Origin of the sequence: Pseudomonas sp. B21-015 (assembly GCF_024749285.1) — a bacterium.
In the GTDB taxonomy this organism is placed as follows: domain Bacteria; phylum Pseudomonadota; class Gammaproteobacteria; order Pseudomonadales; family Pseudomonadaceae; genus Aquipseudomonas.
Map to the genome: position 1 here is coordinate 2,286,698 of NZ_CP087196.1, position 114,035 is coordinate 2,400,732.

A 114,035-nucleotide genomic window follows, 5' to 3' on the forward strand; every position below is an offset into this window, starting at 1 on the left:
GCCACCCGCACCGAGCCCTGCATCGTCCAGAAGTGCGGGTCGGCCAAAGGAATGTCCACCGACTGCAACTGGATCGCGTGGCCCATTTCCCGCCAGTCGGTGGCGATCATGTTGGTCGCGGTTTTCAGGCCCGTGGCGCGACGGAACTCGGCCATGACTTCACGGCCCGAGTAACCGTTTTCCGCACCGCAGGGGTCTTCGGCGTAAGCCAGAACGTGATGTTGATCCCGACACAGGCGGATGGCTTCCTTGAGCGACCAGGCGCCATTCGGGTCAAGGGTGATGCGCGCATCGGGAAAACGCTCGGCGAGGGCCGTGACCGCTTCGATTTCCTCGTCGCCGCTCAACACACCGCCCTTGAGTTTGAAGTCCTTGAAGCCATAACGGGCGCGGGCGGCTTCGGCCAGGCGCACTATGGCATCGGCACTCATGGCTTTTTCGTGGCGCACACGGAACCAGTCATTGTCGGCGTCCGGTTCACTGCGGTAGGCCAGATCGGTTGCGTTGCGATCACCGACATAAAACAGATAACCGAGCATCTTCACTTCGTCGCGCTGCTGGCCTTCGCCAAGCAGCGCGGCGACCGGCACGTCCAGGTGCTGGCCGAGCAGATCGAGCAGGGCGGCTTCCAGCCCGGTGACTGCGTGAATGGTGATGCGCAGGTCGAAGGTTTGCAGGCCGCGACCGCCGGCATCGCGATCGGCAAACGTCTGACGTACTTGATTGAGGATCTTCTGGTAGGTGCCGATCGGGCTGCCGACCACCAGTGCGCGCGCATCTTCCAGCGTTTGACGAATGCGTTCGCCACCTGGCACTTCGCCGACACCGGTGTGGCCGGCGTTGTCCTTGAGGATCACGATATTGCGAGTGAAAAACGGGCCGTGGGCGCCGCTCAGGTTGAGCAACATGCCATCGTGGCCGGCCACCGGAACTACCTGCATGCTGGTGATGATCGGGGCTTTTGCGGCTTCTTGTGGGTTCATTTTCTTGTCCTTCAAACCAATGTTCAGGCGTGATTAGGTGCTGGTTTGCCCAGGGCAACCACGGGTGCGGGTTTCGGTTTATTGCGCGCGGCGAAGACGATGATCGCGGCGATGATCGAGGTGGCGGCCAAGCCGTAGAGCCCGCCCTGGATCGAACCGGTGTGTTCTTCCAGCAAGCCGAAGGTGGTCGGCGCAACGAAGCCGCCGAGGTTGCCCACCGAGTTGATCAGCGCAATCACGCCGGCGGCGATCCGCGCATCCAGGTACGCCTGAGGAATCGGCCAGAACAGCGACGAGGCTGATTTGAAACCCAATGCAGCAAAGCAGATCGCAACGAAGGCGAAAATCGGCCCGCCAATGGTGGACATGAACATCCCCGCAGCAGCGATCAGCAAGGCAGTGGCGACCCAGGCTTGCTGGTGCTTCCATTTGCCCGACAGCGAGGCGAAGGCGTACATGCCGACGATCGACAGCAGCCACGGAATCGAGTTGAACAGGCCGACCTGGATGTCGCTCAGGTCGCCCATCTTCTTGATGATGCTCGGCAGCCAGAAGGTCGCGGCATAGATGGTCAACTGGATGAAGAAGTAGATCAGGCAGAACAGGATGATCTGGCGATCCTTGAGCAGCGTGCCCAGCGACGGTTTGATCGGCGTCGCGGCTTCGCGGGCCAGTTGTTCGTCGTCGATGGCTTTGACCAGCGCGTCCTGCTCAGGAACGGTCAGCCATTTGGCGTCGTGGGGTTTGGAGTCCAGCCAGAACCAGACGAACACGCACAGCCCGACCGAGAACATGCCCTCGATGAAATACATCCACTGCCAGCCGTGCATACCCAAGCCGTTGATTTGCAGCAACAGACCGGACAGCGGGCCGGAGATCAGCGATGCGATGGCCGAACCGCTGAGGAAGATCGCAATCGCCTTGCCGCGTTCCACGCCGGGCAACCAGCGGGTGAAGTAATAAATCACCCCGGGGAAGAACCCGGCTTCGGCGACGCCCAGCAGAAAACGCAGGATGTAGAAGTGGGTTTCGTTCTGAATGAACGCCATGCAAGCGGCCACCAGGCCCCAGGTCAGCATGATGCGGGTCAGCCAGATTCGCGCGCCAATTTTTTGCAGGAGGATGTTGGAGGGGACTTCGAACAGCGCGTAACCGATAAAAAACAGACCGGCACCGAGGCCGTAGGCGGCAGCGCCAATTCCCAGGTCATGTTCCATGTGGGCGCGGACGAAGCCGATGTTCACGCGGTCGATGTAGTTGACGATGAACATGATCACGAACAGCGGCAGGACGTGGCGTTTCACTTTTGAGATGGCGGACTTCAGGACCGAATCGGCGCCATCGTTCATTCCGGATATGGATGTATTCACTTCGTTTTCTCCCACTCGTTATTGTTATGCGGGGTGTGGCTGGGTGATGCGATGTTGATAGACATCATACAACTACATTTTTTTATCCGGCAAGCGTCGCGGTCCAATAAAATGGCTATTAATTTAAAGGTTGTTATGTTTTTGTTGGTTCGGTGTGGGCCCGCGAGAGTGCTTTTTTGGTCGATATCTTGAGTGTTGTCATACAAGTTAGGCGTTATTTTCTGAAGATTCCATTCGACCCCAGTGCTACGATCCCGTTAGCTCTGCTTTCGGATGATCGCCATGCAAGAAAACCTCGACGCGCCTGCTCGCAAGCGCACTCACAACCTGGCCCACGATCTGGTGGCCAAGCTGACCCAGAGTATTTTGCTCGGCCAAATGCTGCCGGGGGACAAGCTGCCGTCAGAGAACACGATTGTTCAGGAGCATGGGGTCAGCCGCACGGTGGTGCGTGAAGCGATCTCGAAGTTGCAGGCTTCGGGGCTGGTGGAAACCCGTCATGGCATCGGCACCTTTGTCCTTGAGCGTGTGCCGGAGCAGGGGCTGCGGCTGAATGTCGATACTGCGCTCGGCGTGCGCAGCATTCTGGAGTTGCGCATGGGCCTGGAAACCCAGGCCGCCGCGCTGGCAGCGGTTCGTCGTACCGATCAACAGTTGGCGCAGATGCGTGAAGCGCTGGACGACTATCAAAGCTTGCTGGCCAACAACGACAGTTGTGTCGAGGCCGACAAACGCTTCCACCTGCTGATCGCCGAAGCCACCGGCAACGTGTGCTTCACCGAGATCATGCAGCACCTGGGCAGCGCCATGATCCCCCGCACCCGCGTCAATGCCGCCGAGCGCGGGTCGGCGGATTTGAGCAAGCTAGGGCAGCTCGCCAACCTCGAACACGAGGCTATTCTCAACGCCATCAAACGCCAGGACCCGGATGCGGCGCGGGCGGCGATGTGGTTGCACCTGACCAACAGCCGGGATCGCTTTTCGGCGGGCGGAGCCTGATTCTGGCTGCTCGGTGTTGTGTCAGTGGCGGCCGGTCATCGTTCTTCGCGAGCAAGCCTCGCTCCCACACGGATTGTGTGAACGCTGGAGATCCCTGTGGGAGCGGGCTTGCCCGCGATGAGGCCAGAACATTCAACATTGATGTCGACTGTCAGACAGCTATCGCGGGCAAGCCCGCTCCCACAGGTTGGGTGTTGGCCGTTCACAACTTAACTCACGCCGACATCCCGCATCAGTAATCCATAACGCAAATCCACCGTATCCGGAATCGGCAGGTACACCGTGTGCCCATCCCCTGGCGCCAGTTCAATCGCCTCGCCTTTGACGTTCTGCAACTGATGCAGATCGAAGTGGAAGTTGCCCTTGGGCGTCATCAGTTCCATGTGATTACCCAGGCCAAAACGATTCTTCACCCGCACCTCGGCCAGCCGGTCACGGCGTTCGCCGGTCAGTTCGCCCACGAACTGTTGGCGCTCTGAAACCGAGCTGCCGTTCTGGTAGTTCTGATATTCGTCATGCACATGTCGCCGCAAAAAACCTTCGGTATAGCCACGCTGGGCCAGGGACTCCAGATCGCTCATCAAGCTGCGATCAAACACCCGGCCAGCCACCGCATCATCGATCGCGCGGCGGTAAACCTGGGTGGTGCGCGCGCAATAGAAGTGCGATTTGGTCCGGCCTTCGATTTTCAGTGAATGCACGCCCATTTGCGTCAGGCGCTCGACGTGCTGGACGGCGCGCAGGTCCTTGGCGTTCATGATGTACGTGCCATGTTCGTCCTCGAAGGCCGGCATCGATTCGCCGGGGCGATTGGCCTCTTGCAACAAGAACACTTGGTCGGTCGGTGCGCCGATGCCCAGGGTCGGTTCGGGTTGGAACGGCTGGACGATTTCGCCGAGCTGATTTTCGCTGGCCGGTGTCGCCGAGTATTTCCAGCGACAGGCGTTGGTGCAGCTGCCCTGATTCGCATCGCGTTTGTTCAGGTAGCCCGACAACAGGCAGCGCCCGGAATAGGCCATGCACAACGCACCGTGCACGAACACTTCCAGTTCCATCGCCGGGACGTGCTGGCGGATTTCGGCGATTTCTTCCAGCGACAGTTCACGGGACACGATGATCCGGCTCAAGCCCTGCTGCTGCCAGAACTCGACACTGGCCCAGTTCACCGTGTTGGCCTGCACCGACAGGTGGATCGGCATCTGCGGGAAGTGTCGGCGCACCAGCATGATCAGGCCGGGGTCGGACATGATCAGCGCGTCCGGCGCCATGGCGATCACCGGTTCCAGATCCTTCAAGAACGTTTTGAGCTTGGCGTTGTGCGGGGCGATGTTCACCACCACGTAGAAGCGCTTGCCCTGAGCCTGGGCCTCGGTGATGCCGAGCGCGAGGTTGGCGTGATCGAATTCGTTATTGCGCACCCGCAGGCTGTAGCGCGGCTGACCGGCGTACACCGCGTCGGCGCCGTAGGCGAAGGCATAGCGCATGTTTTTCAGGGTACCGGCAGGGGCGAGCAGTTCCGGGGGCGTGAGCGTCATGGTGCGGGGCATGGCAGTGTCGATCGCAAAAGCCGGCAAGGGTAAGCGGCCTGCGCACGGGGTTCATTGATCTGGATCTATGCTTGATGAAAAACCGGATGGCACTCGCGCGAATCGTGGCGGACTAAATATAAGGACGCGAATTTGCGCCCCCTGCGCACTGACATGGATCGGACATGAACGAAACGACACTACAAGACAAGTCGCTGATGGTCTTGCTGGCGCTGGTGACCGTCGCGTTTCTCTGGATTTTGCTGCCGTTCTACGGCGCGGTGTTCTGGGCGGTCATCCTCGGCATCGTCTTTGCGCCCATGCAACGTCGGTTGCAACTGAAATTCGGCTGGCAACGCAACCTGACGGCGCTGTGCACGCTGAGTATCTGTCTGGTGATCGCGATCCTGCCGGTGACCATTGTCAGTGCCTTTCTGGTTCAAGAAGGCACGGCGATATACAAAAACATCGAAAGCGGCGAATTGGACATCGCCGGTCATGTGGTGCAGTTCAAACACAGCCTGCCACCGTACTTCCAGCACCTGCTCGATCGTTTCGGCATGGGCGAGTTGAGCGGTCTGCGGGAGAAAATCATCAAGAGTGCGATGCAGGGCGGCCAGTTTTTCGCGACTCAGGCTTACAGTTTTGGCCAGGGCACCTTCGAATTCGTGGTGAGCTTTTTCATCATGCTCTATCTGTTGTTCTTCTTTCTGCGCGACGGGGCCGAACTGGCGCGCAAAATACGCGCCGCCATACCGCTGGAGGACAACCAGAAACGCCGTTTGCAGCTCAAGTTCAATCACGTGGTGCGGGCGACGATAAAAGGCAACCTGCTGGTGGCGATCACGCAGGGCGCATTGGGCGGTTTGATTTTCTGGTTTCTGGATATCCCGAGCGTGTTGCTTTGGGCGGTGCTGATGGCGTTTCTGTCGCTGTTGCCGGCGGTGGGTGCGGGGATTGTCTGGGCACCGGTGGCTGCGTACTTCCTGCTCACCGGCGCGATCTGGCAGGGCACGGTGCTCGCGTTGTTCGGGGTGTTCGTGATCGGGTTGGTGGACAATGTGCTGCGTCCGATCCTGGTGGGTAAGGATACAAAGATGCCGGACTATTTGATTCTCATCTCAACCCTCGGCGGCCTGGCGATTTTCGGGCTCAATGGCTTCGTCATCGGGCCTTTGATCGCAGCGTTGTTCATGTCGAGTTGGGCAATCTTCATCGAAACCAAGCCGCATGTTCAGCTGCCTTAAGCGCTGAGCTGGCCTGAGTCGATACGTTGCGACAGGGCCTGGGCGGCGGGTAGCGAGGAGAGCGGACCGCTGATCGGTTCGCCGTCCTGCACCAGGTACCAACAGGCGAGCAACCCCAGCGCTCTGAGCGGTGCGGGAACGGCGCTGCCGATAACGGACATGATTTGAACCTGAGCCATAAGTACCTCCATCAATCTATGGAGCTACCTTACGGATCGGACGCTTGAACGGACAATCAACGCTTTCGATAGTCGTCATTGACGCCAATGAGTCCTGCGGTCAATCCACCACTTTATCGAGCATATGCATCACTTCCTGCTCATTGAGCAGGCCTTTTCGCACCAGGTTTTCCGCCAGCAGCGAGAGAAACTTGGCGCTGCGATGACCTTCCAGGTGCTTGAGTTCGGTCAGTGCGTTGTACACCTTGCTGGAAGTGCACAAGCCGACAATGCGGTGCGGGTTTTGTGTGGGCATGAGGTCGTCCTTGTTTTTATCAACCTGTTGTTTACGGACAGATCCAAGCTTGCGGGCCTGTCATGACATAAATATGACCAACTTTAGCTGCTGGCACTGTCCCGACAGCGACCTTGGCGAGATTTATCCAGACTTCGCCCGGTCTGCGGTCATAAAAAAGGCCCCGCTTATAAAGCGGGGCCTGATGAGCAATGCCGATCAGTCAAGGTGCGCTCCCACACGGGTTGCCTGATGAGCGTGTTACCAGCGGTCGCCACGATAGTAGCCATGGGGAGGGCCGTAGTAGCCGCGTGGTGGACCATACCCGCGTGGCGGACCGTAATAGACCGGTGCCGGGCGGTAGTACATCGGTTGTTGTACATAGACCGGCGCCGGTTGGTAATAAACAGGAGGTGGCTGTACATACACCGGTTGAGGCTGCACGTAAACCGGCTGCTCTACATACACCGGCCGGTCGCGGCCGATAATTGCCGAGCCGATGATTGCCGAGCCGACGATCGCACCAAACACAGCGGGACCTTCCCAGCCGCGACCACCTGCTTCTGCCTGCCCTGCGATAGCGAGAGCACCAATCAGCAAGGCTACTGTGGGGATTTTACGGATCATGATAATTCCTCGGTTCTTCGACCCGGCGCTTGCGCCTGCAATAGGCACAAGTTGTCGCGGGGATACTTCTAAGACAGCGTTTTTTTGAAAATCAGCACAGCCATTGGGTAAATTTTGTGTAAGGTCTGTACCGGCTTCTTTACGGTGCCTGTACAGACAAACCTTTATGATCGACCACAATCCGGTGGGATGGTTAATCCCGTCCATCTGAAAGTGCTATTGAAGGAGATTCGGATGCAGATGAACCCCAACAGAGACACCCAGCTGTGCATGTCGCTCTCAGGGCGCCCCGGCAATTTCGGCCTGCGGTTTCACAATCATCTGTATGAGCAACTGGGCCTGAATTTTTACTACAAAGCCTTCAGCAGCCAGGACCTGACGGGCGCTGTCAGTGGCATCCGCGCTCTGGGCATTCGGGGTTGTGGCGTGTCGATGCCGTTCAAGGAAGCCTGTATTGCGCTGGTCGATGAGCTGGACGCATCGGCTGAGGCCATTCAATCGATCAACACTATCGTCAACACCCACGGCCACCTCAAGGCTTACAACACCGATTACATTGCCATCGCCCAGTTGCTCGAAACCCATCAGGTACCCAAAGACTCGACTTTTGCCCTGCGCGGCAGCGGCGGCATGGCCAAGGCCGTGGCCAGTGCCCTGCGCGATGGCGGCTACAAAAACGGTCTGATCGTGGCCCGCAACGAGCGCGCCGGGCGTGCTTTGGCCGAATCGTTGGGTTACTCATGGCAGGCGGAACTGGGGGGGCAGCGCCCGCAGATGCTGATCAACGTCACGCCGATCGGCATGACCGGCGGGCCGGAAGCCGATCAACTGGCGTTCGACCCTGAAGCCATCGCTGCCGCCGAGATTGTCTTCGATGTGGTAGCGATTCCCTCGGAAACACCGCTGATCGTGCGCGCGCGCGCCGAAGGCAAACGAGTGATCACCGGGCTGGAAGTGATTGCCATCCAGGCGCTGGAACAGTTCGTGTTGTACACCGGCGTGCGGCCGACCGATGAGCAGTTCCAGAAAGCCGTGGCGTTTGCCCGGAGCTGAATTCCGATTATTGGTTGGACCTGTGGCGAGGGAGCTTGCTCCCGTTCGGCTGCGAAGCAGTCGCAAAACCGGCAAACCCGGCTAACGGGGCCGCTTCGCGACCCAACGGGAGCAAGCTCCCTCGCCACAGGGAGCTCGGCACAGCGGGAGCACGGGTCTATTCGAGGCGTGCCAGTCGTTCTTCCAGCGCCGCAATCCGCGCTTCAAGCTCTTCGATTCGTTCAACCGACACGCCGCCACTGGCGCCACGCTCCACCGGATTCTGCCGGGCCGCCAGGATGGCTTCGATATCCGCCGGATCGCCCAGTGCATGCATGTAACGGTCTTCGCGCTGGCCGGCCTGGCGCGGGATCAGCAGCGCCAGACCTCTGGCAATCAGGCGTTCGAGCTGATGCACCACCTGCTCGGCATCTTCGAAGTCATGCATGCGGCCACTGCGGGTCAGCAGCTCGTTGACTGTCTGCGGACCGCGCAAGAACAGCAGCCCGGTCAGAATCACCTGCGCCGGCACCAGTTCCAGTGCCTTATCGACCCGATGTTCCCAGCGGTCGGCACGGCTGCCCATCACCAGTCGGGTGAAGCCGCGACCTTCAAGGGCTCGCAGGCTCTGGCCGACCTGGCCCTGGCTGAGGTTCATCACCGGTTCGCGGCTGGTTTTCTGGTTGCAGGCAATCATCAGGGCATTGAGGGTCAGCGGGTAGGTTTCCGCACTGGTGGCCTGTTTCTCGATCAACGAGCCCAGAATGCGGATTTCCGTGCTGTTGAGCCGTGGTTCGTCGAAGGTCGTTTCTTGCTCAGTGCTCATCGCGCTATTCCCTAGGCAGTCGAGCCGCCTAGCCTAATCCTTGCTGAATAAAAGACAAGTCGCAGGGCGCGCCAGCATGGCTATAATCGCCCCACGCTTTTTTACTCCTGTCACTACATGAGATTGCCATGACCATTTCTCTCTATGCCGCTTCCGTTCCGGTTTTCCAGCAAATGCTCAACGCCTTGAGCAACAACCTGAGCAAGGCTGAAGCCCACGCCACCGCGAAAAACATCGACCCGAACGCGTTTCTGCAAGCCCGCCTGTACCCGGACATGTTCCCGCTGGTGCGTCAGGTGCAGATCGCCGTTGATTTCGCCAAAGGCGTTTCGGCGCGCCTGGCTGAAGTCGAACTGCCGAAATACGATGACACCGAAACCACCTTCGCCGAACTGCAAGCGTTGATCGCCAAGGTCCTGGCCTTCATCGGCGAGATCAAGCCTGAGCAGATCGATGGCAAGGAAGGCATCGAAATCGTTACCCGTCCAGGCACGCCTAAAGAGAAGCGCTTCACTGGCCAGGCTTACCTGCTGAGCTATGGTCTGCCGCAGTTCTTCTTCCATGTCACCACCGCTTACGCACTGCTGCGTCACAACGGTGTGGAAGTAGGCAAGCGCGATTACATGGGCGCGTTCTAAACCGCTCAGGTACAAAAAAGCCCGCCAAGGTTTACGCCTTGGCGGGCTTTTTCGTTTTGTTCTGGGCTAGACAATCTTCTGTAGGAGCCAGGCTTGCCGGCGAAGGCGTACTTGAGATCGCTTTCGCCGGCAAGCCTGGCTCCTACAGGTGCATTGTTATGCCAGACGCCGGGCTTCCCGGGCTTTCTGGGTCTTCTGTTCCTCACCCTGGCACGCAGCCGCGGTGAACAGCACGTCGGTGGAGGAATTCAGCGCGGTTTCCGCCGAGTCCTGCAACACACCGATGATGAAGCCGACCGCCACCACTTGCATGGCGATTTCGCTGGGGATGCCGAACAGGCTGCACGCCAGCGGAATCAGCAACAACGAACCGCCGGCCACGCCCGAAGCGCCACAGGCACAGATCGCCGCGACAATGCTGAGCAGAATGGCCGTCGGAATATCCACGGCGATGCCCAGGGTGTGCACGGCGGCCAGGGTCAGCACGGTGATGGTGATCGCCGCGCCGGCCATGTTGATGGTGGCGCCGAGCGGGATCGATACTGAATAGGTGTCTTCGTGCAGGCCCAGACGCTTGCTCAACTCCAGATTGACCGGAATGTTCGCCGCCGAACTGCGGGTGAAGAAGGCGGTGATGCCGCTCTCGCGCAGGCAGGTGAGTACCAGCGGATACGGGTTGCGACGCAGCTTCCAGAACACGATAGCCGGGTTCATCACCAGCGCCACGAACAGCATGCAGCCCAGCAGCACCGCCAGCAGGTGCATATAACCGATCAACGCGCCGAAACCGGAGGTGGCGAGGGTCGAAGCCACCAGGCCGAAGATCCCCAGCGGCGCAAAACGAATCACCAGGCGCACAATCACGGTCACGCCATTGGACAGGTCGCCCAGCACTTCGCGCGTCGTCTCGCCAGCATGGCGGATCGCAATGCCCATGCCGATCGCCCACGCCAGAATGCCGATGAAGTTGGCGTTCATCAGTGCGCTGACCGGGTTATCGACCACGCTGAGCAGCAGGCTTTGCAGCACTTCGCTGATGCCGCCCGGTGCGGTCACCGCAACATCCTGGGTAGCCAGCACCAGACTCGACGGAAACAGCGAGCTGGCAATCACCGCCACCGCGGCCGCCGCGAAGGTGCCCAGCAGGTACAGAAACAGAATCGGCCGGATATGGGTTTCCTGGCCGTGCTTGTGGTTGGCAATCGACGCCATGACCAGCACGAACACCAGAATCGGCGCGACAGCCTTGAGCGCCGAGACGAACACTTTGCCAATGAAAGCGGTGGACTTGGCCAGCTCAGGCGCGAACAACGCCAAGGCAATCCCGGCGATCAGGCCGATGATGATTTGCGTGACCAGGCTGCTGCGTTGCAGTCGTTGCAAGAGAGAAGGGGATGAAGCGGTCATAACGGCATCTCTGATTTTATTAGGGTGCAGGGTTCTGCTCATGCAGCAAAAAGCCGGGCAGGCCACATGGCGGGAACCGAAGGGGTCGCCGCATCAATGCCAATGAATGGCCGATGAGCAAAGTGTAAGTACCGCAGGCCGCGGACTTTATCACAGCGTAGCCGCGATCCTTCAGACCTGTGACGATCTGCCACCCGATTGTTCAACGAGATTTGCAGGTTCGTGCAACTTCGCCCGGAAACACTCTGTTAAGCTTCGCCATCCTCATTTTCATGTTCTGCCAGTGGGCCTCTGGGTTGTCGCTGGTGTCGTCGTTTTCCTGGAGTTCTGCATGCTGTTGCCCATTCTTCTGTTGTCCGCCGCCGGTTTCACGGTGCTGACCACGGAATTCATCATCGTCGGCCTGTTACCGGCAATCGCCCGTGATCTGGACGTCAGCATTCCTCAAGCGGGTTTGCTGGTGACCCTGTTTGCGTTCACCGTGGCCGCGTTCGGGCCGTTCCTGACGGCGTACTTCGCAAGGTTTGAACGACGCAAACTGTTCATCAGTGTGTTGATCATGTTCGGCCTGGCCAACACGCTGGCGGCATTTGCGCCGAATATTTGGGTGATGGCCATCGCCCGGTTGATTCCGGCGCTGGGGCTGCCGGTGTTCTGGGCGTTGGCCAGTGAAACCGCGGTGGACATCGTCGGGCCGGACTACGCCGGGCGGGCCATCGCCAAGGTCGGTTTCGGCATCGTCTGCGCCACGGTGTTTGGCATTCCTGTCGGCACGCTGATTTCCGACGCGTTCGGCTGGCGCAGTGCTTTCGGCATTCTGGCGGTGATCGCGTTTGCCAAGGCGCTGCTGCTGTTTATCTACCTGCCGAAAACCAGCCTGCACCAGCACCAGGTGAGTTTCCGTTCACAGTTCAAGATCCTGCGCAGCCCGCTGATGCTGGGGCATGTACTGCTGTCGATCCTGGTGTTCAGCGGCATGTTCACCGCTTACACCTACCTGGCGGACATCCTTGAGCGCCTCGCCGGTTTCAATGGCACGGTGGTCGGCTGGTGCCTGATGGGCTTCGGTGCGGTCGGGCTGATCGGCAACTCGCTGGGCGGCCGCGCGGTGGATCGTCACCCGCTGATTGCTTCTGTGACGTTTTGCGCGTTCATGATTGCCGGCATGGTAACGCTGGTGCCGAACATTCATTCGCCGCTGGGGCTGGCGGCGGCGATGGGGATTTGGGGCGTGACCCAGGCGGCGTTGTTCCTGGTCAGTCATGTGCGTTTGATGAAGGCTGCGCCTGAAGCGCCGGCCTTTGCTGCGTCGCTGAACATTGCCGGGGCCAACCTCGGGATCGGACTGGGTGCGATGGTCGGTGGTCGGGTGATCGACAGTGTCGGCCTGGGCGGGCTGGGTTTCGCAGCCGCCGGTTTTATCCTTGTCTCGATCCTGTTGGCGATGGCGCTGATGACCTTCAAACCCCGGGAAATCTGCGCCTGAGGCGTCACATCTCGGTGAACAGCTCGCGTCGGGCACCTTCGGTAATGGCGACAATGCCGGGGTGCTTGACCTTGCGTTCAACTGAAATGGCATAGAACGATTCGCTCACCGCGTCGGTCTGGCCGATCAACTCCACGCTGCATTGGCGTTTCACTTCGTCGGCAATCACGCTCGGGCCGATGAATATCCCGCTGCCGGATTGGCCGAAGGCCTGCATTAAAGCGCTGTCGTCGAACTCGCCGACGATTCGAGGCTGAATCTGCTGTTCGGCAAACCAGCGTTGCAAGCGACTGCGTACCACGGTTTCCGGCCCGGGGATCAGCAGCGGGGCGCCGTGCAGGCTGCGGGGGAAATCCTGGCCATAACGCGCTGCCAGTTCAGCGGTGGCGAAGAAGCTGATGCCGCATTCACCGAGTTTCTGGCTGTAGCCCTTGATGTCCAGATGCGAGGGCATCGGGCTGTCGGAAATCACCAGATCCAGGCGCTGAATCGCCAGGTCGGCAAGCAAACGTTCCAGTTTGTCTTCGCGACAGGTGATACGCAGCGGTTCGCTCAACTCCATGGTCGGTGCAATCAATCGATAAACGATCGATTTGGGCACCACATCGGCGACGCCCACCCGAAACAGAATCTGTTGCTCATTGGGCTGCGCCCGCAGCATCAGCTCCAATTCGCCACCGAGTTGAAACATCTGCTCGGCGTAGGGCAGGGTCTGACGCCCGGCTTCAGTGAGTTCCAGCTGCCGGCCGACCCGGCGAAACAACTCGATGCCATAGGTTTGCTCGAGCAGGGAAATCTGCCCGCTGATGGTCTGTGGTGTCAGGTTCAACTGCTCGCAGGCGCGCACGATGCTGCCGGTCTTGGCCACCACCCAGAAATAATGCAGCTGTCGGTAATTCAGCATTCATGTTCCCCGTAGGGTATGTTTTGCTATGGATTCGTAAAAACCGAAGTATAACCGCTTAAAATACGAATTTTCCTGAAGTATTTTCCTCTTTAGACTGCCTCGCTATCGACGGAGCGCCATTTGGGCTTTGTCTGTTCTATCGAGGAAAGCATCATGAAGCTTAAAACCCCCGCGCTGCTGATCACCTCTTTATTGGTGTTGGCCGGCTGCGACCAGGCCGAGAAGAGCGCCCAGCAACTGATGGGCAAGGCTGCCGAAACCGCCAAACAGGCGATTGACGATACCCACAAAGCCGCCGAGCAAGCGTTGAGCGATGCCACCGGTGGCCTGATCAGCAAGAAAGAACAACCGGCCAAAGAGTCGGACAAAACCGAATCTTCGTCCCAGGAAATCTAAACCGTCTACAACCAGTCAGGACTGACCCATGGAATACCTTTTAGAACTTGCTGCAAGCCCCACCGCCTGGGTCGCCCTGGCCACGCTGGTGGTGATGGAAATCGTGCTCGGCATCGATAACCTGATCTTCATCTCGATCCTCACCAACAAGCTGCCCGAACAGCATCGCCAGAAGGCGCGGCGCATCGGTATCGGCATGGCGTTGATCCTGCGCCTGGCGCTGTTGAGCACCATCGCGTTCATCGTTCAGTTGACGGCGCCTGTGATCGAGATTCTTGGTCATGCGTTCTCCTGGAAGGACATGATCCTGGTCGCCGGCGGCCTGTTCCTGTTGTGGAAGGCGACCACCGAGATCCATCACAGCATGGACCCGTCGCCGGAAGATCCGACGTCGGCCACCTCGACCGTGACCCTGGGCTTTGCCGCCGCGATCGGTCAGATCCTGATGCTGGACATGGTGTTCTCTATCGACAGCATCATTACTGCTGTCGGCATGACCGAGCATTTGCCGATCATGATCATCGCGGTGGTGGTGTCGGTACTGGTGATGTTGTTGGCGGCTGATCCTCTGGCCAAGTTCATCAACGACAACCCGACGGTGGTGATGCTGGCGCTGGGCTTCCTGATCATGATCGGCATGACGCTGATCGCCGAAGGTTTCGGCGCCCACGTACCAAAAGGCTACGTCTACGCGGCCATGGCATTCTCGGCGACGATCGAAGGCTTGAACATGCTGTCTCGGCGGGCCAGGCAGAAGCGTGTAGCCGCTGAAGCTTAACCTTCATTAAACGAAACGGCCGCCTGAACTCGAAAGAGTCCAGGCGGCCAGTTTAAGGCGCTCCCACATGGATTCGTTTTTGTATGACTGAAAAGCGCCAGTCAGTGCGCGGTGGCGGGGTGTCCAGCCGGCTTATCGGTTTTCGTTGCAGGCGCTGATTGAGCCGGGTGGTGATGGTGCCGGCGGGTAATACGCAAAACGCCCCACAGCATGGCGGCAGCCACCGCCATCCAGCCGGAAATCAACATTACAATGGTCATTGTCAGGCTCATCAGTGCCTCCTCTTTGCCCTGCAGCGGGCGCACACTCTTCCTTGGTAAATGACAGTCTAGCCGCTGCTGTGTTTCAGGCTATTGACCAAAGGTCGCCTGTCATCAACCCGTTCGCTCTATCGAATGCAATCAACTGCCGGTTAAGGCTATACCGCTGTCGTGCGGCATCCTATGATCGGCGGCCAAGCCGGGAGTTCGATTGCCTGGCGTCTGAACAAGAGAGTGATGATGGTGCGGGTATTTTCTCGAATTCGATCTTTGGCGCTGATCGTTGGCTGCGTTGCCGGCCTGGCTGGCTGCGCGGGGAGCGTGGCGCCCGAGATCAAGCGTCTGCCGGAACGTGTCGAACTCAGCGGTACGTTCTATCGCGGGCAAAGTTATCAAAGCGGGCCTCAGGTGCTGGCCAGCCTGTTGTCCCAACAGGACATCGTGATCACCCCGGGGTTGCTCGAAAAGCCCCTGCATTTACCGGGTGCCGAAGACCGGTTGCAGCAGAACATGCAAAACCTCGCCCGCGAGTACGGGATGGTGGTTTATCCCCTCGACAGCCATTTGCCGGCGCTGTTGGCCCAGGTCGCGGCCGGTTACCCGGTGATGGTGCGCTTCACCGAAGGTTCGGCGTTCTGGGCGGGACCCCGATACGCCATTCTCGCTGGTTACAACCGTCAGAAGCAGACCGTATTGCTGCGCACCGGGATGGATCGTCGGTTGCTGATGGGGTTCGGTTCCTTTGAATCGGCGTTCGAGAATGCCGGTGGCTGGGCTGTATTGATCCAGAAGCCGGAGCAGATTCCGGCCAATGTCGATCAGCCGCGCTGGCTGAAAGCGGCGAGCGATCTTGCCCAGTCAGGTCAGGAGCAGGCGGCAGCCAGGGCGAAGAAGGCGTTGAGCGCGAAGTAAGTTCCGCTCGTCATCGGCATGGCACTGCCACGCTATGCTGGAGTCTCAGGTAGAGGGTCCGGACTTTTCCGGGTCCATGATCAGGAGGCGCCATGGCACATTCCAATACCCCCACTGGTCCGCACTCGTCTGAGCATTCGTCCGATAATGAGTTGGGGTTCGACCCCGATTCCCCGGACGTTGCCGATCCTCAGGTCGATCCCATCGGGCCCGCCAAGGCGCCCAGGGATGTAAAGCCGGGTGAGGAGGGCAAGAAGGCCCCGGCAAAGCCTTACGATCCACTTGGCGATCTGAAACCCAAGCCCTAGTCAGAGGTGCATATGTCTACCGATTCGAGCTTCGACGACAAACGTCCAGATCCTCCAGACAGTGTTCCAACAACCCCCGAAGACGACCTGGATCCGGTGATGGATCCGGACAGCCCGTTAAGGGATCCGTTGGCCAGACCGACAGTGGTGCCGACGAAGCATCCGCAGGGTTGGAAAGACCCGAGTGCCGGGGATGGCATTCCGGATGACGATCAGATGCCGTTGCCTAATGATTAATCCCGGCCAAAAGAAAGCCCCGAATATTCGGGGCTTTCTTTTGGAGGCGTTTCTAGCTTATTTCGATGCTTCAACCACGCCGCTCTGGCGATGCTTGAGATTCTTGTCGGACTTGTACTGCAGGGCGACGGACGGCACGTTGGCGCTCTTGCCGGTTTCGACCCAGCTACGAATCCGGCTGGCATCGGCAAAGTGCGTGTACTTGCCGAAGGCGTCGAGAATCACCAGCGCCATCGGACGATCACCCATGTGGGTGACCAGCACCAGGCAGTGACCGGCCGCGTTGGTAAAGCCGGTTTTGGTCAGTTTGATGTCCCAGTTAGGCTTGTTGACCAAATGGTCGGTGTTGCGGAAACCCAGGCTGTAGTTGGGTTTACGGAACGAAACGGTTTTTTCCTTGGTGGTGCTCAGCTGAGTCAATAGCGGGTGCTTGTGTGCTGCGATCAGCAGTTTGCTCAGATCGCGGGCGGTGGACACATTGCGAGGGGAGAGGCCCGTCGGTTCGACAAAGTGGGTGCTGGTCATTCCCAGCGCTTTGGCTTTGGCGTTCATGGCGGCAATGAACGCGACATAGCCGCCCGGATAGTGATGGGCCAGACTCGCAGCGGCACGGTTTTCCGACGACATCAGGGCAATCAGCAGCATCTCTCGGCGCGGCAATTCGCTTTTGAGTTTGACCCGGGAAAACACGCCTTTCATTTCCGGGGTGTCGCTGATGTTGATGGAAAGGTATTCGTCCATGTTCTGCCGCGCTTCCACGACCACCAGGCCGGTCATCAGTTTGCTGACGGACGCGATGGGTACGACGACATCAGGATTGCTGGCATAGATGACTTTGTTGGTCTGCAGATCCATCAGCAAAGCGCTGCCGGACGCGATCTTCAGTTGTGAATTGTCTCGTGGCGCCGCGGTGGTGTCAGCGGCGTTGACCGTTGGCGCGATGAAAGTCCCTGTAACTGCAAAAACTAGGCTCAGGATGGAAAGACGGATTTTCACGCTGGCAGACTCATAAAGGGTGGATATGCCGTTTTGTAACGGGCTGCTTCTTAAAAAACGACGCATTTTAAGAGTATGTGCCAGGAAAGCCATAGGCGCCTGTAATACAGGGGTAAAAGTGAAGAATATTTAATGCTGTCCCCATTCTGTACCCCCTCCGGCTTTCCAGCTTCCCGATTGCTGAGCCGTCGATGGTCGAGCTTTTTCTGCGGGCAAAAAGAACCCCGCGATGGGCGGGGTTCTTTATAGGCGGCGCTGTGTGCAAGCGAGAACTCAGCTATGCAGTGTTTCCGCGGCGTACAGCGTGTTCTCCAGCAGGCAGGCGCGGGTCATCGGGCCGACGCCGCCCGGTACCGGAGTGATCCAGCTGGCGCGGGGCAGGGCGGTTTCGTAGGTCACGTCACCCACCAGTTTGCCGTCTTCCTGACGGTTGATGCCGACATCGATCACGATCGCACCTTCCTTGATCCACTCACCCTTGACCAGTCCCGGCTTGCCGGCGGCAACCACGACCAGATCGGCGCGGCCGACATGGCCCGCCAGGTCCTTGGTGAAGCGGTGGGTGACGGTCACGGTGCAGCCGGCCAGCAGCAGTTCCATCGCCATCGGACGACCAACGATGTTGGACGCTCCGACAATGACCGCGTCCATCCCGTAAAGATCGACACCGGTGCTTTCCAGCAACGTCATGATGCCTTTAGGCGTGCACGGACGCAGCAGCGGAATGCGCTGGGCCAGACGGCCGACGTTATAAGGGTGGAAACCGTCGACGTCCTTGTCGGGACGAATGCGCTCCAGCAATTTGGAGGCGTCCAGGTGTTCTGGTAAAGGCAGTTGAAGCAGAACGCCGTCAATCGCCGGGTCGTCGTTCAGGCGATCGATCAGATCGGTCAGTGCTTCTTGAGTGGTTTCGGCAGGCAGGTCGTAGGCTTGGGAAAGGAAGCCGACCTCTTCACAGTCTTTACGCTTGTGCGAGACATAAACCTGAGAGGCAGGATCGCTACCGACCAGGATCACCGCGAGGCCGGGTGTGCGCAGGCCTTGCTGGCGACGCTCGGCGACTCGTTTGGCGATCTGCTGGCGCAGGCTGGCGGCGATCGATTTGCCGTCGATTAGTTGTGCAGTCATTGCGCGTGATTAACCATCGAGAGGGGAAAAAAAGAGAGCGCATTCTCGCATGTCATGAGGTGAGGGCAAAGGCGCTTGGTCAGCAAATTCCCCTAACTCCTTTAATTAAATGAATTTTTTTTAAAAAGGATTTGACGACCTTCGGGTCGCTCTATACTATTCGTCGCACTTGTCGGGTACAGCCTAGCACTGGTTGAGAAGGTTGAGCAGAATCGAAGTTCTGCAGGACTGAAAAGCACTTAGTTTGTAGTCCTTCAAGGTTACAGCTAACAAGGCGCCCGTAGCTCAGCTGGATAGAGCATCCGCCTTCTAAGCGGATGGTCGCAGGTTCGAGTCCTGCCGGGTGCGCCATTAGGCAGCTTTGGCACAAGTAGCGCGATATGGTGGGCGTAGCTCAGTTGGTAGAGCACGGGATTGTGACTCCCGTTGTCGTGGGTTCGATCCCCATCGTCCACCCCATATTTTGAAAGGCGCCAGATTTTACAGTCTGGCGCCTTTGCTTTAACAGCTTCAATCCGCGGATGTGGTGGAATTGGTAGACACACTGGATTTAGGTTCCAGCGCCGCGAGGCGTAAGAGTTCGAGTCTCTTCATCCGCACCAAATAAAGCTTCACTCATGCCGGTTGGCTTGGTTGGGCTCAGCAAAGAAGTCGTTTGGCTTCTTTGTCACGCAATATGGTGGGCGTAGCTCAGTTGGTAGAGCACGGGATTGTGACTCCCGTTGTCGTGGGTTCGATCCCCATCGTCCACCCCATATTTCGAAAGGCGCCAGATTTAACAGTCTGGCGCCTTTTTTGTTTCAATTGTTTGAATGTTCAGCGGCTGCAGGTTGTGGGTCGCAGGGGTAGGTCGCTTCGTCGTATTTATGTTTCTCGATGATGCTCGATTCGCCCGCCGATCCCTTCGCGGGGTTGGCTGTCAGGGATGGATTGCCGATTCCTTCTATATAGGAGGGTTGGTGCAGGGCCCTGGCTGTATTTGCTAACAGGGCGAGGCGCAACCGTTTGTCCCCGCCTATAAATTGCCTGCTGCTTTTTTACCCGTTTTCAGTAGGGTGACTTCTTGAGTTTGACCCACTAGAATGCATGCCCTTGATTCTGGGGTCGGAAACGGCCGGCTAACGTCTGTGCAACGAGGAATATCCATGCAAGTTTCTGTTGAAAATACTTCTGCTCTTGAGCGCCGCATGAGCATCACCGTGCCGGCTGAGCGCATCGAGACTCAGGTCAACAAGCGTCTGCAGCAGACTGCCCAAAAGGCCAAGATTGCTGGCTTCCGTCCAGGCAAAGTGCCAATGAGCGAAATCAAGCGCCGTTTCGGTGCCGAAGCTCGCCAGGAAGCGGTAGGCGACGTGATCCAGTCTTCCTTCTACGAAGCTGTCGTCGAGCAGAAGCTGAACCCGGCTGGTTCGCCTTCGATCGAACCTAAATCCCTGGAAGCGGGCAAGGACCTGGAATACGTAGCTGTATTCGAAGTGTTCCCTGAGTTCACCGTTGCCGGTTTCGAAGGCATCACTGTCGAGCGCCTGAGCGCTGAAGTGGCTGACGCCGATCTGGACAAAATGCTGGAAGTCCTGCGTAAGCAGAACACCCGTTTCGAAGTGGCCGATCGCGCTGCTCAAAACGAAGACCAGCTGAACATCGATTTCGTTGGCAAGGTCGACGGTGAAGTGTTCGCTGGCGGTTCCGCCAAAGGTACTCAGCTGGTGCTGGGTTCCGGTCGCATGATCCCTGGTTTCGAAGACGGTCTGGTTGGCGCTAAGGCCGGCGAAGAGCGCGTTCTGAACCTGACCTTCCCAGAGGACTATCAGAACCTCGACCTGGCAGGCAAAACCGCTGAGTTCACCGTGACCGTGAACACCGTTTCCGAGCCTAAACTGCCAGAGTTGACCGAAGAGTTCTTCGCTCAATTCGGCATCAAGGAAACCGGTCTGGAAGGCTTCCGCACCGAAGTTCGCAAGAACATGGAGCGTGAATTGCGTCAGGCGATCAAATCCAAGGTCAAGAATCAGGTGATGGACGGTCTGCTGGCCACCAACCCGATCGAAGTGCCAAAGGCTCTGCTGTCCAACGAAGTCGACCGTCTGCGCGTGCAGGCTGTTCAGCAGTTCGGCGGCAACATCAAGCCTGACCAACTGCCGGCCGAGCTGTTCGAAGAGCAAGCCAAGCGCCGCGTTGTGCTGGGTCTGATCGTGGCTGAAGTGGTCAAGCAATTCGACCTCAAGCCTGACGAAGCCCGCGTTCGCGAGATGATTCAGGAAATGGCTTCGGCTTATCAAGAGCCTGAGCAGGTTGTGTCCTGGTACTACAAGAACGACCAGCAACTGAACGAAGTTCGTTCGGTTGTGCTGGAAGAACAAGTTGTGGATACTGTTCTGCAGAAAGCTAGCGTGACCGACAAATCGGTCTCTTACGAAGAAGCAGTCAAGCCGGTAGAAGCTCCACAAGCCGACTGATTGTTTTTGCGGTAAGAAGCACACACCATAAGCCAGCCTTCGTGCTGGCTTATGCGTATTCAAGACATAACTATTTGGGAGTGACTGCAGAGCATGTTCCGTAATTCGTATATTCAGCAGAACTCTGATATCCAGGCCGCAGGCGGCCTGGTCCCGATGGTTGTCGAGCAATCTGCTCGTGGCGAGCGCGCCTATGACATCTACTCGCGCCTTCTCAAGGAGCGAGTGATCTTTCTGGTTGGTCCGGTAGAGGACTACATGGCCAACCTGATCTGTGCGCAACTGCTGTTCCTTGAAGCGGAAAACCCGGACAAGGACATCCATCTCTATATCAACTCGCCGGGCGGTTCGGTGACGGCGGGCATGTCGATCTACGACACCATGCAGTTCATCAAGCCAAACGTGTCGACCACCTGTATCGGTCAAGCGTGCAGCATGGGTGCGTTTCTACTGACGGCCGGTGCCCAAGGCAAGCGTTACTGCCTGCCGAACTCGCGTGTGATGATTCACCAGCCACTGGGCGGTTTCCAGGGCCAGGCCTCGGATATCGAAATCCATGCCAAGGAAATCCTCTTCATTCGTGAGCGTCTCAACACGCTGATGGCCAAGCATAGCGGGCGCACTCTTGAAGAAATCGAGCGCGATACCAACCGCGATAATTTCATGAGTGCAGAGGCAGCGCGTGAATACGGGTTGATCGATGAAGTGATCAACCAGCGCCCCGCTTAAAATAAGCAGCTCAAAATAAGGTTGGTCGGCGGGTCCGATCACCAGCGGGCTTGAAAAAGCCCGCAATAGCCTTCATCTTGTGTTGCAAGCCTATCGGATTTGGATCGAACGAATGACTGACACCCGCAACGGCGAGGACAACGGCAAGCTGCTCTATTGCTCCTTCTGTGGCAAAAGCCAGCATGAAGTACGCAAATTGATTGCCGGCCCCTCGGTCTTTATCTGCGACGAATGCGTCGACCTGTGCAATGACATCATCCGTGAGGAGGTGCAGGAAGCCCAGGCCGAAAGCAGCGCGCATAAATTGCCTTCGCCTAAAGAAATCAGCGGCATCCTTGATCAGTACGTGATTGGTCAGGAACGTGCCAAAAAGGTTCTGGCCGTAGCGGTGTACAACCACTACAAGCGTCTGAACCAGCGCGACAAAAAGAATGACGACGTCGAACTCGGCAAAAGCAACATCTTGCTGATCGGCCCGACAGGCTCGGGTAAAACCCTGCTTGCCGAAACTCTGGCCCGCTTGTTGAACGTTCCGTTCACCATCGCCGACGCAACCACCCTCACCGAGGCGGGTTATGTGGGTGAAGATGTCGAGAACATCATTCAGAAGCTGCTGCAGAAGTGCGATTACGATGTGGAAAAGGCCCAGATGGGCATTGTCTACATCGATGAGATCGACAAGATCTCGCGCAAGTCTGACAACCCGTCGATCACCCGGGACGTTTCCGGTGAAGGCGTGCAGCAGGCCCTGCTCAAGTTGATCGAAGGCACGGTCGCTTCCGTTCCGCCTCAAGGTGGTCGCAAGCATCCGCAGCAGGAATTCCTTCAGGTCGACACCCGTAACATCCTGTTCATCTGCGGTGGTGCGTTCTCCGGTCTGGAAAAGGTTATTCAAAACCGTTCCACCAAGGGCGGCATCGGTTTCAACGCGGAAGTTCGTAGCAAGGAAGAAGGCAAGAAAGTCGGTGAATCCCTGCGTGAAGTCGAACCTGACGATCTGGTCAAGTTTGGTCTGATCCCGGAATTCGTCGGTCGTCTGCCGGTACTTGCCACGCTGGACGAGCTTGATGAAGCTGCATTGATGCAGATTCTCACCGAGCCGAAAAATGCGCTGACCAAGCAGTATGCCAAGTTGTTCGAGATGGAAGGCGTGGACCTGGAATTCCGGACCGACGCGCTGAAATCGGTCGCCAAACGCGCTCTGGAACGCAAAACCGGTGCTCGTGGACTGCGCTCGATTCTCGAAGGTGTGCTGCTCGACACTATGTATGAAATTCCCTCGCAGTCCGAGGTGAGTAAAGTAGTGATCGATGAAAGCGTTATAGAAGGCAAGTCCAAGCCACTGTATATCTACGAAAACAGTGAGCCGACTGCCAAGGCAGCGCCAGACGCTTAAGCGTCACGCTGCTGGAATAAAGAAGGGGCCTTCGGGCTAATGCTGCTCAGTTAAGGAGCGGAATCTGTGGGAGCGGGCTTGCTCGCGAAAGCGGTGTGTCAGGCGACATCAATGTTGACTGTACTACCGTCTTCGCGAGTAAGCCCGCTCCCACATGGATTGCGCTTAACTGACTGGCATTAGGCCTGCGGGCCCCTTTGCTATTGTGGGAGCTGGCTTGTCGCATCGCTGCGAAGGCGGCATGACAGCCGACCTTCTTGGATGCATCCGGACCCATGCAGGCGCTGCCGTAAGCGGCGATCTTTAAAGTGGTTCTTTTATCCGCTTGTTTTTTTTGAAAGCAGCCCCCATCTTGGTTTCAAGCTTACTTCCATCTGTTTACGGCCTTATGGCCGCCGTAGAGGCGAAATCATGAAGACGACCATCGAATTGCCTCTCCTGCCATTGCGTGATGTCGTGGTTTATCCGCACATGGTTATCCCGCTGTTCGTGGGGCGCGAGAAATCCATCGAAGCCCTCGAGGCTGCGATGACGGGCGACAAGCAGATCCTTCTGCTGGCTCAGCGAAATCCTGCTGATGACGATCCCGGTGAAGAAGCACTTTATCGCGTAGGCACCATTGCTACCGTTCTGCAGCTGCTCAAGCTGCCTGACGGCACGGTCAAGGTTCTTGTAGAAGGCGAGCAGCGGGGCGCCGTGGAGCGCTTCAGCGAGGTCGACGGCCACTGCCGAGCCGAAGTCTCGCTGATCGACGAAGTCGACGCGCCTGAGCGCGAGTCGGAAGTGTTTGTCCGCAGCCTGCTGGCTCAGTTCGAACAATATGTACAGCTGGGCAAGAAAGTCCCCGCTGAAGTCCTGTCGTCGCTCAACAGCATCGACGAGCCAGGCCGCCTGGTCGACACCATGGCCGCGCACATGGCCCTGAAGATCGAGCAGAAGCAGGAAATCCTCGAAATCATCGATTTGTCGGCCCGGGTCGAGCACGTTCTGGCGTTGCTGGATGCCGAAATCGATCTGCTGCAAGTCGAAAAACGCATTCGCGGTCGCGTCAAAAAGCAAATGGAGCGCAGCCAGCGCGAGTACTACCTGAATGAGCAGATGAAGGCCATTCAGAAAGAGCTGGGCGACAGCGACGAAGGCCACAACGAAATCGAAGAGCTGAAAAAGCGTATCGATGCCGCCGGCCTGCCGAAAGACGCGTTGGCCAAGGCTCAGGCCGAACTGAACAAACTCAAGCAAATGTCGCCAATGTCTGCGGAAGCGACCGTGGTGCGTTCGTACATCGACTGGCTGGTTCAAGTGCCATGGAAAGCCCAGAGCAAAGTGCGCCTGGACCTTGCCCGCGCCGAAGACATTCTCGATGCAGACCACTACGGTCTGGAAGAAGTCAAAGAGCGGATCCTCGAATACCTCGCCGTGCAGAAGCGTGTGAAGAAGATTCGTGGTCCGGTGCTGTGCCTGGTCGGTCCTCCAGGGGTGGGTAAAACCTCTCTGGCAGAGTCGATCGCCCACGCCACCAACCGCAAATTCGTCCGCATGGCCCTCGGTGGTGTGCGCGATGAGGCGGAAATTCGTGGCCATCGCCGGACGTATATCGGTTCGATGCCAGGAAGATTGATTCAAAAGATGACAAAGGTGGGGGTCCGCAACCCGTTGTTCCTGCTCGATGAAATCGACAAAATGGGCAGCGACATGCGTGGCGATCCGGCGTCGGCGTTGCTGGAAGTGCTCGATCCCGAGCAGAACCACAACTTCAACGATCACTATCTGGAAGTCGACTACGACCTGTCCGATGTGATGTTCCTGTGCACCTCCAACTCCATGAACATTCCACCGGCGCTGCTGGACCGGATGGAAGTGATTCGTCTGCCGGGTTACACCGAAGACGAGAAGATCAACATCGCCGTCAAATACCTTTCGCCGAAGCAGATTACGGCCAACGGTCTGAAGAAAGGCGAGCTGGAATTTGACGCCGAAGCGATTCGCGACATCATTCGCTACTACACCCGCGAAGCCGGTGTACGTGGGCTGGAGCGCCAGATTGCCAAGGTTTGCCGCAAGGCGGTCAAAGAGCATGCGATGGAGAAACGCTTCTCGGTGAAGGTCACTGCCGACATGCTGGAGCACTTTCTGGGCGTGCGCAAATTCCGCTACGGTCTGGCTGAGCAGCAGGATCAGATCGGTCAGGTTACTGGCCTGGCGTGGACCCAGGTGGGCGGCGAATTGCTGACCATCGAAGCCGCAGTCGTGCCGGGTAAAGGCCAGCTGATCAAGACCGGTTCTCTGGGTGACGTGATGGTCGAATCGATCACCGCGGCCCTGACCGTCGTCCGCAGCCGTGCGAAGAGCCTGGGGATTCCCCTGGACTTCCACGAGAAGCGCGACACGCACATCCACATGCCTGAAGGGGCGACCCCGAAGGACGGCCCTAGCGCCGGTGTAGGCATGTGCACGGCCCTGGTGTCGGCATTGACTGGCATTCCTGTACGAGCGGACGTCGCCATGACCGGCGAAATCACCTTGCGTGGTCAGGTGCTGGCGATCGGCGGCTTGAAGGAAAAACTGCTGGCTGCTCACCGTGGCGGAATCAAGACGGTGATCATTCCTGAAGAGAACGTACGCGATCTGAAGGAAATTCCTGACAATATCAAGCAAGATCTACAGATTAAACCAGTTAAATGGATTGACGAGGTCCTGCAAATTGCGCTGCAATACGCGCCGGAGCCCTTGCCAGATGTGGTTCCGGAGATCGTTGCAAAGGATGAAAAGCGCGAGTCTGACTCTAAGGAAAGAATTAGCACGCATTAGTACGCATTTGCCTGGGAGGCTTCCTTGACAGTTTTTTAGAGCCCTTGATATAAAGCGGCTCTTAAGTGTCTGTAGGCCATTCAGCACTCGTTTTTTTGCTTTCACCAAAAAACTTAGAATCAAACTCAAATAGATATAAGGGGACTTAGAGTGAACAAGTCGGAACTGATTGATGCTATCGCTGCATCCGCTGATATCCCGAAAGCTGCTGCTGGCCGTGCGCTGGACGCTGTAATCGAATCCGTCACTGGCGCTCTCAAGGCTGGCGACTCTGTTGTTCTGGTTGGTTTCGGCACCTTCTCCGTGACTGATCGTCCAGCTCGCATCGGTCGTAACCCACAGACCGGTAAGACGCTGGAAATCGCAGCCGCCAAAAAACCAGGTTTCAAAGCCGGTAAAGCACTGAAAGAAGCTGTCAACTAAGTTCGATTCAGGTTTTTGCCTATCCGGGTCGGGGTCATTCCTGACTTGGCAGCGGAGCGGTAGTTCAGTCGGTTAGAATACCGGCCTGTCACGCCGGGGGTCGCGGGTTCGAGTCCCGTCCGCTCCGCCAGTTACGAGAAGGCGCATCCTCGGATGCGCCTTTCTTCTATCCGGATTCTACCCACGCTCCACGGTTGCCTAATTTTGAAGTTCAACCGTTTCTGGGGGACGCATGCTGCAGAATATCAGGGACAATTCACAAGGCTGGATTGCCAAGACCATTATCGGGGTCATCGTTGCACTGATGGCTTTGACCGGTTTCGACGCCATTTTTCGGGCCACGACGCACAGCAATGAGGCGGCCAAGGTCAATGGCGAAGAAATCAGCCAGAACGAGCTGAGCCAGGCGGTCGATATGCAACGCCGTCAGCTCATACAACAGCTGGGCAAGGATTTCGATGCTTCCTTGCTCGACGAAAAAATGCTGCGCGAATCGGCCCTCAAGGGCCTGATCGATCGCAAACTGCTGCTGCAAGGCGCAGAAAAATCGAAATTCGCTTTCTCCGAAGCCGCTTTGGATCAGGTGATCCTGCAAACGCCTGAATTCCAGGTGAGTGGCAAGTTCAGCGCCGAGCGTTTCGACCAGGTGATCCGTCAACTGGGCTACAGCCGTCTGCAATTCCGTCAGATGCTGGCTCAGGAAATGCTGATCGGTCAGTTGCGTGCTGGCCTGGCCGGTAGCGGTTTCGTCACCGATGCACAGGTTCTGGCCTTCGCCCGTCTGGAAAAACAGACCCGCGATTTCGCCACCCTGAACGTCAAGGCAGATCCTGCGGCTGTGAAGCTGACCGACGATGAGGTCAAGGCCTACTACGACGAACACGCCAAGGAATTCATGACGCCTGATCAGGTGGTCATCGATTACCTCGAATTGAAAAAGGCTTCCTTCTTCGATCAGGTCAGCGTCAAGGACGAAGACTTGCAGGCGGCGTATCAGAAAGAAACCGCAAACCTGTCCGAGCAACGCCGGGCTGCGCACATTCTGATCGAAGTGAACGACAAGGTGACCGAAGCACAAGCCAAGGCCAAGATCGAAGAGGTGCAGGCGCGTCTGGCTAAAGGCGAGAAGTTTGAAGTCCTGGCCAAGGAGTTCTCCCAGGATCCAGGCTCGGCGAACAATGGTGGTGACCTCGGTTTCGCGGGGCCAGGCGTCTACGATCCAGTGTTTGAAAAAGCCCTGTATTCGTTGGCCAAGGATCAGGTGTCGGAGCCGGTTCGCACTGACTTCGGTTTCCACCTGATCAAGCTGTTGGGTGTTGAAGCGCCTGAGGTGCCAACGTTCGCCAGCCTGAAAGACAAGCTGACCCGCGAGCTGAAAACCCAGCAGGTCGAGCAGCGTTTCGTCGAGGCGACCAAGCAATTGGAAGACTCCTCGTTCGAAGCGTCCGATCTGGCCCAGCCGGCACAGGACCTGAAGCTGACCGTCCACACTTCCGCGCCATTCGGCCGGGAAGGTGGCGAAGGTGTTGCGGCCAACCGTGCCGTGGTGACCGCTGCATTCAGTCCTGAAGTGCTGGATGAGGGTGCCAACAGCACCGCCATCGAGTTGGACCCGGAAACCGTGATCGTGCTGCGCGCCAAGGAGCACCGCAAGCCTGAGCAACTGCCGCTGGAAAGCGTGGCTGCCAGCATTCGCGTGCAATTGACCAAGGAGCACGCCAGTGCTGCCGCCAAGACCAAGGCCGATCAACTGGTTGCCAGCCTGCGCGATGGCAAGACTGCGCTGGACAAGGCGATTGACGGTCAGAGCTGGAAAGTCACCGCAGCAGCCACTCGCGCTCAGGAAGGGACCGACCCAACCGTGCTGCAAGCGCTGTTTCGCATGCCCAAGCCAGCCTCCAAAGACAAGCCGACCTTCAGCAGCGTGACCCTGGCCGATGGTAGCCTGGTGATTGTGCGTCTGAACGGCGTGAACGAAGCCGCGGCGCCGACCGAGGAAGAGAAGGTTCAATACCGTCGCTTCCTCGCCTCGCGCATTGGCCAGCAAGACTTTGCGGCCTACCGCAAACTGCTGGAACGCGAGGCTGAGATCAAGCGTTTCTGATGCCTGACTGAGTTTTGCGCGACACAAAAAACCCCAGCCGAAAGGCTGGGGTTTTTCATGGGGGAAGCAAAAAGATCGCAACCTGCGGCAGCTCCTACAGATGAACGCGATCCCCCGTAGAGGCTGCCGCAGGCTGCGATCTTTTGATTTTTGCTCCGGCGGGACTTTCTCCTGATATGACGGTCAATGAATCTGTAGCCGTTTTAAGACACAATCGATACTCCGCTAAGCATTAATCTGTTGCACAATACGCCCCGAACCGTTTTCCTCAGGATGTTCAATGTTTAAATCAATTCCCATGCGTGTTGTCGGGCTGGCCTTGGTGCTGGCCGCCGCTGCCGGTTGTTCGTCGAAGAAAGCCGCCGTCTATGAGCATGAGAACTTCGACGACTCCGGGACGTTTTCGCGCAGCTACCCGGTGACCGATGCACAAACCTGCGAAGCCGCCCGTCGGGCTTTGCTCAGCCAGGGTTACATCATCACCAGCAGTGATCCGAAACTGATCAGTGGGCACAAGAGCTTCCAGCAGACCGGCGAGACCCATATGGAGATCAGTTTCAATGTGGTCTGTGCCGATGACGGCAGCGAGGGGCATCATGCGACCATGTTCGCCAACGCCCTGCAGGACCGCTATGCGCTGAAAAAGACCAACAACTCCGCCAGCCTCGGCGTCGGCGTGTTGGGCTCGGTATCGATGCCGATCGGCTCGTCCGACGACTCGATGGTCAAGGTCGCCAGCGAAACCGTGTCTTCGGCCAAGTTCTACGAGCGCTTCTTTGCCCTGGTCGAATTGTTCCTGCCGCCTGAAGCGAAGAAGGCCGCGCACATCATCGAGAAGCCGAAAACCGAACTGGGGGTGCCTGAAGCCAAGGCTGCACCGGCTCAGTTGGCGCCGACCCCGACCCCGGCGGCAGAACCTGCTCCGGCAGTCGCACCAGCTCCTGCACCTGCCGAAGCCGCTCCAGCCACTTCGGAGCCTGTTGTGCCGCCTGCTGAAACGGCGCCAATTACTCCGGCCGCGAGCAGTGAGCCGACTTCATCCGCGGAAGCGGTCACGCCAGCGGCGGATTCAAGCACGCTGCCGGCGCCGACCGAGCCGATTTCGGCGCTGCCTGTCTCCAGCCAGTAATTGGTTCCCGTTGTTACGGGGGCGGGTCAGACGATACCGCCTCCGTAATGCCTTTCAAGATTGATCCACATCACGCCGGGCCGTATTCCTACGGCTTATATCGAAAAAAACCTGTGATAAATTCCTGACCACCTGCTACGTTTTATTCAGTAGCGGCATCGTATCGTGCTCGAGTCATTTTTCTTTCATGTGGGCACTTTATGCTCGGGGCGCTGGACATTTATTCAGACGATTTTTTCAATAAGCGATGGGGGTTTAATTATGGATGATTATCAAGAAGAACTGCTCGAGTATCAGGCGTTTGAACTGGACCCGCTGGAACCGGCCGAAGACGCTACGGAGCTGTAATTACGCGGATTGGCGATGACTGCGGCGAAACTCGCCGGGGGTCTGGCCGTTCCAGCGTTTGAAGGCCCGTTGAAAGGCTTCGGCTGAGGCAAACCCCAGCAGGTAGGCGATTTCGCCGAACGCCAGTTCAGTGTCGCGAATGTAGGTCATGGCCAGGTCGCGGCGTGTGTCGTTGAGGATTGCGCGAAATTGCGTGCCTTCCTCGGCAAGTTTGCGGCGCAAGGTCCAGGTTGGCAGCTTCAGGCGTGCCGCGACTTCTTCCAGGTCGGGTTCCCGGCCGCCATTGAGCAACGGCCCCAGTAACTGAGTGATACGTTCACGCAGGCTGCGGGTGCGTGTCAGTTGCTCCAGTTCCCGTTCACACAGTTGCAGCAGGTGCCGCCAGGTGCTCGGGCAGTGCTCCGGGTTGCGCTGAGCGAGGCTGTCCAGGCTCAGGCGCAGCTGATTCTGTTCGGCGCCAAACTGAACCGGACAATCCCCCAGCACGGCATAGGCCTCACGGTAATCCGGCGCCTGGAACTCGATCTCGATCCGTTCGGCGCGTAGCGGGGCAGGGCTTACGCTGGACAATTGCTGCAACCAGCCTGCGATGATCGAGTCCACCACGAAGCGGTTGTAGGCGTTGTAGGGGCTGATGGAATAGAAACGCAGCCAGGCGCCTTGAGCGTCTTCATGAAAGCTCGACTGGCCGCGATAGTTGGAGCCGTACAGCGCTTCGAAGCGAATCAGGCAGCGCGCCGCTTCGCGCACGGTGGGTGCCTGGGCGGCGGTGACGCCGGCCAGTCCGGCCTGGCTCAGGCGACTGAGCTGGCCCATGCGCAAACCCAGTGCCGGGTCGTCGGTCAGTTGAATGGCGCCGTGGCCCAGGCGCATGTAGCGCGGGATCGAGAGGCGTGCACCGGCTTCGGCCAGTCGCGCGGCGTCGAGGCCGTACTGTTCGAGCAGCGGTTGTGGGTCCAGGCCATGGCTGCGCACGGCGTCGGCCAGGCTATGGACGAAGCCCACCGACAGATCCCCGAGGCGCATCGGCTGCGGTTTCATCGGCTTACAGCCAGAGGTTCAGCAAACGCGCGCCCCGGGCATCGCCGTCGGCGAATTGTTGCCCGTTGCTGCTGAGGAAGCTTTGACCGGCGCTGCCCTTGTCCCAGAACTGGCCGCGCAGGAACACGCTCATGCCGGCGATGGCCTGGCTGCCGGACGGTTGGGCAATCAGTGTCAGCCGATGCCAGGCCTGACCTTCACTGACTTCGCCGGCCTTGAGGCTGACAGAACTCGGCGAGGGTTGGCCCTTAAAGCCGCGCCACGGTTGATCCCAGACCCCGCGCCCGACGACGAACGCCGGGACCGCCACCAATTGCGCGCCCTGATCGTCGAGTTTGCGGTAGTTGTCGGGGTACCAGCTGTCGCTGCCGATCAACACGCCCAGGCGCCCGGCCGGGGTGTCGATGACGTTGATCGTAGGATCGGAATTGGCTTCGAGCGTGTCGCGCTTGGCGAAAGTGGGGTGTACTTGCCGCTGGGGTTGGCCGATCGGCAGGCCATCGCGACCGAACACCATGCTGCTGTTGTACAGCGCGCCGTGGCCGATGTGCAGGACGCCGTCGCTGACACTCGGCTCGGGTAACACGATGGAGCCGGCCACCAGGGTCACGTGGAATTCTTTCGCCAGACCCCCGAACAGCGCCTGGTAATCCTTGGCCATGCCCTTGGCTTTCATTCGCAAGTGCGCGTCATCGAGACGGCTGGCGCCCTCGGCGCCGATCAGGGCGCGGATGAACTGCAACGGGTTGCTCACCGCCAGCCAGTTCATGGCTTCCTTGAGCGTGGTGGCCTGGTACAGCTCGTCTTTCTCGCCGCTGACCATCAGCCAGGTACCGATATGTTCGGGCAGCACGACGATGGTTTTTTCATTGAGCAGGCCCTGGTCCTGGGCTTTCTGCAAATAGGCCGCGAGCTTGCGATGCAGGCGCTCGGGGCTTTGATAGTCGGTGGGGAACAGCTCGGGCTGGATGCCCAGCAAGTTGCCACGATCGGCGGGGGTACCCTGATCGACCGCAAGATTGATGCGCAAGTCTGACAGGTAATGACCCACCGGACGGTCCGCGGCCCACATGGCGTAGGTCGTGAGGGCGGCGATCAACGCCATGGAGAGGGTCAGGTACAAAAGTTTGCGCATGGAAAACAGTCAGCGGCCGTGTGCAGGGTTCGCGACTAGGGTAGGGCCCATGCCTGCGCTTGCCAAGGGGCGCTGCGCATTTGGATCAATAAGTTGTCAGTTACGGTCATTGAGTGACAGCAGTACGACTCTTAGTCTGTTGAACATGACTGACGGGAGCCGAAGAGTTCCTGCATTTTTTCCGTGATCGCTCGTTGTGGAGTTACCGATGGCCGCCGCTCATTACCCGCACCTGTTGGCCCCGCTGGACCTGGGTTTTACCACGTTGCGCAACCGCACCCTGATGGGCTCGATGCACACAGGGCTTGAGGAAAAGCCCGGCGGTTTCGAGCGCATGGCCGCCTACTTTGCCGAACGTGCCCGTGGCGGTGTGGGCCTGATGGTCACCGGCGGTATCGGTCCGAACGATGAGGGCGGGGTTTACTCCGGCGCAGCCAAACTGACCACCGAGGAAGAGGCGCTCAAACACCGGATCGTCACCCGAGCGGTGCACGAGGCGGGCGGCAAGATCTGCATGCAGATTCTTCATGCCGGGCGTTATGCCTACAGCCCGAAGCAGGTGGCCCCGAGCGCGATTCAGGCACCGATCAACCCGTTCAAGCCTAAAGAGCTGGACGAGGAAGGCATCGAGAAGCAGATCAGCGATTTCGTCACGTGCTCGACGCTTGCGCAAAAAGCCGAGTACGACGGTGTCGAGATCATGGGTTCCGAAGGTTACTTCATTAACCAGTTCCTCGCGGCCCACACCAACCACCGCACTGACCGCTGGGGCGGCGCTTACGAAAACCGTATGCGCCTGCCGGTGGAAATCGTCCGTCGGGTGCGCGAAGCGGTCGGCCCGAATTTCATCATTATCTTCCGCCTGTCGATGCTCGACCTGGTGGAAGGTGGCAGCACCTGGGAAGAAATCGTGCAATTGGCCAAGGCCATCGAGCAGGCCGGTGCGACGATCATCAACACCGGTATAGGCTGGCACGAAGCACGGATTCCGACCATCGCCACCAAGGTGCCGCGTGCGGCGTTCAGCAAGGTCACGGCGAAACTGCGTGGTTCGGTGAGCATTCCGCTGATCACCACCAACCGCATCAACACCCCCGAAGTCGCCGAGCAGATCCTGGCCGAGGGCGATGCCGACATGGTGTCCATGGCCCGGCCATTCCTGGCCGACCCGGATTTCGTCAACAAGGCTGCGGCCGGCCGTGGCGATGAAATCAACACCTGCATCGGTTGCAATCAGGCGTGTCTGGATCACACCTTTGGCGGCAAGTTGACCAGTTGCCTGGTGAACCCGCGGGCCTGCCATGAAACCGAGCTCAATTACCTGCCGGTGCAGCAGATCAAGAAAATCGCCGTGGTCGGTGCCGGCCCTGCCGGTCTGTCCGCCGCCACTGTGGCCGCCGAGCGTGGCCATCAGGTGACGTTGTTCGATTCGGCCAGCGAAATCGGCGGCCAGTTCAACATCGCCAAGCGCGTGCCGGGCAAGGAAGAGTTCTTCGAGACCCTGCGTTACTTCAACCGCAAATTGCAGACCACCAATGTCGAGCTGTGCCTGAGCACCCGTGTGGATGTGGCGCAGCTGGTCGAGGGCGGTTACGACGAAATCATCCTGGCGACCGGCATTGCGCCACGGGTGCCGGCGATTCCGGGCGTCGAGCACGCCAAGGTGCTGAGCTACCTGGACGTGATCCTGGAGCGCAAACCAGTGGGCAAGCGCGTCGCGGTGATCGGCGCCGGTGGTATCGGTTTCGACGTGTCGGAATTCCTCGTTCACCAGGGTGTGGCCACCAGCCAGGACCGCGAAGCGTTCTGGAAGGAGTGGGGCATCGATACGCAGCTTGAAGCGCGCGGCGGTGTCGCGGGCATCAAGGCTGAGCCGCATGCGCCGGCCCGTGAAGTGTTCCTGTTGCAACGCAAGACCTCCAAGGTCGGCGATGGCTTGGGCAAGACCACTGGCTGGATTCACCGCACCGGTCTGAAAAACAAGCAGGTGCAGATGCTCAACAGCGTCGAGTACCTGAAGATCGACGACGAAGGCCTGCACATCCGCATCGGCGAAAGCGGCGAACCGCAGGTATTACCGGTGGACAACATTGTGATCTGCGCCGGGCAGGATCCGTTGCGTGAGTTGCAGGATGGCCTGATCGCGGCCGGGCAGAACGTGCACTTGATCGGTGGCGCGGATGTGGCGGCGGAGCTGGATGCCAAGCGCGCGATCAACCAGGGTTCGCGGTTGGCGGCTGAGTTGTAATACGCAGGTTTAACGTGCCAATGGCCATCGCGAGCAGGCTCGCTCCCACAGGTTTGTGGTGTTCACGTATTTTGTGACCGACGCAAATCCAAGGTGGGAGCGAGCCTGCTCGCGATAGGGCCCTTTGAGCGACTAGAATGCTGGCTCTTTCTGAGCACAATCAGGCGCCAATGCTTTTTCCTCCTGCCAACTGGCTACCCCAAGCCCCCCTGGAACCCCTTCACCTCGACTGGCTTACCCCCTTCGGCATCGAGGTCGCGATTCTGCGTCTGGACCAGATCGACCCGCTGATCAGCGGCAACAAGTGGTTCAAACTCATCGAACATCTGAAAGCCGCCGACCGGAACGGCGCCCAAGGCATCATCAGCCTGGGTGGCGCTCACTCCAACCATCTCCACGCATTGGCCGCTGCGGGCAAACGCTTCGGTTTCACCACGGTCGGCCTGCTGCGCGGGCATCCGCAAGACACTCCGACGGTGAAGGATTTGCAGGCGTTCGGCATGCAGTTGCACTGGTTGGGTTATGGCGGTTATCGAGCGCGGCACGAACCTGGCTTCTGGCAGCCATGGCTGGAGCAGTATCCCGAGCTACAACCAGTGCCGGAAGGCGGCGGTGGTTTACGTGGGGCGAAGGGCTGCATGCCACTGGTGGCTCAGGTTCGCGAACAACTGAGCGGTCTGGGTTGGAGCCATTACGACGGCTGGTGGCTGGCCTGCGGAACGGGCACGACCCTGGCCGGCCTGGCACTGGCCGAGGCGGGTGAACACCCGGTGTATGGCGCGCTGGCGGTGCCCGAGGATCATGGCGTGGCGCAGCAGGTCGAGTCGATTGTCCGCGAGACAGGTTTGCAGGCTCCGGCTTATGAGCTGTTCGACGCCAGCCGTGGCGGTTTTGCCAAAGTCGATCCGCAGTTACTCAAGTTCATCGAGCAGACCGAACAGGCCAGCGGTATTCCTTTCGAACCGCTGTACACCGGCAAGGCGCTGATGGTACTCAAGCAACAAGTCGAAGCCGGGAAGTTTCCCCTGGGCACGCGCCTGATCTTCATCCACACCGGCGGCTTGCAGGGCCGCCGGGGTTTTGAGCAAAGCGGTCGCGACTAACCGCGTTTGGGCGTCATCCGCAGCAAGGTGTTATCGCGCACCACATAGTGATGATAAAGCCCGGCCACGGCGTGCAGTCCGATCAGCCAATAGCCGATGGTCCCGCCGAGCACATGCCAGCCCTCGAATTGCTTGGCCAGCGTTTTGTTCTCTTCGATCAGCAACGGCAAGTCAATGCCATAGAACATCACCCGATGGCCCTCGGCGCTGGTAATCAGCCAGCCCAGAATCGGCATGGTGATCATGAAAATATACAGCGCCCAGTGCATCAGTTTGGCGAGCACGCTTTGCCAGCGAGGCGAGGCGGGGAAGATCTGTGGCGCCGGCCCCAGGCTGCGGGCGAATAGCCGTAGCCAGACCAGAATGAACACGGTCAGGCCGAGCATGAAGTGCGCTTCCTTGATCAGCGTCCGGCCGCCACTGCCTTTGGGAAAGATCCCGCGAAATTCGATACAGGCGTAGACCAGTATTAACAGAACCAGCATCAACCAGTGCAGCGCGATCGATACGGTGCTGTAGCGTGATTCGGAATTCTTCCAGGGCATACGGTGTTCCTCACAGGACTGGTCTGAAGTCGCCGTTCTTGTTCGACGGCGTGGGCTAACTGTAATCCTGTTTCACTGGATTTGCCCGAGGTGAATTGGCTGATGAATGCTCTGGATCAAGTGAATCGGCCACAAAAAAGCGCCGCAGGGAGCTGCTTTTGTGGGAGCGGGCTTGCTCGCGAAGAAGCCGGAGCTGCCTACACAAAACGCTCGCGAACCCTCTCCACAAACGTCGCCACCACCCGCCGTGTGCAATGGGTAATCGACAACGGCGTCACGGCATGAGATCCGAGCGGTTGATCAACCAATCGAGCAGCATATTGGCATCGCGGCGTGGCTCGGGAGCGGGCCGGGAAGGCTGGAGATGGTCCATGCCGGCACACAGCACCGGCCGGTCCGGGTCGCTATCGAGGAAACTGATCAACACGTTGGTGCCGGCCATGGGCAGCCTGGACGGATCGATCTGGCCGTCCGGTGTTGCAAGGGCTACCGGTAGCCAGAATCCGGCGGATTCATCCGCCTCGAACTCCGACGTTGGCCACAAGCAGATCTGTATTCGGCCCTGGTCATCGAGCGCCGCCGGTTGCCCGACGGGACCCAGCACCCGGGCGGTCTGATAGCCCGGAACGCTCGGCCTGGCCTGTTTGAGCGCCGGCCTGAATACCGTTGACCAGGGAATGGCAGTGAACTGATTGCGATAGTGCCGGGCAATGTCGGGCGGGTCCTGGGCGAGAATCGACGGCTGCTGTCCCTGGTGCTGGATGTCGGTGAGCAGCCACTGATCGTTGAAACTCGAGAGCGGATGTTCCGCCACTTGCAGGATTCGTCCGCTGCGCAGCTCACGTTGGGTGCTTTGGCCGTGGATCTGCCGGTGCCGGCAGCGCAGACGCTCCAGCAGGCGGCGGCTGAGCTGATCGCGATGACACTGTTCGGACGCGGGGTGTGCCGTCACCGGGCCCGTTCTGGCGAGCGGGTGGTTGGCCGCGCCGTCGCCGAGCACCTGCGCGCCGCGATTTCTCGCGTTCCATTGTGCAGGTGCAGGTGCAGGTGCAGGTGCAGGTGCAGGTGCCGGGGCATGGTGCTGGAACAGTTCGCTGATCACTGGCGAGGTGGGGGCGTTGGGTGCGTCGTCATGGAACGGCATCAACAACGGCTCCTGGGGAAAGCTCAGGCTGTCATCGGCCAGCACCAGCACGTGCCCGTCGGGCTGATGCTCGAAGTGATAGTGGATACCTTCTTCTTCACACAGCCGCTGCATGAAGGCCAGGTCGCTTTCTTCGTATTGAATGCAAAAAGGCCGCAGAGGGTAGCGCCCGCTTGTCAGGTCGAAGCGATAACTGTGTTCGGGCAACTGATGCTCCTCCAGCAACTGGAGCACGATCGCTGGCACGCTGAGGTGATGAAACACCCGCCGCGCGCGGTGCCGGTCCAGTCGTTGAAGATGGGGCGTCAGCACCAGAGAGTAGCCGACCCGGTGCGGGCCGCGATGTTCGCGACTGACGCTGTGGAGCACACCGTGAATGCCCTGATCACCCGCCAGCCTCAGGAACGCCGGTTGTTGCAGCCATCGCTCGAGGTTCGTCGACGGTGCGAGGCCGATCACGTCGATGTCGAATCGATAGGGCTGGTTGAGGCCTTCATGGCCACTGAACTGCAACACCTGCAAACTCAAACCGCCGTCGAGAAGCGTCAGGGTGAAGGGGCTTTCCTTGTCGTTGTGCATCGAACGCGCTTCTGCCAGGGAGGACGGATGCAGAGGATACGAAACCACAGCCCGGAAGCGTTACCGCAAATCGACTTTTCAGAATCGCCCTACAAACGCTGCTGAAGATGTCGATCCGTCATGGGGTGAAGATCTTGGAATTTTTGGTCGATTGGCATCTTTAGGCCGTATAAACTTGCGCAACGCGTCGGCCAATAGATGTCTCGGCGCCACAGATCAAGAGAGTGAGTAATGGGCGCACAGTGGAAGGTTAAACACAAAGAAGCGGCAGCCAACGCCAAGGGCAAGATCTTCGGCAAACTGGTGAAAGAAATCACCATTGCTGCGCGCAACGGTGCCGATACCGCCACCAACGCACACCTGCGTCTGGTGGTCGAACAGGCGAAAAAAGCCTCGATGCCCCGCGAAACCCTGGAACGCGCGATCAAGAAAGGCTCCGGCCAGCTCGGCGAAACCGTGCAATACCATCGCGTGACCTATGAAGGGTTCGCACCGCATCAGGTGCCGCTGATCGTTGAATGCGTCACCGACAACATCAACCGCACCGTCGCTGAAATCCGCGTCGCGTTCCGCAAGGGCCAGTTGGGTGCTTCCGGTTCGGTGGCCTGGGACTTCAACCACGTCGGCATGATCGAGGCGTCCCCGGACAGCCCTGACGCCGATCCGGAAATGGCCGCGATCGAAGCCGGTGCCCAGGATTTCGAGCCGGGTGAAGAGGGCGCGACGCTGTTCCTGACCGAGCCTGCGGACCTGGATTCGGTACAGAAAGCGCTGCCGGAGCAGGGTTTCACGGTGTTGTCGGCCAAGTTGGGTTACCAGCCGAAGAACCCGGTCAGCGGCCTGAGCGATGAGCAGATGGCGGAAGTCGAAGCCTTCCTCGAAGGCCTCGATAACCACGATGACGTGCAGGACATGTTTGTCGGTTTGGCGGGTTAAGCGGTTCCGGCAGTTTGTGATCTGACTTGTGGCGAGGGAGCTTGCTCCCGTTCGGTTGCGCAGCAGCCGTCGCTTTTGGGACGGCTTCGCCGTCCAACGGGAGCAAGCTCCCTCGCCACAGGTTTTATAGTTGCCGCTAGTTGAACGCAGTCAACTCCCGCACCACCTCGCTGAACCCCGGCCGCGCCAGCACATCCGGCTGACAGCAGCGCTGGTGCAACGCCTCCAGCTGCTCGCGACCTGCCTCGCTCAACCCCGAGTCGATCCGCTCCAGCAATTCCCCCAGCAGCACCCCGAACGCCCGTACTTCGATTCGTTGCAGTGCGCGGCTTTCAAGGCTGTCCGAAGTGGCATGGAAAGACGCCGCGCCAAAGTCGCCCAACAGGCAATCACCGTGCTCGTTCCACATGATGTTGTGGCCATAGAGGTCACCGTGGGTGATGCCTTGGCGGTGCAAATGTTCAGCCACTGAAGCAATGCCACTGGCGATGCGCAGCGCCACGCCAGCGCTGAAGCGGGTGTCGTCGGTGTAGATGTCGCGGGTGCAGGACGCCAGGCTCGGCAGCCCGGCCAGGTTGCGGTAACTCGGATCGATCAGCTGCATCACCAGCCCGGCCTGCGCCTGCGGATGCCCGACAATCCGCCCTTCGACCCGGATCAGATTGGGATGGATACCGGCGGTGATGCAGGCGTTCATTTCGTGCAACGGCGAGCCATCGCTGGTCATTTCGCCTTTGTAGAGTTTTACCGCGACCTGTTTCGTCTGCTCCCACAACGCCTGATGAATGATCCCCGACGCACCTTCGCCGAGTTTTTTCTCCAGGCTCAGTTGGGACCAGGGAATACTCGCCGTTGCTTCGAGGGCGGCGGCATCGGCTTCGGTTTCCAGCGGGTTACCAGCGTAGGCCAGCCAGGTCAGGCTCGGCAGGGTCAGCAGCCACTCGGGAAGCTCGGTGAGCTGATTGGCGGCGATGCGGATCAGTTCGAGTCGATGGCAATGGCTCAGGCTCTTGGGCAAACGCTGTAACCGGTTGCCGGCGAGCATGAGCTTTTGCAGGTGCGGGCGTTCCCCCAGTTCGGTCGGCAGATCCGTGATGTGGTTGTCGGTCAGGATCAGCCAGCGCAACTGCGGCGGCAGGGCGGCGGCCGGTACGTTCTCGATGGCGTTGGCCTTGAAGCCGATCATCGTCAGCGCCGCGCACTGGCCGAGGCAGGCGGGCAGTTCGGTGAACCGGTTGTCCGAGCAGAACAGCACGCGCAAACGGGTCAGGCGGTGCAGGTCGTCCGGCAGGCTGCGCAAGGCATTGCCGCTGAGGTTGAGCACTTGCAGCGAGTCCGCCAGGTCGAAGATTTCCCGGGGGAACTCGGTCAGGCCGCAGGACAGATCCAGACGGGTGATGCCCGACAGTTGGCCGGCGCGCAGTTGTGCGAGGGTGTGCATGGGCAGGTTCGCTATTGATCGGAAGGAGGGCGCGGGGGCCTGGAAATGGGCGACATGATAGCGGGAAATTAGCGGTGCTTGTCAGGGGCTCTTCGCGAGCAAGCCCGCTCCCACAGGGGGCTGCGTCGCTCACAAAACCAATGTGTGCGGGCTTGCTCGCGAAGGGGCCGGCAGCCCAAACACAATCTCTCGGTCAGGCGGGGTCCCTGACCTCCACCAACTGCCCCAACCGGCTACGCGTACGCGCCAGGTCGATGGCATCGCCGCCCAGGCTTTCGCGCAATGACTGGTGGCCGAGCAGAATCAGGTGCTTGTCCTGGTCGTACAAGACGTCGATCAGGTTGATGAAGCGCTGCTGGGCGGCGATTGAGCAGTCGGCGAGGCTGGGCAGTTTGTCGATGATCCAGCGGTCGAAACGCCGGCACAGTTCCAGGTAGTCCATGACAGCGGTGGGGTGTTCGCACACGTCACCGAAGGTAAAGCCGATGGTTCGTCCTTCGCAGTATCGGGCTTGAAGGTGTCGTGTCCCGACGGGCAGCTGAATGGCCGGCGCATCGTGTTCGGGCAGGTGCAACGCCTGGCGCTGCGCCATTGTGGCTGGCCAGACGTATTGACCCTGGGTGAATAGCTGCTGTGCGTGGGCTCGCGCCTGACTGCGGTAATCATGGGGGCCGTCGACTTCCATCACCTGCATGCGAGCGTGAATCAGGTCGATCACCGGTTTGAAACGTGCATGATAGAGCGGGTTGGGCAACAAACCTTCCGGCGGGTAGTTGGAGGTCACCAGCAGCAGAACCCCACGGCGAAACAGCGCTTTGAACAGCCGCGTGATGAGCATCGCATCGCCGATGTCATGCACGTGGAATTCATCGAAACACAGCACCCGGCAGTCTCGCAGCAGTTCATCAAGGGTGACTGCCAGCGCATCGGGCTGATCGCGATGGCTGAACATGCCCTGGTGCAATTGTGCAAAAAACTCATGGAAGTGCAGGCGCTGTTTTTCCGCGATGGGGATGGCCTGGAAAAAACCGTCGAGCAACCAGCTCTTGCCGCGCCCGACTGCACCATGGAGGTAAAGACCGGGGAGTGTTGATGCCGATGTGCCCTGCAGCGCCGAAGCGTGCTGCGCCATGCAGTCGATCACTCGCTGCTGGCTGTGGCTGAGGGTGTAGCCCTGGGCATGGGCCTTGTGGTGGAAGTAGTCGTGGATCACCCGGCCCTGCGCGCTGGCACTGGCCGGCGCCGCGAGTGCCTTGCCGAACAAACGGCGCAGCGCGGGCCAGTGTGGTGTGAGTCGCGGACGGTTGGGCGGTCGAACGGCCACTGTGATGTCACCCCGTAGTCTTAAGGCCGGCTCCCAAGCTGCGGCGGCGTAGTGTAACCAAATGGGGAATAACCCGACCACTTCGGCAAATGTGGGGTGGCGCAGGCTGCGACCTTTTGATCTTCGAGGCTACCGCTCGATACTGCGATTCTACCGGGCATTCCACGCCGGGCGCTGTTCGTTGACCTGATCCCAGTCGATGGCAATGGCAGTGTTCAGATACTGTTTCATCGCCTCGACCCACCGCTCCCACATTCGATTGGTGTTGTCCTCGTTTCCGAGATCAGAACTTCAGCATCTGCGCCGTCGGGGTGTCACTCGGGCTGACCATCGCGTAGTTGTACCCGCCCCCCGACCAGTACTCGGCCTGCAGTTCACCATCGCTGCGGCTACCGCGGGGCAGCAGGGTGTTTTTCGGCCCGGGTGGCCGGACGTAGAAGCTGATCTTGTGCCCGCTCCTGTCCTCATACACCACCATTGCCGCCGGCCCTTGCTCGGTGCTGAGCAAACGACCGCTGACCGGTTTGTAGCCAGCCGTCGCCAGGTTTGGCAAACGCTGGGCCTGGCTGAAATAACGGTCGAGCCAGCCCTGCATATCGCCGTCGTCGCTGACTTGGTAATCCGCCGGCAGGATGCCTTGCTGGGCAATCAGTCGGTAGGCCTGCATCGCATCGGTCATCGGCAGTGGGGCGCTGGCCAAGGTCATTTCCCGTGCCTGCCAACCGCCCAGCCCGCCGACGCTGACCGCCATCAACAATATCGCGGCACTGGCCAGATGACGCCGGGATTGGCGTTTGAGGCGCTGGCGAATCAGCGCCGGGTCGAGTTCCGGGTTGGTCGGTTGCTGCAAGGCGCCGCTCAGGGCCGCGCGCAATTGTTGGGCATCGTGCTGCCAGGCGCGTACTTGCGCGGCCACTTCGGCGTGGCTGGCCAGATAAGTGTCCACCTGATGTCGGTCGGCATCGCTGAGTTGGTGATCGACGTAGGCGTGCAAGTCACGCTCGCTGGGCGGCATGCTGATCATTTGAGTCTCCGCAGAGAAGGGCGGGTGATTTCGCCGTCGCTGAGCTGGCGCAAGGCCTGGCGCGCGCGGGAAAGGCGCGACATCACGGTGCCGGTGGGGACGTCGAGAATCTCGGCGACCTCTTTATAACTCAAGCCCTCCACCGACACCCAGAGCAGCAGCGCGCGCTGTTCGGTGCTGAGTTGGTCGAAGGCTTGCAGGGTCGATTGGGCGATCACCGTGCGTTCTACCGAAGGTTGCGCATCGTCACGCCCGGAAAAGAATTCGAGCATCCGCGCATAACGCCGGGAGCGGCGGTGGGCGTCGAGAAACTGCCGATAAAGAATCGAAAACAGCCAGGCCCGCAAGTCGCCCTCGGGGCGTTTGCCGCCCCAACTCGATAGCGCTCGCTCAAGGCACGCCTGCACCAGATCGTCGGCGCTGCTGGGGTTGCGCGTCAGCGATACGGCGAAACGGCGAAACGCCGTAGCCTTGGAATGATTTCACGCAATTGTCCGTCGATGTTGTTCATGGAGAAGGCGTGTTCTCTGGCTGTGATGAGTGGCACTGACAAGAAGGACGCCGACCACAGCAGGTTATTCCCACGTCGGGAAACCGTTTCTCATTTTTGTAGGAGGTTTCTGATGGATTTGTAGTCCATGTAATGGCATCGAACTTCGTGGCTCAACCCATGCGGCAGCACAGGCAATCAGCCCAGCCTTTCACCAGGCTGCGCAAACCCACCCGTGCTTGAACGTTGATATTGAGCCTGAAGAGACTTTTTGACATGCAAGAGTGCGAAGTTACCCTTGAATCAGCACCGATTTGCTCGCTGCTTCCGACCAATGCCCAGGACGTGTGGCAGCGATTCGGTCGTGGGCCGACGGTCGAGCCTGAGTATCTTCTGATCCATCACGCCGTCGAGGCGCAAGCCGCCGTCAGACCTCAGGGCATTGCCGCCCATTGTGAGGGCGAAACCATCACCTATGGTGAACTGAACCGGCAGGCCAACCGACTGGCCACGATGTTACGTCGGCAGGGCGTGATCCCGGGCGATCATGTGGCCTTGTTTGTGGAACGTTCGATCCCGATGCTGGTGGGAATACTGGCCGCATTGAAAGTGGGCGCGGCCTACATTCCTCAGCACGTAGGGATTACTCCCGCCGCGCAATTGCGCCACATCATGGACGTGGCTTCGACGCGGGTGGTGCTGACGCTGTCGAGCCTTGAGTCGCGAATTCCCCTGACGTCGCAGCAATACAGCATTTGCCTCGATGAGTTCATGAAGGTTGCGTCAACACCCGCTGATGACTTGAATGTGGCCTGTTCGCTGTCGTCGGCTCCGGACCGACAGTGTTTCGTTCTGTTTACCTCCGGCACCACCGGCCTGCCCAATGGGGTTCGGGTGACCCAGCGCAATGTGTGCAATATTTTGCTGACAGCCCCAGGCAATCTCGGCATGCAGCCTGGGCTCAAGGTCGGACAGATACTTAACATTGCCTTTGACATGGCGGCCTGGGAAATACTCGGTTGTCTGGCTCATGGCGCGACCTTGATGATCCGTGGCAAGGACATCGGCCAGACTGCCGAACAATGCGATGTACTGATCGCCACCCCCTCGATTCTCGGCACACTCGATCCATTGCGTTGTCAGCAAGTCAAGGTCGTGGCCCTTGCAGGGGAACCGTGCCCGCAACCCCTGGCCGATCGCTGGTCTTCGTTCTGCACTTTTTACAATGCCTGCGGCCCGACCGAAACCACCATCGTCAACACCATGCAGCATTACAAGGGCGCAGGTGCGTTGACGATTGGCAAACCCACGCCCAACAACACGGTGTACGTGCTGGATGAGGCGGGCCAGCCCTGTAAGGTGGGTGAGCAAGGCGAGATGTGGGCCGGTGGCGACTGTGTGACGGCTGGCTATTTGGGTAACCCGGCGCTGACCACCGAACGCTATCGCCCCGACCCGTTTCTGGGGCAGGGCCGGATGATGTTCCGCACACGTGATCTGGGGCGCTGGACAGCGAACGGCGAACTTGAACACCTGGGCCGCGTCGATGATCAGGTCAAGGTCAGAGGGTTTCGGGTGGAGCTCGACGCTGTTTCTGCGACTCTGGAGTCATCCGGTCGCTGCGAGCGGGCGGTCACGCTAAAACTCGACAGTCGCCATCTGGTGGCCTTCGTCTATCCCGTCACCACGGACATCGATGCGGCAAGACGTCGCTGTGAAGAGCGGCTTGCCTACTATTGCGTCCCTTCGCTGATCATCGCCGTGGATCAAATTCCGCTGACATCACGGGGTAAGGTCGACAAACGTTTGTTGCTGGAGTGGGCGGTGGCGCATCAGGCCGACCTTGCCGCGGCCACCAGGCAAGGGGTGAGCGCATGAAGGGGGGGAATCCGGATACCGCGCTGCCCGCCAGGCGCGCGCTGTGGCGGCGATGGGGAACGTTGCCGATATTTTCTCATTACAACCGCCTGGTAGCCCTGGTGCTTGCACTCAATATTGCGGCACTGGCGCATGGGCTGACCGCCGGGCAGTGGTGGACATCCTCGGGGATTGTCCTTGAGGCGCTGTCGGGTTTGGTGGTGGCCAATCTGTCGATGGCGATTTTGATTCGCCAGCAATACATCATCAATCTGCTGTTCTGGCTGGCAACCCGGGCGCCCACTTGCTGGCCGCTTGCGATTCGCCGCTCACTGGCCAAGGTTTACCACTTCGGCGGCTTGCACAGCGGCGGCGCGCTGGCAGCCATTGGCTGGTTCGCGGTGTTGAGTGGCTCCTTGAGCTGGCATTGGATTGAGGGTCTGAACGGGGTTTCTCTGGCGCTGCTAGGGGTGAGCGCCGGGTTGCTGGGCATCTTGCTGTTGGTGGCGATCATGGCGCATCCACGGATTCGCGCACGTTTTCACAACGGGTTCGAGCGAATGCACCGCTTTGGTGGATGGACCGCGCTCGCCCTGTTCTGGGTATGGACCGTTCTGTTTGTCCGGGACCAGAATCTGCAGACTCCCGTGCATGAGGCGCTGTCGACGTCGGTGGCATTCTGGATGCTGATTGTGCTGACGTTCAGCATCGCCTTGCCATGGTTGCGTCTGCGTAAAGTGCCGGTGCAACTGATCAGGCCTTCTCCTCATGCGGTAATAGCCCGTTTTGGCCATGTCACGCCGTTTGCCGGCTCGTCCAACGCTATCAGTCGCAACCCGCTTATGGAGTGGCACTCCTTTGCCAATATTCCCACACCAGGTGAGGCGGGTTTTCGCCTGATCATTTCCCGGGCAGGTGACTGGACCGGCGAGTTCATCGAACAGATGCCGACTCATGTCTGGGTCAAAGGCATTACCACTGCCGGCGTGGCACACATTGAAACCCTGTTCAAATCGGTGGTGTACATCGCCACGGGCAGCGGCATCGGACCGGTATTGCCCCATTTGCTGGCCAAACAGGTACCGATACGGCTGGTCTGGTCGACCCGCAGCCCCCGAAAAACCTACGGTGACGAACTGGTGGAAGAGATCCTGCGGGCCAATCCTGATGCCTTGATTTGGGACACTGACGTGCTCGGCAAGCCAGACCTTGTGCAATTGGCCTATGACGCGGTGCGAACGTTCGGTGCCGAGGCGGTGATCTGCATTTCTAACCAGACGCTCACTCAGCGAGTGGTTGAGGAAATGGAGGCACGGGGCATTCCGGCTTATGGCGCGATCTGGGATTCCTGATGTTTGCCAAAGGCATTTTTCAGTCAAACCTTTCACAGGTATTCAATGAGGTCACTATGCACACACTGATCGAACGTCATGATCGAGTCGTATTGATTCGTCTCGATCGCCCCCAAGCCAGGAATGCTTTGAGCTCGGCCCTGATGCGCGAACTGCTGGACACATTGCAACAGCTGGACCGCGACCCCGGGGTCGGCTGTTTCGTGATCACCGGGACGGCGGATTTTTTTGCGGCTGGCGCCGATATCAAGGAAATGTACGAAAAGTCTTATCTGGACATGGTCCACGAAGACTATTTTGCTGAGTGGGAGGCCTTTGCTGCGTTACGTACGCCCAAACTGGCCGCTGTTGCCGGTTATGCGTACGGTGGCGGTTGTGAGTTGGCGATGATGTGCGATCTGATCTTTGCTGCGGATACCGCCCGCTTTGGCCAACCGGAGATCAGGTTGGGGGTGATGCCTGGTATGGGAGGGACCCAGCGTCTGACACGGCTGATAGGCAAGTCGAAGGCCATGGATATGATTCTGACCGGACGCTCGATGTCGGCTGAGGAGGCTGAGCGAGCAGGGTTGGTATCGCGTGTGATTTCTGCCAGCGATCTGCTGGAACAATCCTTGGCCGCGGCGCAGATAATTGCCGGTTTCGCCAAGACAGCCACACTGGCTGCGCGAGAAGCAGTGGACCGTGCACTGGAGTCAGGATTGCGCGATGGCCTTCTTTTCGAGCGAAGAGTGTTTCATGGTTTGTTTGCCACGGGGGGGCAAAAGGAAGGTATGCAGGCTTTTTTGGAGAAGCGTGAGCCGTGTTTCAACCCGGTTTGACCCAACCTTGAGGATTCGTCGCTAGCGGTGCTTTGAAAGAAACTACAGTTCAGGGGGAATAATCCTACGTGACGTTCGTCTCATAGCTCTTTTCCCCTGTGGCCCACGGCCCTGGAGACTTTCATGGTTGATCGCTCATCTACAACAGGGCCGTCTCGGCCGCCCCTGAGCACCGCGAGCCTGACGTTGCGCCTGACCGGTATTGCCGTGGTGGTCGCTGCGCTGGTCGGGGCTTTTGCCTACGTCAACGGCACACTCGACCCACAGCGTCTGACGCCGAAAGCGTTGATCAATGTGTTGGAGAAAAACAACGGTGTGCACCCGGGGTTCCGTCGTAACCACGCCAAAGGGGTGTGCGTGATCGGGCATTTCGAGAGCAGCGGCCAGGCGCGCGAGTACTCCAGCGCCCAAGTGTTCAGTGAAGCGCGGACCCCGGTGGTCGGGCGTTTCGCACTGCCTGCCGGCAACCCTTACGCACCAGACAACAGTGTGCCGATCCGCAGCCTGGCGTTGCGTTTCACCCAGGCCAACGGTCAGCAGTGGCGCACCGGGATGAACAGCATGCCGGTGTTCCCGGTGGGCACGCCCGAGGCGTTCTATCAGTTGCAACAAGCGCAGGCGCCGGACCCTGCGACCGGCAAACCGAACCCTGCGGCTGTTCCGGCGTTCTTCGGTTCTCACCCGGAAGCCGCGCCGTTCCTTGCCTGGATCAAAACCGCCAAACCTTCTGCCAGTTATGCGACGCAGACTTATAACAGCGTCAACGCGTTTTACCTGGTGAACGCAGCCGGTCAGCGGCAAGCGGTGCGCTGGAGCATGACACCAGTGGCTCAGGACGCGGCGGGTGCGACGGCAGCGGAGGGCGCTGACTTCCTCGAAAAAGATTTGGTTCAGCGCTTGTCCGCCGGACCATTGCGTTGGCAGTTGAACATTACCCTGGCGAACCCCGGGGACCCGGTCAACGACGCGAGCAAGGCCTGGCCCGAGGGTAGAAAAGTGCTGAACGCCGGCACGCTGGTGCTCGAAAGCACCCAGCCGCAACTCAATGGCGAGTGCCGTGACATCAACTACGACCCGCTGGTGTTGCCCAGCGGTATCGAAGGCTCCGACGACCCGCTGCTTGCCGCTCGCTCAGCGGGTTACGCCCGTTCCTACCTGCGCCGCACCAGCGAAGTGAAGCAGTTGCCCAACGCCAAACAGGAGTCTCAACAATGAGTGCTCAACCGAACCATTTCGCACCTTTGGCGCGGCTGCTGCACTGGCTGATGGCGCTGATGATCATTGCGATGCTGTTTATCGGCGCGGGCATGGTGGCCTCGGTGTCCGAGCGTCATGAATGGCTGATCCATCTGCACAAGCCTTTGGGCATTGCGATTCTGCTGTTGGTGGTCGTGCGCCTGGCCGTGCGTTTTTCGACCCGGCAACCATCGCTGCCGGCGGACTTGCCGGGTTGGCAGGTGCTGGCGGCGAAGGCCTCGCATGTTTTGCTGTACGCTTTGATGCTGATTTTGCCGCTGCTGGGCTGGGCGATGATTTCGGCGGCTGGCGATCCGGTAATGCTCAGTCGTTCGTTGCAGTTGCCGTCGATCCTGCCGGCCAATGCGCAAGTGTTTGCGTTTCTGCGCAAGGCGCATGGGTATTTGGCGTATCTGCTGTTTCTGACCGTGCTGCTGCACCTGGCGGCGGCGTTGTTTCACGGTTGGGTGCGCCGCGATGACGTGCTGGACAGCATGTTGCGAGGCAGGGAGCGCGATTTGTAGCAGCCTGCGGCAGCTGCTACAGGTCAGCGTGAAGCTGCTTCCACAGGTTGGTCCTTCGGGGCCAACGTCAACCACCAATAGATCAACGCCACGGCGTTGATACCTGCACCCAGCCAGCACACCGCGATCCAGCCGCCCAAGGCATACATCGCCGTCGAACCGATCGAGCCCAAGGCGCTGCCGATCGAATAGAACAGCATATAGCCGGCGGTGAGTCGGCTTTGCGCTTCGGGGCGCACGTTGTAGATCATGCTCTGACTGGTGACATGAACGGCTTGCAGCCCCAAGTCCAGCGTAATGACCCCCAGCAACAACGCCCACAGCGACGATTGAGTGAGGGCGATGGGCAGCCATGAGGCGAGCATCAGCAACAACGACAGTCCGCTGGTCCATTGACCCAGCCCGCGATCGGCTAAGTGCCCGGCTCGGGCGGCGGCCAGTGCGCCGGCGGCCCCGGCCAGGCCAAACAATCCGATTTCGGTGTGGGACAGTGAAAGCGGTGGGGCGCTCAGCGGTAATACCAGAGGGGTCCACAGCACCATGGCGCTGGCGAAGGTCAACAGGGCGAGCATAGCCCGTTGACGCAACACCGGTTCTTCCTTGAACAACGTGAAAACCGAGCCGATCAATGCACCGTAAGCGCTATCCGGTCGCGGATCTTCGTGCTTGGGCAGCACGCGAAACAACAGCAACGCCATCACCAGGGTTAATCCGGCGGACAACAGATAGATCGAGCGCCAACCGGCCAGATCAGCCATGCCGCCTGCCACCGTTCGTGCCAACAGAATACCGACGACGATGCCGCTGGTGATCACCCCCACCACACGTCCACGTTGCGCCGGGATGGCCAGGGTCGCGGCGTAGGCCACCAGAACTTGCGTCACCACCGCCAGCAACCCGGTCAGCGCCATGCCGAGCAGCAACCAAGCGCTGTTCGGTGCTAACGCGATCATCAACAAGGCCAGTGCCGACAGCAGGGTTTGCAGGACGATTAATCGGCGACGGTTGAGCAGATCCCCCAGAGGGACCAGCAACAACAGGCCCACGCCATAGCCGATCTGGGTGAGGGTGACGACGATGCCGATGGTTGCCGGGTCCATGGCGAAGGCCTCGGCCATGGCATCGAGCAGCGGTTGTGCGTAATACACATTGCCGACGGCTAAGCCGCAGGCCACGGCAAATAGCAGCACTACGGCGCCGCTTAACGGATGATCAGGTTTCATCACGGGTTTCCTTTTGTGGTTTCAAAATAAAACCAGTTGTACGGTAGAGAGTCTGGTTTTATATTGCAACCACATTGATTGTCGGCGGACGCGGTTATGGTTAAACGTACAAGCATGGAAGGCGCCGAGTGCCCGGTCGCCCGTTCACTGGACGCGATAGGGGATTGGTGGTCGCTATTGATCGTGCGCGATGCGTTCGATGGTCTGCGGCGATTTGGTGAGTTCCAGCGCAATCTGGGCATGGCCAAGAACATTCTCTCGGCGCGCCTGCGCACATTGGTGGCCCACGGGATTTTCGATCTGGTGCCGGCGTCGGACGGCAGTGCGTATCAGGAGTACGTGCTGACGGAGAAGGGCAAGGGTCTGTTTCCGTTGATCATCGGGTTGCGGCAGTGGGGCGAGGCGTTTTTCTATGAGGCGGGGGAGGCGCATTCGCGGGTGGTCGATCGTGAGAACGGTCGACCGGTGCGGCCGCTGGAATTGCGCGCCGAGGATGGGCGGTTGCTGGGGCCCCAGGATTGTGTGCGGATCCCGGCTGAGTAAAACATCAAAAAATCGCAGCCTTGTTGGAACTGCTGAAGGCTGCGATCTTCGATATTCAAATAATCAACGCAGAGCATCGACCATGTCGGCAATGGTCGTCAGCACATCCTTGCCCAACTGCTTCGATCGCTTACCCGACCAGCCAGTCAGCGCATTTGGCGCGTCGTTGTTATCTTTGAAGGGCATTTCCAGGGTCAACGACAGGCAGTCGAACTTCTGACCGACACTGTTACAGGCCAGAGTCATGTTGGCTTTACCGGGCTCGTCGCGGGTGTAGCCGTGTTTGGTCTGGAAGTCTTTGGTCAGGTGCTTCAGATGGCTGCGGAAGCGCTCTTCGAGTTTTTCGATCCGCGGTGTATAGCCAGGGTTGCCTTCACAGCCGGCGGTGAACACGTAGGGGATTTCTTCATCGCCATGGATGTCGAGGAACAGGTCGACGCCATACTTTTCCATCTGTTGCTGAACGAACAGCACTTCCGGGCTGATTTCCTGGCTGGCGCTCTGCCAGGCACGGTTCAGGTCCTGGCCCATGGCGTTAGTACGCAAATGACCGTGGAAGGCACCGTCCGGGTTCATGTTCGGCACCAGGTACAGGTCGGCGCTGGCCAGGAGTTTCTTCAGAACCGGGTCGTCGTGTTTTTCCAGACGCTCGATCACGCCTTCCATGAACCACTCGGCCATGTGTTCGCCGGGGTGTTGCTGGGCGATGATCCAGACCTTGCGCTGGCCTTCGGCGCCAGTGCCTTTGTGTAATAGCTGGATGTCGCGACCTTCAACGCTCTTGCCGGTGGCCAGCAGTTCGGTGCCGGCCTTGGAGAGTGCCTGCTCGATCAGCCAATCGTGACGGCCACGGCTGTAGGGTTCGAAATAGGCGAACCAGGCGTGGGTGGCGGCGGCTTCCAGGCTGAAACGCAGGCAGTCGCCTTCGAAGATGGTCGGCACGCGGAACCAGTTGACGTGGTCGTAGGATGCCACCGCCTGATAGCCATCCCAAGCCTTGTTATACGAGGATTTACTGGCGTTGTTCAGACGAAACCAATGCTCCTGACCGACGTGCAGACCGCTGGCCTTGAAGTGGAACCACTGGAAATGCTGGCTGCGGGTGTCTGGCCTGATGGCCAGCAGCGCTTGCAGAGGATTGCTGATATCCAGCACTTCAATGTTGCCGCTGTCGAAGTTTGCGCTGATGTCGAAAGAAGATTTAGCCACGGCCATAGTCGGTTCCTGAATATGATTTTTATGGCTGCTACTTTACACGCAAGGGAGGGAGAAACCGGGGGAAATTGCGGGGTTGAAAGGGGGGGCGTCCTCCTTGACGCCGATGCAGCTTAGAGACTGCGCGATTGATTCTCAAGTGCTATTTTCATTAGTTTGGCCCAATGCTGCCGGGCGTCTCTCGCTAGCAGATATTGTTTTGATATCATCCGCGCCAATCGAATTTGCAGCACCCCCAGACTTCATTAGCCTGAAGCCAAAGCCAGACTAACTGGCAAAAAAAAACCCGGCAAAAAGCCGGGTCAAAAACCGTGATTAGCCTGATGAGGAGATAGTCCAGGAGACCGACCTAAGGTCTCTTGGTCCATCGACTGATCTCGCGATCAGTCGATGCAATAATAATCATTATCATTTATAAGTCAAATTTTTTTACCTGCGCGATTGGAAAGTTTTTCCTGTCCCCTCCAAAGCGCTCCCGCCTCAATCGTTCCGATCGCCCTCCAGGGATCGGTCGAGCATCGCCTTGGCCATGTCGATCATATGCACCGTAGAAAACGCCAGATCCCGGCTTGCGCCCTGCAGCTGGTTGGCTGATTCATTCGCGGTGGCGGCGGCACACCGCAACAGATCCGAAGCATGGACCAGCGCCTCTTCGCAACTGATGCTACGGTTCACATCAAAGAAGCGTTCTTCGTTGGTCACTTCTGACACAGCTGGTTTCAAGTAATAGTCCAGTGCCCGTTGCGCGGCGGCAGAGCCTTTTGGCGAGGTGAGGCTGGTGTCGATTTGCATGTCGGGCAGGGTATTGCTGGGGATGGTCATGATGATGGCAAGCTCCGTGATAGATTCAAATCCGTGAGCCCAGCTTAGTACGTACTGTATTTGTGTCTTGAATTTAAATACTACAATTTGTGTTTTGTTGGTCGGAGTACCCCCCGTATCGTGCCGCACATGGATAAATGGATTGAATTGGTCAAGGCCAAAATGAGTGAACTCAAAGTCACTCAGGAAATACTCGCCGAGCGCATAGGGATGTCCCAGGGTGGCGTCGGCCACTGGCTCAATAAACGTCGTCAGCCCGGCCTCGAGGAGATGAACCGTGTCTTGCGGGCGCTGGGCATGGACTATCTGGAAGTCGCGATGGTGATCAGGGAGCCGCAGATCTCACAGGATGAGGGGATCCCTCTGACGCAAAAGTACAACCCGTACTTTCGCTACCCGGTCAGTGACTGGCGGGAAACCGCAGAGGTGCGCGACGGAGAGCTATCGACTTACGGCGCTTCAACGGCAGTCAGCAAGCCACGTTTCGAGCTGTCCGACTACCATGCACAGGGCGCGGCGTTCTGGCTGGTGGTGGTCGGCGATGCGATGACGGCACCCTCGGGTGCGAGCATTGCCGAGGGCATGCTGATTCTGGTCGACCCGGCTATCGTGCCGGAGCCTGGCAAACTGGTGATCGCCCAATGGCCCGGAAGCGCCGAGGCGGTCTTTCGCAAACTGATCGAAGAGGGCGGGCAGCGTTATCTGGTCCCGCTCAATCCGACGTATCCGAAAGCCCTTTACACCGAAGAGTGCCGAATCATCGGCGTGGTGGTTCAGGCAACTGCCAAATTCTAATCAGATCGGTCCTCGCAATGCGTAGGACCGATCTTCATTTCACACGTGTTCCAACGCCACCAACGCACTGCCTTCGCTGACCATTTCGCCTTCCTGGCAATACAGCGCCTTGATCACCCCGGCATGGGGCGCGCGAATGCTGTGCTCCATCTTCATCGCTTCCAGCACCACCAGTTGCGCCCCGGCTTCGACCGTTTGCCCGACCTCCACCAGCACCCGCACGATGCTGCCGTTCATCGGCGCGGTGAGCCCACCCTGATGGCTGTGGCTGGCTTCGACGGCGCCGATCGGGTCATATGACTCGATGCGACGCAGCTCACCGTCCCATTGCAGATACAGCGTATCGCCACGACGGATGGCCCGGTGCTGACGGCGCAAGCCGTTGTGTTCGGTCAGCAGGTATTCACCCTTGAGCTGTGCTGTATGAGCGTCGGCATCGCCCAGAGTCAGCGCCCGGTCTTGTTCTTCGCAACTCAAATGCAGGGTGATTTCGGTCGGTAGTCCGGCACGCAAACCGTTGTTGATGGCCCAAGGCGAGCTCGGATCATCGGTGCGCGAAACAGTCGGCTGGCTTTGCGCAAACGCCTGGGCCGCCGCTTGCCAGAACTCATCACTCAGCTGTGAAGGTTCTGGCAGTAGCTGTTCCTGATAACGCGGAATGAACCCGGTATCCAGTTCGGCTGCGGCGAACGCCGGGTGGCCGATGATCCGGTGCAGGAAGTTGATGTTGGTCTTCAGCCCGCCAATGGCAAACTCATCGAGCATGCTCAACAAACGCAGCCGCGCCTGTTCACGGTTTTCGCCCCAGGCAATCAGCTTGCCGAGCATCGGGTCGTAGAACGGCGAAATTTCGTCGCCTTCTTCGACGCCACTGTCCACGCGACGCCCCGGCCCTTCAGCGGATTCGCGGTACAACGCCAGACGCCCGGTGGCCGGCAGAAAATCATGGCCCGGGTCTTCGGCATACAGCCGCACTTCGATCGCATGGCCGATCAGTGGCACCTGGTCTTGAGTCATCGGCAGCGCTTCACCGCGAGCGACGCGAATCTGCCAGGCCACGAGATCAAGGCCGGTGATGGCTTCGGTAACCGGGTGTTCAACTTGCAAACGCGTGTTCATCTCCATGAAGAAGAACTCACCGCGCGCATCCAGCAAAAACTCCACGGTGCCGGCGCCGACGTAACCGATGGCCTGCGCTGAACGCACGGCGGCTTCGCCCATGGCCCGACGCAGTTCCGGGCTCAGACCCGGAGCCGGTGCTTCTTCGACGACTTTCTGATGCCGACGCTGGATCGAGCAATCACGTTCGTTGAGGTACAGACAATTGCCATGCTGGTCGGCGAACACCTGGATTTCCACATGGCGCGGCTTGAGCAGGTACTTCTCCACCAGCATCCGCGAATCGCCGAACGACGATTGCGCTTCACGCTGCGCCGAGGCCAGGGCTTCGGCCAGTTGGCTGACATCCTCGACCACTTTCATTCCTTTACCGCCGCCACCCGCCGTGGCCTTGAGCAGCACCGGATAACCGATGCGTTCGCAGGCGTCGCGGAAGGTGTCCAGGTCCTGAGCCTCGCCGTGATAGCCAGGCACCAGCGGCACACCGGCCGTTTCCATCAAGGCTTTGGCCGCGGACTTGCTGCCCATGGCGTCAATGGCCGAGGCGGGCGGGCCGAGGAAGATCAGACCGGCCGCTTCGATCGCGCGGGCGAACCCGGCGTTCTCCGAGAGAAAACCATAACCGGGATGAATCGCCTGAGCGCCGCTGGCTTTCGCGGCGGCGATCAGTTTGTCGATTTGCAGGTAACTGTCGGCGGCTTTGCTGCCGCCCAGATCCACGCGGATATCCGCTTCTCGGCTGTGCCGGGCGTCACGGTCGGTGGCGCTGTGCACGGCCACGGTGGTCAGGCCCAGGGCCTTGGCGGTGCGCATCACCCGGCAAGCGATTTCGCCGCGGTTGGCCACCAGCAGGGTGGTGAGGACTGGTGCGCTCATCAACGCGGCTCCTTGAGGGTGGTTTCGGCTTGCCAGGTGGGCGAGCGTTTTTGCAGGAACGCGCGCAATCCTTCCTGACCCTCGGGGCTGACGCGGATTCGGGCGATGGCGTTCTCGGTGTAGCGCCGCAGCGCCGGGGTCAACGCGCCGCTGCCGACTTCGCGCAGCAAATCCTTGCTGGCGCGCATGGCCGCCGGGCTGTTGAGCAACAGATTGTCGATCCACTGATCGACTTTCTGCTCCAGTTCAGCCATCGGGTAGCTCTCCGACAACAGGCCGATTTCCCGCGCCCGTTGCCCGCCGAATCGTTCGGCGGTCAAGGCATAGCGCCGTGCCGCACGCTCGCCGATCGCCTGCACCACGAACGGGCTGATGACCGCCGGCGCCAGGCCGATGCGCACTTCCGACAGGCAGAACTGCGCGTCGTCGGCACCGATGGCCATGTCGCAGCAACTGATCAGGCCCAGCGCGCCGCCATAGGCCGCGCCTTGCACCACCGCCACGGTCGGGATTTTCAGCTTGGCGAGGTTGTACATCAACTCCGCCAGTTCCCGGGCGTCGTCGAGGTTGGTGTGGTAATCGAGTTCGGCCGATTGCTGCATCCAGGCCAGATCGGCGCCAGCGCTGAAATGTTTGCCGCGCCCGCGGATCAACAGAAAGCGCAGGCTGGCATCGCTCGACACTTTGTCCAGCGCGAGGATCAGTTCGCGGATCATTTCGGCGTTGAAGGCGTTGTTCTTTTCTTCACGGCTGAGCCACAAGGTCGCAAAACCCCTTGGATCGCTCAGCAGTTCGAGGGTGTTGAAGTCGCTCATGGTTTTCTCCAGATCACATCCGGAACACGCCGAAGCGGCTCGGTTCGATTGGCGCGTTCAGCGACGCCGACAAGGCCAGCGCCAACACGTCGCGGGTCTGCGCCGGGTCGATGACGCCGTCGTCCCACAGCCGGGCGCTGGAGTAGTAGGGGTGACCCTGTTCTTCGTACTGATCGAGGATCGGTTGCTTGATCTCGGCTTCCTGCTCGGCGCTGAACGGATGTCCGCTACGCTCGGCCTGCTCACGCTTGACCCGCACCAGCACACCCGCCGCCTGTTCGGCACCCATCACGCCGATCCGCGCGTTCGGCCACATCCACAGGAAGCGTGGATCATAGGCCCGACCGCACATGCCATAGTTACCGGCGCCGAAGCTGCCGCCGATGATCACGGTGAATTTCGGTACTTTGGCGCAGGCCACGGCGGTCACCAGTTTCGCTCCGTGCTTGGCGATGCCGCCGGCCTCGTATTTCTGGCCGACCATGAAGCCGGTGATGTTTTGCAGGAACAGCAAAGGAATGCCGCGCTGGCAGGCCAGTTCGATGAAGTGCGCGCCTTTCTGTGCGGCTTCGGCGAAGAGGATGCCGTTGTTGGCGAGGATCGCGATCGGGTAGCCGTGCAGGTGGGCAAAGCCGCACACCAGCGTAGTCCCGAAAAGTGCTTTGAATTCGTCGAACACCGAACCGTCCACCAAGCGTGCAATCACTTCGCGCACGTCGAATGGTTGCTTGGCATCTGCCGAGACTACGCCGTACAACTCATCGCTGCTGTATAGCGGCGCGATTGGCGTGCGTTGTTGCAGTTCACCGAGCTTGCGCCAATTGAGGTTGGCGACGCTGCGCCGGGCCAATGCCAGGGCGTGTTCATCGCTCTCGGCATAATGGTCGGCGACCCCGGAAATCTTGCAGTGCACATCGGCCCCGCCGAGGTCTTCGGCGCTGACCACTTCACCGGTCGCGGCTTTCACCAGCGGTGGGCCGGCGAGGAAGATCGTTGCCTGCTGACGAACCATGATCGCTTCATCGGCCATCGCCGGTACGTAAGCGCCACCGGCGGTGCAGGAACCCATGACCACCGCAATTTGCGGGATGCCCATGGCACTCATGTTGGCCTGGTTGAAGAAGATCCGCCCGAAGTGTTCGCGGTCCGGGAACACTTCATCCTGACGCGGCAGGTTGGCACCGCCGGAGTCCACCAGATAAATGCACGGCAGGCGATTTTGCTGGGCGATGGTCTGCGCGCGCAGGTGTTTTTTCACGGTCAGCGGGTAGTACGAGCCACCTTTCACGGTGGCATCGTTGGCGACGATCATGCATTCGACGCCTTCCACCCGACCGATTCCGGCAATCACGCCAGCGGCGGGAACGTCTTCGCCGTACACCGCGTAGGCCGCCAGTTGGCTGATCTCGAGAAACGGCGAGCCGGGATCGAGCAGACGATTGATCCGCTCCCGGGGCAACAACTTACCCCGCGAGGTGTGGCGTTCTTGAGCCTTCGGGCCACCACCTTGCTGCACTTGCGCGAGCAGGGTGTGCAGGGCGTCGACCTGTTTGAGCATCGCCGCGCTGTTGGCCGCGAACTCCGCCGAACGGGGGTTGAGCTGGGTATGCAGGATAGCCATGGACAGCTCCGTTTAGCGGGTTTCGTTGAACAGTTCGCGACCGATGAGCATGCGACGGATCTCACTGGTGCCGGCACCGATTTCATACAGCTTGGCGTCACGCAGCAGACGACCGGCCGGGAATTCGTTTATGTAGCCGTTACCGCCGAGAATCTGGATCGCGTCGAGGGCCATTCGGGTCGCGCATTCGGCGCTATAAAGGATGACGCCGGCGGCATCCTTGCGGGCAGTTTCGCCGCGCTCGCAGGCCTGGGCCACCGCATAGAGGTAGGCGCGGCTGGCATTGAGTTGGGTGTACATGTCGGCGACCTTGCCCTGGATCAGCTGGAATTCGCCGATGCTCTGGCCGAACTGTTTGCGGTCGTGAATGTACGGAACGATCAGGTCCATGCAGGCTTGCATGATCCCGGTCGGGCCGCCCGAGAGCACAACGCGCTCGTAGTCGAGGCCGCTCATCAGCACTTTCACGCCGCCGTTGAGCACGCCGAGGATGTTTTCTTCCGGCACTTCGACGTCATCGAAAAACAGCTCGCAGGTGTTCGAACCGCGCATGCCGAGCTTGTCGAACTTGTTGCTGCGGCTGAAGCCTTTCCAGTCGCGCTCGACGATGAACGCGGTGATGCCGTGGGGGCCTTTTTCCAGGTCGGTCTTGGCGTAGATCACGTAGGTGTTGGCGTCAGGGCCGTTGGTGATCCAGGTTTTGCTGCCGTTGAGCACGAAGTGATCGCCGCGTTTGTCAGCGCGCAGTTTCATCGAGACCACGTCGGAACCGGCATTCGGTTCGCTCATGGCCAGGGCACCGATGTGCTCGCCGCTGATCAGTTTCGGCAGGTATTTGCTTTTTTGTTCGTGAGTGCCGTTGCGGTTGATCTGGTTGACGCAAAGGTTGGAGTGGGCGCCATAGGACAGAGCGACAGAGGCCGAACCGCGGCTGATTTCTTCCATCGCCACTACGTGCGCCAAGTAACCCAGGCCCGCGCCGCCGTACTCTTCCGGCACGGTGATGCCCAGCAGGCCCATGTCGCCGAATTTACGCCACAAGTCGGCCGGGAACAGGTTGTCGATGTCGATCTGAGCGGCGCGCGGGGCGATCTCTTTGGCGACGAAGGACTGAACCTGATCACGCAGCATGTCGATGGTTTCACCGAGGGCAAAGTTCAGGGATGGGTAGCTCATGGGACACCTTTTGGCTTTTTTGTAGGGTGGGGAGGGTAGGATTCTGCTCTCACCTTTACGTTAACGTAAGCCTGTGACGAATGGCTGTCAATCACCCTTTACGTTAACGTCAACTTGAGCGAGAGTAGAGCCAGTTCTGAAAGACCAGCGTCGCACTCTGTGGCGAGGGAGCTTGCTCCCGTTCGAGCGCGAAGCGGTCGCAAATCGGTAAATGAGGTGCATCAGACAGCACCTGATTGGCTGATAACGACTGTTGCGCAGCCGAGCGGGAGCAAGCTCCCTCGCCACACAAGCCACGCTCCTACAATAAAGACAATAGGGGTCGTCATGGATCAACCCAGTGCAAGCCCGCAGCGCAGCTATACCCGTGGTTCCCAGGACAAAGCCTTGCTGGCGATGACCATCGGTCAGGCGTTCGATAACACGGTCGCGCAATATCCGACCGGGGAGGCGCTGGTCGTGCGCCATCAACAGCTGCGCTACACTTGGCAGCAGCTGTCAGAGGCCGTCGACTTGCATGCCAGAGCATTTTTGGCGTTGGGCTTGCAGACCGGTGACCGGCTCGGCATCTGGGCACCGAACTGTGCCCAGTGGTGCATCAGCCAGTTTGCCAGCGCGAAAATCGGCGTGATCCTGGTCAACATCAACCCGGCTTACCGCAGTTCCGAACTCGAATACGTGTTGAAGCAATCCGGTTGCCAATGGCTGGTCTGTGCCGGGGCCTTCAAGACCTCCGACTATCACGGCATGCTGCAAGGATTGATACCGGAATTGGCGGAGCAATCCATCGGCCAGTTGCACAGCGAACGCCTGCCGGAACTGCGCGGGGTGATCAGCCTGGATGCGCAGCCGCCATCGGGTTTCCTGCCGTGGTCGCAGTTGGCCGATCTGGCGGCCTGCGTCTCGGTCGAGCAATTGCGCGAACGCCAGGGCAGCCTGCATTTCGATCAGGCGGTAAACATCCAGTACACCTCCGGCACCACCGGTTTCCCCAAGGGCGCGACCCTCAGTCACTACAACATTCTCAACAACGGTTACATTGTCGGCGAAAGCCTCGGGCTGACTGCCCGTGATCGGCTGGTGATCCCGGTGCCGCTGTATCACTGCTTCGGCATGGTCATGGGCAACCTCGGCTGCGTCACCCACGGCAGCACCATGATTTACCCCAACGATGCCTTCGATCCGCTGCTGACCCTGGCCACGGTCGCCGAAGAAAAAGCCACCGCACTCTACGGCGTACCCACCATGTTCATCGCCATGCTCGATCAGCCCAAACGCGCCGAGTTTGATTTGTCGAGCCTGCGCACCGGGATCATGGCCGGGGCAACGTGCCCGATCGAGGTAATGCGCCGGGTTATCAGCGAAATGCACATGAGTGAAGTGCAGATTGCCTACGGCATGACGGAAACCAGCCCCGTGTCGTTGCAAACCGGTCCGTCAGACGGCCTGGAGTTGCGCGTCACCACCGTCGGCCGCACCCAGCCGCAACTGGAAAGCAAGATCATCGACGAGGCAGGCAACCCGGTGCCCCGAGGCACCATCGGCGAGCTGTGCACTCGGGGCTACAGCGTGATGCTCGGCTACTGGAATAACCCGCAAGGCACCGCTGAGGCTATCGATGAGGCGGGCTGGATGCACACCGGCGATTTGGCGAGCATGAACGATGGAGGTTATGTGTGCATCGCCGGACGTAACAAGGACATGATCATCCGCGGCGGTGAGAATATTTACCCAAGGGAGCTGGAAGAGTTCTTCTTCACCCACCCGGCGGTAGCCGACGTGCAGGTGATCGGCATTCCTTGTTCCCGGTACGGCGAAGAGATCGTTGCCTGGATCAAATTCCACCCCGGCCACAGCGCTACCGAGCAGGAACTGCAAGCCTGGTGCAAAGAGCGCATTGCGCACTTCAAGACGCCGCGTTACTTCAAGTTCGTGGAGGAATTTCCGATGACCGTGACCGGCAAGATCCAGAAATTCCGGATGCGCGAGATCAGCATCGAGGAGCTGCGAGGTCATCCCGTCTGACCACAACTCCTTGTGGGAGCGAGCTTGCTCGCGATGACGGCAGCGCATCCAATATAGATGTCGACTGAACCACCGCTATCGCGAGCAGGCTCGCTCCCACAGGGGGCGCAGTGGAAATGGCAAACACGAGAAAGCACAAAGGGGAGCCGAAGCTCCCCTTTAATTTTGTCGTTACGTGCTCTTTTTTTATTATTGAGGGGCGGTCTGTTGTTGTTTTTGGCAACCGTGGCCCTTTACCGCTGTTTTTGTCGATCCCCATCCGGGATCAAGAGCAAACGTATTTTTTTGAGCGCTGATCTACTTTTTCGCCAAGCGATCCAACCAGTTCGGGAGCTACCTGACGGTAGTTTTATTGTTCTCTGCCCGGTTGCGGGTTACTCCGAAAAGCACCCTGAAAAGCACATCTTCTCCAAAAAAATCTGTTAGCTGCGTCTCTGCCGTGTTGTTCTTGTTATGTCAGAGTCGTTACGTCTTATTTTTATTGGTTTGCAGCTTTTTATTCTTGTTATGCCATAGAGATAGCAGAAGCCGTGCCAACTTTAAAAATCCTTTTAAAATCAATGGTTTGAATTTTTGTTGGATTTTTTCATCCGTGCCAAACCTGACAATTTGTTTCCGTGTTACTCGTTTCCACCCCACGAGCCAGAACACGCGGTAACACCCGGACACATCCACGTTGTCACTGTGCGCTGCGGGCCTTGGCCACGCGCGAACCGGTAGGGCGCCCCAGCACCGCGCAAATCTGCTGGCCGGCCCGAATCAAGGCGTCCAGATCGATGCCGGTCTCGATACCCAGGCCGTTGAGCAGGTAAACCACGTCTTCGGTCGCGACGTTACCGCTGGCGCCCTTGGCATACGGGCAGCCGCCGAGGCCGGCGACCGAGCTGTCGAACACCGCGATGCCTTCCAGCAGGCTGGCGTAGATGTTGGCCATGGCCTGGCCATAGGTGTCGTGAAAGTGCCCGGCCAGTTTGTCCCGTGGCACGTCGGCCGACACCACTTCGAACATCTTGCGGGTTGCGCCGGCAGTGCCGGTGCCGATGGTGTCTCCCAGCGAAACTTCGTAGCAACCCATGGCATAGAGCTCGCGAGCGACCCGGGCAACTTGCGCAGGCGCGACATCACCCTCGTAAGGGCAGCCCAGCACACAAGACACATAACCGCGCACGCTGACGCCGTGTTGTTTGGCGGCGTCCATGATCGGCACGAAACGCTCCAGGCTCTCGCTGATCGAGCAGTTGATGTTGCGCTGGGAAAACGCTTCGGACGCTGCGGCGAACACGGCGACTTCCTTGACCCCGGCCGCAACGGCGTCTTCAAAGCCCCGAAGGTTGGGGGCGAGGGCGCCATAGGTCACGCCCGGCTTGCGCTGGATTTGCGCGAAGACCTCGGCGGAACCGGCCATTTGCGGCACCCATTTGGGCGAGACGAAACTGCCGACTTCTATATAGCCGAGGCCGGCGGCGGTCAGCGCGTCGACCAGTTGCACCTTGTCCGCAACGCTGATGGGCTGGGCTTCGTTTTGCAGACCGTCGCGGGGGCCGACTTCGACCAGGCGTACGTGGGTGGGTAGGGACATGGAATCGACCTGTTGTGATTGTCTGAATGCTGAGAAAACCCTGTGGGAGCGGGCTTGCCCGCGATGGCAGTGGGTCAGTCAGCATCAATGTTGAATGTCATGCCCTCATCGCGGGCAAGCCCGCTCCCACAGGGAATTGTATAGATCTACTGGACCGATTCCTGGCTCTTGATCGTTTGCTCCAGCGCCTGGGTACAGCGCTCTTCGGCCGTGTCGAGTTCCAGTTTCATCTGTTCGATGTCCAGCAGTTGCTGTTCGAGTTGGTCCCGACGCTCGGCAATTTTCGCCAGCATACTGTGCAGTTGCTTGGTGTTACCGCTGGAGGGGTCATAAAGTTCGATCAGCTCGCGGCATTCGGCCAAGGAAAAACCAATGCGCTTGCCCCGCAGGATCAGCTTCAGGCTGACCTTGTCACGGGGCGAATAAATGCGTTCCTGGCCGCGACGCTCGGGGCTGAGCAGGCCCTGCTCTTCATAGAAGCGAATGGCCCGGGTGGTGATGTCGAGCTCGCGGGCGAGGTCGGAAATGCTATAGGTCTGGCTGCTCATGGAAGCGCTCGAAAAAGGTCATGGCGCTAAGCTAATGGTAGGTTTACGTTTACGTCAAGTAGTGTGGATCTTCGTTGGCATCACCAGCCTCTTCGCGAGCAAGCCCGCTCCCACAGGGATCACGCTGTACCTGTGGGAGCAGGCTTGCTCGCGAAGAACGATGACGCGGATTAATGTCCTACACCTTATCCAGCGTCTTCTCATGGGCCGTGACCTGCTGGCACAACTCGATCATCTGTTCGCGCATCCAGCGGTTGGCCGGGTCCTGGTCAGTGCTTTCGTGCCAGTAGAGGTGGGTTTCCACCGGCGGCACATCGTTGACCGGCAGGTTCACCGAGTACAAGTCATGGCGACGGGCGAAGCGTTCCGGCACGGTCATGACCATGTCGGTCTGTTGCAACACCTGGGACGCCATCAGGTAATGCTGGGAGCGCAGGGCGATCTTGCGCTGGATGCCCATTTTGCCCAGGGCCAGGTCGACATAACCCAGGCCACTGCGGCGGCTGGAAATATGGATGTGGGTCAGGGACAGGTAATCGTCGAGAGTGAATTTTTCTTTGCCCGCCAGCGGATGGCCCTTGCGCATGGCGCACACATAACGGTCCTCCATCAACTTGACGTGACGCACCTGCGGGTCGGTGTTGAGCGGCGCATCCACCGCGAAATCGAGACGCCCGGCCGCCAGTTCCTTGGTGGTTTCGCGACGTTTGGACAGGAAGCTTTCGATGATCACCGTCGGCGCCAGGCGCCGCAGGCGCTGGAACAGCGGCGGCAGGATCACCGCCTCGGTGAGGTCGGTCATGCTGATGCGGTAGGTCTTGACCGCCTGCAACGGGTTGAATATGCGGCTTTCCTGCACCGACACCCGCAGCAGGGAGAGGGCGTTACGCACCGGGCCGATAATGTTCTGCGCCATCGGCGTGGGCACCATGCCCTGGGCGGTGCGCACGAAAAGCGGATCGTTGAAGGTCTCGCGCAGGCGGGCCAGAGCGTTCGACACCGCCGGTTGAGTAATGCCGACAATCTGCCCGGCGCGGGTCAGGTTGGCTTCGGTGTAGATCGCGTCGAAGACGATGAAAAGGTTGAGGTCGACCTTGCTCAGATTCATGCGCTGCACTCTTTTTTTATATGGGCATCTGTTTTTAGCGGCGTTTTGATCGGACCCGAGGGCCTTGGCAATCAGTCGATCATATATCGGTGATGAATGTTAATACACGCCGAGAATAGGTTAGGTAAATTATCAACGCTGTTCTAGCATCGATTGCATGACCTGAACAACTCCTCTGAACCCCTGATAAAAAGGTAGAGCTGCCATGGATTTCGCTTATTCGCCCAAGGTCCAGGAACTGCGTGAGCGCGTGACTGCGTTCATGGACACCTACGTTTACCCCGCCGAAGCGGTGTTCGAACGCCAGGTCGCCGAGGGCGATCGCTGGCAGCCAACGGCAATCATGGAAGAACTCAAACTCAAGGCCAGGGCCGAAGGCCTGTGGAATCTGTTTCTGCCTGAGTCCGAACGCGGTGCCGGCCTGACCAACCTCGAATACGCGCCATTGGCGGAAATCATGGGCCGCTCATTGCTGGGTCCTGAGCCGTTCAACTGCTCGGCGCCAGACACCGGCAACATGGAAGTGCTGGTGCGTTACGCCAGCGAAGAACAGAAGCAACGCTGGCTCGAACCACTGTTGCGCGGCGAGATCCGCTCGGCGTTCGCCATGACCGAACCGGACGTGGCCTCGTCTGATGCCACCAACATGGCCGCCCGCGCCGTGCGTGATGGTGACGAATGGGTGATCAACGGCAAAAAATGGTGGACCTCAGGTGCCTGCGATCCGCGCTGCAAGATCCTGATCTTCATGGGCCTGAGCAATCCGGATGCACCGCGCCATGCGCAGCACTCGATGATTCTGGTGCCGGTGGACACCCCAGGTGTGAAAATTGTGCGCCCGCTGCCAGTGTTCGGTTACGACGACGCGCCTCACGGCCACGCCGAAGTGCTGTTCGAAAACGTCCGGGTGCCGTACGAAAACGTCCTGTTGGGTGAAGGACGCGGCTTCGAAATCGCTCAGGGTCGCCTTGGCCCGGGCCGGATTCACCACTGCATGCGTTCGATCGGCATGGCCGAGCGTGCGCTGGAGTTGATGTGCAAACGTGCGGTCAACCGCACCGCATTCGGCAAACCCCTGGCGCGGCTGGGCGGTAACATCGACAAAATCGCCGACTCGCGGATGGAGATCGACATGGCACGACTACTGACATTGAAAGCGGCGTACATGATGGACACCGTCGGTAACAAGGTGGCGAAAAGCGAAATCGCACAGATCAAAGTCGTCGCGCCGAACGTGGCATTGCGGGTGATCGACCGGGCGATCCAGATCCATGGCGGGGCAGGGGTTTCCAACGATTTCCCGCTGGCCTACATGTATGCCATGCAACGCACCCTGCGCCTGGCCGACGGCCCGGACGAAGTGCACCGTGCGGCGATCGGCAAGTTCGAGATCGGCAAGTATGTGCCGAAAGAGATGATGCGCAGCGGGCAGTAACACCGTGTCATCGTTCTTCGCGGGCAAGCCCGCTCCCACAGGATTGGTGGTTACCTGTAGGAGCGAGGCTTGCCCGCGATGGCGTCGGCCCATTCAACCCATCAGCATCAGACTCAATACACCCAAACCTCAACCCGCCGATTCTTGATTCGCCCCTCATCCCCGCTGTTGGCCGCCACCGGCATCTCGGCGCCGAAACCGCGAATCTCGCGAAACACCACGCCGTTTTTCACCAGTTCTCGTCGCACCGCCATGGCCCGCAGTTTCGACAGCAGATCGGCCCGCGCCGGGTCGCTCTTGGCGTCGCCAAACCCTGCCAGCGTCACCTGCCGATTGGTTTTGTCGTGCTGCTTTATATAGTCGAGCACCCGCGACAGGTCCTGTCGGGCCTTGTTGTCCAGCATCGCGCTGCCTTCTTCGAAACGGAAATTCACCGTCAGCCGCTGGGCATGGCGACTGAGTGCCTGATAACCCTCGGGCATCAGCGCATTCGGCGTAACGGCCATGGCCTGAACGGTCTGTGCGATAAAACCATTGGCCGCGACGATCGCCTGGCCATTGCTGCTTTGGGCGAACTTGACCAGGGCCTTGGCCCAGGGATTTTTCCCGTTCGGCGGCAGGTAAAAGAACAGTCGACGGGACAGCGGGTAATCTTCCGTCGCGATCAGGCTATTGAGCGGCAACATGGCCTGGGAGTCGCCATCGACAATGGCCACGGCCTTGGCCTGGCGCACATAAGGCAAACCGATGAAGCCGATGGCTTGCGGGTCCAGACTGACCGCGTCGGACAATTGCTCGCTGGATTCGAAGCGTTTCGCGTTACCGCTCAGCATTTTCCCATGTGGACTGAGGACCAGCTCCTTGAACGTGTCGTAGGTGCCTGATTGGTCATCCCGCGCATAGAGATGAATCGTCCCACCGGTGCCGCCGAGTTCTTCCCAGGTTTTCGCTTCGCCGCTGAAGATTCGCGCCAGTTGCTCGGTGTCGAGTTGCTTCAGCGGATTGTGCGGATGAAGGATGATGGCCAGCCCATCGATGGCGATGACTTGCTCGGCAGCCGGGCTTTTCAGGTCGCCCAATGGTTCGAGATCCACCCGTTCGCTGTCCTTGATCGGGCGCGATGAGGCCGCGAGATCGGCAGAGGCGTTTTTCAGGGCTTTGAACCCGGTGCTGGAGCCGTGGGCCGCGACCTCCACCTCGACTCGGCGGCCCTGAGCGGTTTCGCCGACGATGCGTTGTTCGTTGGCCTTGTCCGGGGCTTCGCGGTGAACCTTCAGCAAGCCCTGTTCACGCATCACCCCCTCGACCAGCGCCGGGCCCAATGCCGCGCCGATGGTGTTGGAACCCTGGATGCGCAGCACCGGGCCACGTTCGGGCGTCGGCAAATCGCCAGCCGACACCGTCAGCGGCAGCACGGCGCCGAGCAGTAACAGGAACAACACGCGCAGGGTCATGCCGGCACCTTATAAGCCAAAGAAAGTGCCGGGAGAATAAGTCAGTAAGGTTTCTGAACGATGACAGATCAAAAGATCGCAGCCTTCGGCAGCTCCTACCGGATGTACGCCGAACCCATGTAGGAGCTGCCGAAGGCTGCGATCTTTTGCTCTTAGCTCAACTCAAGCCAGATCGGCGCATGATCAGAAGGTTTTTCCATCCCGCGCAGTTCATAATCCACGCCCGCGTCTTTAACCCGTGGCAACAATCCATGGGACGCCATGATCAGGTCAATCCGCAGCCCGCGCTTGGGCTCATCCTCGAAACCGCGGCTGCGGTAGTCGAACCAGCTGAAACGGTCGGCAACGTCCGGGTTCAGGTGACGGAAACTGTCCACCAGCCCCCAGTTCTTCAGGCGGGCCATCCATTCGCGCTCTTCGGGCAGGAAGCTGCATTTGCCGGTTTTCAGCCAGCGTTTCATATTGTCCGGGCCGATGCCGATGTCGCAGTCTTCCGGGGAAATGTTCACATCGCCCATCACCACAATGGGCTGGTCGTTGCTGAACTGGCTTTCCAGCAACTGCTGCAAATCGCCGTAGAAACGTTCCTTGGCCGGGAACTTGGTAGGGTGATCGCGGCTTTCGCCCTGTGGGAAATAGCCGTTCATGATGGTCACCGGCAGGCCATTGGCGTCGGCGAACGTGCCCCAGATGAAGCGCCGCTGAGCGTCTTCTTCGTCAGTGGCGAAACCTTTGTGCAGCGCAATCGGCTCCCGGCGCGAGAGCAGGGCCACGCCGTAATGACCCTTTTGCCCGTGGAAATACACGTGATAACCCAGCGCCTGAACCTCGTCCAGGGGGAATTGGTCGTCGTGGACCTTGGTTTCCTGCAACCCGATCACGTCCGGTTGATGCTTTTCAATCAGCGCCGCCAGCTGATGCGGGCGAGCGCGCAGCCCGTTGATGTTGAAGGAGACGATCTTCATGGTCGGCAGTCCTGGCAAAAGTGCGATGCTAGCTGACATGTAGGAATGGGGCCAGCCTTGGGGTGAGGCGATTCGCTTTCCCCCGTCAGCTTTGTGTTGGCATATAGGGCCTCTTCGCGGGCAAGCCCGCTCCCACAGTTTCGGTGGTGTTCACAGATTTTGTGTACGACACGGACACTGTGGGAGCGAGGCTTGCCCGCGAAGGCGTCAGCCCAGTCGATGAAGATCCTGGCTTGGTCTATACCTGTCTGGGGAACTGTGAAGCCACCCCAAGGTTCGTACCAAGAAGAGCGCAGCCATCTGAGCTGTGCCCCAGGGAGATCCGCCGTTATGCCCGAAACCTCGACCGCCACCGCCGATATTCACATGCTCGACAGCGGCTATTCCCGCGAAGCACGTTCCCTGTTGTACCAGGCGTACCGGCACGAGCCGACGTTCGGCTACCTGTTCGACGCCGAACGCCCCGGTTATGAACAGCGGGTACGGGCGACGGTGCGTGAACTGGTCAAACAACATTTTTTTCAGGAGTTGCCGGCCATCGGCCTGCTGGTGAATGACCGCTTGATCGGCATCGCCCTGATCGCGCCGCCGCAACGCCGCCTGGGCATCACCGAAAGCTGGGCCTGGCGCCTGCGGATGGTGCTCAGCACCGGGTTTCGCTGCACCCGACGTTACCTCGATTACCACGCGGCCGTGATGGCGTGCGTGCCGTCCGACTCGGTGCACGTCCTGCCATTGCTGGGGGTTCACCCGCAATTTCAGGGCAAGCACTTTGGCGAACAATTGCTGCAAGCGGTGCACAACTGGTGCGCGGTCGATGAGCACTCCCAGGGCGTGATCCTCGACACCGGGAATCCTCGTTATCTGGAGTTCTATAAACGTCAGGGCTATGAGGAAATCGGCGAAGTGGCCGTAGGACCGATTCGTGAGCACGTGTTTTTCCACGCCAACCCGCAGGTGTTACAAACAGCAACGGCGTAAAGGTAGAACTTTCGCGGCAGGTCAGGCTCTATCACGCTCCCAGCCTCGTGATAGCATCCGCGCCATGAAGTTTCCAGGAAGAATGACCAGCGGCCTGCTGATGCTGTTATCCAGCTGCGCGGCGCTGGCACAAAGTGAATTGGATGTGCGGATCAAACCGTCCAACGATGAACTGAAGGCCAATATAGAGGGCTATATCGGTAGCCTCGGCGATCGCGATGAAGAAGCCTTGCTGCGCTTCAGTCGCGGCGCCGAAGAACAGGCGCGCAAGGCCGCCCAGGCCTTGGGGTACTACCAGCCGCAAATCGACAGCGACGTAAAGGGCGGCAAGACGCCGCGCCTGGTGCTGAACATCGATCCCGGCGAGCCGATCCATTTGCGCAACGTCACGGTGCGTGTCGAGGGGCCTGCGGCCGACCTCAAATCCTTTCGTGTGCCGAAAGGCGACCTGCTGAAGCCTGGCGCGGTGCTTAACCATGGCCATTACGAAGACGCCAAGCGGCTGATCCAGAACCAGGCCTCGCGCTTCGGTTTTTTCAGTGGGCGTTTCACTCGTCAGAAGCTGTTGGTGGACCCGCGTGCGGGCGTCGCCGACATCGAATTGATCTACGACAGCGGCCCGCGTTATGCGCTGGGCAAGGTCAGTTTTGAAGGCGACACGCCGTTCGACGAAGACCTGCTGCAACGCATGGTGCCGTTCAAGGCCGGTACGCCCTATGACTCCGAACTGATCGCCGAACTCAATCAGGCGCTGCAATCGAGCGGTTATTTCGAAGGCGTGCGCGTCGACGCGGCGCCGACCGCGTCCAGGGACGAGGTGATCCCGGTGGCGGTCAAACTCGACACCCGCAAGCCTCGGACCATGGGCTTGGGTCTGGGGTTTTCCACCGACGTCGGCCCGCGAATCAAGGCCAACTGGACCCGGCACTGGGTCAACCCGCAAGGCGACAGCTATGGCTGGGAAGCCGAACTGTCGGCACCGCGGCAGAACGTCGGGGTGTTTTACGACATTCCCCTGGACCCACCGCTGACCGACAAACTGCGCTGGGCCGCTGGCTATCAATATGAAGAAATCGCTGGCACCGATTCCCTGAGCAAACTGCTGACCCTCGGCCCCGAATGGCACAGCAAGTTGCCCAGCGGCTGGCAGCAGGTGGTGTCGCTCAAGTGGCAGCGCGAGGAATACCAACTCGGCGACGACTCGGGGCTCAGTAACTTGCTGATGCCCGGCGTGAGTTATTCGTACCTCAAAAGCGACAACCGCATCGATCCGCATAACGGCTATCGCCTGCAATTCGAAACCAAAGTCGCCAAGGAAGGGTTAGGGTCAGACACCAACCTGATCTACGGCACGGCGTTGGTCAAAGGCCTGACCACGGTCTTCGACAAACACCGCTTCCTTGGTCGGGTGCAGGTCGGCGGCAGCGCCACCAATGGCTACAAATCGGTGCCGCCGTCTCTACGCTTCTTCGCCGGTGGCGATCAGAGCGTGCGCGGTTACGACTACCAGAGCCTGTCCCCGGAGAACTCTGAGGGCGACCGTATCGGTGGCCGTTACATGGTGGCCGGCAGCGTCGAGTATCAATATTCCATCGCCGAAAAATGGCGGGTCGCAACCTTTATCGACCAGGGCAACTCCTTCAACACCCTTGAACTGCCGAACCTCAAGACCGGCGTCGGTGTCGGCATACGCTGGGTCTCGCCGGTGGGGCCGATTCGCCTCGACCTGGCCCATGCGATGGACGACGACGGCGGCATTCGACTGCACTTTTCCATGGGGCCTGAGCTGTGAAGCGTGGTTTGAAAATAGCGCTGCTGGCGATCCCGGCGCTGCTGATACTGGTCGTGCTGGCCTTGATCACCGTGCTGGGCACGGCGACGGGCAGCCGCTGGGCGCTCGGGTTTGTGCCGGGTTTGACCGTTGAGAATTTCCAGGGACGCTTGGGGGGGCAGTGGAGCGCCGACCATCTGCTGTGGCAGCAGGACAACAGCCGGGTTGAGCTGAACCAAGCGATTTTCGCCTGGTCGCCGCTGTGCCTGACGCGCATGACGCTGTGCATCGAGCAATTGCAGGCCGAGCAGGTCAGCCTGCAATTCCCGCCCGGCGCGCAAGAGCAAAACAGCGGGCCGATCAGTCTCCCTGACTTGAAGTTGCCGCTGGCCATCGAATTGGGCGACGTCAAGGTCGGTCGTCTGCTGTTCAACGGCAGCGAAGAACTCAAAGGCCTGCAACTGGCGGCGCACTGGACCGCCAAAGGTTTGCAGATCGACTCGGTAAACCTGCAGCGTGATGAACTGAGCCTGAACCTGTCCGGCCTGTTGCAACCGAGCGGCAACTGGCCGCTCACAGCCGAAGGCAAACTGACCCTGTCGGCTCCCGAGCCTTGGGCTCTGGCCTTGAAGGTTGACGGCGACCTGCTGAAAATCCTGAAGCTGAAAGCCGACAGCAGTGGTTACCTGAATGGGCAGCTCACCGGTGAACTGCAACCGCTGGTGGAAAACCTGCCGGCCAAATTGCGCATCACCGCTGACGGCTTCAAGGCCAGCGCCGATCTGCCGGACACCCTGCAACTCAATCAACTGGAGCTCACCGGCGACGGCGACCTGAAAAACGGCTACCAGTTGTTCGGCAAAGCCACGTTGCCCGCCGAGCTTGGCCCGGTCGCGCTGTTGCTGCAAGGCAAGGTCGACGCCAAGGGCGCGCAGATCGCCGCCCTTGACCTGACAGCCAACGACAAACAAAGCCTCAAACTCACAGGGCTTGTGGACTGGAGCAAAGGCCTGAGCGCTGATGCAAAAATCGACTGGCTGGATTTCCCGTGGCATCGCCTCTATCCGCTGATCGACGAGCCGCAAGTGGCACTGCGCAGCTTCAACGGTGAAGTCTCCTACACCGACGGCAACTACATCGGTAACTTCAAGGCCGCACTGGATGGCCCGGCCGGGGCGTTCAGCCTGAACAGCCCGTTCAGCGGCGACCTGAGCCAAATCCATCTGCCGCAGTTCAAGCTCGAAGCCGGGCAGGGCAAGGCCGAAGGGCACCTGAACCTGCAATTTGCCGATGGTATCGCCTGGGATACGGCGCTGGACCTCTCGGCGATCAACCCGGCGTACTGGCTCGCGGAGTTGCCGGGTACGTTGGCTGGTCCGTTGCGCAGCAAAGGCGAAATGAAGAATGAAACGCTCAGCCTGACCGCCGACCTGGACCTGAAAGGCAAACTGCGCGGGCAACCGGCGGTGTTGCAAGCCAAGGCCGATGGCGGCGGCGAGCAATGGAACCTCAGCGCGTTGCAGATTCGCCTCGGTGACAACAGCATCAATGGCAAGGGCAGCCTGCAACAGAAACTCGCCGGCCAGATCGACATCAAGCTGCCGCGACTGGCCCAGCTCTGGCCGCAACTGCGCGGCCAGCTCAATGGTCGGGTCGATGTCGCTGGCACGCTCAAGGCACCGCAAGGCAAGCTCGCCCTGCAAGGCACGCAACTGGTTTTCGAAGACAACCGCCTGCAAAGCCTCAATCTGGACGCCACCCTCGACAGCGCCCAGCGAGCGAAGGTCGACCTCAAGGGCAGCGGCATTCAGACCGGCGATACATCACTGGGCACGTTGACCGCCAGCGGCCAGGGCGACATCAAAAACCAGAAACTGATGCTCGACCTGCAAGGGCCGAAGCTGAAACTGGCCCTTGGTCTTGACGGCACGCTGGATAAGGGCAACTGGCGCGGGCGTCTGGCCAGCGGCGATATCCAGGCCGGCGGTCAGGACTGGAAGCTGCAAAGTCCGGCGAAACTTGAGCGGCTGGCGGACGGCAAAATCAATTTCGGCGCCCATTGCTGGATGTCCGGCCCGGCCAGCCTGTGCGGCGAAGATCAGCGCTTGATGCCTGAGCCGAAGCTGCGTTACCACCTCAAGCAATTCCCCATCGACAGCCTGGCGCAATGGTTGCCGAAGGATTTCGCCTGGCAGGGCAAGCTCAACGCCGACCTGCAACTGGACGTGCCGGCCAGTGGCCCGAATGGCCAGATCAGCGTCGATGCCAGCGGCGGCACATTGCGCATGAAGGAAAAGGAGCAATGGCTGGACTTCCCGTACCAGACCCTGAAACTCACCAGCAGGCTCACGCCCAAACGCATCGACACCGACCTCAACTTCGTCGGCGGCAAGCTCGGTGAGCTGATGCTTCAGGCGCAGATCAACCCGTTGCCGAAGAACAAACCGCTGACCGGCTCGTTCCGCCTCAGTGGTCTGGATTTGTCGGTGGCGCGGCCGTTTGTGCCGATGGTCGAGAAACTCACCGGGCATTTGAACGGCAGTGGCACGCTGTCCGGCGGGTTGCTGGCGCCGCTGGTCAACGGCAACTTGTTGCTCAGTGACGGCGAAATCTCCGGCTCTGAATTACCGATGGATTTGGAGGCCTTGCAACTTCAAGCCGTGATTGTCGGCGAAACCGTTCAGTTGAACGGCGGCTGGAAGAGCGGCAAGACCGGGCATGGCAGCCTGAACGGCAACATCGCCTGGGGGCAGGCATTGATCGTGGATCTGGCGCTCAAAGGTTCGCAGTTGCCGGTCACGGTCGAGCCTTATGCCAAGCTGGAAATGGCACCGGACCTGAAAATCTCCATGAAGGACGACAAACTGGCGGTCGTCGGCAAGGTGCTGGTGCCCAAGGGCGAAATTACCGTGCGCGAGTTGCCGCCGTCGACGGTCAAGGTCTCCGATGACACGGTGATCGTCGGTCAGCAGACCGAAGAGGGCAAGCCGCCGATGGCCATGGCGATGGACGTCGATGTGGTGGTCGGGGAAGACAAACTCAGCTTTGCCGGGTTCGGCCTGACCGCCAATCTGCAAGGCCATGTGCACATCGGCGACAACATGGACACCCGAGGCGAGCTGTGGCTCAACGACGGGCGTTATCGCGCCTACGGTCAGCGGCTGACGGTGCGCCGGGCGCGTCTGTTGTTTGCCGGCCCCATCGATCAGCCGTACCTCGATATCGAAGCGATTCGCCAGACCGACGACGTGATCGCCGGCATTCGCCTGAGTGGCAGTGCCGAGCAGCCGACCACGCAGATCTTTTCCGAACCGGCGATGAGTCAGGAGCAGGCGTTGTCCTATCTGGTGCTGGGGCGTCCGCTGAGCACCACGGGTGAAGACAACAACATGCTCGCCCAGGCCGCCCTCGGGTTGGGCTTGATGGGCAGCTCCGGCGTGACCAGCGGCTTGGCCAAGGATCTGGGCATTCAGGACTTCCAGCTCGATACTCAGGGCAGCGGTACTAACACCGCGGTGGTGGCCAGCGGCAATATTTCGGAAAAACTCAGCTTGCGTTATGGGGTTGGGGTGTTCGAACCAGCCAACACCATCGCCTTGCGCTACAAGCTGAGCAAAAAGGTCTACCTCGAAGCCGCCAGCGGCGTGGCCAGTTCGCTGGACATCTTCTATAAGCGGGATTTCTAGACCCGCGTTTTCTTCCAGATACCGCGTCGCTCACAATCGCGGGAAAGCCCGCTCCCACAGGTTCAGCGAGATCCTTGTGGGAGTGGGGCGGCGGCGCTCAGAGTTTGAACTGGGCGACCGAGATGCTGAACGAACCGGCCAGGCGCGACAGCTCCTGGCTAGCGGCCGCCGTCTGATTGGCCCCCGCGGCGCTCTGGGTCGACAGGTCTTGGATGTTCGTCAGGTTACGGTCCACTTCCCGTGCGACCTGGGCCTGCTCTTCGGAGGCGGAGGCAATCACCAGATTGCGTTCGTTGATGATCGAGACGCCGACCGTAATCTTCTGCAACGCCGAACCGGCGTCCTGCGCCAGATCCTGGGTTTGAGTGGCCAGTGCCAGGCTCTTGCCCATGGCGTTCACGGCCCCGTCGGCTCCGCGTTGCACGGTGCTGATCATGCCTTCGATTTACGCCTCTCTGCCCATCAAGCAGACGATACAGCCCACGGTTGTGTGCGGTGAGGCTGCTCAGGGTTTCCCCGGTTTTGCCCACTGACACGAGGTTGTTAGAAAAGGTCAACGCCAGCGCCGTGGACAACCGATTAATGCCCAAGATGCTCCCGGCGCCTACGAGTTTTTTTCGCTCGCAGCCCAGAGCAAGACATTACGGACTCTGGACGCGGGGAGGACACACAACCAAGTCTATTTCTGCCGGATCGCTGAAGGCCTGATAGGCGCGCCTGTGCTCAAAACCGTTGAGCGGGAGGGGCATAATCGGATGCCGCGATTGACATCAAAATGTCATCTTTTAATCGCATGAACGCCATGTTCGCTGAGTAATGTTCTCGCCAATGAGATCGATCTCAAGCGAGCGACAATGACTGATTTGAAAGAAGTTGCACGACTGGCAGGTGTATCGCGGGCGACTGCCGCGCGGACCTTTGCCTCCCCCGAAGTGGTGCGTCCGGCGACCCGCGAGCAAGTGTTCGCCGCTGCCCGCGAACTGGGTTTTCGGCCCAATCGCCTCGGCCGCCAACTGCGTTTGCAAACCACCAACCTGATCGGGGTGGTGGTCCCCAATCTCCTCAATCCGGTGTTCGCCGAGCAGTTCCAGGCAATGGAGCGGGCCGCGCGTTTGCGTGGCTACAATTTGTTGCTGGCGACCACCGATTACAACAGCGAGCGTGAAAGCGCGGTGGTCGAGGAGTTGTTGCGCCAGCGGGTTGACGGGCTGGTGCTGACCGTCACCGATGCCGAAAGCAACCGCGTGCTGCAAAGCCTCGCCAGCGAGGACACGCCGTTTGTGCTGGCTTATCACCAACCGGGCAATCCCGATTACAGCGCGGTGTCGGTCGACAACCGCGCCGGGATGGCACTGGCCACGCGTTACTTGTTGGACGCGGGGCATCGGCGCATTGGCATGGTCGCCGGCCCGGCATTGCAGTCTGACCGTGCCCGTCTGCGTTACGCCGGTTATGGCGACGCGATGCGTGAGCACGGCCTCGACAGCTTGCCGGTGATCGAAATGCCCGCCCATACCCAAGCCGATTTCGCCGCCCTTGAACCTTTTTTGTCCGGACCACAGGCGCCCAGCGCGTTGGTCTGTTCCAACGATTTGCTGGCGATCAGCCTGATCGCCGAACTGCGCCGACACGGCTGGAATGTGCCTCGGCAACTGTCAGTGATCGGTTTCGACGGTATCGCCCTGGGCACGCAAATGCATCCCACGCTGTGCAGCGTGGTGCAGCCAATTGCAACGCTGGCCAGCACGGTCATTGACCAGTTGCTGGCACAAATTGCTGGCGCCGCCCCGGTTTCCCATTGCCTGCCTTGCCATGTCCGGCCAGGCGAAAGTACTCAACCCTACGAGGAGAAACTCGATGATCCGCTTCACTAAAACCCTGGCGGCGTTATGGCTGTGCGGTGTGGCCAGCCTGGCCCAGGCCTCTGAAACGGCGATTTGCTACAACTGTCCGCCGGAATGGGCGGATTGGGGCACTCAACTCAAGGCCATTGCCAACACCACAGGCGTGCAGGTACCGCTGGACAACAAAAACTCTGGCCAGGCCCTGGCGCAGTTGGTTGCCGAGCACGCCGCGCCGGTGGCGGACGTGGTGTATTACGGCGTGACGTTCGGTTTACAGGCACAAAAAGCCGGAGTGGTCGGGACTTATAAACCCAAAGGCTGGGAGCAGATTCCGACGGGGTTGAAAGACCCGCAGGGGCACTGGTTTGCAATTCATTCCGGCACGTTGGGAATCATGGTCAACGTCGATGCGCTGGGTGGCTTGCCGGTTCCGCAGAGCTGGGCTGATCTGCTCAAGCCTGAGTACAAAGGCATGGTCGGCTACCTCGACCCATCCAGTGCATTCGTCGGTTACGTGTCGGCGGTCGCCATTAATCAGGCCATGGGCGGGACCCTGGATAACTTCGCGCCCGCCATTGATTACTTCCAGAAACTGGCGAAAAACGCGCCCATCGTGCCGAAACAAACCGCGTATGCGCGGGTGCTTTCCGGTGAGCTGCCGATTCTGGTCGACTACGATTTCAACGCTTACCGCGCGCGCTACAAAGACAAGGCCAACGTCGCTTTCGTGATCCCCAGGGAAGGCAGCATCAGCGTGCCTTACGTGATGAGCGTGGTCGACAACGCGCCGCATCGCGCCAACGCCGAAAGGGTCCTGGATTTTGTGCTGTCCGACCAGGGGCAGGCATTATGGGCCAAGGCATATCTGCGTCCGGTTCGTGAGATGAAGATGCCGGCCGACGTCGCCGCGCAGTTCCTTCCAGACAGTGACTATGCCCGCGCCGGCGTGGTCGATTACGAAAAAATGGCGGCGGTGCAGGAAGCCTTTGCTGCGCGCTATCTGAGTGAGGTCAAGTAAGTGACGACTGTGCCGCTCAACGTGCAGGACGTCTCGTCCCGCCACGATGTTTTACAGCGCTTGCGACCAACGGCCGCCTGGGCGCTGGCCCCGGCGGCAGCGGTTCTGCTCGCGTTCTGGCTGTTGCCGCTGGCGCATTTGATTCTGCTGGGTGGGCAACGGCGCGACGGCAGCGACAGTGGCTATTGGCAAGTGCTCAGTAGTGCGCAATACCTTGGCAGCTTGGTGCAGACCTGCCTCCTGGCGGCGTTGGTGACACTGGCGGCGTTGTTGGTCGGTGGCATCAGCGGGGTGTTTCTCGCTCGCCAGCAGTTCTTCGGGCGCTCGGCGTTGGTTGCGCTGCTGACGTTTCCGCTGGCGTTTCCCGGGGTGGTGGTCGGCTTTCTGGTGATTCTGCTGGCCGGTCGACAAGGCCTTTTTGCCTCGCTCGGTCTGGAGCTGGCGGGTGAGCGCTGGATTTTCGCTTACTCGCTGACGGGGCTGTTCATCGGTTATCTGTACTTCTCGATTCCGCGGGTGATTCTCACGGTGATGGCCGCGTGTGAAAGCCTGGATCGCAGCCTGGAAGAAGCCGCGCACTCACTCGGCGCCGGGCATTGGCGGGTGGTGTGCGACGTGATCGTGCCGGGGTTGGCTCCCGCGCTGGTGTCCTGCGGCGCCATTTGTTTCGCGACGTCGATGGGCGCTTTCGGCACTGCGTTCACCTTGGGCACGCGGCTGAACGTGACCCCCGTGGCCATCTATAACGTGTTCACCAACTACGCCAATTTCACCGTGGCCGCTGCGCTGTCGGTCATCCTCGGAGCGGTCACCTGGGCGGTGCTGTTACTGGCACGGCGCGTGGCCAAACAGTCGGGGACGGTTTTGTGAAACGTACAACGCTGTTTATCGCACAGCTGGTTTTTACCCTGCTGGTCTGTGCCTTCATGTTGGTGCCCGTGCTGATGTCGTTGCTGGCGGGGCTGACGCGCAATTACTTCGTCGGGGTGTCCGGTGGCCTGACGTTCGACTGGTTGATTCAGGTCTGGCAAAGCTACTCGCCGACGGTCTGGTTATCGCTGCAATTGGCGGTTGCCTGTGCCGTGTGTGTTTGCGTGATCGGCGTGCCGGCGGCTTATGCCCTGGTGCGGATGAACAACCGCTTCAGCCGCGCATTCGAAGAGCTGATGGTATTGCCCGTGGCCATGCCAGGCTTGGCTACTGCTTTGGCGTTGCTGCTGACCTACGGGCAGTTCGGCGAATTTCGCAGCAGTTGGCTGTTTATCCTGGTGGGTCATGTGCTGTTTACCTTGCCATTTCTGGTGCGCCCAGTGATGGCGGTGATGCAGCGCCAGCACTTGCCGACCCTCGAAGAGGCGGCGGCGAGCCTCGGTGCCGGGCCGATCAAGCGTTTCTTCAGTGTGGTGGTGCCCAATTGTCGGGCCGGGATACTGGCCGGAGTGCTGATGGTCGTCACCCTGTCGCTGGGTGAGTTCAACCTGACCTGGATGCTCCACACACCGATGACCAAGACCTTGCCAGTGGGCCTGGCTGACAGCTATGCCTCGGCGCGGCTGGAAGTGGCCAGCGCCTACACCCTCATATTTCTGTTGATGATCGTGCCGCTGCTGATTGCGTTGCAGGCCATCAGCGCCCGTCTTTCTCGTGGAGAGCGTCGATGACTGGAACCACTATTCGCCTGCAGGGTTGCCGCAAGGCGTTCTCTGACGGAACCGTTGCTGTAGACGATTTGAACCTGACTATCGAGGCCGGGGAAACCTTGGCGATCCTTGGCCCGTCCGGTTGCGGTAAAACCACCACGTTGCGCATGATCGCCGGCCTTGAGCGCCCGGATGTCGGGCAGATTTTCTTTGCCGACAGTGACGTCACACGCCTGCCCATCGAGCGCCGCGACGTGGGCATGGTGTTTCAGAATTACGCGTTGTTTCCGAACCTGGACGTGGCCGGCAATATTGTTTACGGCCTGAAGATAAGAGGCCTGTCGCCCGCCAAACGCAACAAGCGTTGCGCCGAGTTACTGGAACTGGTCGGCCTGCAGGATCACGGCAAACGCCGCATTCACGAGTTGTCCGGCGGCCAGCGTCAGCGGGTGGCACTCGCCCGTGCGTTGGCCCCCCGGCCTCGGGTGTTGCTGCTTGATGAGCCGTTGGCAGCGCTGGATGCGCAGTTGCGCGAACGGCTGCGCAGCGAGCTGGATCAACTGCTGCGCAGCTTGCGCATTACCTCGGTGTTTGTGACGCACGACCAGGGCGAGGCCATGGCGCTGGGGGACCGGATCCTGGTCATGGAGCGCGGACGCATCGCACAACTGGCCACGCCGCGAGACATCTATCAGCAACCCGCCAACGCGTTTGTCGCCAGTTTCGTCGGCAACCTCAATGCGTTCCCGGTGATCGAGCCGACCGCCCATGGCTTGAAGGTCAGCGGCGGCGAGTTGCCCTGGAAGGGCATCTCTGTGCCGACGACGGTGTACTGCCGTCCTGAGCATTTGCGGGTGATGGACGGTGCCGGGCATGTGCGCGGTCGTCTGGTCGGGCAGTTTTTCCAGGGGGCGCAAAATCGCCTGTTGGTGGACGTTGGGGCTGGGCAGCCATTGCTGGTCGACAGCGCTGACGGCGTCATTCATGCCACCGGCGCGCTGATTGCCCTGGCCATCGAGCCACACGTGTTGTTCACCCTGCATTCGTGATGTTTTTTGTTTAAGAGCACTTATTTTGAACAGTCCGTTTCTTATTGCGCAGATCAGCGATTTGCACCTTAAAGCCAATCAAAAGCTGACCTATGGCGTGGTCGACTGTCTGGGCGCGTTGCGGCGCGCGGTCGATCATTTGAATGCCATCCAACCGCGCCCTGACATCGTGGTCATCAGCGGCGACCTGGTGGATTTCGGCCGTGCCGATGAATACGCGGTGCTCAAGCGCGAACTGGCGCGATTGCACATGCCTGTCTATCTGGTACCCGGCAATCACGATGATCGCGAGCAGCTACTGGCGGGATTTACCCATCACACTTATTTGCCGACTAACGCCAATGCGCCGCTCGATTGGGTGGTCGAGGAGCACCCGGTACGCCTGATCGGCCTGGACTCGACCCGGCCGGGCGCCCATGGCGGTCAATTGCTGGACAGCCAGTTGCTCTGGCTCGATGAGCAATTGTCCCGTCGCCCCCATGTACCGACGCTGTTGATTCTCCATCATCCGCCGTTTATCACCGGTATCGGCCACATGGACCACGAGCCGTTTATCAATACCGCGGCGCTGGAAGCGCTCGTCGCTCGCCATCCGCAGGTAGAGCGCTTGCTTTGTGGGCATCTGCATCGGCCGATGCAGCGTCGCTTCGGCGGCTCGCTGAGTTGTGTGTGCCCCGGCACTTCCCACCAGATCGTGCTGGATCTGGAGGCATCCGCGCCCGCACATTTCAATCTGGAGCCAGCGGGGTACCTGATGCATCGCTGGCATCCGCAACAAGGTCTGGTGACCCACAACGCCGTGTTCGGTGAATACGCCGGGCCTTATCCATTTTATGACGTTCATGGATTGATCGACTGATAACACCAGGACGATGACGATGCTGTCCTTATTTAGCTTGGGGAGGTTTTAACGACGGCCACTTAGTACGGTTACACGACGTTTATCTCAATGATGACTTAATGCTCGGGCTTATCCATTGGTGGGCCCGTTGCTTCCTGCTGTCTTTTTACTGCGCACAGAACATGGTTTCTGCGCTGGAGTTCGCCCTGATGAAAGCCTCGCTTCAAGTATTAAGTTTTTTGACCGGCGGTTTGGGCATGGCCCTGAGTCCCCTGGCGTCTGCTGATTTCATTAATGACAGCAAAGCCAACTTGAACTTGCGTAACTTCTATTTCAATAACGATAACCGCGACGGTGCCGCCGCGCCGTCGAAAACCGAAGAGTGGGGCCAAGGCTTCATGCTCAACTATCAGTCGGGGTTCACCGACGGTACGGTGGGTTTCGGTCTGGATGCGATCGGTTTGCTTGGGATCAAGCTCGATAGCGGTGAAGGACGGCATGTCGGCAGTTCAATGATTCCCAGCGATGGCGATAAGGCCGCGGATCAATGGGGGCGTGTCGGTGCGACGGCAAAGATGCGGTTCTCCAAGACCGAGTTGCGCTACGGCAGCTTGCAGCCGAAGTTGCCGATTCTGGTGGCGAACGATGGTCGACTGCTGCCGCAAACCTTTGAAGGCGGTCAGGTCACCAGCAACGAACTCGATAACCTGACCTTTACCGCCGGCCAAATTGAGCATGCTACTGGCCGCGGTTCCAGCGACAGTGCCGGCCTGGCGGTGGCGGGTGCCACCCAGGAAAGCAACAAGTTCACCTTTGCCGGCGGTGATTACAAACTGACTAAAGACCTGACTGCCCAGTATTACTACGCCAATCTCGAAGACTATTACCAACAGCACTTCGCCGGTTTATTGCATGTTCTGCCGTTGGGTGAATACGGCTCGCTGAAAACCGACTTGCGATATTTCAAGACCACTTCCGATGGCAAGAACAGCAATGCAGCCGGGCGTGCCAGTGGTTACAAGTTTGGTGGTTATACCAAAGGCGGGACGGGTGAAATCGACAACGATACCTGGAGTGCGGCATTCATTTACTCGTTAGGCGGCCATGCCATTACGGCGGGTTATCAAAGCGTTTCCGATGACAGCAACTTTGCTCAACTCAATCAGGGCGGGTTGGTCGACAAAGGCGAGGGCGGCGCCAGTCTTTATCTGTACACCGACCGCACCATCCAAACCTTCATCCAGGCCGGCGAACGGACCGCTTTCGCGCAATACGCCTACGACTTCGCCGCAATGGGAGTTCCGGGTCTGAAGGCGTCGGTCATGTACCTCAAGGGCAACAACATCCAGACGACCAGCGGCCAGGACGCGAGCGAATGGGAGCGCGATATCTCCCTGGATTATGTGATTCAAAGTGGCGCGTTGAAGAACGTCGGTTTCGGCTGGCGCAACGCAATGTCACGCAGCGATATCGCCCGCAACCAGGATCAGAATCGCCTGATCGTGAGCTATTCCATTCCCCTGATGTAAGCCCGCCTTCAAGCCCATCGGCGAACAGGTTCACGATCATGTGCGTGAACCTGTTCCTGCCGACGATTTGCCCCTTCGTTCCCCGCCGCTGATCAGCTAAATACAAAGCAACCTAACTATTGCGTTGACATTGGCTGCCTAGGCAGTAATATCTCGACATACATTCACTGCCTAGGCAGCTAATTGGTGGTCAGATGAAACATTTCTCCTCATACGATTTCCATAATTGCCATCTCGGCCTCTTGCTCGGCCGCGCCGCGCTGCTCAAGGACCGGATCATCGACACGCACATGGAACCCCACGGCATCACCGCCGCGCAGTTCAAAGTGCTGATCATCATGGCCCAGTTCGGCGTCGATACCCCGGCCGAGCTGTGCCGTCACTTGTCGCTGGACAGCGGTTCGATGACCCGCATGCTCGATCGTCTGGAACAGAAAGGTTTCCTTGCCCGCCAACGCTCCGAGGCAGACCGGCGTCAGGTTCAGTTGGTGCTGACCGAACAGGGCCAGCAGCTGACCGATCAGCTGCCGCAGATCGGCGCCGATGCCATGAACGAACTGGCCGGCGCCATCACCCCGGAAGAATTGAAAACCCTGGAACAGATCCTGAAGAAAATTCTGGTAGCGGCGGGTGACTCGATCACCTTGCTGCGGGTAGGTGGCAATGAACAGTAAACGCCTGCGTAGCGGCCTGAGCCTGGTGCTGTTGGCCATGAGCCTCGCCGGCTGCGCCAGCTACAGCGGCCTGACCACCGAAGGCGTCAGCCTCGATGCGAAAAATCTCAAGGCCGGGCAATCCCTCAACGGCGTGACCCTGTCGCCCGCGGCTTGGCCAAAAAGCGACTGGTGGAAAAGCCTCGGCGACCCGCAGCTCGACGGCCTGATCCGCGAAGCCCTGCACGACAGCCCCGACATGCAAATCGCCGACGCCCGCGCTCACCAGGCCAGCGCTGCCGCCTATGCCGCCGACGCCGCGCGCATGCCGACCCTCGATGCCAGCGCCGGTGTCAGCCGTTCGCGTCTGGCTCGCGATCAGGACCCGAGCGGGCAGGGTGGAACGTATTCCACCGTGCGTAATCTCGGCGCCAGCTTCAATTACACCTTCGACCTCTGGGGTGGTCAGCGCGACGCCTGGGAAGCCGCATTGGGCCAGGCCCGTGCCGCCGAAGTCGATCAGCAGGCGGCGCAGTTGACCTTGTCTGCCGACGTCGCCCGTGCCTACAGCGATCTGGGGCAGGCGCACGTCATCCATGACCTGGCTAGCGAAGACCTCAAACGCACCAAACAAATGCTCGACCTCAGCCAGCGTCGCCTGAGTTCGGGGATCGACAGTCAGTACCAGTTCCAGCAGACCGAAAGCCTGGAAGCCAGCGCCGAAGCCAGCCTGATCGACGCCGAGAAACGCCTGCAAAGCGCGAAAATCGCCTTGGCGGTACTGCTGGGCAAAGGCCCGGATCGCGGCAATGAAATCGCCCGACCGCAAGTCCTTCAGGCCAGTGCAGTCGCGTTGCCGTCGGTGTTGCCTGCGGAATTGCTCGGTCGTCGCCCGGACCTGGTGGCGGCACGCTGGCGGGTTGAAGCGGCGAGCAAAAACATCGCGGCGGCCAAGACCCGGTTCTACCCCAACCTCAACCTGAGCGCGGCGGCCGGTGTCGAGTCGTTGCTGGGCGATGCGATGTTCGGTTCCGCCAGTCGCTTCTTCAACATCGCTCCAACCCTCTCGGTGCCGATTTTCGACGGCGGCCGCCTGCGTGCCGACCTCGATTCCCGCGACGCCGATTACGACCTCGCGGTGGCGCAGTACAACAAAAGCCTGGTGAGCGCTCTGGGTGATGTCAGCAACACCATCAACCAGTTGCACGATATCGGCCGGCAAATCGGTGCCCAGCAACACGCCACCGACATTGCCCAGGATTCTTACAACACCGTGGTCCAGCGCTACGGTTCCGGCATCGGGAATTACCTGGACGTGCTCAGCATCGAGCAGCAATTGCTCCAGGCCCAGCGTCAGCTGGCCAACCTGAATGCCGAGCAGATCGACCTGTCGATCCAACTGATGAAGGCGCTGGGTGGCGGTTTTCAGGGCGAAACCCTGACCGCAGCCAACGCAACCCCAGCCACGCAGCACAACTAATTCAAGGTACTTGTCATGGCCACTGTCGATACAACCCCGGCTTCAACTGATAAAGCGTCTGACGACACTCAAGACACGAGCAACCCGCGCAAGCGCAAAGTGATGCTGTTTGTCCTGACGATCATGGTGGTTTTTGCCGGAGCCGGCGTCTGGGGTTATCACCAATTCTTCGGTCGCTGGAGCGAAAGCACCGACGACGCCTATGTGAACGGCAACGTGGTGGAAATCACCCCGCTGGTCACCGGCACGGTGGTCAGCATCGGCGCCGACGATGGCGACCTGGTTCACGAAGGCCAGGTGCTGGTCAATTTCGACCCGAACGATGCCGAAGTCGGTCTGCAAAGTGCCCAGGCCAATCTGGCCCGCACCGTGCGCCAGGTACGCGGTTTGTACAGCAACGTCGACGGCATGAAAGCCCAGGTCAATGCCCAGCAGGCCGACGTGCAAAAGGCTCAGGACAACTTCAATCGCCGGAAAAACCTCGCCGCTGGCGGAGCGATTTCCCAGGAAGAACTGTCCCACGCTCGCGATGACCTGACCTCGGCGCAAAACGCCCTGGCCAACGCCCAGCAACAGCTCAAGACCACCAGCGCACTGGTCGATGACACCGTGGTTTCTTCGCACCCGGACGTGATGTCCGCCGCCGCGCAATTGCGTCAGGCGTACCTGAACAACGCCCGCAGCACCTTGATCGCGCCGGTCACCGGTTATGTCGCCAAACGCACCGTGCAACTCGGCCAGCGAGTCCAGCCGGGCACGGCGCTGATGGCGGTGATCCCGCTGGATCAGCTGTGGATCGACGCCAACTTCAAGGAAACCCAGCTGCGTGACATGCGCATCGGTCAGCCGGTGGACATCGAAGCCGACGTTTACGGCGGCGACGTCAAATACCGCGGCACCATCGACAGCCTCGGCGCCGGGACCGGCAGCGCGTTTGCCTTGCTGCCGGCGCAGAACGCCACCGGTAACTGGATCAAGATCGTGCAGCGGGTGCCGGTGCGGATTCACATCAATGCCGAAGAGCTGGCCAAACACCCATTGCGGGTCGGCCTGTCGACTCAGGTCGCTGTGAACCTGCGCGACCAGAGCGGCCCGGTGCTGGCGCAACAGCCGCCGCAAAAGGCGTCGTTCAGCACCAGCGTCTACGACCGTCAGTTGGCCGAGGCCGACGCGATGATCACCCAGTTGATCCACGACAACAGCGCCGCGGTCAGCAAAACCGCGCAACGCTGATTCGCCAATCCGTCAGCTGCGCCTGTAACGGGCGCAGCGCGAGCCCCGCTCCAAAAAATTCAGCTCCAAAGGATTCGCGATGAGCAATAACGCCTCTTTCTCGCCACCTAGCTTGCTGCTCAGCACCATCGGCCTGTCGCTGGCGACCTTTATGCAGGTGCTCGACACCACCATCGCCAACGTGGCCTTGCCGACGATTTCCGGCAACCTGGGCGTGAGTTCGGAGCAGGGCACCTGGGTGATCACCTCGTTTGCGGTGAGCAACGCTATCGCGCTGCCGCTGACCGGTTGGCTCAGCCGGCGTTTCGGTGAGGTGAAGCTGTTTCTCTGGGCGACGATGCTGTTCGTGCTGGCGTCGTTTCTGTGCGGTATCTCAACCTCGATGCCGGAGCTGATCGGCTTTCGGGTGCTTCAAGGCCTGGTGGCCGGGCCGTTGTACCCGATGACCCAGACGCTGTTGATCGCGGTCTACCCGCCCGCAAGGCGCGGCATGGCCCTGGCGTTGCTGGCGATGGTCACGGTGGTGGCGCCGATTGCAGGGCCCATCCTCGGCGGCTGGATTACCGACAGCTACAGCTGGCCGTGGATTTTCTTTATCAACGTGCCGATCGGGATCTTTGCGGTGATGGTGGTGCGCCAGCAACTCAAGGCGCGTCCAGTGGAGACCAGTTACCAGCCGATGGATTACGTGGGACTGATCACGTTGATCATCGGTGTCGGGGCATTGCAGGTGATCCTCGACAAGGGCAATGACCTGGACTGGTTCGAATCGAACTTCATCATCATCGGCGCGGCTATTTCAGTGATTGCGCTGGCGGTGTTCGTGATCTGGGAAATGACCGACAAACACCCGGTGGTCAACCTGCGGCTGTTCGCTTACCGCAACTTCCGCATCGGTACCATCGTGCTGGTGGGCGGTTACGCCGGGTTCTTCGGCATTAACCTGATCCTGCCGCAATGGCTGCAAACCCAGATGGGCTACACGGCCACCTGGGCCGGACTGGCGGTGGCACCGATTGGCATTCTGCCGGTGCTGCTGTCGCCGTTTGTCGGCAAGTATGCGCACAGGTTCGACCTGCGGCTGCTGGCTGGTGGCGCGTTCCTCTGCATCGGTTTGAGTTGCTTCATGCGTGCCGGGTTTACCAACGAAGTGGACTTCCAGCACATCGCGCTGGTGCAGCTGTTCATGGGCATCGGCGTGGCGCTGTTCTTCATGCCGACCCTGAGCATTTTGATGTCGGACTTGCCGCCGAGCCAGATTGCCGACGGCGCGGGTCTCGCGACTTTCCTGCGGACCCTGGGCGGTAGTTTTGCGGCGTCGTTGACCACCTGGATCTGGATTCGCCGGGCCGATCAGCACCATGCGTATTTGAGTGAAAGCATCACCACCTATGAGCCGGCGACCCGGGATGCCTTGAATGCGTTGGGCGGTGCGGGCAATCCGGCCTACGCACAGCTGGATCATGTGCTGACCAGTCAGGCGTACATGCTCTCCACCGTGGATTACTTCACGTTGCTGGGGTGGGCGTTCATGGGGTTGATTCTGTTGGTGTGGTTGGCGAAACCGCCGTTTGCGGCGAAGGCGGGGCCGGCTTCTGCCGGTCATTGAGATAAACACAAACCCCTGTGGGAGCGGGCTTGCCCGCGATAGCGGAATCGCATTCAACAACGTTGTTGAATGATCCACCGTCATCGCGGGCAAGCCCGCTCCCACAGGTTCTTTTGTTCGGCCGTTAGTTTGCGGGTGCTGCGAGTTGTGGCGGCGGGGCGAAATCAAACGGCGCCAGCGCAAACCCTTGCTCATCCACCTGCAACGCCCAACCCTGACGATCCCAATCCCCCAACACAATGCGTTTGGCAGCCTGCGCGCCAATCTGCAACTTGTGGATGGCCGGGCGATGGGTATGGCCGTGGATCAAGGTTTTCACGCCATATTGCTGCATGATCCGTGGAATCTCTTCCGGTGTGACATCGACAATGTCATTGGCCTTCATCCGCGTCTGCGCACGGCTTTCACTGCGCAGCTTGCGCGCCAGTTTATGCCGGGTGCCCAAGGGCAGATGGCGCAGGATGAACAGGGTGATCGGGTTACGCAGGTAGCGCCGCAGCTTCATATACGCTTCGTCGCGGGTGCAGAGGCTGTCGCCGTGCATCAACAGCACCGGCTCGCCGTAAAACTGCACGACACTCGGATCTTTGAGCAAGGTACAGCCGGCTGCTTTGCAGAAGGCCTTGCCGAGCATGAAGTCGCGATTGCCGTGCATCAGAAAAATGGCCGTGCCGCTGTCGCTGAGATCGCGCAGGGCCTGGCAGATGGAACGCTGGAACGGCGTCATGGCATCGTCGCCAATCCACGCCTCGAAAAAGTCGCCCAGGATGTACAGCGCACTCGCTGAGCGGGCGCGTCCAGCGAGCAAATCCAGAAACGCCCGGGTAATGTCCGGGCGCTCCTCTTCCAGATGCAAGTCTGAAATCAGCAGTATCACTCAATGATCTCGGCTTTCTCGATGATCACGTCTTCTGCGGGTACGTCCTGGTGGCCGGCTTTGGAAGTCGTGGCCACGCCTTTGATCTTGTCCACCACGTCGGTGCCTTCGACTACTTTGGCGAATACGGCGTAACCCCAACCCTGAACGGTTTTGGCGCTGTGGTTCAGGAAGCTGTTGTCAGCCACGTTGATGAAGAACTGGGCGGAAGCCGAATGCGGTTCCATGGTGCGGGCCATGGCCACGCTGTACTTCACGTTCGGCAGGCCGTTGTCGGCTTCGTTCTGGATGCTTGGGCGCTTGTCTTTCTTTTCTTTCATGCCTGGCTCGAAACCGCCGCCCTGGATCATGAAGTTACCGATGACGCGGTGGAAAACGGTGTTTTCGTAGTGACCGGCTTTGACGTACTCGACGAAGTTGGCAACGGTGATCGGTGCCTTTTCAGCGTTCAGTTCCAGGACGATGTCGCCATGGTTGGTGGTCAGTTTGACTTGGGTCATGATGGGTACTCTTTCAAGAAATTCGTGGGTTTCGGGGCGCTTTGGCCCTCAACCGGTCCGGCCAGTGTCGGCCAAGGCACGCAGTTTAGCGTGCCGGGCGCGAATTTCGAGGCTGTTTTTCATCGGCAGCCGATTAAATGCAACCGATTGCCGGCCTGCTCTGTCAGCCACTTGACAGCATCGGCTATGATAAGCCCCTTTGATTTATAACAGCCGCTTTGATTTGGCCAACTGGCCGCGCACTTGTACGTTCAAGGATCCTATGAGCAAGCCCACTGTCGACCCTACCTCGAATTCCAAGACCGGCCCTGCCGTGCCGGTCAATTTCCTGCGCCCGATCATCCAGGCGGACCTGGACTCGGGTAAGCACACGCAGATCGTCACCCGTTTCCCGCCTGAGCCCAACGGTTACCTGCACATCGGTCACGCCAAGTCGATCTGTGTGAACTTCGGTCTGGCCCAGGAATTCGGCGGCGTCACGCACCTGCGTTTCGACGACACCAACCCGGCCAAGGAAGACCAGGAGTACATCGACGCGATCGAAAGCGACGTCAAATGGCTGGGCTTCGAATGGTCCGGTGAAGTGCGCTATGCCTCGCAGTATTTCGACCAGTTGCACGACTGGGCGGTAGCGCTGATCAAGGCCGGCAAGGCTTACGTCGACGACCTGACCCCTGAACAGGCCAAGGAATACCGTGGCAGCCTGACCGAGCCGGGCAAGAACAGCCCATTCCGCGACCGCTCCGTGGAAGAAAACCTCGACTGGTTCGCCCGCATGCGCGCCGGCGAATTCCCGGACGGCGCACGCGTGCTGCGGGCCAAGATCGACATGGCCTCGCCGAACATGAACCTGCGCGACCCGATCATGTATCGCATCCGTCACGCGCACCACCACCAGACCGGTGACAAGTGGTGCATCTACCCGAACTACGACTTCACCCACGGTCAGTCGGACGCCATCGAAGGCATCACGCACTCGATCTGCACCCTGGAGTTCGAAAGCCACCGTCCGCTGTACGAGTGGTTCCTCGAGAACCTGCCAGTACCGGCGAACCCGCGTCAGTACGAGTTCAGCCGCCTGAACCTGAACTACACCATCACCAGCAAGCGCAAGCTCAAGCAGCTTGTGGACGAGAAACACGTCAATGGCTGGGACGATCCGCGCATGTCCACGCTGTCGGGCTTCCGCCGCCGTGGCTACACGCCGAAATCGATCCGCAACTTCTGCGAAATGATCGGCACCAACCGTTCCGACGGCGTGGTGGACTTCGGCATGCTCGAATTCAGCATCCGTGACGACCTCGACCACAGCGCTCCACGCGCCATGTGCGTGCTGCGTCCGCTGAAAGTCGTGATCACCAACTACCCGGAAGGTCAGGTCGAAAACCTCGAACTGGCGTGCCACCCGAAAGAAGACATGGGCGTGCGGGTTCTGCCGTTCGCCCGCGAGCTCTACATCGACCGTGAAGACTTCATGGAAGAGCCGCCAAAAGGCTACAAGCGCCTGGAGCCGAACGGCGAAGTGCGTCTGCGCGGCAGCTACGTGATCCGTGCCGACGAAGCGATCAAGGACGCCGAGGGCAACATCGTCGAACTGCGTTGCTCCTATGACCCGGAAACCCTGGGCAAGAACCCTGAAGGCCGCAAGGTCAAAGGCGTGGTGCACTGGGTGCCGGCCGCGGCCAGCGTCGAATGCGAAGTGCGTCTGTACGATCGCCTGTTCCGTTCGGCCAACCCTGAAAAGGCCGAAGACAGCGCCAGTTTCCTGGACAACATCAACCCTGACTCGCTGCAAGTTCTCACCGGTTGTCGTGCTGAACCCTCGCTGGGCAATGCACAGCCAGAAGACCGTTTCCAGTTCGAGCGCGAAGGTTACTTCGTCGCGGATATCAAGGACTCGAAACCGGGCGCTCCGGTATTCAACCGTACCGTGACCCTGCGTGATTCGTGGGGCCAGTGATCAAGTCTTAAGGAACTGTCGTGCTTACGATCTACAACACGCTCACCAAGAGCAAAGAAGTCTTCAAGCCTCTGGATGGCAACAAGGTGCGCATGTACGTCTGCGGGATGACCGTGTACGACTACTGCCACCTGGGCCATGGCCGCAGCATGGTCGCGTTCGACCTGGTGACCCGCTGGTTGCGGTTCAGCGGTTACGACCTGACCTACGTGCGCAACATCACCGACATCGACGACAAGATCATCAATCGCGCCCGTGAAAACGGCGAGTCGTTCGAGGCGCTGACCGAGCGCATGATCGCGGCGATGCACGAAGACGAGTCGCGCCTGAACATCAAGAAGCCCGACATGGAACCGCGCGCCACCGGCCACATCGCCGGCATGCACGCGATGATCCAGACCCTGATCGACAAGGGCTACGCCTACGCACCGGGCAATGGCGACGTGTACTACCGCGTCGCCAAGTTCATGGGTTACGGCAAGCTGTCGCGCAAGAAGATCGAAGACCTGCGCATCGGCGCGCGGATCGAAGTCGACGAGTCCAAGCAGGACCCGCTGGACTTCGTGCTGTGGAAGGGCGCCAAGCCGGGCGAGCCGAGCTGGCCATCGCCTTGGGGCGACGGTCGTCCGGGCTGGCACATCGAGTGCTCGGTGATGTCGACCTGCTGCCTCGGCGAGACCTTCGACATTCATGGCGGCGGCAGCGACCTCGAGTTCCCGCACCATGAAAACGAAATCGCCCAGAGCGAAGCGGCCACCGGCAAGACCTACGCCAATGCGTGGATGCATTGCGGCATGATTCGCATCAATGGCGAGAAGATGTCCAAGTCCTTGAACAACTTCTTCACCATTCGCGACGTGCTGGAAAAGTACCACCCGGAAGTCGTGCGTTACCTGCTGGTGTCGAGCCACTACCGCAGCGCGATCAACTATTCGGAAGATAACCTCAAGGACGCCAAGGGCGCGCTCGAGCGTTTCTACCATGCGTTGAAAGGCCTGCCGAACGCGGCGCCGGCGGGTGGCGAAGCCTTTGTCGAGCGTTTCACCCAGGTGATGAACGACGACTTTGGCACGCCGGAAGCCTGTGCGGTGCTGTTCGAGATGGTCCGCGAGATCAACCGTTTGCGCGAGAGCGATCTCGATGCCGCGGCGGGTCTGGCGGCGCGCTTGAAGGAACTGGCAAGTGTCTTGGGTGTGTTGCAGCTTGAGGCCGATGACTTCTTGCAGGCCGGTGCCGAAGGGCGGGTCGATGCGGCGCAAGTCGATGCTCTGATTCAGGCGCGTCTGACGGCTCGTGCCAATAAAGACTGGGCCGAATCCGACCGCATCCGCGACCAGCTCACCGCCATGGGCGTGGTGCTGGAAGACGGCAAGGGCGGCACGACCTGGCGTCTGGCTGACTGATCGCTGCGTTCGCTACGCCTTTCACAAAAACGAAAACCCGCCTTGTGCGGGTTTTTGTTTGCCCCACTGATCGTTCCCATGCTCTGCGTGGGAATGCAGCCCGGGACGCTCCGCGTCCCTTCCAGAGCCGAACGCGGAGCGTCCGTTGAGGCATTCCCACGCGGAGCGTGGGAACGATCAGTCGCCTGACTGGCGCAATCGCTTGTAAAGGGTGTTGCGACTAACCCCGAGCCTGCGCGCCAAATGGGAAATATTGCCTCCCGCCGCCTGCAACTGCCGATTCAATTCCTCGGCATCATTGAGGTCGACGGTTATCGGCTCTGGCGAATCCACCGGTTCCATCTCCAGATCGACAAAAAAATCATCCGGCAAATGCTCCGGCCGCACCGGTTGTTCCTCGGCCATGGCCAGTGCCACCTGCATCACACTGCTCACCTGACGTAAATTCCCCGGCCATGGATGACGACTGAACAGCTCCATCACTTCGGGGCTCAACCCAGCCCACTGCGATGGTTCACGATGCTGTTCCCACAAGCGCTTGAACAGCGCCTGCTTGTCGCTGCGCTCCCTGAGTGGCGGCAGCTCCAGGGTCAGGCCACCGATGCGGTAATAAAGATCTTCGCGAAACCGCCCCAGCTGAACCTGCTCGCGCAACGAGCGGTTGGTCGCTGAAATGATCCGAATGTCCACCGGGAACAACTCGCTGCTGCCCACCGGTTGCACGCAGCGCTCCTGTAAAACCCGTAACAACCGAGCCTGGGTCGGCAACGGCATGTCGCCGATTTCATCGAGGAACAGCGTTCCTTTATCGGCCTTGCGGATCAGCCCGATGCTGCCTTTCTGATTGGCGCCGGTGAACGCGCCTTTCTCGTAGCCAAACAGTTCGGATTCCACCAGTTCGGCGGGGATCGCCGCACAGTTGACGGCAATGAACGGCTGTTTTCTGCGCGAACTGGCCTGGTGCAGCGCTTTGACGAAGACCTCCTTGCCGACCCCGGTTTCACCGTGGATCAGCAGGGGGATGTCTTTCTCCAGCAAGCGTTCGGCCTGACGCACGGCCTTTTCTACGCGGCTGTCGCCGAAGTGCAGGGTGTTGAGGCTAATCGCGTTCGATGCGGCGACGTTCGGCTCGGTACTTTTGGGCTCAGCAAACACCCTGGGCTGAATCGATGCCTGCTTCGGTCGCTTCAACAAACACTGAAAACGATTACGCCCGGATGTCTGCAAGGCGAACGGCAATCCATCGGGTTGATTGATCAATTCCAGCAGTGACACCTTGAACAGACTCTCGACACTCACCCGCGACAGGCTGATGCCCAACAGATTGTCGGCCCGACGGTTGGCCGACAGCACCTGACCGGTCTCGTCGAAGATCAGCAACCCGGCCCACTGGCTGTCGAGGTTGTTCAGCCCGGTGTTGAAGGTCAGCTGGAAATGCTGGCCGTGGAACAGGTTGAGGATCAGCCGGTTTTCCACGGTCTGGCTCATCATCTTGACCATGCCCAAGGTGTGGGAGGGCGGCAGATAGCTGTCACTGGATACGTCCAGTACCGCGATCACCTTGCGCTCGGCATCGAAAATCGGCGCGGCGGAACCGGTCATGAAGCGGTTGGCTTTCAAGAAGTGTTCATCGTGCTCGATGTGCACGGCCTGTTCGCAGGCGAGGGCGGTGCCAATGGCGTTGGTGCCGCTGCAACGCTCCATCCAGCTGGCGCCCGCGCTGAAACCACGGGTCAGGCTCGGCTCGATAAACCGCTGGGTGCCCCACGACGTCAGGACCTGGCCCTGATTGTCGGCGAGCATGATCAGGCAGTTGGAGTTGCTGAGGATGTTCTCGTAATACGGCAGGACTTCCTGATGAGTGGTCTGCACCAGTGAGTGCTGGCTTTCCAGTAACTGGGCGATGCCATCGGCCGGCAACTGATCGAACGCCGGCGCGCTCTGATGATTGAGCCCGAACGCGCGGCAACGGGACCAGGAGTCCTGGATGAGGGTGTCGTGGGAGAGCGGCAGGGCAGGTGCGGCCATGGCATTCAGCCTCTGAAACAGCATTTTTATTGTTGTTATGAGATTCCATGTGGGAGCGGGCTTGCTCGCGAATGCGGACTGTCAAACACCAATAATGTGTCTGACAGCCCGCATTCGCGAGCAAGCCCGCTCCCACAGAGTGTTGTTCACTATTGTTCATTGTCAACCGGTGGATTGTTCAATTGTTCAGTCACGGTTGTTCATTTCTGTTCAGCAACGAAAGCGGTTTTACCACTGTTTTTAAGATTTTCTAGCTGTATCAAAGGTTTGCAGTTTCTGGCACGAAAGTCGCTCTATAGCTCCGGTCGCTTGACTCCAAATAATAAAAAGGCCGAGCCATGTCACTAATCCTGGAGCACGTCAGCCGCACCATCGAGGGCCAGACCTGGATCGACGATGCGTGCCTTAATTTCGAACCCGGATCCTTCAACGTTTTGCTGGGTCGCACGCTGTCCGGCAAAACCAGCCTCATGCGCCTGATGGCAGGTCTGGACAAGCCTGACAGCGGCCGCATCCTGATGAACGGCGTCGACGTTACCCAACGCCCAGTGCGTTTGCGCAACGTGTCGATGGTGTATCAGCAGTTCATCAATTACCCGACCATGACGGTGTTCGAGAACATCGCCTCGCCGCTGCGTCAGGGCGGCGTTGCCAATGAACTGATCCAGAGCAAAGTGCTGGAAACCGCGAAGATGCTGCGCATCGAGAAGTTCCTCCAGCGCCATCCTTTGGAACTCTCCGGCGGCCAGCAACAACGCACGGCGATGGCCCGGGCGCTGGTCAAGGACGCTGAGCTGATTCTGTTCGACGAGCCGCTGGTCAACCTCGACTACAAGCTGCGCGAAGAGTTGCGTCAGGAAATGCGCGAGCTGTTCAAGGCCCGCAACACCATCGCGATTTACGCCACCACTGAACCCAACGAAGCCCTGGCGCTGGGCGGTACTACCACCATTCTTCATGAAGGTCGGGTGATTCAGAGCGGCAAGTCCTCCGAGGTGTATCACCAGCCGCAAACCGTGCTGGCGGCGGAGCTGTTCTCCGAGCCGCCGATCAACCTGATGCCGGGGCGCATCGCCGGCAATGAAGTGAGCTTCGCCAATTTCGTGCACTTCCCGTTGAACGTCGATCTACGTCCGGTGGGCGAGGGCGAGTTCCGTTTTGGCGTGCGCCCCAGCCATATCTCGCTGGTGCCGAGTAACGACGACGATCTGGAACTGGCGGTGACCGTCGAGGTGGCCGAGATCAGCGGCTCGGAAACCTTCCTGCACGTGCGCAACGAGTATTTCCTGCTGGTGCTGCATTTGCCGGGTGTTCATGAGTACGACGTCGACGCGCCGATTCGCATCTATATCCCGACCCATAAACTGTTTGTGTTCGATATGCAGGGGCGGCTGGTTCAGGCGCCCGGTCGCCGTATTGCGAGGGTTGCCTGATGGCCGAAATCCGTTTGCAGGGCCTTGCCCACAGCTACACCCCTACGCCGACCGGTCCCGAGGATTACGCGATCCGTGAGATGGACCACGTCTGGGAGCAGGGCGGCGCTTATGCGCTGCTCGGCCCCTCGGGGTGCGGCAAGTCGACCTTGCTCAACATCATTTCCGGGTTGCTCAGCCCGTCCCAGGGCCAAGTGCTGTTCGACAGTAAAGTGGTCAACGAACTGACCCCGGAAAAGCGCAATATCGCCCAGGTTTTCCAGTTTCCGGTGGTCTACGACACCATGACGGTGTTCGATAACCTGGCCTTCCCGTTGCGCAATCAGGGCATGGCGGAGGCGAAAATTTTCAGCAAGGTGCATGAAATCGCCGAAGTCCTCGACCTTCAGGCGTTGTTGCACAAGAAGGCGCGCAACCTCACCGCCGATGAAAAACAGAAAGTCTCCATGGGCCGTGGGCTGGTGCGCGATGACGTGTCGGCGATCCTCTTCGATGAACCGCTGACGGTGATCGACCCGCATCTGAAATGGAAGCTGCGACGCAAGCTCAAGCAGATCCACGAGCAGTTCAACATCACCATGGTCTACGTCACCCACGATCAGCTCGAAGCTTCGACCTTCGCTGACAAGATCGCGGTGATGTATGGCGGGCAAATCGTGCAGTTCGGTACACCACGGGAATTGTTCGAGCGGCCGAGCCACACCTTTGTCGGCTACTTCATCGGCAGCCCGGGGATGAACCTTATCGAGGTCCAGCCGCAAGCCGGCGGTGTCGGTTTCGCCGGGACCCACTTGCCGTTGTCCGATGCGATGCAGAAACGAATCGCCGACACCGAATGGAAATCTCTGAAGGTTGGCATCCGTCCGGAGTTCGTCCATGTGTGGGAAGAGGCCTTTGATGACGCGATGCAGGCACAGGTCGTACACGTCGAAGACCTGGGCACCTACAAAATCATGACACTTAACCTTGATGGCGCGCCGCTGAAAGTACGCCTGGCCGAAGACAAACCGGTGCCCGAAGGCACGGCGTACATCAGCTTTCCGGCCCAGTGGCTGATGGTCTATGCCGATGATTACTTGCTGGAGGTGCTGCCATGAACAAGGTGCAGAACAACAAGGCCTGGTGGCTGGTGCTGCCGGTGTTCCTGCTGGTGGCATTCAGTGCGGTGATCCCGATGATGACCGTGGTCAACTATTCGGTGCAGGACATCTTCGACCAGTCCAGCCGCTACTTCGTCGGCGCCGATTGGTACAAGCAGGTGCTACTCGATCCACGGTTGCATGACTCATTGCTGCGCCAGTTCATCTACTCCGGCTGCGTGTTGCTGATCGAAATCCCGCTGGGCATCGCCATTGCCCTGACCATGCCGACCAAGGGCCGCTGGTCGTCGCTGGTGTTGATCATTCTGGCGATTCCGCTGCTGATCCCGTGGAACGTGGTCGGCACCATCTGGCAGATCTTCGGCCGCGCGGACATTGGTCTGCTCGGCGCCAGTCTCAAGGCCATGGGCCTGAACTATAACTATGCATCCAACACCATGGACGCTTGGGTCACGGTGTTGGTGATGGATGTCTGGCACTGGACCTCGCTGGTGGCGCTGTTGTGTTTCTCCGGTCTGCGGGCGATTCCGGACGTGTACTACCAGGCCGCACGGATCGATCGGGCGTCGGCCTGGGCGGTTTTCCGACACATCCAGTTGCCCAAGCTCAAGAGCGTGTTGCTGATCGCCGTGATGCTGCGGTTCATGGACAGTTTCATGATCTACACCGAGCCGTTCGTGCTGACCGGTGGCGGTCCGGGCAATGCCACGACTTTCTTGAGTCAGACCTTGACCCAAATGGCCGTAGGGCAATTCGACCTTGGCCCGGCGGCGGCATTCTCGCTGGTGTACTTCCTGATCATCCTGTTGGTGTCGTGGCTGTTCTACACCGGCATGACTCACTCTGACGCCAATCGGTGAGGCCCGCCATGAGCAAGAGAAAGCTTATTCCACTGCTGGTCTACATCCTGTTCCTGCTGGTGCCGATCTACTGGCTGTTGAACATGTCCTTCAAGAGCAACACCGAAATCCTCGGCGGTCTGACGCTGTTTCCCCAGGATTTCACCTTCGCCAACTACAAGGTGATTTTCACCGACCCGAGCTGGTACACCGGTTACCTCAACTCGGCGTACTACGTCAGCATGAACACGATCATTTCCCTGACCGTGGCGTTGCCGGCGGCCTATGCGTTTTCGCGTTACCGCTTTCTCGGTGACAAGCACCTGTTCTTCTGGTTGCTGACCAACCGCATGGCACCGCCGGCGGTGTTCCTGCTGCCGTTCTTCCAGCTGTACTCCTCGATCGGGTTGTTCGACACGCACATCGCGGTGGCATTGGCCCATTGCCTGTTCAACGTTCCGTTGGCGGTGTGGATTCTCGAAGGTTTCATGTCCGGGGTGCCGAAGGAAATCGACGAAACCGCCTACATCGATGGCTACAGCTTTCCCAAGTTCTTCGTGAAGATTTTTGTCCCCTTGATCGGCTCCGGGATCGGTGTCACGGCGTTTTTCTGCTTCATGTTTTCCTGGGTCGAACTGTTGCTGGCGCGAACCCTGACTTCGGTGAACGCCAAACCCATCGCCGCGGTGATGACCCGCACGGTCTCGGCGTCCGGTATCGACTGGGGCGTGCTGGCGGCTGCGGGGGTGTTGACCATCCTGCCGGGCATGCTGGTGATCTGGTTCGTTCGCAACCACGTGGCCAAGGGCTTTGCCCTGGGCCGGGTATGAGGAACTGATGATGGAATGGATGAGTTGGACTGGCCCCACGGCGGCGTTCTTCAGCGTCATTGCCTTGATCCTCGCGGGTATGACGACCTGGGAGTTGCGTTCGCCGAGTGTTCCTCGGCGTGGTTTTCTGCCGATTGCCACCACCCGTGGCGATCGGCTGTTTATCGGTCTTCTCGGCAGCGCCTACCTGCATTTGCTGGTAATCGGCGTCACCGACTGGAGCATCTGGGTAGCGTTCGCGTTGTCCCTGGTGTGGCTGTTGGCTGTGATGCGTTGGGGCTAGTCGAATCGCTCGGCAATGTTGCTCCGAAAATCAAACAGGAGGTCTCTATGTTCGACAAAAACAATAAGCTGCGACATAGCATTTCATTGGCAGCCATGCTGGCACTCAGCGGTTTGAGCGCATCGGCCTGGGCTGATGCCTACGAAGACGCTGCGAAAAAGTGGATCGGCGGCGAATTCAAACCGTCCACCTTGACGGCCGATCAGCAACTCGCGGAATTGAAATGGTTCATCAAGGCGGCCGAGCCGTTTCGCGGGATGGACATCAAGGTTGTCTCGGAAACCCTGACCACCCATGAATACGAGTCCAAGGTGCTGGCCAAGGCCTTCACCGAGATCACCGGGATCAAAGTCACCCACGACCTGCTGCAAGAAGGCGATGTGGTGGAAAAACTGCAGACCGTGATGCAGTCGGACAAGAGCATCTATGACGGCTGGGTCAACGACTCGGACCTGATCGGTACGCATTTCCGTTACGGCAAGACCGAAGCCATTACCGACCTGATGGCTAATGAAGGTAAAAACTTCACCTCGCCAACCCTCGACATCAAGGACTTCATCGGCACCTCCTTCACCACCGCGCCCGATGGCAAGCTCTATCAATTGCCTGATCAACAGTTCGCCAACCTCTACTGGTTCCGCGCCGACTGGTTCGAGCGCCCGGAGCTGAAAGCCAAGTTCAAGGAAAAGTATGGCTATGAACTGGGCGTGCCGGTGAACTGGTCTGCCTATGAAGACATCGCCAAATTCTTCAGCGAAGACGTCAAGGAAATCGACGGCAAGCGGGTCTACGGGCACATGGACTATGGCAAGAAAGACCCGTCTCTGGGCTGGCGCTTTACCGATGCCTGGTTCTCCATGGCCGGCGGCGGTGACAAGGGCTTGCCCAACGGTTTGCCGGTGGATGAGTGGGGCATTCGTGTCGAAGACTGCCATCCGGTCGGCTCCAGCGTGACCCGCGGAGGCGATACCAACGGCCCGGCAGCGGTTTTTGCCACCACCAAATACGTCGACTGGCTGAAGAAGTACGCGCCACCGGAAGCGGCGGGCATGACCTTCTCCGAATCTGGCCCGGTGCCGTCCCAAGGCAACATCGCCCAGCAAATTTTCTGGTACACCGCGTTCACCGCCGACATGACCAAACCGGGCCTGCCGGTGGTGAACGCCGACGGTACGCCGAAGTGGCGCATGGCGCCGTCGCCGAGAGGGCCGTACTGGGAAGAGGGGATGAAGCTGGGGTATCAGGACGTGGGTTCCTGGACTTTCATGAAATCCACACCTGAGAAACAGAAGCTCGCAGCCTGGCTGTACGCGCAGTTCGTGACCTCGAAAACCGTGTCGCTGAAGAAAACCATCGTCGGCCTGACGCCGATCCGCGAGTCGGACATCAACTCTCAAGCCATGACCGACCTGGCGCCGAAGCTGGGTGGCCTGGTCGAGTTCTATCGCAGCCCGGCGCGGGTGCAATGGACACCGACCGGCACCAACGTGCCGGACTATCCGCGTCTGGCGCAGTTGTGGTGGAGCCACATCGCTGAAGCCGCCAGCGGCGAGAAAACCCCGCAACAAGCGCTCGATGGTCTGGCCAAGGATCAGGACGCGATCATGACCCGTCTGGAACGCTCCAAGGCCCAGGCCACTTGCGCGCCGAAAATGAACCCGGAGCGCGACGCGCAATACTGGTTCGACCAACCGGGCGCACCGAAGCCGAAACTGGCCAACGAGAAGCCCAAGGGTGAAACCGTGAGCTACAACGAACTGCTGAAATCGTGGGCGGATGCGCGTAAGTAAAAGCTGAACCGTGAAAGGCGAACGGCACCGCGAGGTGCCGTTTTCTTTGGTGTTTTTTTGCCGCCAATCGCGAGCAGGCTCGCTCCCACAAGGGGCTCGGTTGTTCGCAATATATGTGAACACCAGTGAAACCTGTGGGAGCGAGCCTGCTCGCGATGGCGGACTGACATTCAAAACAATGTCGACTGACCCGACGCCTTCGCGGGCAAGCCACGCTCCCACAAGGGGCTCGGTTGTTCGCAAGGTTTGTGAACACCGGTGAAACCTGTGGGAGCTGGGCTTGCCCGCGAAGAGGCCGGCCCTGACGGTGCAGATCTGAAGCCTGACACCTCAGCGCGCCACCCCTTCAACCGCAGGAAACCCCAACCTGAACACCGTCATCGTACCCGGCAAGCTCTTCACCTCAGCCACCCCCTGATGCAGGCTCATGATCGAGCGCACGATGGCCAGGCCCAGTCCGGTGCTGCCTTGCGAGCGGGACCGGCTGCTGTCGACCCGGTAAAAGCGGTCGAACAGGTGCGGCAGATGCTGCGCTTCGATCCCCATGCCGGGGTTGCTGAGCAGCAGCGAGACCTGTGTCGCCCCTTGTTCAATCAGCAGTGAAACCGTTTGCCCGGCCGGGCAGTGGCGCAGGGCGTTGGACAGCAGGTTGGAGATCGCCCGTTGAATCATCAAGCGGTCGCCCAGCACCCGAGCGCTACCGACCACGATCAGATCGATCTGCTTATCCTGAGCCGACAGGGAAAACAGATCGGCGACTTTCAGCGCTTCATCCTCCAGTGCAATCGACTCGAAAGGCGTGAGCGCCGACGGGTGACTGACCTGGGCCAGAAACAGCATGTCCGAGACAATTCGTGCGACGCGCTCCAGCTCTTCAGTGCAGGACACCAACACGTTTTTGTATTCCTCGGCCGTGCGCTCCCGGGACAGTATCACCTGCGCCTTGCCCATCAAGTTGTTGATCGGCGTGCGCAGTTCGTGGGCCAGATCGTCGGAGAACTGCGACAACTGCTGCACGCCGCTGTCGAGGCGGTGCAGCATGAAGTTGATGCCTTGTGCCAGTTCACTGAGTTCCTGAGGCATGTTCACCACCGACAGCCGATGGTCGAGGTCTTGCGTCGAAACCATCGCCGCCACCTTGCGAAACTCGCGCATCGGCGCCAGACCGCGCTGCACCGCCGCCCAGGCACTGAGACCGATGAAGATCAGCAGCAACGGTAACGCAATCAATGTCGAGCGCAGATAAGCATTGAGCAGCGCCCGATCGTGGGCATTGTCCATCGATAGCAGCACCGGGACGCTGGTGCCGTCCTTGATGCGGATCAGTCGGGAGGCAGTGAGGAATTTTGCGTCCTGAGCGTCGGTGCTGACGGAGTAGGCCAACTGATCGGTCACCGACCGGACCGCTTTGATTTGTTGGCGCGGATCGGCCATGCCTGAGCCGGATTTGAGCAGCGGCGTGCGCCAGTTGGTCCGGTCGTAAATGGTCAGGGTGAGGTTGTCGTGCCCCATGACTTGATCGAGCAAGATATGCGGTTTCGTACTGATTTCGCCGGTATCGGTGTACAGCGACAGGCTGTGTTCAACCTGCTCCATTTTCCTTTGCAGACTGTCTCTGGATAACGCGTTCAGCTCATGGGTCAGGGCGAAATACGCGAGAATCGCCAAGAACACCACCAGCAGCGCCCCGAGAATACTGACCGTCAGACCTAGCCGCAGCGACAGGCTGGCAGGCTTCATTCCCGTGCCTCCAGCACATAGCCGACACCGCGCAGGGTATGGATCAATTTATTGTCGAACGGGTCGTCGATTTTCGCCCGCAGACGGCGGATCGAGACTTCGACCACGTTGGTGTCGCAATCGAAGTTCATGTCCCACACCAGCGAGATGATCTGGGTGCGGGTCAGCACTTCGCCAGACTGGCGCATCAGCAGGTGCAGCAGGGCGAACTCCTTGGTGGTCAGGTCGATGCGCTGTTCGCCACGGAACGCGCGATGGCGTCCGGGATCGAGTTCCAGATCGGCGACTTTGAGCACCTGCGGCAACGGAGTGTTCTCGCTGCGACGCATCAGGGTGCGCACCCGCGCCAGCAATTCCGGAAACTCGAACGGCTTGACCAGATAATCGTCGGCACCCAGGTCGAGGCCACGGATCTTGTCCGCCAAACGACCCCGTGCAGTCAGCATCATCACCCGGGTGGAGTGGGTGCGACGCAGTTGTTCCAGCACGCCCCAGCCGTCCAGCTCCGGCAGATTGACGTCCAGTATCACCAGGTCATACACCTGCTGTCGGGCCAGGTGCAGTCCATCGGCGCCGGTGGCCGCGTGGTCAACGATATAACCACTTTCCGTCAATCCCTGATGTAAGTATTCGGCAGTTTTAAACTCGTCCTCGACGACAAGAATTCGCATGATCAGTCACCCTGTTTATTCAATGGGTATTTAATTAAGGTGGCCGGGAAAGTTGTTGTTTTTGTAGGGGCTTCCGGACGTGTTTCAGTAACAGCTAATTGTTTGATTTTCTGTTTTCCTACAGAAAGATCTCCAGCTGAAGGCGTGCAGGATAAAGTCTGTAGTGGCTACAGGGTCAACTGAAGACCTTGGTTTTGAGCCTTTAAGCTTGCTCTCTGCGACGGCATGTCGCACCGGATGAAGCGGAAAGTTCATCTGCCTCATGGGAATTGAATTCAGACAAGTGCTGTTCGACGGATAACGATAGGGCATTTGTTTCTATGTATTGCTATATCGGATTTTGCACTTTTCATGCTAAAGCAAAACAACTTGTCGTGACCGTGGATAACGAATTTGTAATGTTCCAGTCACCTTGTCGATAAGTTCAAAACCCTACCGTGGCGGCATCGAATTTTCTTGATTTAAAAAGGAAGTATTCAATTGCCCGGTTTAAGAGAACTGACGGCGCGATCACGCCTGAAAAAAACAGGAGCGGCGGTCACGGCCAGCTGCCTTTTGTTGCTGGCCGGCCCCGGTTTGGCGGCGGTTTCGTCCGGCTCGACGCTGACGCTGGATCAGGCCTTGCAAACGGCGTTTGCTGGCAACCCTGACTTGGCTGCCGCCCAGTGGGAAATCGGTATTGCCCAAGGGGATCGGCAGCAAGCCGGTTTGATCCCCAACCCCGAACTGTCGTGGGAGGCCGAAGACACCCGGCGCGATTCGCGAACCACAACGGTGCTGATCAGCCAGCCAATTGAGCTGGGCGGCAAGCGCGGCGCACGTATCGGCGTCGCGAGCCGCGCGCAGGATGCGGCCGGGATCGAACTGGAGCGCAAGCGCAACGCTCTGCGCGCCGATGTGATTCAAGCGTTCTCCAGTGCACAGACCGCGCAGCAGCGGTTGCAGTTGTCGCGTCAGTCGCTGCAACTGGCCGAGCACGGTTTGCGGGTGGCGCAGGGGCGTATCGAGGCGGGCAAATTGTCGCCGGTCGAAGGCACGCGGGCGCAGGTGCAATTGTCGCAAGTGCGTCTGGAACTGAGCCGCGCCGAGCGCGACCAGGCCAATGCCTACCAGCAACTGGCGCAGGTCATGGGCGCCCCGTTGCCGATGTCGGTCAATGTGCAGACGGCCGTGCAAGGCATGTCCAGCGTGCCGCCAGCGACCCGGTTGCTTGAGCGTCTGAATGAGACCGCCGAGTTGCGACTGGCCAAATTGCAGATCGATCAGCGCGAAGCCTCATTGGGTCTGGAAAAGGCCCAGCGGATTCCCGATCTGACCGTGAGTGTCGGCAGTCAGTACAACGAACTGGAGCGCGAGCGGGTGAACGTGGTCGGGTTGTCGATGCCGATTCCGCTGTTCAACCGCAATCAGGGCAACGTGCTGGCGGCAGCGCGGCGCGCCGATCAGGCGCGGGATCTGCGCAACGCCACCGAGCTGCGTTTGCGCACGGACATCCAGACCACCCTTGAGCAGTGGCAGACCGCCAACGGCGAAGTCAACGCGTTCAACCAGACGATTCTGCCCGCCGCGCAGAGTGCGGTCGACACTGCCACGCGCGGTTTCGAAATGGGTAAGTTCGGCTTCCTCGATGTGCTCGACGCCCAGCGCACCCTGATCAGCGCCCGCACGCAGTACATCCAGGCCGTTGCTGAAGCAACGGACGCGCGGGTGCGCATTGAACGCATTTTTGGCGATCTCGGTGCGTTTGCAGTCAGCCCCTGAATTTCATCTTTTAGATCACTGCGCGATGGCCTGACGCAGAGGAGTTTCCATGGATAAAAAACTGATCGTTGTCGCGGTGGCGACGTTGGCACTGGGCATGGGTATCGGTTCGACGTGGACGGGCAACTCACCCATTGACGTCCACGCCGATGAAGCGGCGGAGCATGCCGATCATGCCGAAGAGGGCGCCGCAGCCGACGGTGAGCACGCCGAAGGTGAGGGCGAAGAGGGACACCTGACACTGAGCGTCGAGCAAATCGCCTCGGCAGGCATTCAACTGGCCGAAGCGCGGTCGCAAAGCATCAGCCTCGGCCTGCCGTTCCCCGGCGAAGTGCGTTTTGACGAAGACCGCACCGCCCACGTCGTGCCGCGAGTGCCCGGGGTGGTCGAGTCGGTATCGGCCAATCTCGGGCAGACGGTGAAGAAGGGCCAATTGCTGGCGGTGATTGCCAGTCAGCAGATTTCTGATCAGCGCAGCGAGCAGGCTGCCGCGCTACGGCGTCTGGCATTGGCGCGCACCACGTATGAGCGCGAGAAGCAGTTATGGCAGGACAAGATTTCCGCCGAACAGGATTTCCTCCAGGCCCGACAGGCGTTGGAAGAAGCCGAAATCGCCCTGAACAATGCCCGGCAAAAAATCAGCGTACTCAGCGGCAGCATGGTCGCCAGCGGCGGCAATCGTTATGAGCTGCGCGCACCGTTCGACGGCGTGGTGGTGGAAAAACACCTGACGCCGGGGGAAGTGGTCGACGAAGCCACGAGTGCTTTCACGCTCTCGGATCTGTCCCGGGTCTGGGTGACTTTCGGCGTTTCGCCCAAGGATCTGACCAAGGTGCAGGTGGGTAAACCGGTCACCGTCAGCGCCCCGGAACTAAATGCCGAAGTCGCCGGCACCGTGGCCTACGTCGGCAGTTTGCTCGGTGAACAGACGCGCACCGCCACCGTTCGCGTCACCCTGGAAAACCCGCAAGGCTCGTGGCGCCCCGGACTGTTCGTCACCGCGCTGGTGGCGACCGACAGCCGCCAGGCCAAAGTCGCCGTGCCCGAAGCCGCCATCCAGACCGTCGAGGACAAACCCACGGTGTTCGTGCGCACCGACGACGGCTTCAAGGCGCAAGCGGTGGAGCTGGGCAGTCGCGCGGCCGGTCAGGTGGAAGTCACTCAGGGCCTGGAACCCGGCGCACAAGTCGCCGCGGCCGGCAGCTTCGTTCTCAAATCGGAACTGGGTAAAGCTTCGGCTGAACACTCTCATTAAAGACGCTCACTGAAGCCGCTCACTGAAGACTCCCACTGATCCGCCCCCTCGACGAGAAGGTTCTCATGTTCGAACGCCTGATCCAGTTTGCCATCGAGCAGCGCATCATTGTGCTGCTCGCCGTTTTGCTCATGGCCGGCCTCGGCATCGCCAGTTATCAAAAACTGCCGATCGATGCCGTGCCCGACATCACCAACGTCCAGGTGCAAATCAACACCGGTGCCGCCGGGTTTTCGCCGCTGGAAACCGAGCAACGCATCACCTTCCCGATTGAAACCGCCATGGCCGGTTTACCGGCGCTGGAGCAGACCCGTTCGCTGTCGCGTTCGGGGCTGTCGCAGGTCACGGTGATCTTCAAGGACGGCACCGATCTGTTCTTCGCCCGGCAACTGGTCAACGAGCGCTTGCAGATCGCCAAAGAGCAATTGCCCGAAGGCACCGAAGCGGTGATGGGGCCGATTTCCACGGGGCTTGGCGAGATTTTCCTGTGGACGGTGGAAGCCAGGGAAGGGGCGCTCAAGGACGACGGCTCGGCCTACACACCGACCGATTTGCGGGTGATTCAGGACTGGATCATCAAGCCGCAATTGCGCAACGTCCCCGGTGTGGCCGAGATCAACACCATCGGCGGTTTCGCCAAGGAATACCAGATCGCCCCCGACCCGAAACGGCTGGCGGCTTACAAACTGACCCTCACCGATCTGGTCACGGCGCTGGAACGCAACAACGCCAACGTCGGCGCCGGATACCTGGAGCGCAACGGCGAGCAGTTGCTGATTCGTGCGCCCGGGCAGGTGGCGAGTACCGAGGACATCGCCAATATCGTGATGGCCAACGTCGACGGCACGCCGATCCGGATCAAGAACGTCGCAACCGTGGACATCGGCCGCGAACTGCGCACCGGTGCCGCCACCGAAAACGGTCGCGAAGTGGTGCTCGGCACCGTGTTCATGCTGATCGGTGAAAACAGTCGCACCGTCTCCCAGGCAGTGGCCAGCAAGCTTGAGCAGATCAATCGCTCGCTGCCTGAAGGCGTGATCGCCGTCCCGGTGTATGACCGCACGCACCTGGTGGACAAAGCCATCGCCACGGTGAAAAAGAACCTGGTGGAAGGCGCGATTCTGGTGATCGCGATTCTGTTCCTGTTTTTAGGCAACATCCGCGCCGCGCTGATCACCGCGATGGTCATCCCGTTGTCGATGCTGTTCACCTTCACCGGCATGTTCAGTAACAAGGTCAGCGCCAACCTGATGAGCCTCGGTGCCCTCGACTTCGGGATCATCGTCGACGGCGCCGTGGTGATCGTCGAAAACACCCTGCGGCGGCTGGCCCATGCGCAGCACCATCACGGGCGTTTGCTGAGCCGCTCCGAGCGTTTCCACGAAGTGTTTGCAGCGGCCAAAGAGGCACGCCGACCGCTGATCTTTGGCCAGTTGATCATCATGGTCGTGTACCTGCCGATCTTCGCCCTGAACGGTGTCGAAGGGAAAATGTTCCACCCGATGGCTTTCACCGTCGTGATCGCGCTGTTGGGCGCCATGCTCTTGTCCGTCACCTTTGTCCCGGCAGCCATCGCGCTGTTCGTCACCGGCAAAGTCAAAGAAGAGGAAGGGGTGGTCATGCGCGGCGCGCGGCGGGCCTATGCGCCGGCGCTGGCCTGGGTGATGTCTCATCGCGCCGTGGCGGTGGGCGCGGCGCTGGGCGTGATTGTGCTCAGCGGCGTACTGACCAGCCGCATGGGCAGCGAGTTTGTGCCGAGCCTCAGCGAAGGTGATTTTGCCCTGCAAGCCTTGCGCGTGCCGGGCACCAGCCTCACGCAATCGGTCGATATGCAGCAGCGTCTGGAAACCCTGATCCTGGGCAAAGTGCCGGAAGTCGAGCGCGTGTTCGCCCGCACCGGCACCGCCGAAATCGCCTCCGACCCGATGCCGCCGAACATCTCCGACAGCTACGTGATGCTCAAGCCGAAAGAGCAGTGGCCGGACCCGGGCAAGTCTCGCCAGACCCTGATGGCCGAACTGCAACAAGCCGCTGCGACGCTGCCGGGCAGCAACTATGAATTGTCCCAGCCGATCCAGTTGCGCTTCAACGAGCTGATCTCCGGCGTGCGCAGCGACGTGGCGGTCAAGGTGTTCGGCGATGACATGGACGTGCTCAACGCCACGGCTGCGAAAATTGCCGCTGCCATGCAAAAGGTCAATGGCGCGTCCGAGGTCAAAGTCGAACAAACCACCGGCCTGCCGGTGCTGACCATCAACATCGACCGCGACAAGGCTGCGCGATACGGGCTCAACGTCGGCGATGTGCAAGACACCATTGCGGTGGCGGTCGGCGGGCGCAAAGCCGGGACGCTGTATGAAGGAGACCGGCGTTTCGACATGGTGGTGCGTTTGTCCGATGTCATGCGCAAGGACATCGAAGGTCTGTCGGTGTTGCTGATTCCGGTGCCGGCACCGCTCAATGGGGCTGCCGATCAGATTGGTTTCATCGCCCTCAAGGAAGTCGCCAGCCTCGATCTGGTGCTGGGCCCGAATCAGATCAGTCGCGAAAACGGCAAGCGCCTGGTGATTGTCAGCGCCAACGTGCGCGGTCGTGACATCGGTTCGTTCGTTAAAGAAGCGGGCGAGGTGATCGAGCGCGATGTTCAGGTTCCGGCCGGTTACTGGACCCGTTGGGGCGGGCAGTTCGAGCAGTTGCAATCGGCGGCCAAACGCTTGCAGATTGTGGTGCCGGTCGCGTTGCTGTTGGTGTTTGGGCTGCTGTTCATGATGTTCAACAACCTTAAGGACGGTTTGCTGGTGTTCACCGGGATTCCGTTTGCGTTGACGGGTGGCGTCATGGCGTTGTGGTTGCGGGACATTCCGTTGTCGATTTCGGCGGGTGTTGGATTTATTGCGCTGTCGGGGGTGGCGGTGCTCAACGGTCTGGTGATGATTGCGTTCATCCGCAACCTGCGGGAGGAGGGGCGCTCCCTTGGCGACGCGATCAACGAAGGCGCGCTGACGCGGCTACGACCGGTGTTGATGACGGCGCTGGTGGCGTCCCTGGGCTTCATTCCCATGGCCTTGGCGACGGGCACTGGCGCCGAGGTGCAACGTCCGCTGGCGACGGTGGTGATTGGCGGGATTCTGTCATCGACCATCCTGACGCTGCTGATATTGCCTGCGTTGTATCAACTCGCCCATCGGCGGGATGAGGAAGTAACTCCCACCCCCTAAACCAACGCTGTGAATACAGCCTCTGTGGCGAGGGAGCTTGCTCCCGCTGGACTGCGCAGCAGGCCCCGCTTTTCAGATGAAGAGCAAGGGCCGCCTCGCGCCCCAGCGGGAGCAAGCTCCCTCGCCACAGGTATTTCTCCGTCTGCAGATTTTCTGAGTGATCAATACTCTCCGATGACTGCCCCTCCCACATAACGGATATGTAATTTGCGCGCCACCGTCACGAAAGGTTCGGATTGTTACCTTGATCCCGTTAGTTAATTAAACGAGGAATCAAACATGAAACTTGCACAACTGAGTGCCTTTGCAGTGGCGTTGGTGATGTCTTCTCTGGTCATGGCAGAGGGCGGCGGCGACAGAACTTTCGAGAAAATGATGGCGGCCAATGACCGCTCGGTGGAGCTGTTTGCTGCCAAGGAACAGGCACGTGATCCCGTCGTCGTGAATGAAAAGAAAAACGACAAGAACCAAGACTTGTAAGCGCGTCGCACTTGAACGAGCCCGTCATCGATTGCCGATGCTGGGCTTTTTTTTGAGCCCGGATTTGTAGGTATTGGATATGAAAGTTGTTAAGTGGATGGCGTTCGTCGGCGTGATGGCGATGTCGTTGAATGCGCTGGCAGAAGGCGGCGGTGACAGGACGTTTGAGAGGGCGTTCAGTGCCAACGCCAAAGCCATGGAGCAGTACGCTGCCAGCCAGGGTAAACCTGCGCCGATGGTGAAAGACTACGCATACGGAATGAAGCTGGACGTGGTCAAAGTGGTGAGCGTTGTGCGGCCGCAAGATGCTTGCACCGCAGTACCCACCGCCATGACCTACGAAGATTCTCAGGGCCAACTCAACACCATCAAATACACAGTGGCAGGCGATTGCCGCAAACGCGGCGGCTAACACCGATTCCCTCTCTGCAAATGCGGCAACTGATGTCGCATCCCCCCTGTAGGAACTGCCGAAGGCTGCGATCTTTTGATCTTGATCTTGAAAAGCAAAATCAAAAGATCGCAGCCTTCGGCAGCTCCTACACAGTGTGTATTTCAATTCGGGATGTTTAACGGATATGGCGCAAGTGCAGAAGCTTCCCACAATGTTTTCAGGTTGTCCGTCGGACGTCCGGTCCCTAGCCTGTGTTCGTCGCTGCCAATTCAGCGACCGGGCCTGGAAACCCCGATCAGTAACAGTGGCGCCAACACGCCTTTCATAACGTATCCTTGCGCACCTTGAATGTGTGCACTCCGTTATGGCGGCTGTGCGTGGGAGACCTTCGGGTCGACCGGGTCGCCGCTGCCCGGGTTTCCAACCTGCGTACAGCTGCCACCTCTTCGTCCGGAAACAGAATGGGGCAGCTCCAACTTTTCAGTGGAGTTTCACCATGAAAAAGCCAACACCCAACCCTCCCGAAGCAGACGCCGTTTCGGACGCCGACTCAACGTCTCCCTACACCACCATCAACTCCAAAAAACTCGACGAAGCTGCCGAACGTGCGCTCGATTACTACCTGAACCCTACCGCCCACGTCATGGCCACGCCCTACACCCCCAACCAGATGTATTTCGCCAATCCCAAAGCCGACACCGAATCCCTGCTGGCTAATGCCAGCGAGTCATTGTCCTCGGCCACGGTCATGCTCGGTGACTTCGCCGCGCTGCTGGAAGGCACCCACCGCAAGACTTTGCTGGGCATTGCTCAAGTGGTGATGTTGGGAGAGCTGGCGGTGAATCAGGCGTTGGATAACGTTGAGGTGACTGCCTAGGTGTTGAGCAATGTGGCGAGAGTTTTGTTTCTCGCCACATTTAGATGAGCGTCGACCGTATATCAGAAAGCTACACGCGTATATGCATTAGCTATACGGTCGGTATAGAATCGATTCCGACGCCGCCTTCATGGCTTCACACCTAAAACGTTAGATCTCACGTTAAGCAGCATGGCCCAAGTCTCTCCGGGCCACTCAAGGAGTCAAAAAAATGAAAAGCAAATACATGCTGATGTGCTAATGCCATAAGGAGGCTCCGGCTCCAACATCACCTACCCAGATGGGAAACAGAACAATGTCCACCACAGCTGAAAGCGTTGAAAAATCCAAACCCGTTCCAATCAACATGAGAGCGGACGAAAAGAAACGTAACCTGATCGATCTGGCAGCTGCCATGTCCGGTCGTGATCGCACAAGCTTTATCCTGGAAGCAGCGTGTCAAAAAGCTGAAGAAGTGATTCTGGATAAACGATTGTTCCTTCTCGACGACGTTGCATTTGACGCATTCGAACAGGCTATTGAAGCCAACCCGGCCCGAGGTAACGAATGCCTGCACCAACTGCTCGCACGTCCAAAGCGGTGGAGCTGACCGCACCCGAAAGACTTAACGATCATCACGAGCTTGATGACTTCGATTCGGGTGAAGTGTCCATCGATCAATACCTGCAAAAGAAGGCACGAAAGGCGCAAGCCGCTAAACAGGCGGTTGTTTATGTCAGCTGCCGCAAAGCCACGTCGATCGTGATGGCTTATTACACTCTGTCGAGCGGTTCAGTCGCTCGTGCCAACGTCATGCCGAAAAGTCATCAACGCAATTCACCAAGCGTCCATCCAGTGACGCTACTAGGGCGTATGGGAGTAACACGCGAAGCTCAGGGTGAGGGTTTCGCCATCGACTTGCTGCAGGATGCGATTGAGCGAGCCATCAACGCATCCCAATCTATCGGCTCGAGCGCAATCATCGTCCACCCACTTAACGACCGCCTGTCAAATTTCTACATTAAGTACGCGGGATTTATTCCGTGCCCAGGCATTTCCCCTATTACCCTGATGCTGCCGCTGCGCTAGCACTCGATGTTGTCGCAATAGCGGGTTGATTATGCCGAGAGTGCAGCATGGGTACTGAGTCAGGTCGCGATCTACGGTAGCTTGCAGCTGGCAATCCTAGGGCATAAAAAAGGCGCCCCGAAGGACGCCAAAAGAATTCACCTCTTACCAAAGGAGCAAGGAGCTTCTAAAGGTGAATTTGCATTAACCGTGAAGTCAGAGAATCGCCAGCGGATACTCGACAATTACCCGCACTTCTTCCAGATCCGACTCAAATGCCGTGGCGCGGGTTGTGGCTTGGCGCAGGCGCAGAGACATGTCTTTCAGCGAGCCGCTCTGCACCACGTATTTGACTTCGATGTCGCGCTCCCAGCGCTTTTGGTCAGTCAGCGGGTTGCCGTCGGCATCGCGACGCATGTACACGGCATTGGCGTTGGAATAGTCGGCGTCGGTGCCCCGGGCGTAACGGGTCATGAACGACAACCCCGGAACGCCATAGGTCGTCATGTCGAGGTCGTAGCGCACCATCCACGAACGTTCCTTGGGCGAGTTGAAGTCGCTGTACTGGATGGAGTTGTCGAGGAAGATCGAGTCGGACTGGCGCAGGTAATCGAAGTCATCGTTGCCGTTGTTGCGCTGGTGCGACAGCGCGACGGAGTGGGCACCGAGTTTCACGCCGACACGACCGCTCCAGATGTTGTTGTCGAATTCGCCGAGCAACTTTTTGCCCTCGTCGACCGCCTTGTAATAGTTCAGGCCGCCAAACAGTGACAGGTCATCCGACAGTGGGTAAGTCCATGCGGTGCCAGCGTAGTACTGATTCCAGGCATCCTTGAGACGGCTGGAGTACAGGCTGAAACTGAGGTTCTTGTTCAGCGAGTAGTCACCGCCCAAATAACCGATCCACGGCGAATTGACCGGGCCGGCATAGAAGGTCGCGAAGTTCTCGCGCATGTCGCTGGACACCGGTTGGCTCATCGCATGCAGTCGACCGCCCTGGACCGACAGACCCTCGATGCTGGTGTTGGTCGCCGTGACGCCGCGGAAACTTTCCGGCAACAAACGGGAGTCACCCGCCGCCACGACCGGGTTGGCGGGGAACACATCGCCCACCTTGATCACCGTATCAAAGGCGCGCACTTTGGCGGCGCCACCGACCTTGGTGTATTCGTCCCGAGCCTCGCCGTCACTGTTAACCGGCAGCACATCAAACGAACTACGGCCACCGTTGCGACCGTCACCGGTGTCGAGCTTCAAGCCGATCATCGCAAATGCATCGACACCGACCCCGACGGTGCCTTGGGTGAAACCGGATTCGAACTTGCTGATGACCGCGTGGGCCCAGGCTTCGGAATAACCGTTGCCGGTGGGACTGGACTGGCCGTTGCGGTGATCACGATTGAAGTAGAAGTTGCGGTTGAGCACCGTCAGGCTACTGCCCTCGATAAACCCCTCGGCTTTATCTTCCGCCAACACCATGGACGGCCCGGAGCCGACAACCACCGCTAAAGCGGCCATCGACATTTTTGTATTGTTAACCATCAATCACTCCTTGGGTTCGGCAGAACGGGAACGTGCTTCGGCGTAGGTTTTATTGTTCGACGGGCAAGGGCCCGCCGGCATGGTCGCCGGGTGACATCGTTGCAAGCTGCGGATAACGCCAAGGTGATGGGGGAATTACAATTTCGTCATGTGGGTGGAATGACAACCCTGCACGTTCAGGTCAGCGCTGCGAGTTGTTCGATTGTTTGCGGAAAGCGTTCAACCAAGCGGATCAGTGTCGTGGCTTGGGCATTTGGTGTTGCCCGTCCCTGTTCCCAGTTTTCGAGGGTTCGGGTGTTGGTGCGTAGATACATGGCGAACACCGACCGGGAAAGATTGAGCTGTTGACGGATGGCTACCACTTCCTCGGCAGTGATGGGTACCAGTTCCGGCAGCTTGACCTTGTGGGTCCGCAGCGTGACCTTGCCTTGGCGCTCGTCAGCCAAGGCTTCGAGGCCTTCCATCAGTTCGGAAAAAATGTCACGTTTCATAGTGGGTTCTCGTGTTGATTTCTCTATCCAGCGTTTGTCTGAAAAGTTTTTTCTGGTCAGGCGACAGGTCTTCTTGCTCGTTTTTGCTATACACGGTGAACAGCCAGAATTGATCGAAACCTGACCACCAGTAATAAATCACCCTAAGCCCGCT

The 114,035-nt window shown here is 59.5% G+C and carries 99 protein-coding genes, 5 tRNA genes and 2 pseudogenes (2 of these 106 running past the window's edge); 65 read left to right on the top strand and 41 right to left on the bottom strand.

Annotation, left to right across the window (positions count from 1 at the left end; genetic code table 11):
• Positions 1-983, bottom strand: the 5' portion of a protein-coding gene (gene gudD / locus LOY38_RS10405) for a glucarate dehydratase (protein WP_258699949.1). The gene continues 361 nt to the left of window position 1, outside the view; only the first 983 of its 1,344 coding nucleotides appear in the window; the start codon lies at positions 981-983; the stop codon falls past the left edge of the window.
• A gap of 23 nt (positions 984-1,006) precedes the next feature.
• Positions 1,007-2,353: an MFS transporter gene (locus LOY38_RS10410; RefSeq protein ID WP_258699950.1), complete on the bottom strand. Its 1,347-nt coding sequence runs from the start codon at positions 2,351-2,353 to the stop codon at positions 1,007-1,009.
• Between the two features lie 282 nt (positions 2,354-2,635).
• On the opposite strand from LOY38_RS10410, the gene LOY38_RS10415 reads away from it, so the two are divergent.
• Positions 2,636-3,352: a FadR/GntR family transcriptional regulator gene (locus tag LOY38_RS10415; RefSeq protein ID WP_258699951.1), complete on the top strand. Its 717-nt coding sequence runs from the start codon at positions 2,636-2,638 to the stop codon at positions 3,350-3,352.
• A gap of 209 nt (positions 3,353-3,561) precedes the next feature.
• Here LOY38_RS10415 and yegQ read toward each other — a convergent pair whose 3' ends face one another.
• The gene (yegQ, locus tag LOY38_RS10420; RefSeq protein ID WP_408980575.1) at positions 3,562-4,899 is read right to left on the bottom strand and encodes a tRNA 5-hydroxyuridine modification protein YegQ; all 1,338 of its coding nucleotides are present in this window, start codon (positions 4,897-4,899) and stop codon (positions 3,562-3,564) included.
• Between the two features lie 164 nt (positions 4,900-5,063).
• On the opposite strand from yegQ, the gene LOY38_RS10425 reads away from it, so the two are divergent.
• Positions 5,064-6,125 carry an AI-2E family transporter gene (locus tag LOY38_RS10425; protein ID WP_258699952.1) on the top strand — a complete coding sequence of 354 codons (1,062 nt, stop codon included), beginning with the start codon at positions 5,064-5,066 and terminating at the stop codon, positions 6,123-6,125.
• On the opposite strand, the gene LOY38_RS10430 is transcribed toward LOY38_RS10425, so the two are convergent.
• The 3 genes from LOY38_RS10430 to LOY38_RS10440 form a co-directional block, all read right to left on the bottom strand.
• Positions 6,122-6,304 carry a hypothetical protein gene (locus tag LOY38_RS10430; RefSeq protein ID WP_258699953.1) on the bottom strand — a complete coding sequence of 61 codons (183 nt, stop codon included), beginning with the start codon at positions 6,302-6,304 and terminating at the stop codon, positions 6,122-6,124. The two genes, LOY38_RS10425 and LOY38_RS10430, sit on opposite strands and share 4 nt — an antisense overlap.
• A gap of 100 nt (positions 6,305-6,404) precedes the next feature.
• The gene (locus tag LOY38_RS10435) at positions 6,405-6,599 is read right to left on the bottom strand and encodes a hypothetical protein (RefSeq protein ID WP_258699954.1); all 195 of its coding nucleotides are present in this window, start codon (positions 6,597-6,599) and stop codon (positions 6,405-6,407) included.
• A 240-nt stretch (positions 6,600-6,839) separates the two neighbouring features.
• Positions 6,840-7,205 carry a hypothetical protein gene (locus tag LOY38_RS10440; protein WP_258699955.1) on the bottom strand — a complete coding sequence of 122 codons (366 nt, stop codon included), beginning with the start codon at positions 7,203-7,205 and terminating at the stop codon, positions 6,840-6,842.
• Between the two features lie 234 nt (positions 7,206-7,439).
• Between LOY38_RS10440 and LOY38_RS10445 the strand changes: the two genes are divergently transcribed.
• Positions 7,440-8,258, top strand: coding sequence for a shikimate 5-dehydrogenase (locus tag LOY38_RS10445; RefSeq protein WP_258699956.1), 819 nt, complete (start codon positions 7,440-7,442; stop codon positions 8,256-8,258).
• A gap of 157 nt (positions 8,259-8,415) precedes the next feature.
• Here LOY38_RS10445 and LOY38_RS10450 read toward each other — a convergent pair whose 3' ends face one another.
• Positions 8,416-9,063 carry a YceH family protein gene (locus LOY38_RS10450; protein WP_258699957.1) on the bottom strand — a complete coding sequence of 216 codons (648 nt, stop codon included), beginning with the start codon at positions 9,061-9,063 and terminating at the stop codon, positions 8,416-8,418.
• A gap of 128 nt (positions 9,064-9,191) precedes the next feature.
• On the opposite strand from LOY38_RS10450, the gene LOY38_RS10455 reads away from it, so the two are divergent.
• The gene (locus tag LOY38_RS10455) at positions 9,192-9,701 is read left to right on the top strand and encodes a DUF1993 family protein (protein ID WP_007901777.1); all 510 of its coding nucleotides are present in this window, start codon (positions 9,192-9,194) and stop codon (positions 9,699-9,701) included.
• A gap of 156 nt (positions 9,702-9,857) precedes the next feature.
• Here LOY38_RS10455 and sstT read toward each other — a convergent pair whose 3' ends face one another.
• Entirely contained in the window at positions 9,858-11,108 is a 1,251-nt protein-coding gene (gene sstT / locus LOY38_RS10460; RefSeq protein WP_258699958.1) for a serine/threonine transporter SstT, read from the bottom strand.
• Positions 11,109-11,439: 331 nt separating this feature from the next.
• Here sstT and LOY38_RS10465 point away from each other — a divergent pair, with 331 nt between their 5' ends.
• Positions 11,440-12,594, top strand: a complete 1,155-nt coding sequence (locus LOY38_RS10465) for an MFS transporter (protein WP_258699959.1) — start codon at positions 11,440-11,442, stop codon at positions 12,592-12,594.
• A gap of 4 nt (positions 12,595-12,598) precedes the next feature.
• Here the strand turns inward: LOY38_RS10465 and nhaR are convergent, their stop codons facing one another.
• Entirely contained in the window at positions 12,599-13,498 is a 900-nt protein-coding gene (nhaR, locus tag LOY38_RS10470; protein ID WP_258699960.1) for a transcriptional activator NhaR, read from the bottom strand.
• A 156-nt stretch (positions 13,499-13,654) separates the two neighbouring features.
• Between nhaR and LOY38_RS10475 the strand changes: the two genes are divergently transcribed.
• Together LOY38_RS10475 and LOY38_RS10480 are read left to right on the top strand one after the other, a co-directional pair.
• Positions 13,655-13,897 (top strand): hypothetical protein, encoded by a 243-nt coding sequence (locus LOY38_RS10475; RefSeq protein WP_258699961.1) that lies wholly within the window; start codon positions 13,655-13,657, stop codon positions 13,895-13,897.
• A gap of 28 nt (positions 13,898-13,925) precedes the next feature.
• On the top strand, positions 13,926-14,675 hold the full coding sequence (locus LOY38_RS10480; RefSeq protein ID WP_258699962.1) for a TerC family protein: 750 nt from the start codon (positions 13,926-13,928) through the stop codon (positions 14,673-14,675).
• A 101-nt stretch (positions 14,676-14,776) separates the two neighbouring features.
• On the opposite strand, the gene LOY38_RS10485 is transcribed toward LOY38_RS10480, so the two are convergent.
• A complete protein-coding gene (locus LOY38_RS10485) occupies positions 14,777-14,947 on the bottom strand; it encodes a hypothetical protein (protein ID WP_258699963.1) in 171 nt (56 codons plus the stop codon).
• 171 nt (positions 14,948-15,118) lie between these two features.
• Between LOY38_RS10485 and LOY38_RS10490 the strand changes: the two genes are divergently transcribed.
• The 3 genes from LOY38_RS10490 to LOY38_RS10500 all read left to right on the top strand — a co-directional run bounded on the left by LOY38_RS10490 (position 15,119) and on the right by LOY38_RS10500 (position 16,392).
• A complete protein-coding gene (locus tag LOY38_RS10490; protein ID WP_258699964.1) occupies positions 15,119-15,847 on the top strand; it encodes a peptidase C39 family protein in 729 nt (242 codons plus the stop codon).
• Positions 15,848-15,939: 92 nt separating this feature from the next.
• On the top strand, positions 15,940-16,155 hold the full coding sequence (locus LOY38_RS10495; RefSeq protein WP_052967284.1) for a DUF6021 family protein: 216 nt from the start codon (positions 15,940-15,942) through the stop codon (positions 16,153-16,155).
• Between the two features lie 12 nt (positions 16,156-16,167).
• A complete protein-coding gene (locus tag LOY38_RS10500; protein WP_080370563.1) occupies positions 16,168-16,392 on the top strand; it encodes a hypothetical protein in 225 nt (74 codons plus the stop codon).
• 57 nt (positions 16,393-16,449) lie between these two features.
• Here LOY38_RS10500 and pbpG read toward each other — a convergent pair whose 3' ends face one another.
• Positions 16,450-17,388, bottom strand: coding sequence for a D-alanyl-D-alanine endopeptidase (gene pbpG / locus LOY38_RS10505; protein WP_258699965.1), 939 nt, complete (start codon positions 17,386-17,388; stop codon positions 16,450-16,452).
• Between the two features lie 273 nt (positions 17,389-17,661).
• Positions 17,662-18,516 (bottom strand): bifunctional methylenetetrahydrofolate dehydrogenase/methenyltetrahydrofolate cyclohydrolase FolD, encoded by an 855-nt coding sequence (folD, locus tag LOY38_RS10510; RefSeq protein ID WP_258699966.1) that lies wholly within the window; start codon positions 18,514-18,516, stop codon positions 17,662-17,664.
• Positions 18,517-18,790: 274 nt separating this feature from the next.
• Between folD and LOY38_RS10515 the strand changes: the two genes are divergently transcribed.
• The 13 genes from LOY38_RS10515 to LOY38_RS10575 all read left to right on the top strand — a co-directional run bounded on the left by LOY38_RS10515 (position 18,791) and on the right by LOY38_RS10575 (position 29,909).
• A tRNA-Arg gene (locus LOY38_RS10515) sits at positions 18,791-18,867 on the top strand.
• A gap of 32 nt (positions 18,868-18,899) precedes the next feature.
• Positions 18,900-18,975 (top strand) — tRNA-His (locus LOY38_RS10520).
• 58 nt (positions 18,976-19,033) lie between these two features.
• Positions 19,034-19,118: transfer RNA gene (locus tag LOY38_RS10525), tRNA-Leu, on the top strand.
• 77 nt (positions 19,119-19,195) lie between these two features.
• Positions 19,196-19,271: transfer RNA gene (locus LOY38_RS10530), tRNA-His, on the top strand.
• Between the two features lie 390 nt (positions 19,272-19,661).
• Complete coding sequence (tig, locus tag LOY38_RS10535) at positions 19,662-20,972, top strand: trigger factor (RefSeq protein WP_033064156.1); 1,311 nt, start codon at positions 19,662-19,664, stop codon at positions 20,970-20,972.
• A 93-nt stretch (positions 20,973-21,065) separates the two neighbouring features.
• A complete protein-coding gene (gene clpP / locus LOY38_RS10540) occupies positions 21,066-21,701 on the top strand; it encodes an ATP-dependent Clp endopeptidase proteolytic subunit ClpP (RefSeq protein ID WP_007901795.1) in 636 nt (211 codons plus the stop codon).
• A 112-nt stretch (positions 21,702-21,813) separates the two neighbouring features.
• Positions 21,814-23,097 carry an ATP-dependent Clp protease ATP-binding subunit ClpX gene (clpX, locus tag LOY38_RS10545; protein ID WP_008048848.1) on the top strand — a complete coding sequence of 428 codons (1,284 nt, stop codon included), beginning with the start codon at positions 21,814-21,816 and terminating at the stop codon, positions 23,095-23,097.
• A gap of 411 nt (positions 23,098-23,508) precedes the next feature.
• Complete coding sequence (gene lon, locus LOY38_RS10550) at positions 23,509-25,905, top strand: endopeptidase La (RefSeq protein WP_258699967.1); 2,397 nt, start codon at positions 23,509-23,511, stop codon at positions 25,903-25,905.
• A gap of 150 nt (positions 25,906-26,055) precedes the next feature.
• On the top strand, positions 26,056-26,328 hold the full coding sequence (locus LOY38_RS10555) for an HU family DNA-binding protein (RefSeq protein WP_002552737.1): 273 nt from the start codon (positions 26,056-26,058) through the stop codon (positions 26,326-26,328).
• Between the two features lie 53 nt (positions 26,329-26,381).
• Positions 26,382-26,458, top strand: a tRNA-Asp gene (locus LOY38_RS10560).
• A gap of 102 nt (positions 26,459-26,560) precedes the next feature.
• A complete protein-coding gene (locus LOY38_RS10565) occupies positions 26,561-28,432 on the top strand; it encodes a SurA N-terminal domain-containing protein (RefSeq protein WP_258699968.1) in 1,872 nt (623 codons plus the stop codon).
• A gap of 280 nt (positions 28,433-28,712) precedes the next feature.
• Positions 28,713-29,561 (top strand): DUF2242 domain-containing protein, encoded by an 849-nt coding sequence (locus tag LOY38_RS10570; protein WP_258699969.1) that lies wholly within the window; start codon positions 28,713-28,715, stop codon positions 29,559-29,561.
• A gap of 165 nt (positions 29,562-29,726) precedes the next feature.
• Complete coding sequence (locus LOY38_RS10575) at positions 29,727-29,909, top strand: hypothetical protein (protein ID WP_258699970.1); 183 nt, start codon at positions 29,727-29,729, stop codon at positions 29,907-29,909.
• Here LOY38_RS10575 and LOY38_RS10580 read toward each other — a convergent pair whose 3' ends face one another.
• Together LOY38_RS10580 and LOY38_RS10585 are read right to left on the bottom strand one after the other, a co-directional pair.
• Complete coding sequence (locus LOY38_RS10580; protein WP_258699971.1) at positions 29,910-30,950, bottom strand: AraC family transcriptional regulator; 1,041 nt, start codon at positions 30,948-30,950, stop codon at positions 29,910-29,912.
• A 4-nt stretch (positions 30,951-30,954) separates the two neighbouring features.
• Positions 30,955-32,085, bottom strand: a complete 1,131-nt coding sequence (locus LOY38_RS10585) for a carbon-nitrogen hydrolase family protein (protein ID WP_258699972.1) — start codon at positions 32,083-32,085, stop codon at positions 30,955-30,957.
• A 208-nt stretch (positions 32,086-32,293) separates the two neighbouring features.
• On the opposite strand from LOY38_RS10585, the gene LOY38_RS10590 reads away from it, so the two are divergent.
• Positions 32,294-34,333, top strand: a complete 2,040-nt coding sequence (locus LOY38_RS10590) for an FAD-dependent oxidoreductase (protein WP_258699973.1) — start codon at positions 32,294-32,296, stop codon at positions 34,331-34,333.
• A 170-nt stretch (positions 34,334-34,503) separates the two neighbouring features.
• Positions 34,504-35,436 (top strand): 1-aminocyclopropane-1-carboxylate deaminase/D-cysteine desulfhydrase, encoded by a 933-nt coding sequence (locus LOY38_RS10595; RefSeq protein ID WP_258700697.1) that lies wholly within the window; start codon positions 34,504-34,506, stop codon positions 35,434-35,436.
• Here the strand turns inward: LOY38_RS10595 and LOY38_RS10600 are convergent.
• Entirely contained in the window at positions 35,433-35,981 is a 549-nt protein-coding gene (locus LOY38_RS10600) for a cytochrome b (RefSeq protein ID WP_258699974.1), read from the bottom strand. The genes LOY38_RS10595 and LOY38_RS10600 overlap by 4 nt on opposite strands.
• 274 nt (positions 35,982-36,255) lie before the next feature.
• Complete coding sequence (locus tag LOY38_RS10605; RefSeq protein WP_258699975.1) at positions 36,256-37,704, bottom strand: type VI secretion system Vgr family protein; 1,449 nt, start codon at positions 37,702-37,704, stop codon at positions 36,256-36,258.
• 231 nt (positions 37,705-37,935) lie between these two features.
• On the opposite strand from LOY38_RS10605, the gene LOY38_RS10610 reads away from it, so the two are divergent.
• Positions 37,936-38,640: a YebC/PmpR family DNA-binding transcriptional regulator gene (locus LOY38_RS10610; RefSeq protein WP_258699976.1), complete on the top strand. Its 705-nt coding sequence runs from the start codon at positions 37,936-37,938 to the stop codon at positions 38,638-38,640.
• 136 nt (positions 38,641-38,776) lie between these two features.
• Here the strand turns inward: LOY38_RS10610 and LOY38_RS10615 are convergent, their stop codons facing one another.
• From LOY38_RS10615 to LOY38_RS10630, 4 genes and pseudogenes are all read right to left on the bottom strand, one after another.
• Positions 38,777-40,081 (bottom strand): leucine-rich repeat-containing protein kinase family protein, encoded by a 1,305-nt coding sequence (locus tag LOY38_RS10615; RefSeq protein ID WP_258699977.1) that lies wholly within the window; start codon positions 40,079-40,081, stop codon positions 38,777-38,779.
• 193 nt (positions 40,082-40,274) lie between these two features.
• Positions 40,275-41,405, bottom strand: a complete 1,131-nt coding sequence (gene zapE / locus LOY38_RS10620) for a cell division protein ZapE (protein ID WP_258699978.1) — start codon at positions 41,403-41,405, stop codon at positions 40,275-40,277.
• Positions 41,406-41,688: 283 nt separating this feature from the next.
• Positions 41,689-42,429 carry an anti-sigma factor gene (locus tag LOY38_RS10625; RefSeq protein ID WP_258699979.1) on the bottom strand — a complete coding sequence of 247 codons (741 nt, stop codon included), beginning with the start codon at positions 42,427-42,429 and terminating at the stop codon, positions 41,689-41,691.
• A pseudogene (locus LOY38_RS10630) lies at positions 42,426-42,940 on the bottom strand (RNA polymerase sigma factor). The gene LOY38_RS10625 and the pseudogene LOY38_RS10630 overlap by 4 nt, the downstream one beginning before the upstream one ends.
• A 255-nt stretch (positions 42,941-43,195) precedes the next feature.
• Here LOY38_RS10630 and LOY38_RS10635 point away from each other — a divergent pair.
• The 5 genes from LOY38_RS10635 (at position 43,196) to LOY38_RS10655 (ending at position 48,709) form a co-directional block, all read left to right on the top strand.
• Positions 43,196-44,797 (top strand): amino acid adenylation domain-containing protein, encoded by a 1,602-nt coding sequence (locus LOY38_RS10635; RefSeq protein WP_258699980.1) that lies wholly within the window; start codon positions 43,196-43,198, stop codon positions 44,795-44,797.
• Complete coding sequence (locus LOY38_RS10640; RefSeq protein WP_258699981.1) at positions 44,794-46,128, top strand: hypothetical protein; 1,335 nt, start codon at positions 44,794-44,796, stop codon at positions 46,126-46,128. The genes LOY38_RS10635 and LOY38_RS10640 overlap by 4 nt, the downstream gene beginning before the upstream one ends.
• 56 nt (positions 46,129-46,184) lie before the next feature.
• Positions 46,185-46,949 carry an enoyl-CoA hydratase-related protein gene (locus LOY38_RS10645; RefSeq protein WP_258700698.1) on the top strand — a complete coding sequence of 255 codons (765 nt, stop codon included), beginning with the start codon at positions 46,185-46,187 and terminating at the stop codon, positions 46,947-46,949.
• Positions 46,950-47,072: 123 nt separating this feature from the next.
• A complete protein-coding gene (locus LOY38_RS10650) occupies positions 47,073-48,164 on the top strand; it encodes a catalase family peroxidase (protein WP_258699982.1) in 1,092 nt (363 codons plus the stop codon).
• Positions 48,161-48,709 carry a cytochrome b gene (locus LOY38_RS10655; protein ID WP_258699983.1) on the top strand — a complete coding sequence of 183 codons (549 nt, stop codon included), beginning with the start codon at positions 48,161-48,163 and terminating at the stop codon, positions 48,707-48,709. The genes LOY38_RS10650 and LOY38_RS10655 overlap by 4 nt, the downstream gene beginning before the upstream one ends.
• Before the next feature lie 23 nt (positions 48,710-48,732).
• Here the strand turns inward: LOY38_RS10655 and LOY38_RS10660 are convergent, their stop codons facing one another.
• The gene (locus tag LOY38_RS10660; protein ID WP_258699984.1) at positions 48,733-49,932 is read right to left on the bottom strand and encodes an MFS transporter; all 1,200 of its coding nucleotides are present in this window, start codon (positions 49,930-49,932) and stop codon (positions 48,733-48,735) included.
• Between the two features lie 96 nt (positions 49,933-50,028).
• Here LOY38_RS10660 and LOY38_RS10665 point away from each other — a divergent pair, with 96 nt between their 5' ends.
• Positions 50,029-50,475 carry a helix-turn-helix domain-containing protein gene (locus LOY38_RS10665; protein WP_258699985.1) on the top strand — a complete coding sequence of 149 codons (447 nt, stop codon included), beginning with the start codon at positions 50,029-50,031 and terminating at the stop codon, positions 50,473-50,475.
• A gap of 63 nt (positions 50,476-50,538) precedes the next feature.
• Here the strand turns inward: LOY38_RS10665 and LOY38_RS10670 are convergent, their stop codons facing one another.
• Entirely contained in the window at positions 50,539-51,690 is a 1,152-nt protein-coding gene (locus tag LOY38_RS10670) for a M14-type cytosolic carboxypeptidase (protein ID WP_258699986.1), read from the bottom strand.
• 480 nt (positions 51,691-52,170) lie between these two features.
• Positions 52,171-52,512 (bottom strand): DUF3077 domain-containing protein, encoded by a 342-nt coding sequence (locus LOY38_RS10675; RefSeq protein ID WP_258699987.1) that lies wholly within the window; start codon positions 52,510-52,512, stop codon positions 52,171-52,173.
• A gap of 129 nt (positions 52,513-52,641) precedes the next feature.
• On the opposite strand from LOY38_RS10675, the gene LOY38_RS10680 reads away from it, so the two are divergent.
• A complete protein-coding gene (locus LOY38_RS10680) occupies positions 52,642-53,307 on the top strand; it encodes a LexA family transcriptional regulator (RefSeq protein ID WP_258699988.1) in 666 nt (221 codons plus the stop codon).
• A 39-nt stretch (positions 53,308-53,346) separates the two neighbouring features.
• Here the strand turns inward: LOY38_RS10680 and LOY38_RS10685 are convergent, their stop codons facing one another.
• From LOY38_RS10685 to LOY38_RS10700, 4 genes are read right to left on the bottom strand one after another with little or no spacing between them, the layout of a single operon-like run.
• Complete coding sequence (locus tag LOY38_RS10685) at positions 53,347-55,302, bottom strand: acetyl/propionyl/methylcrotonyl-CoA carboxylase subunit alpha (protein ID WP_258699989.1); 1,956 nt, start codon at positions 55,300-55,302, stop codon at positions 53,347-53,349.
• Entirely contained in the window at positions 55,302-56,117 is an 816-nt protein-coding gene (locus LOY38_RS10690; RefSeq protein ID WP_258699990.1) for a gamma-carboxygeranoyl-CoA hydratase, read from the bottom strand. The genes LOY38_RS10685 and LOY38_RS10690 overlap by 1 nt, the downstream gene beginning before the upstream one ends.
• A gap of 13 nt (positions 56,118-56,130) precedes the next feature.
• Positions 56,131-57,738 (bottom strand): carboxyl transferase domain-containing protein, encoded by a 1,608-nt coding sequence (locus LOY38_RS10695; protein ID WP_258699991.1) that lies wholly within the window; start codon positions 57,736-57,738, stop codon positions 56,131-56,133.
• A gap of 12 nt (positions 57,739-57,750) precedes the next feature.
• Positions 57,751-58,914 carry an isovaleryl-CoA dehydrogenase gene (locus tag LOY38_RS10700; protein WP_258699992.1) on the bottom strand — a complete coding sequence of 388 codons (1,164 nt, stop codon included), beginning with the start codon at positions 58,912-58,914 and terminating at the stop codon, positions 57,751-57,753.
• Between the two features lie 327 nt (positions 58,915-59,241).
• Between LOY38_RS10700 and LOY38_RS10705 the strand changes: the two genes are divergently transcribed.
• Complete coding sequence (locus LOY38_RS10705) at positions 59,242-60,939, top strand: AMP-binding protein (protein WP_258699993.1); 1,698 nt, start codon at positions 59,242-59,244, stop codon at positions 60,937-60,939.
• Between the two features lie 679 nt (positions 60,940-61,618).
• Here LOY38_RS10705 and LOY38_RS10710 read toward each other — a convergent pair.
• The 3 genes from LOY38_RS10710 to LOY38_RS10720 all read right to left on the bottom strand — a co-directional run bounded on the left by LOY38_RS10710 (position 61,619) and on the right by LOY38_RS10720 (position 64,174).
• Positions 61,619-62,518, bottom strand: a complete 900-nt coding sequence (locus LOY38_RS10710; protein ID WP_258699994.1) for a hydroxymethylglutaryl-CoA lyase — start codon at positions 62,516-62,518, stop codon at positions 61,619-61,621.
• A 146-nt stretch (positions 62,519-62,664) separates the two neighbouring features.
• Positions 62,665-63,066 (bottom strand): MerR family DNA-binding transcriptional regulator, encoded by a 402-nt coding sequence (locus LOY38_RS10715; RefSeq protein ID WP_258699995.1) that lies wholly within the window; start codon positions 63,064-63,066, stop codon positions 62,665-62,667.
• Positions 63,067-63,244: 178 nt separating this feature from the next.
• Positions 63,245-64,174, bottom strand: coding sequence for a LysR family transcriptional regulator (locus LOY38_RS10720; RefSeq protein WP_258699996.1), 930 nt, complete (start codon positions 64,172-64,174; stop codon positions 63,245-63,247).
• A 205-nt stretch (positions 64,175-64,379) separates the two neighbouring features.
• Between LOY38_RS10720 and LOY38_RS10725 the strand changes: the two genes are divergently transcribed.
• Positions 64,380-65,609 (top strand): acyl-CoA dehydrogenase, encoded by a 1,230-nt coding sequence (locus tag LOY38_RS10725; protein WP_258699997.1) that lies wholly within the window; start codon positions 64,380-64,382, stop codon positions 65,607-65,609.
• Positions 65,610-65,722: 113 nt separating this feature from the next.
• Here the strand turns inward: LOY38_RS10725 and LOY38_RS10730 are convergent, their stop codons facing one another.
• Positions 65,723-67,063 carry a phosphate ABC transporter substrate-binding/OmpA family protein gene (locus LOY38_RS10730; protein WP_258699998.1) on the bottom strand — a complete coding sequence of 447 codons (1,341 nt, stop codon included), beginning with the start codon at positions 67,061-67,063 and terminating at the stop codon, positions 65,723-65,725.
• A 152-nt stretch (positions 67,064-67,215) separates the two neighbouring features.
• Positions 67,216-68,028: an exodeoxyribonuclease III gene (gene xthA, locus LOY38_RS10735; RefSeq protein ID WP_258699999.1), complete on the bottom strand. Its 813-nt coding sequence runs from the start codon at positions 68,026-68,028 to the stop codon at positions 67,216-67,218.
• A 330-nt stretch (positions 68,029-68,358) separates the two neighbouring features.
• On the opposite strand from xthA, the gene LOY38_RS10740 reads away from it, so the two are divergent.
• The 3 genes from LOY38_RS10740 (at position 68,359) to LOY38_RS10750 (ending at position 74,466) form a co-directional block, all read left to right on the top strand.
• Entirely contained in the window at positions 68,359-69,009 is a 651-nt protein-coding gene (locus LOY38_RS10740) for an N-acetyltransferase (RefSeq protein ID WP_258700000.1), read from the top strand.
• 64 nt (positions 69,010-69,073) lie between these two features.
• Positions 69,074-70,801 carry an autotransporter assembly complex family protein gene (locus tag LOY38_RS10745; protein WP_258700001.1) on the top strand — a complete coding sequence of 576 codons (1,728 nt, stop codon included), beginning with the start codon at positions 69,074-69,076 and terminating at the stop codon, positions 70,799-70,801.
• Entirely contained in the window at positions 70,798-74,466 is a 3,669-nt protein-coding gene (locus LOY38_RS10750) for a translocation/assembly module TamB domain-containing protein (RefSeq protein WP_258700002.1), read from the top strand. Before LOY38_RS10745 ends, LOY38_RS10750 begins: the two co-directional genes overlap by 4 nt.
• A gap of 97 nt (positions 74,467-74,563) precedes the next feature.
• On the opposite strand, the pseudogene LOY38_RS10755 reads toward LOY38_RS10750, so the two are convergent.
• A pseudogene (locus tag LOY38_RS10755) lies at positions 74,564-74,911 on the bottom strand (methyl-accepting chemotaxis protein); the annotation flags it as partial.
• Positions 74,912-75,320: 409 nt separating this feature from the next.
• Between LOY38_RS10755 and LOY38_RS10760 the strand changes: the two are divergent.
• The 11 genes from LOY38_RS10760 (at position 75,321) to LOY38_RS10810 (ending at position 87,362) form a co-directional block, all read left to right on the top strand.
• A complete protein-coding gene (locus LOY38_RS10760) occupies positions 75,321-76,340 on the top strand; it encodes a substrate-binding domain-containing protein (RefSeq protein ID WP_223489851.1) in 1,020 nt (339 codons plus the stop codon).
• Entirely contained in the window at positions 76,324-77,328 is a 1,005-nt protein-coding gene (locus LOY38_RS10765; protein WP_258700003.1) for an ABC transporter substrate-binding protein, read from the top strand. Before LOY38_RS10760 ends, LOY38_RS10765 begins: the two co-directional genes overlap by 17 nt.
• Before the next feature lie 21 nt (positions 77,329-77,349).
• Positions 77,350-78,198 (top strand): iron ABC transporter permease, encoded by an 849-nt coding sequence (locus LOY38_RS10770; protein WP_258700699.1) that lies wholly within the window; start codon positions 77,350-77,352, stop codon positions 78,196-78,198.
• A complete protein-coding gene (locus LOY38_RS10775; RefSeq protein ID WP_258700004.1) occupies positions 78,195-78,989 on the top strand; it encodes an ABC transporter permease in 795 nt (264 codons plus the stop codon). Before LOY38_RS10770 ends, LOY38_RS10775 begins: the two co-directional genes overlap by 4 nt.
• Positions 78,986-80,017 (top strand): ABC transporter ATP-binding protein, encoded by a 1,032-nt coding sequence (locus tag LOY38_RS10780; RefSeq protein WP_258700005.1) that lies wholly within the window; start codon positions 78,986-78,988, stop codon positions 80,015-80,017. Before LOY38_RS10775 ends, LOY38_RS10780 begins: the two co-directional genes overlap by 4 nt.
• Positions 80,018-80,042: 25 nt before the next feature.
• A complete protein-coding gene (locus LOY38_RS10785; RefSeq protein ID WP_258700006.1) occupies positions 80,043-80,876 on the top strand; it encodes a phosphodiesterase in 834 nt (277 codons plus the stop codon).
• 191 nt (positions 80,877-81,067) lie between these two features.
• Complete coding sequence (locus LOY38_RS10790) at positions 81,068-82,387, top strand: OprD family porin (protein ID WP_258700007.1); 1,320 nt, start codon at positions 81,068-81,070, stop codon at positions 82,385-82,387.
• Positions 82,388-82,581: 194 nt separating this feature from the next.
• Positions 82,582-83,061: a MarR family winged helix-turn-helix transcriptional regulator gene (locus LOY38_RS10795; RefSeq protein ID WP_038982469.1), complete on the top strand. Its 480-nt coding sequence runs from the start codon at positions 82,582-82,584 to the stop codon at positions 83,059-83,061.
• Entirely contained in the window at positions 83,051-84,520 is a 1,470-nt protein-coding gene (locus LOY38_RS10800; protein WP_258700008.1) for an efflux transporter outer membrane subunit, read from the top strand. The genes LOY38_RS10795 and LOY38_RS10800 overlap by 11 nt, the downstream gene beginning before the upstream one ends.
• A 15-nt stretch (positions 84,521-84,535) precedes the next feature.
• Positions 84,536-85,753, top strand: a complete 1,218-nt coding sequence (locus LOY38_RS10805; RefSeq protein WP_258700009.1) for an efflux RND transporter periplasmic adaptor subunit — start codon at positions 84,536-84,538, stop codon at positions 85,751-85,753.
• A 79-nt stretch (positions 85,754-85,832) separates the two neighbouring features.
• Positions 85,833-87,362, top strand: coding sequence for a DHA2 family efflux MFS transporter permease subunit (locus LOY38_RS10810; protein ID WP_258700010.1), 1,530 nt, complete (start codon positions 85,833-85,835; stop codon positions 87,360-87,362).
• Between the two features lie 124 nt (positions 87,363-87,486).
• Here LOY38_RS10810 and lpxH read toward each other — a convergent pair whose 3' ends face one another.
• Positions 87,487-88,239 (bottom strand): UDP-2,3-diacylglucosamine diphosphatase, encoded by a 753-nt coding sequence (gene lpxH, locus LOY38_RS10815; RefSeq protein WP_258700011.1) that lies wholly within the window; start codon positions 88,237-88,239, stop codon positions 87,487-87,489.
• The gene (locus LOY38_RS10820) at positions 88,236-88,739 is read right to left on the bottom strand and encodes a peptidylprolyl isomerase (protein ID WP_258700012.1); all 504 of its coding nucleotides are present in this window, start codon (positions 88,737-88,739) and stop codon (positions 88,236-88,238) included. The genes lpxH and LOY38_RS10820 overlap by 4 nt, the downstream gene beginning before the upstream one ends.
• A 262-nt stretch (positions 88,740-89,001) precedes the next feature.
• Here LOY38_RS10820 and LOY38_RS10825 point away from each other — a divergent pair, with 262 nt between their 5' ends.
• Positions 89,002-90,699 carry a glutamine--tRNA ligase/YqeY domain fusion protein gene (locus LOY38_RS10825; protein ID WP_258700013.1) on the top strand — a complete coding sequence of 566 codons (1,698 nt, stop codon included), beginning with the start codon at positions 89,002-89,004 and terminating at the stop codon, positions 90,697-90,699.
• Between the two features lie 20 nt (positions 90,700-90,719).
• The gene (gene cysS / locus LOY38_RS10830) at positions 90,720-92,102 is read left to right on the top strand and encodes a cysteine--tRNA ligase (protein WP_258700014.1); all 1,383 of its coding nucleotides are present in this window, start codon (positions 90,720-90,722) and stop codon (positions 92,100-92,102) included.
• A 177-nt stretch (positions 92,103-92,279) separates the two neighbouring features.
• Here the strand turns inward: cysS and LOY38_RS10835 are convergent, their stop codons facing one another.
• On the bottom strand, positions 92,280-94,130 hold the full coding sequence (locus tag LOY38_RS10835) for a sigma-54-dependent Fis family transcriptional regulator (protein WP_258700015.1): 1,851 nt from the start codon (positions 94,128-94,130) through the stop codon (positions 92,280-92,282).
• A 338-nt stretch (positions 94,131-94,468) separates the two neighbouring features.
• Here LOY38_RS10835 and LOY38_RS10840 point away from each other — a divergent pair, with 338 nt between their 5' ends.
• Genes LOY38_RS10840 through LOY38_RS10865 form a run of 6 tightly spaced genes read left to right on the top strand, consistent with a single transcriptional unit; the run spans position 94,469 to position 100,405 of the window.
• On the top strand, positions 94,469-95,563 hold the full coding sequence (locus tag LOY38_RS10840; protein WP_018925486.1) for an ABC transporter ATP-binding protein: 1,095 nt from the start codon (positions 94,469-94,471) through the stop codon (positions 95,561-95,563).
• Entirely contained in the window at positions 95,563-96,660 is a 1,098-nt protein-coding gene (locus LOY38_RS10845) for an ABC transporter ATP-binding protein (protein ID WP_258700016.1), read from the top strand. The genes LOY38_RS10840 and LOY38_RS10845 overlap by 1 nt, the downstream gene beginning before the upstream one ends.
• Positions 96,657-97,523, top strand: a complete 867-nt coding sequence (locus LOY38_RS10850; protein WP_258700017.1) for a carbohydrate ABC transporter permease — start codon at positions 96,657-96,659, stop codon at positions 97,521-97,523. Before LOY38_RS10845 ends, LOY38_RS10850 begins: the two co-directional genes overlap by 4 nt.
• Positions 97,524-97,531: 8 nt before the next feature.
• The gene (locus LOY38_RS10855; protein ID WP_018925489.1) at positions 97,532-98,332 is read left to right on the top strand and encodes a carbohydrate ABC transporter permease; all 801 of its coding nucleotides are present in this window, start codon (positions 97,532-97,534) and stop codon (positions 98,330-98,332) included.
• A gap of 10 nt (positions 98,333-98,342) precedes the next feature.
• Complete coding sequence (locus LOY38_RS10860; RefSeq protein ID WP_052967033.1) at positions 98,343-98,615, top strand: DUF2160 domain-containing protein; 273 nt, start codon at positions 98,343-98,345, stop codon at positions 98,613-98,615.
• Between the two features lie 47 nt (positions 98,616-98,662).
• Positions 98,663-100,405 (top strand): ABC transporter substrate-binding protein, encoded by a 1,743-nt coding sequence (locus LOY38_RS10865; RefSeq protein WP_007940906.1) that lies wholly within the window; start codon positions 98,663-98,665, stop codon positions 100,403-100,405.
• Between the two features lie 330 nt (positions 100,406-100,735).
• Here the strand turns inward: LOY38_RS10865 and LOY38_RS10870 are convergent, their stop codons facing one another.
• On the bottom strand, positions 100,736-102,145 hold the full coding sequence (locus LOY38_RS10870) for a heavy metal sensor histidine kinase (protein ID WP_258700018.1): 1,410 nt from the start codon (positions 102,143-102,145) through the stop codon (positions 100,736-100,738).
• On the bottom strand, positions 102,142-102,816 hold the full coding sequence (locus LOY38_RS10875; protein ID WP_258700019.1) for a heavy metal response regulator transcription factor: 675 nt from the start codon (positions 102,814-102,816) through the stop codon (positions 102,142-102,144). The genes LOY38_RS10870 and LOY38_RS10875 overlap by 4 nt, the downstream gene beginning before the upstream one ends.
• A 480-nt stretch (positions 102,817-103,296) precedes the next feature.
• Here LOY38_RS10875 and LOY38_RS10880 point away from each other — a divergent pair, with 480 nt between their 5' ends.
• From LOY38_RS10880 to LOY38_RS10915, 8 genes are all read left to right on the top strand, one after another.
• Entirely contained in the window at positions 103,297-104,577 is a 1,281-nt protein-coding gene (locus LOY38_RS10880; protein ID WP_258700020.1) for a TolC family protein, read from the top strand.
• A gap of 49 nt (positions 104,578-104,626) precedes the next feature.
• On the top strand, positions 104,627-105,832 hold the full coding sequence (locus tag LOY38_RS10885; protein WP_258700021.1) for an efflux RND transporter periplasmic adaptor subunit: 1,206 nt from the start codon (positions 104,627-104,629) through the stop codon (positions 105,830-105,832).
• Between the two features lie 65 nt (positions 105,833-105,897).
• Positions 105,898-109,050, top strand: a complete 3,153-nt coding sequence (locus LOY38_RS10890; protein WP_258700022.1) for a CusA/CzcA family heavy metal efflux RND transporter — start codon at positions 105,898-105,900, stop codon at positions 109,048-109,050.
• A 279-nt stretch (positions 109,051-109,329) separates the two neighbouring features.
• Positions 109,330-109,530, top strand: a complete 201-nt coding sequence (locus tag LOY38_RS10895) for a co-regulatory protein PtrA N-terminal domain-containing protein (protein WP_258700023.1) — start codon at positions 109,330-109,332, stop codon at positions 109,528-109,530.
• Positions 109,531-109,609: 79 nt separating this feature from the next.
• A complete protein-coding gene (locus tag LOY38_RS10900) occupies positions 109,610-109,942 on the top strand; it encodes a DUF2790 domain-containing protein (protein ID WP_258700024.1) in 333 nt (110 codons plus the stop codon).
• A gap of 478 nt (positions 109,943-110,420) precedes the next feature.
• Positions 110,421-110,801 carry a DUF6124 family protein gene (locus tag LOY38_RS10905; protein ID WP_258700025.1) on the top strand — a complete coding sequence of 127 codons (381 nt, stop codon included), beginning with the start codon at positions 110,421-110,423 and terminating at the stop codon, positions 110,799-110,801.
• A 295-nt stretch (positions 110,802-111,096) separates the two neighbouring features.
• On the top strand, positions 111,097-111,390 hold the full coding sequence (locus LOY38_RS10910; RefSeq protein WP_223489909.1) for a DUF1778 domain-containing protein: 294 nt from the start codon (positions 111,097-111,099) through the stop codon (positions 111,388-111,390).
• Complete coding sequence (locus LOY38_RS10915) at positions 111,348-111,869, top strand: hypothetical protein (RefSeq protein WP_223489911.1); 522 nt, start codon at positions 111,348-111,350, stop codon at positions 111,867-111,869. The genes LOY38_RS10910 and LOY38_RS10915 overlap by 43 nt, the downstream gene beginning before the upstream one ends.
• A gap of 195 nt (positions 111,870-112,064) precedes the next feature.
• Here the strand turns inward: LOY38_RS10915 and LOY38_RS10920 are convergent, their stop codons facing one another.
• From LOY38_RS10920 to LOY38_RS10930, 3 genes are all read right to left on the bottom strand, one after another.
• Positions 112,065-113,390, bottom strand: a complete 1,326-nt coding sequence (locus LOY38_RS10920; protein ID WP_258700026.1) for an OprD family porin — start codon at positions 113,388-113,390, stop codon at positions 112,065-112,067.
• Positions 113,391-113,566: 176 nt separating this feature from the next.
• The gene (locus LOY38_RS10925) at positions 113,567-113,881 is read right to left on the bottom strand and encodes a DNA-binding transcriptional regulator (protein WP_223489915.1); all 315 of its coding nucleotides are present in this window, start codon (positions 113,879-113,881) and stop codon (positions 113,567-113,569) included.
• A protein-coding gene (locus LOY38_RS10930; protein ID WP_223490197.1) for a type II toxin-antitoxin system RelE/ParE family toxin crosses the window boundary here: on the bottom strand, positions 113,871-114,035 show its 3' end. The gene runs 186 nt beyond the window's last position; only the last 165 of its 351 coding nucleotides appear in the window; the start codon falls outside the window, past its right edge; the stop codon is at positions 113,871-113,873. Before LOY38_RS10930 ends, LOY38_RS10925 begins: the two co-directional genes overlap by 11 nt.

What these genes read in the sequence shown, in the direction of transcription:
- LOY38_RS10635 (WP_258699980.1), top strand. Translation starts at nt 43,196, where the DNA reads ATGCAAGAGTGCGAAGTTACCCTTGAATCAGCACCGATTTGCTCGCTG.
- LOY38_RS10855 (WP_018925489.1), top strand. Translation starts at nt 97,532, where the DNA reads ATGAGCAAGAGAAAGCTTATTCCACTGCTGGTCTACATCCTGTTCCTG.
- LOY38_RS10920 (WP_258700026.1), bottom strand. Translation starts at nt 113,390, where the DNA reads ATGGTTAACAATACAAAAATGTCGATGGCCGCTTTAGCGGTGGTTGTC.
- LOY38_RS10700 (WP_258699992.1), bottom strand. Translation starts at nt 58,914, where the DNA reads ATGAGCTACCCATCCCTGAACTTTGCCCTCGGTGAAACCATCGACATG.
- clpX (WP_008048848.1), top strand. Translation starts at nt 21,814, where the DNA reads ATGACTGACACCCGCAACGGCGAGGACAACGGCAAGCTGCTCTATTGC.
- LOY38_RS10695 (WP_258699991.1), bottom strand. Translation starts at nt 57,738, where the DNA reads ATGGCTATCCTGCATACCCAGCTCAACCCCCGTTCGGCGGAGTTCGCG.
- LOY38_RS10910 (WP_223489909.1), top strand. Translation starts at nt 111,097, where the DNA reads ATGTCCACCACAGCTGAAAGCGTTGAAAAATCCAAACCCGTTCCAATC.
- LOY38_RS10425 (WP_258699952.1), top strand. Translation starts at nt 5,064, where the DNA reads ATGAACGAAACGACACTACAAGACAAGTCGCTGATGGTCTTGCTGGCG.
- LOY38_RS10745 (WP_258700001.1), top strand. Translation starts at nt 69,074, where the DNA reads ATGAAGTTTCCAGGAAGAATGACCAGCGGCCTGCTGATGCTGTTATCC.
- LOY38_RS10500 (WP_080370563.1), top strand. Translation starts at nt 16,168, where the DNA reads ATGTCTACCGATTCGAGCTTCGACGACAAACGTCCAGATCCTCCAGAC.
- LOY38_RS10610 (WP_258699976.1), top strand. Translation starts at nt 37,936, where the DNA reads ATGGGCGCACAGTGGAAGGTTAAACACAAAGAAGCGGCAGCCAACGCC.
- tig (WP_033064156.1), top strand. Translation starts at nt 19,662, where the DNA reads ATGCAAGTTTCTGTTGAAAATACTTCTGCTCTTGAGCGCCGCATGAGC.
- LOY38_RS10475 (WP_258699961.1), top strand. Translation starts at nt 13,655, where the DNA reads ATGAAGCTTAAAACCCCCGCGCTGCTGATCACCTCTTTATTGGTGTTG.
- LOY38_RS10430 (WP_258699953.1), bottom strand. Translation starts at nt 6,304, where the DNA reads ATGGCTCAGGTTCAAATCATGTCCGTTATCGGCAGCGCCGTTCCCGCA.
- LOY38_RS10870 (WP_258700018.1), bottom strand. Translation starts at nt 102,145, where the DNA reads ATGAAGCCTGCCAGCCTGTCGCTGCGGCTAGGTCTGACGGTCAGTATT.
- LOY38_RS10465 (WP_258699959.1), top strand. Translation starts at nt 11,440, where the DNA reads ATGCTGTTGCCCATTCTTCTGTTGTCCGCCGCCGGTTTCACGGTGCTG.
- LOY38_RS10810 (WP_258700010.1), top strand. Translation starts at nt 85,833, where the DNA reads ATGAGCAATAACGCCTCTTTCTCGCCACCTAGCTTGCTGCTCAGCACC.
- LOY38_RS10845 (WP_258700016.1), top strand. Translation starts at nt 95,563, where the DNA reads ATGGCCGAAATCCGTTTGCAGGGCCTTGCCCACAGCTACACCCCTACG.
- LOY38_RS10615 (WP_258699977.1), bottom strand. Translation starts at nt 40,081, where the DNA reads ATGCACACCCTCGCACAACTGCGCGCCGGCCAACTGTCGGGCATCACC.
- LOY38_RS10585 (WP_258699972.1), bottom strand. Translation starts at nt 32,085, where the DNA reads ATGCGCAAACTTTTGTACCTGACCCTCTCCATGGCGTTGATCGCCGCC.
- LOY38_RS10720 (WP_258699996.1), bottom strand. Translation starts at nt 64,174, where the DNA reads ATGAATCTGAGCAAGGTCGACCTCAACCTTTTCATCGTCTTCGACGCG.
- LOY38_RS10625 (WP_258699979.1), bottom strand. Translation starts at nt 42,429, where the DNA reads ATGATCAGCATGCCGCCCAGCGAGCGTGACTTGCACGCCTACGTCGAT.
- LOY38_RS10725 (WP_258699997.1), top strand. Translation starts at nt 64,380, where the DNA reads ATGGATTTCGCTTATTCGCCCAAGGTCCAGGAACTGCGTGAGCGCGTG.
- LOY38_RS10730 (WP_258699998.1), bottom strand. Translation starts at nt 67,063, where the DNA reads ATGACCCTGCGCGTGTTGTTCCTGTTACTGCTCGGCGCCGTGCTGCCG.
- LOY38_RS10455 (WP_007901777.1), top strand. Translation starts at nt 9,192, where the DNA reads ATGACCATTTCTCTCTATGCCGCTTCCGTTCCGGTTTTCCAGCAAATG.
- xthA (WP_258699999.1), bottom strand. Translation starts at nt 68,028, where the DNA reads ATGAAGATCGTCTCCTTCAACATCAACGGGCTGCGCGCTCGCCCGCAT.
- LOY38_RS10885 (WP_258700021.1), top strand. Translation starts at nt 104,627, where the DNA reads ATGGATAAAAAACTGATCGTTGTCGCGGTGGCGACGTTGGCACTGGGC.
- LOY38_RS10650 (WP_258699982.1), top strand. Translation starts at nt 47,073, where the DNA reads ATGGTTGATCGCTCATCTACAACAGGGCCGTCTCGGCCGCCCCTGAGC.
- LOY38_RS10665 (WP_258699985.1), top strand. Translation starts at nt 50,029, where the DNA reads ATGGTTAAACGTACAAGCATGGAAGGCGCCGAGTGCCCGGTCGCCCGT.
- LOY38_RS10840 (WP_018925486.1), top strand. Translation starts at nt 94,469, where the DNA reads ATGTCACTAATCCTGGAGCACGTCAGCCGCACCATCGAGGGCCAGACC.
- LOY38_RS10495 (WP_052967284.1), top strand. Translation starts at nt 15,940, where the DNA reads ATGGCACATTCCAATACCCCCACTGGTCCGCACTCGTCTGAGCATTCG.
- LOY38_RS10440 (WP_258699955.1), bottom strand. Translation starts at nt 7,205, where the DNA reads ATGATCCGTAAAATCCCCACAGTAGCCTTGCTGATTGGTGCTCTCGCT.
- LOY38_RS10740 (WP_258700000.1), top strand. Translation starts at nt 68,359, where the DNA reads ATGCCCGAAACCTCGACCGCCACCGCCGATATTCACATGCTCGACAGC.
- LOY38_RS10480 (WP_258699962.1), top strand. Translation starts at nt 13,926, where the DNA reads ATGGAATACCTTTTAGAACTTGCTGCAAGCCCCACCGCCTGGGTCGCC.
- LOY38_RS10915 (WP_223489911.1), top strand. Translation starts at nt 111,348, where the DNA reads ATGCCTGCACCAACTGCTCGCACGTCCAAAGCGGTGGAGCTGACCGCA.
- LOY38_RS10640 (WP_258699981.1), top strand. Translation starts at nt 44,794, where the DNA reads ATGAAGGGGGGGAATCCGGATACCGCGCTGCCCGCCAGGCGCGCGCTG.
- LOY38_RS10835 (WP_258700015.1), bottom strand. Translation starts at nt 94,130, where the DNA reads ATGGCCGCACCTGCCCTGCCGCTCTCCCACGACACCCTCATCCAGGAC.
- nhaR (WP_258699960.1), bottom strand. Translation starts at nt 13,498, where the DNA reads ATGCTGAATTACCGACAGCTGCATTATTTCTGGGTGGTGGCCAAGACC.
- LOY38_RS10670 (WP_258699986.1), bottom strand. Translation starts at nt 51,690, where the DNA reads ATGGCCGTGGCTAAATCTTCTTTCGACATCAGCGCAAACTTCGACAGC.
- LOY38_RS10710 (WP_258699994.1), bottom strand. Translation starts at nt 62,518, where the DNA reads ATGTCCCTACCCACCCACGTACGCCTGGTCGAAGTCGGCCCCCGCGAC.
- LOY38_RS10680 (WP_258699988.1), top strand. Translation starts at nt 52,642, where the DNA reads ATGGATAAATGGATTGAATTGGTCAAGGCCAAAATGAGTGAACTCAAA.
- LOY38_RS10690 (WP_258699990.1), bottom strand. Translation starts at nt 56,117, where the DNA reads ATGAGCGACTTCAACACCCTCGAACTGCTGAGCGATCCAAGGGGTTTT.
- LOY38_RS10805 (WP_258700009.1), top strand. Translation starts at nt 84,536, where the DNA reads ATGGCCACTGTCGATACAACCCCGGCTTCAACTGATAAAGCGTCTGAC.
- LOY38_RS10705 (WP_258699993.1), top strand. Translation starts at nt 59,242, where the DNA reads ATGGATCAACCCAGTGCAAGCCCGCAGCGCAGCTATACCCGTGGTTCC.
- lon (WP_258699967.1), top strand. Translation starts at nt 23,509, where the DNA reads ATGAAGACGACCATCGAATTGCCTCTCCTGCCATTGCGTGATGTCGTG.
- yegQ (WP_408980575.1), bottom strand. Translation starts at nt 4,899, where the DNA reads ATGCCCCGCACCATGACGCTCACGCCCCCGGAACTGCTCGCCCCTGCC.
- LOY38_RS10865 (WP_007940906.1), top strand. Translation starts at nt 98,663, where the DNA reads ATGTTCGACAAAAACAATAAGCTGCGACATAGCATTTCATTGGCAGCC.
- sstT (WP_258699958.1), bottom strand. Translation starts at nt 11,108, where the DNA reads ATGACCGCTTCATCCCCTTCTCTCTTGCAACGACTGCAACGCAGCAGC.
- LOY38_RS10490 (WP_258699964.1), top strand. Translation starts at nt 15,119, where the DNA reads ATGATCGGCGGCCAAGCCGGGAGTTCGATTGCCTGGCGTCTGAACAAG.
- LOY38_RS10860 (WP_052967033.1), top strand. Translation starts at nt 98,343, where the DNA reads ATGGAATGGATGAGTTGGACTGGCCCCACGGCGGCGTTCTTCAGCGTC.
- LOY38_RS10600 (WP_258699974.1), bottom strand. Translation starts at nt 35,981, where the DNA reads ATGCCCTGGAAGAATTCCGAATCACGCTACAGCACCGTATCGATCGCG.
- LOY38_RS10605 (WP_258699975.1), bottom strand. Translation starts at nt 37,704, where the DNA reads ATGCACAACGACAAGGAAAGCCCCTTCACCCTGACGCTTCTCGACGGC.
- clpP (WP_007901795.1), top strand. Translation starts at nt 21,066, where the DNA reads ATGTTCCGTAATTCGTATATTCAGCAGAACTCTGATATCCAGGCCGCA.
- LOY38_RS10445 (WP_258699956.1), top strand. Translation starts at nt 7,440, where the DNA reads ATGCAGATGAACCCCAACAGAGACACCCAGCTGTGCATGTCGCTCTCA.
- LOY38_RS10795 (WP_038982469.1), top strand. Translation starts at nt 82,582, where the DNA reads ATGAAACATTTCTCCTCATACGATTTCCATAATTGCCATCTCGGCCTC.
- LOY38_RS10925 (WP_223489915.1), bottom strand. Translation starts at nt 113,881, where the DNA reads ATGAAACGTGACATTTTTTCCGAACTGATGGAAGGCCTCGAAGCCTTG.
- LOY38_RS10565 (WP_258699968.1), top strand. Translation starts at nt 26,561, where the DNA reads ATGCTGCAGAATATCAGGGACAATTCACAAGGCTGGATTGCCAAGACC.
- LOY38_RS10895 (WP_258700023.1), top strand. Translation starts at nt 109,330, where the DNA reads ATGAAACTTGCACAACTGAGTGCCTTTGCAGTGGCGTTGGTGATGTCT.
- LOY38_RS10715 (WP_258699995.1), bottom strand. Translation starts at nt 63,066, where the DNA reads ATGAGCAGCCAGACCTATAGCATTTCCGACCTCGCCCGCGAGCTCGAC.
- LOY38_RS10595 (WP_258700697.1), top strand. Translation starts at nt 34,504, where the DNA reads ATGCTTTTTCCTCCTGCCAACTGGCTACCCCAAGCCCCCCTGGAACCC.
- LOY38_RS10435 (WP_258699954.1), bottom strand. Translation starts at nt 6,599, where the DNA reads ATGCCCACACAAAACCCGCACCGCATTGTCGGCTTGTGCACTTCCAGC.
- LOY38_RS10800 (WP_258700008.1), top strand. Translation starts at nt 83,051, where the DNA reads ATGAACAGTAAACGCCTGCGTAGCGGCCTGAGCCTGGTGCTGTTGGCC.
- LOY38_RS10415 (WP_258699951.1), top strand. Translation starts at nt 2,636, where the DNA reads ATGCAAGAAAACCTCGACGCGCCTGCTCGCAAGCGCACTCACAACCTG.
- LOY38_RS10760 (WP_223489851.1), top strand. Translation starts at nt 75,321, where the DNA reads ATGACTGATTTGAAAGAAGTTGCACGACTGGCAGGTGTATCGCGGGCG.
- LOY38_RS10660 (WP_258699984.1), bottom strand. Translation starts at nt 49,932, where the DNA reads ATGAAACCTGATCATCCGTTAAGCGGCGCCGTAGTGCTGCTATTTGCC.
- LOY38_RS10890 (WP_258700022.1), top strand. Translation starts at nt 105,898, where the DNA reads ATGTTCGAACGCCTGATCCAGTTTGCCATCGAGCAGCGCATCATTGTG.
- LOY38_RS10780 (WP_258700005.1), top strand. Translation starts at nt 78,986, where the DNA reads ATGACTGGAACCACTATTCGCCTGCAGGGTTGCCGCAAGGCGTTCTCT.
- LOY38_RS10820 (WP_258700012.1), bottom strand. Translation starts at nt 88,739, where the DNA reads ATGACCCAAGTCAAACTGACCACCAACCATGGCGACATCGTCCTGGAA.
- LOY38_RS10900 (WP_258700024.1), top strand. Translation starts at nt 109,610, where the DNA reads ATGAAAGTTGTTAAGTGGATGGCGTTCGTCGGCGTGATGGCGATGTCG.
- LOY38_RS10655 (WP_258699983.1), top strand. Translation starts at nt 48,161, where the DNA reads ATGAGTGCTCAACCGAACCATTTCGCACCTTTGGCGCGGCTGCTGCAC.
- LOY38_RS10790 (WP_258700007.1), top strand. Translation starts at nt 81,068, where the DNA reads ATGAAAGCCTCGCTTCAAGTATTAAGTTTTTTGACCGGCGGTTTGGGC.
- LOY38_RS10765 (WP_258700003.1), top strand. Translation starts at nt 76,324, where the DNA reads ATGATCCGCTTCACTAAAACCCTGGCGGCGTTATGGCTGTGCGGTGTG.
- LOY38_RS10450 (WP_258699957.1), bottom strand. Translation starts at nt 9,063, where the DNA reads ATGAGCACTGAGCAAGAAACGACCTTCGACGAACCACGGCTCAACAGC.
- LOY38_RS10645 (WP_258700698.1), top strand. Translation starts at nt 46,185, where the DNA reads ATGCACACACTGATCGAACGTCATGATCGAGTCGTATTGATTCGTCTC.
- LOY38_RS10825 (WP_258700013.1), top strand. Translation starts at nt 89,002, where the DNA reads ATGAGCAAGCCCACTGTCGACCCTACCTCGAATTCCAAGACCGGCCCT.
- LOY38_RS10850 (WP_258700017.1), top strand. Translation starts at nt 96,657, where the DNA reads ATGAACAAGGTGCAGAACAACAAGGCCTGGTGGCTGGTGCTGCCGGTG.
- LOY38_RS10675 (WP_258699987.1), bottom strand. Translation starts at nt 52,512, where the DNA reads ATGACCATCCCCAGCAATACCCTGCCCGACATGCAAATCGACACCAGC.
- LOY38_RS10570 (WP_258699969.1), top strand. Translation starts at nt 28,713, where the DNA reads ATGTTTAAATCAATTCCCATGCGTGTTGTCGGGCTGGCCTTGGTGCTG.
- LOY38_RS10590 (WP_258699973.1), top strand. Translation starts at nt 32,294, where the DNA reads ATGGCCGCCGCTCATTACCCGCACCTGTTGGCCCCGCTGGACCTGGGT.
- LOY38_RS10580 (WP_258699971.1), bottom strand. Translation starts at nt 30,950, where the DNA reads ATGAAACCGCAGCCGATGCGCCTCGGGGATCTGTCGGTGGGCTTCGTC.
- LOY38_RS10875 (WP_258700019.1), bottom strand. Translation starts at nt 102,816, where the DNA reads ATGCGAATTCTTGTCGTCGAGGACGAGTTTAAAACTGCCGAATACTTA.
- LOY38_RS10905 (WP_258700025.1), top strand. Translation starts at nt 110,421, where the DNA reads ATGAAAAAGCCAACACCCAACCCTCCCGAAGCAGACGCCGTTTCGGAC.
- folD (WP_258699966.1), bottom strand. Translation starts at nt 18,516, where the DNA reads ATGACTGCACAACTAATCGACGGCAAATCGATCGCCGCCAGCCTGCGC.
- LOY38_RS10485 (WP_258699963.1), bottom strand. Translation starts at nt 14,947, where the DNA reads ATGAGCCTGACAATGACCATTGTAATGTTGATTTCCGGCTGGATGGCG.
- LOY38_RS10685 (WP_258699989.1), bottom strand. Translation starts at nt 55,302, where the DNA reads ATGAGCGCACCAGTCCTCACCACCCTGCTGGTGGCCAACCGCGGCGAA.